This window comes from Halomonas sp. NPDC076908, assembly GCF_050269715.1.
GTDB lineage: Bacteria > Pseudomonadota > Gammaproteobacteria > Pseudomonadales > Halomonadaceae > Vreelandella.
Window position 1 is genome coordinate 1 of record NZ_JBNNIW010000007.1, and the last position, 114,828, is coordinate 114,828.

The following is a 114,828-nucleotide window of genomic DNA, read 5'->3' on the forward strand; positions in this document are numbered from 1 at the left end:
GACACTCTATCCACAAGCAGTTCCAAGCGACACGCGATCGCCAGATATGTCGTGCCTGGCGGGTGGAAAGGCATGACAAAACGGGCCGTCAGCACCGATCAGCACGGTGGGTTTTGGCAATAACGGGCTTGCGAAAGCCAACTTGCACGGGGCGAATGATCAAAAAGTGCTCGCTGGCGGTGATAGGGAAAGTGTCGGCGCCGGCTTCACGGATTCAGGTATTGGTTAAACCTTCAAGTTCATGCTATGGGTAGAAGCAGGCACCCGCTGTTCGGCCATGGTAGCGTTGCGCTGCAAAGAGGCACTATGTTCAATACCACCGTGTGGAACCGACTACGTTACACCGCTTACGCGCCTTTTTATGATGCGATTGCTACCCGTGCGTTTCGAAGGCCACGGCGTATTGCGCTGGGTCAAGTGGACTGGGAACCCGGCATGCGAGTATTGATGGTGGGCGTAGGAACGGGGTTAGACTTGCCTTTTCTACCACACGATATTGAGCTACACGCCACCGATCTAGCGCCTACTATGGTAAAACGCACGGCTAAGCGGGCTGAAAGGCTGCGCCGCGATGTCGAATGCCGCGTCATGGATGCAGAGGCGCTTAACTACCCTAACGAGCACTTTGATGTGGTCATCATGCATTTGATTCTTGCCGTGATGCCTAACCCCCAGCAAGGTCTCGCCGAGGCGCATCGCGTGCTAAAAGCAGGGGGCCAGCTGTGCGTAATGGATAAATTCCAGCCGGATACTCAAACTGCCAGGGCAAGCAGGCGGCTACTCAATATACTCACATCAGCACTCGCCACCGACATCACCCGTCAAGCGCACCCACTACTCTCTGAGGCCGGTTTCTTGATTCGCCACGATGAGCCCGTATTAATGAATGGCCTTTTTCGTGCGCTACTGGCAGCAAAGCCAACACTCTCTAGCTGATGATGAAGCAATCCTTGATCGCTGGCGATATCAAGATAAAGTGGCTAATCAGATTTACTGCTTACTATGAGGTATCCAATGCCAACAGCCCCCGTTAAGCGATTTCGCCGCTTACCCGATGACGAACAGTCACGTGTCATTGAAATGGCCTGGGAAGACCGCACGCCGTTTGAAGCTATTGAAACGCTCTATGGCCTCGCGGAACCGGACGTCATTGAGGTGATGCGCCACCAGCTTAAACCCGCGTCGTTTAAGCTATGGCGTAAACGCGTTACCGGTAGAGCAACCTGAATCGCCCCGGGTTTCGTAGACACCTCTAGGCCTTATACTAAAGGTACCTAGGAGGAGCCATGAGCCGTCCCCGTTACACTGAAGAATTCAAAATCGAAGCGGTTAAACAGGTGGTAGAGCGTGGTCATCGCGTTGCCGAGGTCGCTGAGCGTTTAGGCGTGTCAGGTCACAGCTTGTACCACTGGATCAAGCGCTACGATAAGCCGGTAGAACAACGGCAAGAAGATGATAATCTCCAAGCTGAAAACCGTCGTTTGAAGGCTGAACTAAAACGCGTGTCAGAAGAGCGAGATATATTAAAAAAGGCCACCGCGTACTTCGCCAGGGAGTCCGACTGAGGTACGCGTTTATTCAAAAGCATGCGAGCCAACATCCGATACGGCGTCTGTGCCGCATGATGGCCGTGCATCCTAGCGGCTACTACGCATGGTGCAAAAAAGCGTTGTCTAATCGAGACCGGGAGGATCAGCGTCTCTTGGGATTGATCAAGCATGCGTGGCTTGAAAGCGGCGGTGTATATGGCTATCGCAAGGTCTATCAGGATTTACGTGAGGCTGGCGAAGCCTGTGGTAAGCACCGAGTGGCCCGTCTGATGCGTAGGGAAGGTTTACGCTCTCAGGCGGGCTATCGACGACGCCCTGGCAGCTATGGCAGTGGAAAACCGGCTGTTGTATCACCCAACCATTTAGACCGTCAGTTTGAAGTGACAGCGCCAAATGTTGCTTGGGTGACGGACATCACTTACATCCGAACGTACGAAGGCTGGCTTTACTTAGCGGTGGTTATCGACCTGTTTTCTCGTCAAGTGGTTGGCTGGTCGATGAAGTCTCGTATGACCACGGAATTAGTGCTGGATGCTCTGTTATCGGCAATCTGGCGACGCAAGCCACAAGGAACGGTGATGGTGCATTCGGATCAAGGAAGCCAGTTTAGCAGTGGAGACTGGCAAAGCTTTCTGAAAGCTAATCACCTCGTGGGCAGCATGAGCCGACGTGGTAACTGTCATGACAACGCCGTTGCTGAAAGCTTCTTTCAACTCCTCAAGCGAGAGCGAATCAAGCGGCAGGTTTATTCGACACGCGAAGCGGCTAGACGTGACGTGTTCAATTACATTGAAATGTTCTACAACCCAAAGCGCCGACACGGCACAAGTGATAACTTGTCACCGGTTGAGTATGAAAGGCGTTACTTTAAGAGCCTAACGGGTGTCTAGAATATCCGGGGCGATTCAACCAAACACCAAGCCCTGCGTTCGCCGAACGTCCTACGTGGATATTGCCCGACGCAATATAAGCGCTGATCTTTAATAAATTTTCGGTACGTCAGTCAATACCCTCTTTAACCATCATCCAGAATAAATGAGTATTAGTTGGTTTCGTTGCCTAGAGCACGTAAACGCTCATATATCTAAACCAGCCCCGCGCTTGCGAAGCCACTCTTTACGCTCACGCCAATCGGGGAGGACTTTATCGACCTCATTCCAGAAAGCGTCTGAATGATTGCGGTGGTGAAAGTGGCAAAGTTCGTGGACGGTGATGTAGTCGATGATTCGTGGCGGTGCCATCATGCATTTCCAGTGAAAATTCAGCGTGCCACTGCGGCCGCAACTGGCCCAGCGATAGCCCATATCCTTCACTTTAATAGCATGGTTTTCGACGCCCACTTTGGGGGCAAAAAAAGACGCCCTCTCAGCAAAGCGCTGCTGGCCTTTTTCGCTATAGAAGTTTTCGAAAGCGGCTCTTGCCGCGGCAGTGCCACCTGTTTCGATGAGTTCACGGCTCAGGCAAAAGCGGCCTTCTTTGAGTTTTAACGGCTTATCCTGATGTGATACCAAAGCCAATCGATAAGCGCCGCCAAGGTACAGAAACGTTTCACCGTTGACCCATTCACGGGTAACGGCGGTGGCATTTAGATCTCTCCATTCTGCAAGGTTGCGGTAAATCCATAGCCGCTTGCTTTCCACCAGTGCATCCACCTGCTCCAGCGAGTAGTTAACCGGGGGACGCACCACCACCTGCCCGTTACGCTCAATCACAATATCGGTGGTTTTCCGGGTGCTGCTGGGAAGCAGATGATACTCAATGTCCCTTACTTTCCTCGCGATCATGGCTGATTCCCTTCGTTCTTAGCACCGCTGAGTAAAGCCTCGTGCCGATTTTTGGCCAATTTCATAATTTCAATCGCAAGGCGTTCCCGGCTGGTTTTCAACTCGTCGACCCCAGTGAGCGTAAGCGCCGTTTTAATCTTGCTTCTAGTGCGCTTCTGCTTGTCGGCATTGTGCCAAAAATCGATGCTGCCGATACTCTGCTGTAAGGTTTCTACAATCGCTTCCATGAGTGCTTTAATTTTTGGCTGTGCGCTAGCAGGTACTTTGCCTCCTTCGAAAGCCTCTAACGCAATGTGCTCGTAAAAAGTGGTCGCCTCTTTACTCATTCCCGCCTCGCCAGCTTGACGGCCTTGTGACGCAACTTTACGCAGTTTCAACAGCTCTTCAGCAAGCTTATCCCACTCACCTTGGTGGCGATCAATCAGTTGCTCTACCTTCTCCGCGAGACTTTTATAAAACGCTGGGTCTTCATCGTGATGCACAGTGCAATGCTTGCGAATAGCATGCTCCATCTCACTGGCTTTAGCTTCGGCATTATCGCCGGAGTGTGCGTTTAACTGATCCAGAAAATCTTCAGACAGCAACTCCACCGGAGGCACCTTAGGATTAATACCCAGGCTGATGAGGTGCTCATTGATTAAATCACGCACCTTCTGCCCCGCATCACCCAAACTCAGTGAGTCATCCTTGTACCGCTCTTTGGCCACGCGTTGAATATAGCCTAGTCGTTTGGCCGGTACGCGATACGCCTGACCAGCAGGATGAGGCAAAATAATATCCAGGCTGCTCAAGAACTTTTTCAGGTAAACATCGAAATCCGCTCTCAGCTTCTCGTCCTTAAGCAGTGTAACAGCCGCATGCACCACTGAGGCATCGTCTTCAACATCCGGCAACTTGCCCTCTACGAACGCTTGTACACTGGCCACATGATGATTAGCAAACAGCTGCAACAGTCGCTGATAGCGCTCTTGCAGTACAGGCATCTCAGAAGTGATATTCTTAAGGCCACTAGCGAGTTCCTGCTGTTCATCCGTGGCGGCATACAGCGTTAATGCTTCGGTAAGCCTGTGGGTTAGCCCTACATAGTCCACCACATAGCCGCGCTGCTTGCCTTTTTTCACTCGATTAGTGCGGGCAATAGCTTGCAACAGCGTGTGCTCACGAATTTTTTTATCCAGGTACATGACCTGCTCAATAGGCGCATCAAAACCTGTCAGCAGCATGTCGCACACGACCAGAAAGGCAATGCCACTATAGGGCTTATCCGGGTCGTCAAAAGCAAAGGGTCTGCAGAAATTTTCTACCGCGCTCCAGGCCCTGGCCTGCTTACGAGCTTCCGTAATGTAGGCGGCCTCGTTAGTACCATCGCTAGAGAGTACGACGGCCGCTTTGATGAATTGGATGCGGCGAATTCGTTCCTCATCGGGTACAGGTTCAGCACGCAGCTTTGCCACTGTCTCAGCAAGCGCCCGTTGAATAGCTTTCTGGTAACGCACTGCCGCCAGTTTGGAGTGGCACACCACTTGTGCTTTAAAGCCATTCGGAAAAATATGCGCTAGGTAATGCGCGACCATATCTTTCGCTATCGCCTCAATTCGCTGCTCGGCCTCTAATATGTCCCCCGTAGCGCCGTACTTTTTCTTAATGGCCAGCAGCTCTTCTTCGGAGCGATTCTTAAATAGATTCTCGAACTTCGTTTCGAAAGCATGCTTCTCGTTCAGCGCGGCATCCGAAGTACGCCCCTCATAAAGAATCTGTAGCGTTGTGCCATCCTCTACTGCATCCATCAACCTGTATTTATCAATATAATCACCGAAGCGTTTAACCGTACGTTTCTCGCCATGACGCTCGGTGATCAACGGCGTACCGGTAAAGGCAATGCGTGCGGCATTCGGGAAGGCCTCGAAGATGTTTTCGCCCAACTCTGAACTTTGGGTACGATGGGCCTCGTCAATCATCAGCAATATGCGGCTCGATAAATTGACCACACCGAACGTACTCTTGCTCGGAATCGCTTGATACGTGCCCAAGGCTTCGGCAACCGACAGCGGCAGGCTCTGGTCAGCGACTTGAAACTTGTGCGCCATCACCATATTAACGTCGGACTGGTCAGTGGCTAGGTCACAGCGTAACGCTTGGCGGCTCTCAATCACATTCACCCGCCCCCCAATCAAGGCCGCGGTTTCTGCCAGTTGCTCTTCCAGATCAGTGCGATCATTAATAAGTACCAACTTGTAATCGTATAAATCTTTCGAGGCACGAATCATCCTCGCCACAAATACCATTGTCAGGCTTTTACCCGAGCCCTGGGTGTGCCAAACCACCCCGCTTCGATCCTCTACGGTTTGGCCATTGCGCAGTCGCTCGATGATCTTATTCGCCGCACGGAACTGCTGATAGCGACACACCACTTTAATGCGCGGACCTTCGTCAGCATCCATAAATACCGACGAGGTACGTAAAATCCGCAGCAGATTAGCTTTATTGAGCATGCCACTAATCAGTTGCTGTTGCTGGTTCAGACTATCGGCTGCGGCATTCTCACCGGATCTGTTCTTTTTTGAATCACCTATTTTCCAGGGGTAGAAATGCTCCTCGCCGGAGGTGATCGTGCCGTAGTCGGCTTCCACGCCACTTGTGCGGATCAGCAATAGGTTGCTATGAAACAGCCGGGGTTCACCCTCTTTCAATCCCTGGCGAGCGGTATCTTCACGCCGGTTCATATAGCGCTGAAGTTGGCTATAAGCCTCAGCCATGGGGTTAGCACAAGTGGGGCCACCCTTTTTGCACTCCACCACTGCCAGCGGAATACCGTTCACAAATAGCACAACATCCGGAATGATGAACTGTTTGACGCAGCCGGGGGTATCAATACGAAACTGATTGATAGCCAGAAAGTGATTGTTCTCAGGGGAATCAAAGTCAAACAGACGAACGACAGGATCTTGTTCACCGGTCTCTTCGTTGGCGTCTACCTGGGCTTTTAACAGCGACTTCTGCACGGCCTCATTGGCTTCTAGCAGCGTGCGATTCGGTTGGCGCAACAGCTGCTCGTGCAAATCCAGTAGCTGCTTATCAGTCAGCCAAGTGTCCTTTTCCATACCGATATTGAGCGCCGATACTGCACGGTTGAATACCTCTGGCAGTAACCACTGACGAAAATTGACGCGATGGCTTCGGGTCGGGTCGGACGGAATTTCCTGCCCCTGGTCAATGACGTCCCAACCCAACGCCTGCAACTGGTGCAGAAACGGCTGTTCTACTTCGGTGTATTCAGACAAGTTCACCCTTCCCACATCTATGCGTATTATTGTGTGTCATATCGGTTGATTGATCGTCTGTAAAAAACCTATCAGCTCATGTATTCGGGTCGTCGGGTTGTCAGTTCCACTAGCCTCCGCTTGGCGCAGTGAGCGCTCGGCGTTATTCTTCGCAAACTCCAACTGCCCCAGCAAACTCATAAAGATATCTTCCGAACCTTTCTCATAAGCTGGCAGATAAGCTTGAAGCTCAGAGAGCACTTGGTTTCCCGCGCTGTTGCCCGATAAAGCCACATACGGCTTAGTGCTATAAACAAAATGTAGCAACAACCAATACTCGAAACAGGGCACTGAGTTAATAGCGATGAAGGTGTCGCGGGGCTGTGCAGCCGCTATTGAACCCAGCGCCTCACCATAGTGATGGTGAGTATCCTTATCGAACACACAAAATACCTTATCAAAGGCATCACCCGCGTCCTTTTCTTCTCGAAAGCGTTGCTTTGCAAATCTCACCACGCTGTTTGGGTCTGAGCCACTTTCACCAGACACTTCTACATTGGCCGTATTCAGCCCGTAGTAATTTCTAAGACCATGGAAGTAGTGAGGCTCAGTTTTTTCTCCCTCACAGACAATCAGCACTTTGGCATACGCATCGCGCTTTGCTGCACGGCGCTGTAACCCTTTAGCGCTTTTTGCTTTACGTTTATGAAACAGATTATCCGTACCCATCAACTGGCCCGCTCTAGCGACCGAATAAAGGGTAAAGCACCATAGCGCCCGGAAAGATAAGCCAGTTCCAAATTTTCGCGCCCCTTGCGCGGGCTAAAATCTGTCAGCGGATACAACGCTGTCGCATGGCTCGCGTCCTTCTCGCAGAACCAGATTTGATCACGCCGAAATACTTCTTGGTTCAGGATAGATGTTTCGTGAGTAGTGAACACCAGCTGTGCATTATTCGGGTTGGTCTCTGGGTTATGAAACAGTTGCACCAAAAACTGCACCAAGCGCGGGTGAAGATTATCGTGAAGCTCATCGATAAACAGGACATAGCCGTTTGTCAGCGAGTCGATCCAGGGCCCAGCGAAAGAAAATAGCTTTTGCGTGCCGTCAGACTCGTCTTCAAAATCAAACGTAACCGCCTTACCGTCGCTATCCTTATGCACCGTTTTAATATCAAGAATCGTTTTATCCTTCATATTGCCAGCGATAACATCGCGTAGGGGTTCCGGCATTCCTTCCGGCAGCGTTTCAACATCAAATGGCTTGGACTCAACCACAATATCGTCGATATGCAAATCTGCAGCGCGCAAAAAGTCCATCACTTTTGATTTGCTACTGTCTTCGCACAGTGAGGCACTGAACCCAGGCCCCCAACCTCCTACATTAGCCAGGCGAAGCGTATTGTTAAACCAGTCGAAAATAGGCTGTAGTTGTTCGCTATTAAGCTGTACAGCGGTGGATAAAAAGAGCGCATTTGCACGTGTGGATTTTTGCCAAAGCTGCTTTTCACCGGTTAGGTTGCTGCCCAGCTCCCAATCATAACGCTGATCTTCAACGTTCCAAGCACGGCCAAACCATCGCTGGGCACGACCCTTCGGGTAGGCCAGCAACCACTCCTCATGAATGCGCTCGACACTGGCGGCAAAACCGTACTGGTAGCGCACACTACCAACCACAAAGGTCACTTCAAACTCGCTGGGCTGTTGGCGCGTTTCCGCGCTTAGGCGAAATGGCATCACCGGCAACTCATCGCCCCGCTGCAGATTTGCCGCCGATTCCAGCACTACCCGCTTCATGGTGCCCAACGCCAACAAGAGGTTGGATTTGCCACTGGCATTGGGGCCATAGATAGCTGCCGAGCGCAGCAATTCGATATTGTTGACCGCAGTCGCCGTAAAAGTATTGGTGGACAGTAACTCATCCCCCTTGCCTTTCACCAAGCTAAACGTCTGCTCCCCACGGAATGATCGAAAATTGGCCACACTCATCTCAATGAGCATCAAACACACCCCTACTATAGAAAATGACACTATTGGTCAAAATCTAGCACTTAACATTCACAAAAACCATTTAAAACCACATTCTTGACAATAAATGTCAAAAACAGGATCAAGAAAACGACAAAATTAATACTGATCAGAGGGCTCATATACAACAATTGCCACCTCATCCAGGTCGCTTAAGGCTTGCTCAATATGAGGCTTTACCTGCCCCCACTCCAAACCGCCATTACCGGCGCCCAGCGCAGGGATGGCTATAGAGCGGACCTTGTACTCTTTTATAAAACTACGCAGGTCTGCTAGGCCGTCGATAACCCACTGCATTTGGGATTTATCGCGCCAGTGCTGTTTCGTAGGAAAATTGACGACCCAGCGCGGATTCACTAATTCTGTGGTTTCGGTCACAAACATACGGCCAGTTTGTACTCGCCCCTCTTTGCAAGCGTGTACATAAGCGGTGTAATTGGCTGGAAAGCGCTTCTTGAACATCAGCGCGATGCCTTTACCCATCACGCCCACCGTATTAACGGTGTTCACCAGGGCTTCAACATCAGCTTCAAGTAGGTTGCCAGTGGTGTAGGAAATCATAGCTGACACCTTTGATATACTAAGTGAGTAAACAGCCCGCCAGAAGCCACGGCAGATTCTGTCGATGGGTAATCCGCCAAATCAGCGCCTTGTCGGCGTTAAGGTTCGGGTAATGATTAGGCATTGACCGCCTCAGGCTTCGCTTCCGACTCAACCTGCACTGGCACTTTGCCGGTAAGCAGGTCATGCATTAAACCGTTTTTTTGTTTTTGGAGTGCTTCTAAAAATGAGGCTTCAGTATCAAGCTTTGAGCATATATGGTTTAACGCTCGTGCAATTTGCAACTGTTCGTCTCTAGATTCCGGGTAAAAAATCCAAAGAGTTCTTATATCACCGACCCTGACATGGCCAACCGTTGAACCGCCTGATATTAAGTCCAAACGGGCCTGCACAGCTCTCGACTGAAGAACATAAAGAAAAAAGTCATCTGAAATTTTTTCTCGATCAACGCGATACAGCATCATTCTCTGACCAAGGCATGCATATTGATGGCGCTCGGGAATTTTGCATACTTCACCAACTGGTGCTTCACGCGTAATTACGATATCCCCCGGCTGAGGAGCTCCTCTGGCTGTCCAAACTGAATAAGAACGAGTATCTGTGTAGACAAGTCCATCGTCAACGAACTGCCCGTATCTAACATTAGGGGTGCGTATAACAGGATGGCCATCGGGTGTTATGGGTGGCGTTCGATTTTTGCAGTCAATAACTTTTTCACAAACATCTTCACAAGTATCAAATACCCACTCCTTCGGAATCCACCCAATAGGGGTTTCCTTGTACAGCTCCGGTGCCTGCTCGCGTGGCGGGCGCAGTTTTCCGTCGGGGCCAATGCCGCGAGTAAACAGATCGTGCATCAATCCAGCTTTGATCTGCTGGTACTTGCCGATCAGGGCTTCGGTTTTTTCGATGGCTTTGTCAATGACTTGCAGAATGCGGGCTATTTTTTGTTGTATGAATTTTGGCGGAACCATCAACTCCAGTGACTCAATATCAGAGTTTTTTAGGTTATTTATCGCACTTCCAGCGAGAGAGTAATCAATATGTGCCTGATAAATAGCAGAGTGAAAAATCTGTTTTATATAGCCGGAGTCTGCATCTTGTTTCGGCCTAAAAATTGAGCAAAAAGCACCTACAGTCACGTTGCCACTTAGACTACTTTTGTACTGGGCTGATTTACCAACCAAGCTTTTACTGCCATTCGACATACAGACTGCCATGTCACCAAAAGCTAGCAACTGATCCGTCTTGACTATAGCTTCAGGAACAACCTGTATGTCGCTGAAAACCAGCCTACCATTTTGAATGTTATTGGCTCTTAACAAGACAACCGCATCATGAGAGTGATCACTTAGTAAATGATGCGGCTGATAAGAAACGCCTCGGTGCCCTTCGACTAAATCGCCTAACTTTATCAACGACCATTCGTAGGAACTACTCATACCCCAACTCCACCAGGAATTCCTGCAACTGCTGCGCAGCTTGATCTCGTTCGAACTCGATCTGGCGGGCGGTGACGGCGTATTTGGCCCATAGGTTTTCGATGGCTTTGATGCAGGCGCGCTGCTCGCTACGCAGGTAGCCGCTGTAGATAGCCAGTAGGCGGGCTCTCAAGCGCTCAATGATGACCGTGCGCGCCTCGTTAACTGAGATTTTCTTGCGCGCACTAGCAACCAGTTCGTCGCGTTTTTGCTCGATGGTCTTCAGCGTTTTTTTCAGCGTTTTGGCTTCATCTTCCAATGCTTTGTGGCGGCTCAGGCTAGCCTCAGCGCGCTGGGCGCTTTTCAATGCCCGTTGGCCTTGGCTCACTGCATCGCGCAGTGGAATAATCCATTCACTGCCGTAGCCTTGCTGCTCAGCCAACTCGACGATGCGCAGCCCGTTGCTAAACTCGGGCGCTTTGTTGGTCAGGCCCTCGCTGCTGTAAAACGCTTTTGTACTACCTGCGGGCAGCAGGTCAGTATTTTTAAGCTCGATGAACAGGTTGTTGGCTAGGCTTTTGATGGTTTTAAGCTGTGCTTTCCATTCAGCGTTGAACGCTTTGAGCTCGTCTTTTTTAGTTTTGACCTCATCGCTGGGCAGCACGCCGCTATCGTCACTATCTTCGAACTCTTCCTCGTCAGCAGCGGCAAACAGCGTTTGTAGTTCGGCCAGACGCGCCTGGGCCTGCTCTTGCTCTTCCAGCACATCGGGGAATTGGCTTTGCAGAATTTCGTCGTCGGGTATCAGTTCCGGCCCCCACCCGCTGGCGGCGATGGATTTAAAATCTGCTTTGAGGCTATCTATATAGGTCGCAAAGGCGCCACGCACCTGAAACGGGGTAAGCAAGCCGTTATCGGCCAGGGCGATTTCGATACCTTGCAGTAACTGGCTACGCATCACGTAAACATTGCGGGGGCGAGCCTGCTGGTTTTCGGCATCGGGTGCCAAGGCTTCCACTACCGGCAAGTTGTCATCCCACCACGCTTCCAGCACGCCCATGACAGTTTGATTAGCAACCGCCACACCGGGGTGTTGATTAATCAATCCGGCAATCTCGCGCTTATCCGCTAGCGCCGGGGCGAAATCCATGTAATTGGCGTCACGCGCGACAAATAGCGCGGCTTTGAGGTTTTGGTAGTTCTGCCAGTAGTGATCCAGGCTGTCGATTTCTCGCACCGGCACGCCACCGTGTAGATGGGCGCGTACATCATGAGGCTCGGGTGGTGGCGCGTTGTCCACGTAGCGGCGGATATTGCAGTTGAAATCTTCGTTCTGTAGCTCAGTAATGGGTACCGGACGAGCATAGCTGGGAATCGCTTGACCCTGGCGATAGGCATAGATGATTTTGTCGATATCTTCCGGGCGCAGATGGTTCTGGGCCTTACCTTCGCGGTACTCCCGGTCAGCATTGATAAACAGGACACTGCCTTGATCGCTACGGCGCTGTTCGGCTCCTGCCTTGTTCAACACCAGAATACAGGCGGGAATACCCGTGCCGTAGAACAGGTTGCCCGGCAGGCCAATGATGGCTTCCAAATACCCTTGCTCGATAAAATACTTGCGCGCTTCGCGCTCTTCACCGCCGCGAAATAGTACGCCGTGCGGCATTACCGTGGCCATTCGGCCATCGTGCTTAAGCACGGCTAGCATATGCTGCACAAACATCAGATCCGCTTTTTTGCCTTTCTCCGGCATCATTACCGGAAAGCGTCCTGGGGATTTCAGGTCTTTTTTGAGGTAGTTCTGGCTAAAGGGTGGATTAGCGACCACCCGGTCAAACCGTTTAAGTTCGTTGGTCTCGTCAAAGTGCTGGGGCTCACGAATGGTATCTTCCTGGCGAATATCGGCATGGGAAATGCCGTGCAGCAGCATGTTCATCTTACAGATAGACCAAGTGGTGCCGATCTTTTCTTGACCGTAAAGGGCCAACTCGCGGGCATCACCGCCTTTTTCGCGTAGGAAGTCGCGCATTTGAATCAGCATGCCACCAGAGCCCACCGTGGGGTCATAGACGCTCATGCCTTCTTCTGGATCACAGACCTCAGCACATAGCCGCACGACTTCCCACGGGGTGTAGAACTCGCCTGCCTTTTTACCTGCAGAATCGGCAAAGTATTTGATCAGCCATTCATAGGCAGCACCAAGCAAATCGGGGAATTCAAAATCTTCGTCGCGTAGCGGGATCTTCTCGAAGTTTTGTACAAAGTCGGCAAGCGTATCGTCATCCAGCGTGCGCTGGCCGATTTTACGGTTGAAATTGATGCCGCTAAGCACATCCTGAAGGGCGTCCGGATTGGCCTCTTCAATCGCGCCTAAGGCCTTGTTCAGCGCAGAGCCAACATTTTCTTTTACGTGTTTAAGCGCAGGGCGCTGAATGAGCTGCTTTTGCCCATCCTTAATGACTACCTCTTGCCAGGGTTCATTCCAGCGGGCCCGCTGCGGCACGTAGAAATATTTCCCTGAATAGTGGTCAGCGTCTTCCAGCTCAGTGGCAATGTCCGCCTCAGCCATGCCTTGGGCAGTAAATTGCTGACGCAGCTCTTCTCTGCGTTCATCAAACAAGTCGCTGGCACGCTTCAAAAATAGCATGCCGAAAATGTACTCTTTATATTCGCTGGCATCCATGCTGCCGCGCAAGTCGTCACAGGCGCGCATCAGCAAGCTTTCTAGGTGGGGAAGCGTCAGTTTTTGATTCATTGAGCCCTACAGTTCCAGTGTGCGCGGAATGGGCAACCACCCTTTCCTGCTATATGAGAACGATTATACGGGACTCTCAGTCAGATCGGAAAAACTCTCAAAAATCTTTCAAACCTTTGATTTGTTTATATAATAAACCGCCTAAAACCCTTCCATTTTAATAAATCACGCATGCACGATAACCTGCATGAAACTGTTCAGTGTTTTACTCGCTGTTTAGCAGCCTACACATGAACTAGCGCTCAGCTATTCTAAACTCATCTCCTTATTGTTATATTATCACATAACATAAGCCCATTTAGAGGTGACCTAGCAATGACCACATTTACTCCCCTACCCGTGACAGTGCTCTCGGGTTTTCTTGGTGCCGGTAAAACCACCGTACTCAACCATATTCTTGCCAACCGCGAAGGTCGCCGCGTCGCGGTGATCGTCAATGATATGAGCGAGGTCAATATCGACGGCGCGCTGGTGCGAGGCGGCCCCGGCGAATCGACGCTGGATGGCGAGGTGGCACTGAACCGCTCCGAAGAGCGCCTGGTAGAGATGAGCAATGGCTGCATCTGCTGTACGCTGCGTGAAGACTTGCTGGAAGAGGTCAGCCAGTTGGCTCGGGAAGGCAAGTTCGATTACTTGGTCATTGAATCCACCGGCATCTCTGAACCACTTCCTGTAGCGGAAACCTTCACTTTTGAAGATGAGAGCGGTCAAAGCCTTTCTCACGTAGCGCGGCTAGATACCTTGGTCACCGTGGTCGATGGAGCCAACTTTTTAGAACAGTACCGCGAAGCGCAAAGTTTGGCGGAAGCTGGCGAAAGCTTGGGTGAAGACGACGAGCGCAATGTAGCCGATCTGTTAGTCGATCAGATCGAGTTTTGCGATGTGCTGCTGATCAGTAAAACTGATCTGATTAGCGATAAAGAACTGGAAGCCCTGAAAGCCATTCTACGTTCACTGAATCCGGATGCGGAATTAGTACCGATCACCCAGGGTGGCGTACCGCTGGATAAAGTGCTCAACACCGGCAAGTTCAACTTTGAGCGCGCCCAGCAAGCTCCCGGTTGGCTAAAGGAGATTCGCGGCGAGCACATGCCTGAGACCGAGGAGTACGGTATTGGCAGCTTTGCCTACCACGCCCGTCGCCCCTTCCACCCACAGAAATTTCATGACCTACTCAACCAGGATTGGTTCGGCAAAGGCCTGTTACGCTCTAAGGGCTTTTTCTGGCTGGCCACTCGCCCCCAGGCCGCAGGCCAGTGGAGCCAGGCAGGCGGTATCGCTCACCATGGCCCTGCGGGGGTATTCTGGAAAGCGATCCCCGAAGAGCGCTGGCCAACCGACCCCGAAACACGTCAGTTTATTATGGAGAAGTGGCAGGAGCCGTTTGGTGACATGCGTCAGGAGTTAGTGTTTATCGGTCAGAACTTGGACCAAGCCAAAATGCGTGAAGCGCTGGACGACTGCCTGCTAAGCGAGGCAGAACTGCTGGCAGGCATGAAAGCGTGGAAGAAACTACCCGACCCATTCCCGTCCTGGAAGTAGGCGCTAGCAGTCACCTCAAGCACAAGAAGAGAGGCCGCAGCCTCTCTTTTTTGTTGCCATCAATTTGTGCCAACTATTTTTTTGCAAGCTAAGGCGCTTACTGCAGCATGCTGGGCAACCAGGTAGCGAGGCCCGGAAACATTATCAGTACTGCCACCAGTAGCATCGAACAGAGAATATAGGGAATCGCGGCTGAGTAGATTTCGCGCATGGTAGTACCGGCGGGTGCGACCCCTTTCATCACGAATAGCAATAGGCCAAGAGGTGGTGTTGAGAAGCTGATTTCAAGCGCCAGCAACACGACGATACCAAACCATACCAAATCAAACCCTAGTGCCTGGGCCAGTGGGAAAAAGATCGGTACGGTGAGCATCATAATGGATATCTGCTCCATAAAGGTACCCAACACCAGCAACACTGCAAACATTGCCAGCAGCATCAAAATTGGCGAAAGCTCAAAACTGGTGGCCCAGCCGATCAAGCCACCCGAAGCACCGGAGAAGCCCAGTAGCTGGCTGAAGGTCGCTGAACCAAACACTATCAGATAAGCCATCAGGGTGACTTTTAATGCCCCAGTAACCGAAAGCTTAAACGCCTCCCAAGTCATGCAGCGGAAAATAAACGCCAGGATAATCACCCCCAATGCACCAAAGGCTGCTGCTTCCGACGGTGTAGCAAACCCCATCAGCATCATCGCCACAATGATCACCATGACGCTAAGCATCGGCAGAATATCGGTCACTATCAGCTTGAGCTTCGCGCTAAGCGGCACCGGTTCTAACTCATAAGCAGGGGCGGCCTCCGGGTCCAGCTTGGTTTGGATAAAGATGGTGACAATATAGAAACCCGCCAGCGTCAGCCCAGGCAGAATACCCGCAATCAACAGCGCGCCAATATCCACTTTTGCCAAGGTTGCTAACAGTACCGCCAACGCAGAAGGCGGAATAATAATCGCCAGGCCGCCAGTACCCAGAATGGGGCCAATGGCCATTTTCTTCTTATAGCCACGGCGCTCCATTTCCGGCACCAGCAGCGAGCCCATTAGCGCCGTGGAACCCATGGAAGAACCGCTTAAGGTAGAAAACGCCGTACCGCCGACGACCGTCACATAAGATAAGCGCCCCGGCAGCTTACCCATCAACTGGTCGACGGCGTTGAACATTTTCATGCCCAAGCCGGTGCGGAAAAACAGTTCGCCCATCAGCAAAAACAGTGGGATGGGTACCAAATTAAAGCTTGAGAGCGCACCAAAACCGTTGTTGAGCATCTGCACGATGCCGGTTTGGCCACCCATAAAGTGCCAAGCACCGATCACGTTGGCGGCTAAAAAGGCCAATGCGATGGGTGTACCAATCGCCATAAAGATGAGAATTAGCGAGAGCAGAAAAGCGAGCGCAAAGTACCATTCCATTATTCTTTAATCCCCGCTTCACCGCTGTGAAGAATATCGTGGCCAACCACAAAACGGCTAAATTCGATCGCCATTAAGGCAAAGCTGATTGGGAACACAATCGTCAGCATCCATTTCGGCACGAAAAAAGCACGCACGTCATAATCGCTACGTTCAATGTTGAGTAACACAAGATCCAAGCCTTTCCATGCCAGCACGCCGCATACCACAACACATAGCAACGACACACCACGGCTGAGAATGTTGAGCATCGGCGGTGGTAAAACAGAGGTCAGCAGTTCAATATGCACATGCCCTTTTTGACGTACCAACCAGGGCGCACCCAGCAGGGTGAGATAAAACATCGCGTACTCGGTGGAAAGGAAGAACCACGCCGAAGGCTGAAGCCCCAGGTTACGAATCACCACGGAAAGCACCACCGCTACCATCAGCCATACCAGCATGATGGCAGCCAGCAGGGCCATACCGTTAAGTAGCAGCAGGTAGCCGCGTTGTGCGTAGCGCATAAAAGACCCTAACGAAAAAGCCATACAAAAGGGGCGCGCGATCCTTCCGCGCCCTTACCGTTCTTACAGGTCGTTAAACTTTTCAATTAGCGTGTCGTAATGCTCAAGACCTGAAGGGTGACGCTCCATCTGACGGCGCATACGCTCCCAGGTAGCATCGCGGGCGGCTTCGGCGTAACGCTCGCCTACTTCCCCTTCAAGAGTAATGACCTGCATGCCATCTTCTTCTAGCTGAGCCTGCTGCTCCTCGGAGAGAGCAGCCAGCTTCTCGGCACTTTCGCGCTCATGTTCAATAGCCACTTCTTGCAGTATTTGCTGTGCTTCTTCGCTTAACTGGTTCCACTTATCCAGGTTAACGATCACACCCATGTCAGTGGAGAAAAACGCCGGATCCACGCGGTAGTTGAGGAAGCGGTCCCAATTAAGGTCTTTCAAGCCAATTTGCGTCCAGCCGGTGGCATTCACCACACTACGCTCAAGGGCAGCATAGACATCGGTGGTCGGCAAACTAATCGGCTGTGCGCCCAGATAATCCTGGAAGAAGGCGTCGTACACCGGGTTACTGCGAAGGCGCAGGCCCGACACACTCAGATGACCTTCACCATCGATAGTGGGCTCTTCAATGGTGTAAAGGTTATAACTCACTCCGCTGTCGAACCAGCCCAGGTAGTAAGTGCCCATTTTCTCCTGATGGATCTGATTGAGCAGGTCGATGCCACCATTTTCACGGGCGAAAATAGCGTTGGTGTTGGAGGCCACCATGGCATCGCGCTCAGGCACGGTGCCAGCGTAGAAGCTTGCCGCGGTATAGGCCATATCGACCACGCCGTTGCGCACTGCATCAGGCTGCTCGGAAAGGCCGATGACTTCAGGGCCGCCGCGCACGTTAATCTGCACCACGCCCTCACCGCGTTCATTCACCTTATCGACGAATTCGAGAAAGCTTTGGGTATAGATTAGTGAAGGCGGAAACGCATGCACGGCGGTGATTTGATCAACCGCCAGCGCCTGGGTGGAAGCCAGAGCGGTGAGCATACCCAGGGTAAGCGTTACTTTTTTCATTCGTTAGTCTCCTGCACAAGGTAATCTGCGTTATAGCGTTTATTATTTCTGTTTCTTTCTTATAAGCCGTTGATAAGCTTTTTTTTTGCTAACCATTCTTGTAAATGCCTGCTGCAAGCGTGCGTTTTTTATAACAATACATTTTTAAGCTAGCTGTTAGACCGCTACCCTTTACTAATAATGGTGCTTTCTGGCGGCTGCGCCGCTGTCCAGGGAAACTGATCAGAGTAGTGTGCTGCGAAATCGCTAATAGTGTCGGCATGTTGGCGGGTCATATCGATATCATCCCAACCATTGAGCAATTTGGTGCGCCATACAGGGCTAATGGAAAAGCTAACTTCTACCTCGGCGACACGAATTAGCTGCTTCTCCAAATCAACATAAATCTTGGATGGTGCATCACCCAACGCTGCCAGCAAGCGCTCGGCATCATCCTCTTCCACTACCGCAGGCAGCAAGCCATTATTAACGGCATTAGAGGCAAAAATATCACCAAAACTCGGTGCCACTACGCAACGAAAGCCATAATCGACCAACGCATAGACGGCTGCCTCACGCGATGACCCAGCGCCAAAGTTGCGTCGGCTGACCATCACTTCGGCATCATTTGCGTTAGGGCGATGAAGAATAAACTCAGCGTCTGGCGTGTCCTGTTCATCGTGGCGAACGTCATAAAGCAGAAACTGGCCGTAACCGACACTGCGCGGCTCTTTCATAAAGCGCGCGGGAATGAGCTGGTCGGTATCCACGTTAGCGGCGGCAAGCGCCACGCCAAGGGTGTTCAATACAGTAATCGGTTGCATTAGTGCGCTCCTGATGCCTGAACGGTAGAACTAAGCGTGCGCACATCGGCTAACCGCCCACTGACCGCCGCGGCCGCCACCATGGCAGGTGACATCAAATGGGTACGCGCGCCTGGCCCTTGGCGGCCTTTAAAATTGCGGTTAGTGGTCGAAGCGCAGCGTTCGCCGCTAGCCACTAAATCGCCGTTCATGCCTACACACATGGAGCAGCCAGAGTGGCGCCACTCAAGCCCCGCATCGATAAAGATACGGTCTAGGCCTTCGGCTTCGGCCTGAGTTTTCACCAGGGTTGAGCCTGGCGAGACCATGCCGGGTACGCGACTTTTTTGGCCTGCCAGTATGGCGGCAGCGGCGCGTAAGTCTTCAATGCGGGCGTTAGTGCAAGAGCCAATAAAAACCCGATCAATTTTGATGTCGGTGAGTTTTTGGCCTGGCGTTAAGCCCATATAGGCCAAGCTATCTCGAGCCTGGCGTGCTTTCGCCGGATCACTCAGCTGATCAGGGTCGGGAACAGCGCGATCTATCGGCAGCGCCTCTTCCGGCGAAACACCCCAGGTCACCGTCGGTGCGATTTCATCTGCATGCAGCGTCACTTCCAAATCAAAGATGGCGCCTGGGTCGCTGTAGAGCGTTGACCAGTGGGCACAGGCTTGCTCGAAGGCCTCCCCTTGTGGAATCCAGGGGCGATCACGCAGGTAATCAAAGGTGGTTTGGTCGGGGGCAATCATGCCGCAGCGACCACCGCCTTCAATCGAGAGATTGCACAGCGTTAAGCGCGCTTCCATTGAGAGCGAACGGATTGCTTCGCCTGCGTACTCAATGGCGTAGCCACGTGCGCCGTCGGCGCCTAAGCGAGCAATCCAGGTCAGCGCAATATCCTTAGCGGTGATGCCCTCGGCCAATTGGCCTTCTACGGTAATCCGCATCACCTTAGGCTTGCTCTGCCACAGGGTTTGAGTAGCCAGCACATGCGCCACTTCTGACGCGCCAATGCCAAAGGCAATGCTGCCAAAGGCGCCGTGGGTGGCGGTGTGGCTGTCGCCGCACACCATGATCATGCCGGGCTGGGTAAGCCCTTGCTCGGGGCCGAGCACGTGCACGATACCCTGGCGTGGGTCATCCAAGCCAAACAGCGTCACCCCGTGCTGCTGGGTATTGTGAGAGAGCTGCTCAATCATCGAACGCACTTTGGGATCGGCAACACCGGCCAAATCACGGGCTAGCGTCGGTACATAGTGGTCAGCAATACCAAAGGTTAAATCGGGCCGTGCAACGGGCAACTGCCGCTCACCCAGTTTATTGAAGGCGTGAAAGGAGCCTTCGTGGACAAAATGGCGGTCAATCCACAGCAGGCTCTGGCCGCTTTCACTGCGGTGAACCTCGTGGGCCTGCCAAACTTTGTCAAACAGCGTTGTTGGGGTGCTCATTGTCGTCGCTCGTTGCCTCAGCTTTCGTTGGTATTATGATCACTACCCCAATACAACTAGCTCAATTCCACAACACAGGTCAAATGTATTTTTTATAATTTTAAATCTGTATTAAATTTAATACATTAAAAAAGATAGGCTAAAACGCTATGCATCCTTCCCGCTGGTGGGCATTCCGCCTACTTTTGGCTCCCAATAGCGGGAGTTATCGTCGCCATTTCGCTCTAGATCAATTTGGAAGCGATAACGGTCCGGACGATAGAGCGCATCCAAGTGCTCCACACCCCGACCCTGTTCGTCGTAAACCACGCGGGTGAGTGAAATCAGCGGCGAACCCACAGCAACATCCAGCGCCTCCGCTACTTCGTGGCTAGCCAGCGTAGCGGAGATCGATTGGGAAGCGTGGTCGACCTTTACGCCACTGCGCTCTAACAGTACAAACAGCGGCGTATGGGCTAAATCCATTTCGTTGTAGTGCAGAGCGATAGCTTCGGGGACATGGGTCACCAAATGCGAAAACGGCTTGTCGTCGACCATACGCACACGCACCGAACGCTGCACTTTAACGTTCTGCGACATACCTAACCGCTCGCGAACCATTTCCGGTGGTAGCACATAGGCAAACTCCAACAAACGCACTTGGGAAGCCTGGCTCATCTTGACCATGTTGGGCATCAGATTAGACACACTGGCGGTCATCACCGTGGCGTCCAGCGGCTGCTCTAACACCACCGTACCCACCCCCGCCTTGCGCGCCACCATCCCTGCTGTTTGCAATGCCTCCATGGCACGCCGAACGGTGACTCGCGACACGCCATGCTGTTCCGCCAGCTTATTTTCACCGGCTAATTTACTGCCCGCGGGCAGCCGCCCACTCAAAATAGCGTCTTTCAACAGCAGGTAAATGCGGTGGGATTTAGTGCCACCCACCGCGGAGGATTGTGCCTCACTCATCCACGCCTCTCCTTAGGATGTTGTTCGAAAAATTCATGTCAGGCTTGACGTAAGGATAATAATAGACATAAAAATGTATTACATATAATACATATCGACAGCCAATTAATAACACAATGACTGCCATTTGAAAGCCATTATTACAGAACCAGTGCCCTTAAGTATCGCTAACAACCGGGTGCCAAATAAGGGTTTCAGATGAGCAGCGATTAGCCAAAGAGTCGAGCGACACCTATGACGGAAAACCGCCCTGAGAAAAACCCTAGCGCTGAGCAGGTACGTGCTTTCTTAAGCGCCATGGAAGCCCGCGACCTAGCTAGTGCAGAGCGCTACCTCGCCGTAGACGTCGTCATGCAGTTTCCTGGCGCGCCGCCGATGCAACGGCTCAGCGAGGTCGTCGAATGGGCTCAAAGCCGCTACCGACGGGTGAGCAAAACGTTTCACGCCGTTGACCAGTGCGACTCCCCCAACCACTGCGCTGGTTCTGTAGTAGTCGTGTTTTGCCACGGCGAGCTCACAGTGGAGTGGCTGGATGGCAGCACATCAACTGGCGTGCGCTTTATCGATCGCTTTGAAATAACCGGTGGCCTGATTAGCCGCCAGGACGTTTGGAACGACTTGGCCCTAGCCGCTAGCGCAAAGAGCTGCTGCTAACGCTTGAACTCACCGCTCATGATTTTTCCTACAATATTTTCACCTACAGTGACGAGATATTTATGACACGCCAACAGCACGCCTCACACCAGCCAGCCCAACTTAAGCAGCAGTTGAAAGACAGCTCCATTGTGGTCGCCCCCGGCGTGTTTGACGCCCTTGGTGCGTCCCTTGCCGAGCAGGCAGGCTTCGACACGGTCTACCTTTCCGGCGCAAGCCTAGCCTACACCCAGCTGGGGCGGCCGGATATTGGCCTACTGAGCATTACCGAAATTTGCACCGCCATGTCACATATCCGTGAGCGCACCAACTTATCCGTGGTTGTGGATTGTGATACAGGCTTTGGCAACGCCATGAACGTGATGCGCAGCGTGCGCTTGCTGGAGCGCTCTGGCGCTAACGCGATCCAGCTTGAAGACCAAACCTACCCTAAACGCTGTGGTCACCTGCGCGGTAAAACGCTGGTCTCTAAAAGCGAAATGGTGGGCAAATTGCATGCCGCACTGGATGCACGGGAAAGCGATAACACCCTGATCATTGGTCGTACTGATGCACTTGGCGTGGAAGGCACCGACAGCGCCATTGAGCGCGCCCAGGCCTATTATGAAGCGGGCGTGGATATGCTGTTTATCGAAGGTATCCGTAGCGACGAAGATATCAGCAAGATCATGTCCCAGTTCAAGGGCAAGGTACCGATTATGGCCAATATGGTCGAGGGTGGCGACACGCCGCTGCAGAACGCCCAGGCGCTGGAAGACCTAGGCTTCTCGCTGGTGATTTTCCCCGGCGCACTGGTACGAGCGATTACTCATATGGCCAGTCGCTTCTTTGCCACGCTGAAGCAGGACGGCACCACCGACGCCTTCCGCGACCAGATGCTCGATTTCAAACAGCTTAACGACTACCTAGGCACCCAGGCGATGCTGGAGCTTGGCGAGCAATACGACAATCGCTAACGCTCGCTTCTCAACGCGTGCCGATGATTTATAAATAAGCAAATTCAGGAGATGACGATGCAGACCACCGATAAAACGGCGAAAGAGATTTTTAACGACGTCATGGCCAATCCCCAGCGGGTGCCGTTTGGCTTTGGTAATAAAGCAGTGCTGGTGAACGTTGACCCGCAAAAGGCCTACACCCGTACCGATCTCTTTAAAACCGCCTACGAAACAGACCCCAAACAGTTGGAGTACACCAACCAACTGGCCCGCGGTTTTCGGGAGAAAGGCTGGCCGGTGGTCTGGACGCATGTGGCTTTTTTGGACTCCGCTGAAGATGCGGGGGTATGGGGTACGCGGACCGATACGCCGGACTCACTGCAGAATATTAAGTACGACTCTGAGCGTGCCGAGTTCGACGAGCGCTGCGAAATCGACCGCAGCCGCGATGTGATCTACACCAAGCGCATGCCTTCAGCCTTTTTCGAAACGCCGCTGCAGTCGCTGCTGGTGTGGCACCAGGTCGACACGGTGATTATTACCGGTGGATCCACCTCTGGCTGTATCCGCGCCACCGCCGTGGAGAGCCTGTCCCGGGGCTACCGCACTATCGTGCCGATGGAATGCGTATCGGATAAACACGAAAGCTACCACTACGCCAACCTCACCGACCTGCACCTTAAATACGCTGACGTGATGCCGGTTGCCGATGTACTCGCGTGGCTGAACGGCAACGCCTGAGACATCACAAGCCACCGCTAAGCTTCAGAGGATCCGGTTATGAAAGAGTCATTAGGCGTTTACGACTACTGGGCCTACGACCAACGGCCCAAAATTGAGTGGCCTGGGGGCGCCAAGGTGGCCTTTTGGGTCGCGCCCAATATCGAGTATTACGAACTCGACCCGCCGCAGAACCCCCAGCGTAGCCCTTGGCCGCATCCGCACCCATCGGTGCCCGGCTACAGCATTCGCGACTATGGCAACCGGGTTGGCCACCAGCGTCAGATGGCCCTGCTGGATAAGTACGGCATTCGCGGATCAATATCGCTATCGACGGCGCTCTGCGAGCACCATCCTGAGATTATCCAGATGTGCAAAGAGCGCGACTGGGAGTTCTTCAGCCACGGCATCTACAACACCCGCTACACCTACGGCCTTAGCGAAGAGCAAGAGCGGGCGATGATCCGCGACAGCATGGAAACCATTCACCGCCATACCGGCCAGGTTTGCGCAGGCTACCTGGCGCCGGCGCTCTCCCACTCGGAGCGCACCCTGGATCTATTTGCCGAAGTAGGCGCAGAGCTATTCGGTGACAAAGGCGGGCTTTACACCTGCGACCTGTTCCACGACGACCAGCCGACGCCGATCAGCGTCCGCTCCGACAAGCGGTTTATCTCCATGCCCTACTCGCTGGAGATGAACGACACCATCGTCTACGCGGTGAACAAAGTGGAGCCGCGTCAGTACGCCACCATGCTCAAGCGCCACTTTGACCGCTTGTATTTAGAGGGCGCGGAGTCCGGCACGGTGATGTGCATTCCCACTCACAACTATCAGGTGAGCTGCCCCCACCGCATCAAGGCGTTTGAAGAGGCACTTGAGTACATCACCGGGCACCCGGATGTATGGGTCGCCACGGGCCGAGAAATCGCCGACTACTATCTCGAACACTATTACGATGCCGCCCTCGACAGCATCCAGGCCCAGGCCACCACCGCACGCAGGGAGGGCTAATCCTATGGCATCCAAAGACATGGCGCTCAACGACGACTATCTTGACTACCCCTTGCGCCGCCACGGCTACGACCACGACCGCTATGCGTGGTCGATGCTGAGTGAACGCGCGCCCGTTACCTGGCCCGGGGGCAAGACATTGGCGGTGTGGATCAATATTTCGCTGCAGTTCTACCCGCTCAACCAGCGCGGCGAACCGTTCAAGGTGCCCAACGGCATGACCATGCCCTATCCGGATCTGCGCCACTTCTCGCTGCGGGATTACGGCAACCGGGTGGGTATCTATCGTGTTCTGAAAGCGCTGGCCGCGCACAACATCACGCCTACCTTTGCGATCAACGCGCAACTGGCGGAGCAGACCCCCTATCTGGTGCAGCGCTTAAAAGAGCACGGCGGTGAATTTATCGCCCACGGCTGGAACATGGATCACCTGCACTACGGCGGCCAACCGATTGGAGAGGAGGCCGAGCTGGTCAAACGCTCCGTGGATACTCTGCGGCGGGCAACCGGCCAACCCGTTCGCGGCTGGCTAAGCCCCGCCAAGCACCAGAGCTTTAACACCCCCGACCTGTTGGCAGACAATGGCCTCGAGTACTGCGCCGACTGGGTGAATGACGATATGCCTTATTCGTGTGAAACCAAGACAGGCAGTTTGACCATGATGCCGTTGGCCACTGAGATCGAAGACCAGTTCGTGATGAGCCAAAACCTGCACTCGGAAGATTCCTGGGTAACCCAGGTAAAAGACGCCTTCGATTTTCTGTTGGAAGAGTCCCGCGAACAGGGTGGCCGCCTGTTTGCGCTGAACCTTCACCCCTGGCTGGTGGGCCAGCCCCACCGAATTGCCTGCCTGGAAGAAGTGCTGGCGCATATCAGCGGGCATACCGACGTGTGGCAGGCCCCGGCGGGTGAGATTCTGGATGCCTTCCACCAATCTGCGGAGCAGGCGTAATGGCGATCATTCCCTACACACACGAGGGCTTTGATGCCCACCTGCCGCTGCTGATCATCGGCGCAGGGGCTTGCGGGCTGGTGGCGGCCCTGGCAGCCAACGAGGCTGGCGTTGAGCTTGCTGTACTGGAGCGCGACGCCCTACCCCGTGGCAGCACGGCCATGTCGTCGGGGTTTATTCCCGCGGCCAATACGCGCTTTCAGCATGAACTGGGCGTCAGCGACTCTGCCGAGATCATGGCGGAAGATATTCAGAAGAAAAACGGCTTTGAGGCAGACCCTGCCATTGTCGGGCTTTTGGCCAGTCAATCAGGCCAAACCATTGAGTGGCTGGCGGATCAGCACAGTGTACCCTTTGAGCTGGTGGAGGGTTTTCTTTACCCCGGCCACCGCCACCTGCGCATGCACGCCACGCCCCGGCGCACCGGGGAAGAGCTGATGGGCACGCTGCTTAACGCTGCCGAAGCGGCGGGCATTGATATTTTGACCCAGGCGAGAGTAGTGGATTTACACGTTGATGACGCTCAGCGGGTGCGGGGAGTCACCCTTGAGCGCCCGGATGGCAGTCGCGAAAGCATTGGTTGCGATGCGCTGATCCTGGCTTGCAACGGCTATGGCGGTAACGTGGAACTGGTTGAGCGCTATCTGCCCACGCTCAAACACGCGCTCTACTATGGCCATGAGGGCAACCAAGGCGACGCACTGCTATGGGGTCAGGCCATGGGTGCCAGCACCAAAGATTTGGGCGCCTGCCAAGGGCACGGATCACTTGCCACGCCCCATCAGACACTGATTAGCTGGGCATTGATGATGCAAGGCGGCATTCAGGTCAACCTAAACGGTGAGCGCTTCTCCAACGAGCACGGCGGCTACTCCGAACAGGCGGCCAAAGTCTTGGCCCAGCCAGAGAAAATGGTCTGGAACCTTTATGACGCCCGCATTCATGAATCCGCCCAGGCATTCGAAGATTATCGTAATGCCCAGGAGAGCGGCGCGGTGCGCAGCTTTGCCAGCCTTGAAGAGATAGCCGATGGCTTGGGCCTGCCGCTAACCACGCTACAGACCACCTTCACGGAGATGCAGCAGCATGCCAAGCAGCAAACGACGGATACCCTTGGCCGCCGTTTTGAACCCGCCAACCTACTCAAAGCGCCCTACTACGCGATTCGCGTCACCGGTGCGCTGTTTCACACCCAGGGCGGTTTAGAAGTCAATTGCACGGCGCGGGTGCTCAATACCCAAGGCCAGACGCTGCCCAACCTATTCGCCGCAGGCGGTGCTGCCCGCGGTGTTTCGGGTTCCAACGATAGCGGCTATCTTTCCGGTAACGGTCTGCTGAGTGCCGTGGTACTGGGGGCAGTGGCCGGCAGAAGTGCAGCTGAGCTGTTACACCTAAAACTCAGCTCGGCAGTGCTGCCCTAGCAGCACTGTTCTAGTGGCCTGGTCTAGTGGACTGGTTCTAGTGGACTGGTTCTAGTGCATCAGTTCTAGTTCTTGGATCCAAGCATTGTTTCCGCCCACTGGCGCACTTCAGGATAGGCGCGCTGCTCAAAGAACGCGAAGCCGTTAAGGTTGCGGGCTTTGAGAGGGGTGAAAATCGGCATAGTTAAGCCGCACAGGAAGTGCGCCAGCCGCTGTGCATTGGGCGGCTGGCCGAACTGTTCGGTGTGGCGCTCAATCAACGGCGTAGCGTAGCGGGTGAAGTCGTTATCCGATAGCGCAGGCTGCGGCGTTGCATCAGGCAGCCGCACTAGGTGGCCGTAACACACCGAGCAGTGCCCGCAGCGGCCCTGTTCGGTGTCGGATGGCGCATCTCGCGGTGCGCCAAAAGTGTTATCGCCAAAGTGCTCAGCCAATCGCCGTGTTAGGCAACTCTCCGATTCAAACAGCGCCAGCATCGACTGCAGCCGCTCAATTTCGATACGTTCGCGATTGAGGCAGTCGTCATATAGCTGCCTTGTCAATGTTTCAATAGCAAACCCCGGCTGACACACCTCGTAAACGTCAGTCATCCGTTTGCCTTCCAGAGTCAGCCAACCTTTGTCCTGAAAGTACTCCAATGCGGTAATCACACGAGCACGGGAAGCATCAATCTGCTGGGCCTGTCCGGCATGATGCAAGCGCTCAAAATTCACCGTTCCCCAGGTACGGGCAATAGGAATATTATCGACCAGCAAACGCACAAAGGCCGCCCGCTCGCCTTCAAACCGGCTCACTAACTCAGTGGGTTCAATATGGTAGCGCAGCCGATATTCAGCGAGAAACGCAAAGCGCGGCGCGATAATGCCGTGCATCTCCAAACGCACCAGAAGCGTTTTAAGGGGCAGCATGCGAATATTGGTATCCCGGGAAAGCGTATTGAGTAGCACTTCCCACTGCTGATCTGACGCGTTGCCTGCCGCAGCAATCTCTTCCAACAGACGGTAGATACCCACGTATTCAGGGGTATCGCCGTAAACAAAATTTTCCAGCACCCGTAGGCCGTCACGCCCGGCCATGGTTAGGCAGGTGGAAGGCTTGCCATCGCGCCCCGCTCGGCCAATCTCCTGGCTGTAGTTCTCGATGGATTTGGGCAGATCATAGTGCACCACGTTGCGAATATCGCCCTTATCGATACCCATGCCAAAGGCAATGGTGGCGACAATGCAGGGCGACTCACCACCCATAAACTGGCGCTGAATCTCATCTCGGCGTTGGGAATCTAGCCCAGCGTGGTAGGCCTGAGCGGTAATGCCCTGAGCCACCAGCGCTTTTGCAACCTGCTCGGCGGTTTGCTGCAGGGTGACGTAGATAATCGTCGGCGCTTCGCTGCCCGGCTGCATCTGGGGCTTTAACCAGTCAATCAACTGCTGTTGGCGATCTTCCATCGCGGGTGCCACCAGCAGCTCAAGATTGGGGCGATAGAAGCCGGTGGTGATAACGTTCTCGGGCGCGATAGCAAACTTCTCGCCCATATCGGCAATCACCGTGGGCGTCGCGGTGGCGGTAAGCAGCAGCACTTGGGGAATAGAAAAGTCCCGCTGATAGTCCGGCAGTTTCAAGTAATCAGGACGGAAGTTATGCCCCCACTCGGAGAGGCAGTGGGCTTCATCGACCACCAGCAGCGATATTTGAACTTGGCGCAGAAAGTGGCGAAAACGCTCGTTCTTAAGCCGCTCCACCGAGATCATCAGGATTTTCAGCTCACCGCTTTTGGCGCGTTCCATCACATCACGCGTCGTTTCGCGGTCTTGGGTGGAATCAACGCTGGCGGCAGCCACACCGTGGCGGGTTAGAAACGCGAGCTGATCCTGCATTAACGCTAGCAGCGGTGAAACTACCAGGGTTAGATGCGGCAGATGCAGCGCAGGGAGCTGATAGCAAAGCGACTTGCCCGCGCCGGTGGCGAAAATCGCCGCCGTGGAGTGGCCTTTCAATACCCTGGACACCACCGCTTGCTGGCCGCCACGAAAGTCGTCAAACCCAAATACGTCTTTCAGCGTTTGCTGAGGTGATAGGGGGGTCATGAGCGCTCCTGGTTAACGAAATACTGATTTAAAACGCCTTCTCCAACGCAAAGCGCGGCTGGGTATGGCCCTCTTTAGTCACCGTTTCAATAAACATCTCAAGCGGGCGCACCCAAAGGCCGTAATCGCCATAGAGCGCGCGGTAGACCACCAGCGGCTCTTCGCTTTCGCTGTGCTGGGCGGTGCCAAGGATTTCGTAAAGGCTACCTTTATAATGGCGATAAATGCCGGGTACGGGCGCGGTCATTCGCTTTCCTTTTGAATAGCGGGCTGGTTAGCTTTTTTGGCGAGTCGCTCAAGCACCTTTGAGGCGGCAACAAAACCAAAGGTACCGGTCAGGAAGGTCGCAGCACCAAAGCCGGAGGCGCAGTCCAAGCGCGTGGCGTCACCGCTGCCGGGCTTTTGCAGGCACACTTCGCCATCGGCGCCGGGGTAGATCAGCTGCTCGTCGGAGTAGACGCACTCCACCGAGAATCGCCGCTTGGGGTTGCGGGAGAAGCCGTAGTCGCGGCGCAGCCGAGAGCGCACTTTGGAAAGCAGCGGATCGTGCTCGGTGCGGGTCAAGTCCGCCACTTGAATGCGCGTGGGGTCGGTTTGTCCACCGGCGGCACCGGTCACGGTAATAGGGATTTTGCGCCGTTTGCACCAGGCGATTAGCGCGGCCTTGGCGATCACGCTATCGATGGCATCCACCACGTGGTCGGCATCGTCGGGAATACGTTCGGCCAGATTGGTGGGCGTAACGAAGGCGGTGTCGGCCACAATCTCAATCTCGGGAGCAATCAAACGGCAGCGCTCAGCCAGTACCTCCACCTTGGGCTGACCAATAGTGCCATCCAGAGCGTGGAGCTGGCGATTAACGTTGGAAACGCAGACATCGTCTAAATCGATTAGCGTCAGCTTGCCAATCCCCGAGCGCGCCAGCGCCTCTACCGTCCAACTTCCTACCCCACCGACGCCCACCACCACCACGTGGGCATGGCGAAATGCTTTGGCAGCACGCTGACCATAAAGGCGGCGAATCCCACCAAAGCGAAAATCATAGTCACTTGAAACTGAGCCGGTCGAAACAGCGTCGCTAAAAGCTGAGTCAGTAGGGGCTAGGGGGTTGGTAGCTGAAATAGCTGAAGGCATGGCAGACTCACTCATAGCGCTTGCAGGGCTGAAGGCATTTTTTGCGGCGGTGTACGCACGCTATCCAACGGCAAATGTCCCGCCCAACCAAGGTGATTAAACAGCGCGGTCATGGTGTCATCCAAGGCGCAGCTTAATTGTACACGCTTGTCGAGCAGCGGGTGATCAAAGGCCAAATAGGTAGCCGCCAACAGCAAGCGCGGCGCGCTAAGCTGTTCGGCAAAGAAGCGGTTGTGGACACTTTTACCGTGCTTGGCATCGCCAATAATCGGGTAGCCCCGCCGCGCGAGATGGCGGCGAATCTGGTGGCGACGCCCGGTCAGCGGCCGCGCTTCTACCAACGAGTAACGCGCCACCGGGTAGCGGTCAACCTGCACCGGCAACTCCACGCTATCCAAGCGGCGAATATCGGTCATCGCAGGCATGGCAGGCATTTCGGCTTTGGGTCGCGTGCCATCCTCTTCCCGCAACGGATAATCCAAGCGCTCGCTTTCTGGCGCTTTACCGCGCACCACCGCCAAATAGCGCTTTTCTACCTGGCGCTCGCTAAACGCCTCGCTGAGCAGGCCCGCCACCGAAGAGGAGAGCGCAAACACCATCACACCAGAGGTAGGCCGATCTAAACGGTGAACAGGATAGACCCGCTTGCCAAGCTGATTGCGCAGCCGCTGAAGCAGAAATTCCGTTTCGCCACGCGCTAACGCCGAGCGATGCACCAACAGCCCTGACGGCTTATGCACTGCAACAAGATACTCATCCTGATAGAGGATGTTGAGTGGCATCATAACGCTCCCAGGTAAAAGCTAGCGACAAAAAATATCGATCACAATAACAACAGGTCGCTATTGTCGTGGCTGGGCAGTGAGATGTCATCAACTGGGTAAGGTGGCAGAGTTCCCCTTAGACAGCTACCTTGAATGAGCAACGCTATACACTATTTCCATAGATTCGGGAGAACATCACATGCGCTATTCAACGTCACTTACCGGTATTGCCGCCTCGCTGCTGCTTGTCAGTGCCGCAGCACAAGCCAATGAAACGCTTGATGTCGAAATGCATAAAGTCAGCGTTGAAGGGATTGAAGAGTCGATTGGCACCGTATCCCTTGAGCATACGGAGCACGGCTTATTGCTGACACCTTCGTTGACGGATTTTGAGCCCGGTGTTTATGGCTTTCACGTTCACCAGAACGCCAGCTGTGATCCTGCTGAAGATGACAATGGCGAGATGACCGCTGCCCAAGCCGCAGGCGGTCACTATGACCCCGAAGAAACCGATACCCACCAAGGTCCTTACGGCGAAGGTCATTTGGGTGACTTACCGGTGCTGACCGTCAATGAAGATGGTGAAGCCAACCTGCCCGTCTTGGCACCACGCCTCAGCATGGAAGATATGCCAGGCCGCAGTTTGATGATTCATGAGGGCGGCGATACCTACGATGATGAACCGCACCTTGGCGGTGGCGGTGCTCGCATGGCTTGCGGTGTTGTCGAGTCTTAACGCACGTTTTTACTTAGCTAAAATTCAAAACGGGCAGCCTCGCGGGCTGCCCGTTTTGCATAGGTATGAGCGTTTTATTGATATAGGTACGAGCGTTTTATTAAGTTAACGATGGCACCACCAACTAAAGTCTAGCTGTGCTACCAATCCCTTATCTGTACATTCACTGCGGCTTAAAAAGTACCTACTTGTGTGCCACAAGCACGCTTGTATGCTCATCGCCACTATCGGCTACTCTTCCTCACTGCTCTAGGTACCTTAGATGATTACCTTTATTGCATCGATCCTGCTGCTGATCGCGGGCTACTTTACCTATGGGAAGTTCGTTGAGCGCGTGTTCGTTACCGACCGAAAACGGCGCACGCCAGCGTTCACTATGCGTGACAACATCGATTATGTACCGATGAACACCACGCGCAACTCGCTTATTCAGTTACTCAACATTGCTGGTGTGGGCCCCATTTTTGGCCCTATTCTCGGCGCGCTATATGGCCCTGTGGCTTTTGTTTGGATCGTTATCGGCTGTATTTTTGCAGGTGCTGTACACGACTACCTGACCGGTATGATCTCGATTCGCAACCACGGCGCTCACTTGCCTCAGTTGGCGGGCAAGTTTTTGGGCCAGGCGATGAAGCATGTGGTCAACGGCTTTGCCATCTTGCTACTGCTGTTGGTGGGTACCGTATTTGTTACCTCACCAGCGGCGCTGCTGTCCAACATGACGTCTCTGTCGTTGACGCTGATTATCGTCGCCATCTTTATTTACTACCTGATCGCCACGCTACTACCGATTGATAAAGTGATCGGACGTATCTACCCCTACTTCGGTGCGCTGCTGCTGTTCAGCGCGGCAGGTATTGGTATTGGCATGATCGTGACAGGCGCGCCAATTCCTGAGCTATCGTTTGAGAACATGCACCCGGACAACGCCCCCATCTTCCCGCTGCTGTTTTTAACCATCTCCTGCGGCGCGCTTTCCGGCTTTCATGCCACCCAAACCCCGATTATTTCGCGCACCACGCAAAACGAAACCAATGGGCGCAAAATTTTCTACGGCATGATGATCACCGAAGGCATTATCGCCATGATCTGGGCGGCCGCCGCCATGAGCCTGTTCTATGGCGATCAAACGCTTTCCGATGTACTGGCTGCTGGTGGCCCTGCGGCGGTGGTAAGCGAAGTTTCCACCACCATGCTGGGTGCAGTAGGTGGCACGCTGGCAGTATTGGGCGTTATTGTGCTGCCGATCACCTCTGGCGATACCGCTTTCCGTAGTGCGCGGATGATAATTGCCGACTACATCAAGATCGATCAGAAGCCGATCGTTAAGCGCATCATGGTTGCTCTGCCGCTGTTTGTGGTCTCCTACGCCCTCACCCATATGGACTTCACGCTGTTGTGGCGCTACTTCTCCTGGGCGAATCAAACCACTGCCGTTATTGCGCTGTGGGTAGGTACCATGTATTTGGTGCTATCGCGCAAGCCGCACTGGATCACGTCGATCCCCGCTACCTTTATGACCATGGCAACGTTCACCTACTTAGCCTACGCACCGATTGGTTTTGGCCTGCCGATGCACTTAAGCTATGTGGTGGCTGCGCTGGGAACGCTAGTGTGTATCGCGCTGTTTATGAAGCGTGTTCGCCGCTTGAGCCGCACAACGTTCGCCGTTGATGAGCCAGCCGAACCGGTGCTAACAACAGGTAATAATACAGACGATCAGCTGGTCACTAGTTCTTAAAACAAATGCTAGTTGTTTATTACCAGTAAGTGACAGTAGCAATAAAAAAACGGGCAGCCAATGGGCTGCCCGTTTTGCTTTGCGTAATAAGCGTAGCTAAACGCTAGCTTAAACACGTCGCGGGAGAGCTTACTCTTCGCCAGCCATCTGCATTTGGCGCTGCAGGTAATTCTGAATACCCACTTGCTCGATCAATTTAAGCTCAGTTTCGATGTGGTCGATATGACCCTCTTCGTCAGCGAGCAAATCGCGCAGCATATCGCGAGTCACGTAATCTTTAACGCTTTCGCAGTAGGTGATGGCTTCGATATAGTCATTACGGCCATCGTGCTCGATTTTCAGATCGCTTTCGAGCATCTCTTTAACGTTTTCACCAATGTGAAGCTTGCCCAAATCTTGCAGATTGGGGATACCTTCCAAGAATAAAATGCGCTCGATGATCTTGTCAGCGTGCTGCATCTCTTCAATGGATTCATCGTATTCCCATTTGGCCAGCGCTTTTAAGCCCCAATCTTTGTACATTTTGGCATGTAAAAAGTACTGATTGATCGCAACCAATTCGTTGCCGAGCGCTTTATTGAGATGCTCAAGAACTTTTGTATCACCTTTCATAACGTCACCTTTTCTACTGTAATGCTGATGTTTAATCAAGTTTAGATAATACGATCAAGCAGTTACGTTTTAAGTGAAGTATAGACGTACATAGCTATACTCCCAGCTTTCCTGAGAGTATAGATAAGGTATTTAAAAGTTCAAGCAAATCATATATTTGCTAACGATAACCCTAACAATAGTGATTCGCGTCACACTGCGTAAGCGAGTCCCATGTCGGCTTCTTGACGCGCTTCAAACAACGCATCACGGGTAATAGATTTGGCATAGCACGCGCATTTACCACACTGCGTTGCGCAGCCGGTTGCCTCGCGTACTTCTCGCCAGCTGCGCGCTCCGTCGCTAACGTGCTGGCGAATCTGATGGTCGGTTACTCCCTTGCACACGCAAACGTACATGGCTGCACCTCATAGAAATCATGAGATGAATGTAAATGATTCGCATACATCTTATCAAGTGGAAATGGATACTTTTTGATATCCATTCGTCTTAATAAACATGAACAATGCGATAACGCCTTGGCATTGCATGTTTTTTTGCAAACGCCATTTAAAAAATTATTTACTCGGCAGTACTACCGTACGCGTTTTAGAGGCTATATCTGGCCAGCTACGCCGTTCAGAATCGAAAAGCACCCACCAATAGCCCAAGCCAAACGCCAGTAATGAAAGCCATGCTACCGCGCAGCGGATCAGGCCTTCCTTCACGCTAATCGAATAACCATCTACCGTTTGCACTCGCAGCCGCCATGCCTGCATCCCCAGCGTCATTCCGCCACGGGTCCAGGAGAAGATAAAAAACAGGCTGACAAAAAACAGCAGCATGACTCTTAGGCTCCAGATATCAAACGCCGTGGTGCCAATCTCCTCTGCCTGCTGACCGAGTACAAAGCGAAAAAAAGCCACATGCACGATGGTCACTGCAATCCAAATCGCGGTGACCAAAAATCCATCATACAGCATAGCGCCCAAGCGGCGGCCCAAGCCTGCTGGCCATACGCTATCCAACTGAGCAAAGCGTCGTATTCCCATAACTGTCTCTTAACTCTCTGTTAACTCTTGTCTGGCGGTTAGATGATAGCGTTTAGGTAAGCAAGGAGCGCTTGCTGGCTAGCCGTTCCGGCGTAGAAAGTAGATACCGACCCCTGCGCATAAAAGGGTGGGCACCAACACTGCCCAGACAGGCGAAAATCCGAAAATTGTCGAGGCGGGTGCCAGCAGATCTTGTACGTACTTAAAGCCCAGCCCCGTGATAACGCCATAAAACACCCGGGTACCCGCCGCTACCGTGCGCAGGGGGCCAAATACAAACGAAGCCGCAATTAACACTAGCGAGCCCATGGTCAAGGGCAGCAACACCTTCTGCCAGAAATAGAGCAGGGCCTGGTCATTCTGAAGACCCTGCTCTTCAAGAAATTTCGCGTAGTACCACAGTTCGCTGGGTGCCTGGCTCTCAATATCGCGCAGTAGCCGTTCAAGCTGCGTCGGTGTAAACGAGGTATCCCAACCTAAACTCTCTAGCTGCTCAGAGTTGGTGTGATCGTCGAAAATCCGCGTGGTGGTGACATTTTCCAATTGCCACGAATCGCCCTCCCAAAGTGCGCGCTGGGCATAGGTCGCTTCGACTAAACGCCGATCATCAAAACGATAGCGGGTTAAATCAAGCACCGTGTTATCAGCACGAATCGCCCCAAAGCGGTAAACGCTATCCCCTTCAAACTGCCAACCGCTGCGGCTAGTGAGCATCGCCCCTTCGCCCTGAATTTTTTCCAAACGCCATGCCTCGGCATACTGCTCAGTACGCGGGGTTACGTATTCGGCGACCAACAACACCGTCACTACTACCACCAGCACAGGCTTCATTACGCCCCATACGATGCGCGCCAGCGAGCGCCCTGAGGCGCGCATAACGGTGAGTTCGTTACTGGAAGCCATACTTCCTAAGCCAATCAGCGCCCCGATGAGCACTGCTACTGGCGCGTACTGATAAAAGCGCCAAGGGGTGCGCATGATGAGATACAGCAGCGCATCAAGGGCGGTGTAACCCGCCTGTACATCACCTAAGTCATCGATATAGGCAATGGTGATATCCAGGCCCAGCAGCACCACCTGAACAACAATGATGGCGGCCAATACATTGCGGGCGATATAACGATCGAGACGGTCAGCGACGTTTAACAATCTCAGCATTAGCGCATCCCCTTACGTTGCGAGCGCCATAGCAATAATAGGCCCAACCCTAAAAACAGTGCGTGTACCGGCCACACACCCAGAGTAGAGGGCCAATTACCACTGCCTATGGCATCTACAGCAGCCAGCAACAAACTGAGATACGCCACATATAAAAACACCGCCGGAAGTAGCTTACCGAAGCGACCTTGCCGCGGATTAACACGAGAAAGCGGCTGGGCCATCAACGCCAATACAAATACCATTAATGGTAAGCCTACACGCCACTGCCACTGCGCCTGGGCGCGGGGGTTTGGGTCGTTCCATAGCATTGCCGTGGTCGCATACTCCAGTGAATCTAGCTCTTGCCGGTCACGGTTTAAGCCTAGACGCAGCGTATAGCGTTCAAACGTGAGCCGCTCGGCACTTCTAAGCCCGGGCGTTACGCCATAGCGTTCGCCATTATCCAGCACTAGGAAACGGCTGCCGGTATCCAGGCGTGTCTCCTGGTAACCCGACGCTGCGCGAGTAACGTAGTCATGGGTTGATTCATCGCCCGGCTGATTCTGTTCGTGTACCAGCACATCCTGCATTTCAGTGCCATCGCTGGAAAAACTGCCGATATAAGCCGTTCTTCCGCCGCCAAACTCCTGAAAGCGCCCTGGAGCCAGTACCGAGACATCTAGGCGGCTGCGCTGCTCCTCTATGGCGGTTTCGGTTTGCAGCGCTCCGTAAGGCGTTAACCAAAGACTACATAACCCCACCAGCACGGCGACGACGCTTGCAGGCAGTAACGTTACCTTCAGCAGTCGCGTGGGACTCATCCCACAGGCGAACATCACGGTGATTTCGCTATTCATATAAAGCTGCCCATAGGCCAGCATGATGCCTAGGAAAAACGACAGCGGCAGGATCAATTCCATAAAGCCCGGCAGGTGAAACATCATCAAACTGCCTACAATGGTGATAGGGATATCACCTTCCGCAGCATCCGAAAAATAGCGGATAAAGCGACTGCCCATGATCACCAGCAGCAGAATACCGGCGACCGCCGACATGGTGAGTAACACTTCGCGAGTTAAATATCGAAATAAAATCAACGCGCTCTCCGGCTAATCGTGCAGGATGCCATGCAATGAGCGCATGGCTTGGGTACACTAATCAAATGCTTATCAAACCCTAAATAACGAGGCATTATCCCGAATCCCTCAATACTTGTCTTGTTGGAGACGTCATGGAATTTTCCGTTCAGACTGCTAACCCAGCCAAAGCCGAAACGGCCTGTGTCGTGGTTCCGGTTTTTAAAGATAGCGGCTTACTGCCCACCGTCGCCAAACTGGACGATGCCAGCGAAGGTTTAATTGGACAGTTATTGGAGCGCGGCGACTTCGATGCGGCGCTAGGCAATATACAAATGGTGCCCTTTGCGCCTGGCCTGGGTGCCGAACGGATCTTACTGGTTGGCTTGGGCGAACGCGAAAAATGCCAGGAAGCCGCCTTTATCAAATCCCTGGATGCCGCCATGGCGGCGCTTGCGAAGCTGCCGATTGACGAAGCCAGTATCGCACTTAACGATGTACCGCTGACGGACCGTGACCCCGCCTGGAAAGCGCGCAAGGTAATGGAAGCAGCCGAGCGGGCCATTTACCGCTTCGATCAATTCAAATCGACACCAGCTCCTGCTCCTACCCTTGCCAAGCTTACGCTAATGGCTAGCGACACTGAGAATGTGCCGCTTATCAAACAGGGGGCGCTGGTCGGCAACGCGATTGGCCAGGGTATAAACCTGACCCGCACCTTGGGCAACCTGCCCGGCAACGTTTGCACACCTCGCTATTTAGCCGAACAGGCAGTGCAGCTTGGGAACGAGTCAAAAGGTGCTCTCAACGTCGAAATTCTCGATGAAGAAGCACTGGAAGCCTTAGGTGCAGGTTCGCTGTTATCCGTTGGTCGCGGCAGCAAAGAGCCTTCACGACTGATCGTGATGAAGTATCAGGGCGCCGAGAACACTGAAGAAGCTCCTCATGTATTAATCGGCAAAGGCATCACCTTTGATACCGGCGGTATTTCGCTTAAGCCCGGCGAAGGCATGGACGAAATGAAGTTCGACATGTGCGGTGCCGCCAGCGTATTCGGCACCGTCAAGGCCGTGCTGGAGATCAAACCCAAGCTGAACTTGGTGTTTATCGTCGCTGCCGCTGAAAACATGCCCGATGGCCACGCCACCAAGCCCGGCGACATCATCAAAACGCTTAAAGGCCTGACCGTCGAAGTACTCAATACCGACGCGGAAGGCAGGCTGGTGCTATGTGATGCGCTGACCTACGCGGAGCGTTTTACCCCCGCAAGCGTTGTGGATATTGCCACGCTGACCGGCGCGGTGATTGTTGGCCTGGGCCATCACGCCACCGGCCTGCTCTCCAACGACGATGACTTGGCGCTGGATCTTCTGGATGCGGGCGAGGCCGCTTGGGATCGCGCTTGGCACCTACCACTTTGGGACGAATACCAAGAGCAGTTGGAATCCAATTTTGCCGACTTGGCTAACATTGGCGGTCGCCCTGCAGGCACCATTACCGCTGCATGCTTTTTGTCTCGCTTTGCCGACCACTTCCCCTGGGCGCATCTGGATATCGCCGGTACCGCTTGGCACTCAGGCAAGCAAAAAGGCGCGACCGGTCGCCCAGTGGGGCTGCTCACTCAGTACTTACTAGACCGTGAAGCAGACGTACAAATAGAAAATAGCGATAGCTAGACCGTTCAGCGGTTGCCTTTCAGCGCGGCAACCGTTAAACCTGAACATATCAAAGGCGATGAGCGTTAGCTCGGTGCGCCTTTATGGTTACCCATATCTAACCTCTCTCTAATGCAGGGAAGGTTCTAGCGGAGAATAACAGCCGTGCCCAATGCTAGTTTTGAAGTGCTGCCATCCAATCAGCCGATGGCCGACGAAATCCGTGAAAACATCCTTAAAAACCCCGGTTTTGGACGTTACTTTACCGACCACATGGCACACATTCGCTGGACCAGCGATGCTGAATGGCACGGCCATCAGGTGCGTCCCTATGGCCCATTAACGCTGGACCCTGCCGCTTCTGTGTTGCATTACGGCCAGGAAATTTTTGAAGGCATCAAAGCTTACCGCCATGCTGATGGCTCTATCTGGACGTTCCGCCCGGAGAAAAACGCCGAGCGTTTCCGCCGTAGTGCACGCCGCCTGGCACTCCCGGAGCTTTCCGATGAAGATTTTATCGGCTCACTGAAGGCCCTGCTGGCCCAAGACCATCAATGGGCACCAACACCAGCAAGCGCTTCCGACGAGTGCAGCCTCTACTTACGTCCCTTTATGATCGCATCTGAAGCTTTCTTGGGCGTACGTCCGTCCCAAGAAGTCGATTACTACGTGATCGCCTCACCCGCGGCGGCGTACTTTAAAGGCGGCATTGCCCCGGTATCGATCTGGCTCTCGTCTAACTACAAGCGTGCGGCCCCCGGCGGCACCGGCTTTGCCAAGTGTGGCGGTAACTACGCCGCTTCATTAGCCGCGCAGAAAGAGGCTGAAGCCCATCAGTGCGGCCAGGTAGCGTTTCTGGATGCAGCTGAAAACAAGTGGGTGGAAGAGCTGGGCGGTATGAACCTGTTCTTCGTTTTCAAAGATGGCCGCTTGGTCACCCCGCGCCTGACCGACACTATTCTGGAAGGCGTGACGCGCAACTCAGTATTGTCGCTGGCCAAAGATGAAGGTCTAACGCCGGAAGAGCGTCCGATCAGCATTGACGAGTGGCGCGAAGGTGCCGCCTCCGGCGAGATCACCGAGGTTTTTGCCTGCGGTACGGCAGCAGTAATTACTCCAGTGGGCGAACTGGTCACCAAGAATGAGCGCATTCGCCTGCAATCCGATGGCAATAATGAAGTCGCCATGCGCATTCGCACCAAACTGCTCGACCTGCAGTATGGCCGCAGTGAAGATAAGTACGGCTGGCTCACTCAGCTAGTTTAACGCCTGAGCTTACTCCTCGCCGCCGCACTTGTTGCGGCGGTGTTGTTTCTGGAACCGACTTACCTGGAACCGCTATGGCGCGCATTGATTTCTACATTTTGCCCGACACCACGTTAGAAGCGCGTTTGCAGTTCGCCTGCAAACTTGCCGAAACCATCTGGCGTAAAGGTTACCGCCTGCACCTGCACTGCGAGGACAAAGCCCTCGCAGTGCAGGTCGACGACGCGCTGTGGAATTTTCGCCCGGACGCCTACCTGCCCCACGCCTTGGAAGATAGCGAGATGGCCGCAAGCGTACCTATCACGCTAGGCTGGCAGCAGCTGCCGGTGCCCACAGAAGAGACCGCGCTGCTTAATCTGCACCCCGATATTCCCGACGGTGTAGAAAACTACGCGCGGATCGCCGAAATCATCAATCAGCATCAACAAGTGCTGGTCGCCAAGCGTGCCTGCTGGCAGCGCTATAAAGAAATGGGCCATGAGGTCGTGCCACATAAGCTGGGGTAGGAAGTATTGTTTAGTAAGATTTGGTTTTAAAGCGCATCCATAACAACAATCTATCACTGAGGGCTTCTATGCTTACCTCGCTACTGACGCGCTACCCTCTGGCCGTTATTGTTATCGCGCAACTGTTTGGCACCTCGTTATGGTTTAGCGTCAATGGCGTTGGTCTAGCTCTACAGGAGGCGGTGGGCCTGAGTGAAAGTGACTTAGGCTTATTAACGATCGCCGTTCAGGCTGGTTTTATTACCGGCACGCTGCTGATTGCCACCACCGGCCTTGCCGACCGCATTCGCGCCAGCCAGCTGTTTGCGGTGTCTGCTGTGCTCGGCGCGCTGATCAACGCCGCTTTTATTGGCGTGGCCGAAAGCGTAACGCTTGCTGCGGTTGCGCGCTTTGCGACCGGGCTTTGCCTTGCTGGTATCTACCCGCTGGGCATGAAGCTGGTGGTGAGCTGGACGCCCAGCCACGCCGGTGCCGCGCTAGGCTGGCTGGTGGGCATGCTGACACTCGGCATTGCTTCCCCGCACCTGCTGCGTGGTTTAACGCTGAACTTACCCTGGCAGTGGCCGTTGTTACTTGCCTCACTGCTAGCGCTGGTTGCCGCGCTGATGATTTTCAAACTGGGCGTTGGCCCTCACCTGCCAGCCACCGCCAAAAGCGGGCGCCCCTGGGCAGGCTTAGCCGCGTTCAGGCAGCCCCGCTTTCGCGCCGCCGCGTTGGGTTACTTCGGACACTGCTGGGAGCTGTATGCACTTTGGGCACTGGTGCCGTTTCTGGTCGCCCGCGAACTGGAGCGGTTGGGCGTCTCAACTGCCGCCCAACCATGGCTAAGCTTTGTGGTTATCGCACTGGGGTTACCGGGCTGCGTACTAGCGGGTAAATGGAGCCGCCACATTGGCAGCGACCGAGTGGCCTGTATGGCGCTGGCAATCTCAGGAGCCCTCTGTTTGGTTTACCCATTATTAGCCAGTGCTTCGCCCTGGCTGTTGCTGGCACTACTAGGCGTATGGGGCGTTAGTGTGATTGCTGATTCTGCGCAGTTTTCAGCCCTGGCCAGCGCTACCGCCCCGCCCGAACGCTTAGGCGCGGCACTGGCGATGATGAATGCGATCGGTTTTGGACTGACAATTCCTTCCATCGCGCTGGTGACTGCGCTGTGGTCTAGCCAATCACTAGCGGTGATTTGGTGGTTGCTGCCTGGGCCTATCCTGGGCCTGCTTGCCATGCGCGGCTTTTCATCACATAAAATAAATGCTCACAATCCAGCGTGAGTAGCACCTGACGACCCCAACCCTCTCGCGTTATACTTGTACACATTTTTTACCAGCTGTGAGCCGACTCTCCATGGAAAAGACCTACCAACCCGAACAGATCGAAACCCGCTGGTACGAGCGCTGGGAAGCGGACAACCGCTTCGCCCCCACCGGCCACGGTGAGCCCTTTTCGATCATGATTCCGCCCCCCAATGTGACCGGCAGCCTGCACATGGGCCACGCGTTCCAGGACACCATTATGGATACCCTGACGCGCTGGAAGCGGATGCAGGGTAACAACACCCTGTGGCAGGTAGGCACCGACCATGCAGGTATCGCCACGCAAATGCTGGTGGAGCGCAAGCTGGCCGCGGAAGAGGGCAAAACCCGCCACGACCTCGGCCGCGATGCATTTATCGATAAGGTATGGGAGTGGAAGCAGGAGTCCGGCGGCCACATTACCCGCCAGTTGCGCCGTATGGGCGCCAGTGTTGACTGGTCTCGCGAACGCTTCACCATGGATGACGGCTTCTACAAAGCCGTACAAGAAGTGTTTGTGCGCCTGCATGAAGAGAAGCTGATTTACCGTGGCAAGCGTTTGGTTAACTGGGACCCCACGCTGCACACCGCCATTTCTGACCTGGAAGTGGAAAATAAAGAGCAGCAAGGCAGCTTCTGGCACTTCCGCTACCCGCTGGCCGACGGTGTAAAAACCGATGACGGCAAGGATTACCTGGTGGTCGCCACCACCCGCCCGGAAACCCTGCTGGGTGATACCGGTGTGGCGGTCAATCCAGACGATGCGCGCTACGCCTCCCTGGTCGGCAAGTTTATCGAACTACCGCTGGTAGGACGTCGTATCCCGGTGGTTGCCGACGAACACGCCGATATGGAGAAAGGCTCCGGCTGCGTAAAAATCACTCCGGCACACGACTTTAACGACTATGAGGTCGGCAAGCGTCAAAACCATCTGCTGATCAATGTCTTCTCCAAAGACGCGGCGATTCTTGAACAGGCCGAGATCTTCGATCTTAAAGGCCAGCCCCAGCCGGACGAAGACGCTACCCTGCCCGCCAAGTACGCAGGGCTTGATCGCTTTGAAGCGCGCAAGCAGATTGTGGCTGACATGGATGCCCTGGGCCTGCTGGAGCAAGTCGAAGCCGTTAACAACACCCTGCCTTTTGGTGACCGTTCCGGCGATGTCATCGAGCCGTTGCTCACTGACCAGTGGTTTGTGGCCGTGGAGTCTCTCGCCAAACCTGCTATTGAGGCGGTTGAAAACGGCGATATCCAATTCGTGCCCAAGAACTACGAAAACATGTACTTTGCCTGGATGCGCGACCTGCAGGACTGGTGTATCTCCCGCCAACTGTGGTGGGGCCACCGCATTCCGGCCTGGTACGATGCGGAAGGCAACGTCTACGTTGGTCGCACCGAAGCCGAAGCTCGCGAAAAGCATGAGTTGGGCGATGATATTGAGCTCACCCAAGACGAAGATGTACTCGACACCTGGTTTAGCTCGGGCCTATGGACCTTCGGCACCCTCGGCTGGCCGGAAGAAACACCTGAGCTTGAGACCTTCCATCCTTCCAGCGTGCTGGTCACCGGCTTTGATATCATCTTCTTCTGGGTTGCCCGGATGATTATGATGACCCTGAAGTTCACCAAGCAGGTGCCGTTTAAGACGGTCTACGTACACGGTTTGGTGCGCGATGGACAGGGCCAGAAAATGTCCAAATCCAAGGGCAACGTGTTGGACCCCATTGACCTGATTGATGGCATTACGCTCGATGAACTGCTCAACAAGCGCACCGGCAATATGATGCAGCCAAAGCAGGCCAAGGCGATTGCCAAAGCAACCAAGGATGAATTTAAAGACGGTATTGAAGCCCACGGCACCGATGCATTGCGCTTTACGTTCCTCTCTCAAGCCACCACCGGGCGTGATATCAAGTTTGATATGAACCGTCTGGATGGCTACCGCAACTTCTGCAACAAACTATGGAACGCCTCACGCTATGTGCTGATGAACGCCGAAGGCGAAGACTGCGGCACCAGCGGTGAAGAGGTCGAGCTTTCCCTGGCCGACCGCTGGATTATCTCGCAGCTACAGAAAACCGAAGCTCAAGTCACTAAGGCGCTGGACGAATACCGTTTCGACCACGCTTCCCAAGCGCTATACGAGTTCATTTGGAACGAGTACTGCGACTGGTACCTGGAACTTTCCAAGCCTGTTTTGTGGGACGAAAATGCCACGGCAGAAGCCAAGCGCGGCACTCGCCGCACGCTGGTACGCGTACTTGAAGCCATTCTTCGTCTAGCCCATCCGATGATGCCCTATATCACCGAAGAGATTTGGCAGCGCGTGTCACCGCTGGCAGGTATGTATATGGGAGACGATGCATCAATCATGCTGCAGGCTTGGCCGGAAGCCGACGAAAGCAAAATTGACGACCAGGCCAGCCTGGATATCGAGTGGCTGAAAGGCGTGATTATTGCCGTGCGTAATATTCGCGCAGAGATGAATATCTCTCCCGGCAAACCACTTGAGGTGCTGCTTACCAAAGGCAAGCCGGAAGACGCCGAGCGCTTGGCGAGCAACCGCCACTTCCTTTCCAAACTGGCCAAGCTGGAGAGCGTTGCCTGGCTTGAAAACCCAGAAGACGCCCCGCTATCAGCCACGCAGTTAGTGGGTGATATGGAAGTACTGGTGCCGATGGCAGACCTAATCGACAAAGACGCCGAAATCGCTCGCCTCAATAAAGAGATCGAGAAGCAGGACAAGCTCATCGGCGGCATTGAGAAGAAACTCGGCAACGACGGTTTTATCGCCAAAGCGCCGGTCGCCGTCGTTGAAAAAGAGCGAGGCAAGCTAGCTGAGTTCCACTCCACAAAGCAGTTGCTGGAAGAGCAAAAGGCGAAGATTGAGGCGTTGTAATAACACTTTCATAGCAGGTAGATAAATAATGGCGGCACTCACCGGTGCCGCCTCTTAACGAATGTTATAAATTATTAATAATTAAGCAATTACTTGCTAGAAAGCATGCCTTCTACTGGAATCTCGAGCCTCCTTTACTATGTTGTTAATGATGACGGTTAACGTTGCATTAAACCGTCATTTTAACCACTTGGCATATTAAGGAGGATAGCCATGCGTTTTATTCCAACTCGGGTACATGGGGTGGTCGATTATTTAATGGGCCTACTACTTATCGCCGCTCCCTTTCTGCTCGGCTTCGCCACGGGTGGTGCTGCCCAGTGGGTGCCAATTATCTTGGGTGTAATCATGCTGGCTTCAGCTATCATGACTAATTATGAGCTTGGGCTTATGCACCTTATCCCCATGCCACTCCATCTCACCTTGGATCTGCTAAGCGGTGTACTGTTGCTCGTTTCGCCTTGGTTGTTCGGCTTCGCGGATACGGTATATTTGCCTCATGTGATTCTCGGCATCCTCGAGATCGGTGCCAGCCTCACCACGGAAAAACAACCGCGAAACGTAGCTACTTCACCCAACCGTGGCTGACTATCACTGGTTTTCGATTCCAGAAATGGCTCTAGCCACCACGGAATATCCCTTTGATTAACGCCCTTTAACTTACGCGCCCACTGCATAATGAAGTGGGCGCTTTTCGTTAAGCGAAGCCCTTGCTGCCCGGTGGGTACTTGCCCCGGAAGACCCATGGCAGGCGATGGTGAATGAAGTGCGCCGACAGGCTAGCTGGTTAGGCGATGCTCAGCTTGCAAATAAGGTCACTCAGCGTATTAAGCAGGAGCTGGATCTGCTGCCACCCCGCTTAAGTGGTGCCACCCCCACGCTGATTAGCTTTGACACTCACCCTGGCAACTTTTTAATTCGCGATGATGGTCGTGCCATCTTGGTGGATTTAGAGAAGTGCCGCTATGGCCTGCCAGGTATCGATCTCGCCCACACCTCGCTCTACACCTCGACTACCTGGGATCTCAATAGCCAAGCCGTATTATCGCTAAATGAGGTGAATAACTTTTACCGCCGCTGGCAGTCGGCAATGGGTGATACGCCCGACACCGACACGTTGGTCGCCTGCCGCCGCGCGACCTGGCTCTGGTCGCTGACCTGGTGTGCTAAATGGCGCGCCCAGCACTTAAACGCTAAAGATGCCCAACAGCGCGGTGAAGATTGGTCGGCAGAGCTCACCGACCCCGCGGTGATTGATCACGTTCACGACCGGGTTGAGCACTATCTATCGCTACCGATTATTGATCACGTTCACAGTGAGCTGCAGTGCTTACAAGCCTCCCTATAATATTTATCTCTTTTAATGATGAGGTACGCGATGACGATTCACCGTAACCCCCTGCGTGGAACGCTCACCACGTCAATCACCACCACACTGCTCGCCTTTGCCTTCCCTGTAATGGCCACCCCTGAGCCTAGCGATTGGCAAAGCGTCGTGGCACAAGCCGAAGGCCAAACCGTTTACTGGAACGCTTGGGGCGGCGATGCACGCACCAACCGTTATATAGATTGGGTTGTCCAGCAAATGCAGGCCCAGTACAGCGTCAATGTGGAGCACGTGAAGCTTGATGATACTGGCAGCGCGGTGGCGCGAGTGCTGGGTGAAAAGCAAGCGGGCAATGATAATGGCGGCAGTATTGATCTAATTTGGATCAACGGCGAAAACTTCGCGGCAATGCGCGAAAGCGACCTGCTGTTTGGCCCCTTCGCTGAATCACTGCCCAACTTTGCGCTCACCAATGCCGCCGGGAACCCTGAAGTAGTCACCGACTTTACCCTTCCCACGGAAGGTTATGAATCCCCCTGGGGGAAGGCACAGATCACCTTCTATTACGACAGCGCACAAACTGAAACGCCCCCACAGGATATGCAGGCACTGCTTGATTGGGCCGAAGCCAACCCCGGTCAGTTTAGCTATCCGCGCATCCCTGACTTCACCGGCAGTACCTTCTTAAAGCAGGCGTTGATTGAGCTTACCGAGCAGGATGAGGCGCTTTATCAACCCATAGCAGAGAGTGATTTTGAGAGCGTGACAGCACCGTTGTGGGCTTATTTGGATGAACTGCACCCGCACCTGTGGCGCAGCGGGCGCAGCTTCCCTGACTCTGGCCCCAACCTACGCATGTTGATGAGCGATGGCGAGCTGAGTCTGGCTTTTTCGTTCTACCCCACCGATGCCGCCGTGGCAGTGATGGAGTATGAGCTCCCCGATAGCGTGCGCAGCTATGTACTGGAGGGCGGTACCCTGGGCAACGTCCACTTTGTAGCGATTCCCTACAACTCGCCAAACAAAGCGGGCGCCATGGTACTGGCTAATTTTCTACTCTCCCCCGAGGCTCAGGCGCAAAAGCAGTCGCTAACGATGTGGGGCGACCGCAGCGTTCTCGATATTGGCCACTTGGATGCCGACGCCCAAGCACTGTTTGAGCAAGGCGATCGTCATCCGTCTGAACTACCTGCGGATGCGCTCGCCAATACGCTTCCCGAGCCGCATCCAAGCTGGATGACCGCGCTGCAAGAGGCGTGGCTTGAGCGTTACGGCGTTAATTAATCGATGCTGACATTAGCCCCGGCTCTGGTCATTACCCTGCTAGTGCTGCCCGTTGGGGCAGGGTTAGTGATGGTACTGCTACCAGCGTTTGGCTACCTACCCGCGCTAGGCGGTCACAGCGTTAGTTTCGCGCCTTGGCAAATGCTTTTTGCCCAGCCGGGGCTGGGTCGCTCAGTGGCGGTTAGTTTTGCGAGTGGGTTGGTCAGCACCGCTATTGCTTTCGCCATCGTGGTGCTGTTCTTGGCCGCCAGTCGGGGCACATGGCTAGACCGGGGTATTCGGCGGCTAGTATCACCACTGCTCGCTATACCTCATGCCGCCATGGCGTTTGGGTTTGCCTTTTTGATCGCTCCTTCGGGCTTGGTGGCGCGGCTGATATCGCCTTCTTTAACGGGCTGGGAGCGGCCACCGGATGCGCTAATTATCAACGACTCCTGGGGGCTGTCGCTGATGGCGGGGTTAGTGCTGAAAGAAGTACCCTTTCTACTGCTGATGAGCCTTGCCGCCCTGCCTCAGTTACAGGTCGATAAACGGCTAATGCTGGCGCGCTCACTAGGCTATGCGCCTACGATCGCCTGGTTAAAAACCGTGCTGCCTTCGCTTTACCCGCTCATTCGCCTACCGATCTATGCGGTGATCGCTTACGCTACCTCGGTAGTGGATATGGCGTTGATTCTTGGCCCCCGGCTTCCGCCAACGCTCAGCGTCTCAATTCTTAGCTGGTTCAACGACCCGGATATCACCCGCCGCTTTATGGCCTCAGCGGCGGCGGTACTGCAACTTGGCGTTACACTGGTGGCACTGCTCTGCTGGTGGCTGCTGGAACAGCTTACCCGCCTGCTGACAAGGAACTGGCTGATTAACGGCAGTCGTCAACGGGGTGAAATCGCGCTGCGGCTAATTGGCCGCTCAGCATTGCTGCTTTCCAGCGTCACGGCGGTGACAGCGTTGGTCGGTTTGGGGCTATTTTCACTGGCCGGTTTTTGGCGCTTTCCCGAACTGCTGCCTCAGATGCTGACGCTTGATCACTGGCAGCGCAGCGGCCCGATGTTAGTCAGGCCACTACTCAATACTGCGCTGATTGGGCTTATTTCGACAACGCTGGCCACGGCTCTGGTGCTCGCCACTCTGGAAAACGAGTATCGTCTGCATCTGACGCCTAAACGCACCCTTTGGCTACTCTATTTACCGCTGCTGGTGCCGCAAATTGCCTTTCTTTTTGGGCTGATTGTCGCAGCAGAAAGCTTAGGCATCCGTCCTCAGCTAAGCTTAGTGATCGCGGGTCATCTGCTGTTTGTGTTGCCTTACGTCTACCTCTCTTTGGCCGAGGCGTATCGCCGCCTGGATCCAAAATGGTTGCATGTGGCGCGTTCCCTGGGGGTTTCTCGCAATGCAGCCTTTTGGCGGGTTCGCTTGCCGCTGCTGCTCGCGCCGCTGTTAACCGCTTTTGCCGTAGGGTTGGCAATCAGCATAGGCCAGTATTTGCCCACCCAGTTGCTGGGTGCTGGGCGGGTTACGACGGTCACGACAGAGGCCGTTGCGCTTGCCTCAGGCAGCAACCGGCGTTTAATCGGGGTATGGGCATTAGTGCAAGCAGGGTTGCCGCTGATTGGCTTTATGCTTGCCTTGACGTTGCCCCGTTTAATGGGCTCCCAACGCCGTGAACTCGCCTCTTAAGGAGATAATATGAGTGCTTGCTCTACCGAGCGGCTGCGCCTGGAACAGATACGAATCGCCCAGACAGGCCACGAGCTGTTAGCGGTAGATAGCACGATTCACCCAGGCGAGGTGCTGACGGTGATGGGCCCTTCCGGCTCGGGAAAATCGACGTTACTGGCGTATATTGCGGGCTTTCTTGACCCTGTTTTTAGCGCCAGCGGTGGCGTGTGGTTGGGTGAGCGCGATCTTCTTAACCTGCCTGCCGAGGAACGTGGCATTGGCCTTCTCTTTCAAGATCCATTGCTGTTCCCCCACCTAAGCGTGGGTGGCAATTTACGCTTCGGGTTACCCCGCCGCATTAGAGATAAACGCCAGCAGGTGACCAACGCCCTAGAACAGGTAGGGCTGGCGGGCTTTGAAGAGCGTGACCCGGCCACCCTTTCCGGTGGCCAAAAAGCGCGGGTGGCGCTCATGCGCCTACTGCTTTCCAAACCCCGCGCGGTGTTGTTGGACGAGCCGTTTTCAAAGCTGGATACGGCGCTGCGCCAAGAAACACGTGCGCTGGTGTTTAGCCAACTGCGGGAAGCAGGCTTGCCTGCGCTGCTGGTCACCCACGACCACGCGGATGCAGACGCAGCAGGAGGGCAGGTTATTGAGCTGGGTTGAAGTGAACTCAGCTGAACAGCTACCCCGCCTCAGCATCGTTATTCCGATGTTTAACGAGGCTGCGACTATGGAAGTGGCGCTAACACCGCTACAGCCGTTGCGCTGTGCAAAAATCATTGAAGTCATTGTGGTGGATGGCGAAAGCTCTGATAACAGCGCTCTGATCGCCCAACCATTGGCGGATTTAGTGCTCAGCAGCCCCGCTAGTCGATCGCTGCAAATGAATTTAGGCGCGCAATATGCCTGCGCACCTGCGCTACTTTTCCTGCACGCGGATACCCGCCTGCCCGAAGGCGGTGTTGAGCAGATAACCCAAGCACTTAACACCTACACCTGGGGCCGCTTTGATATTAAGCTTGCCGGTCGCAGCCGCTGGCTGCCCATGGTGAGTTGGATGATGAATCAGCGCTCGCGCCTCACCCATATCGCCACGGGTGATCAGGGAATGTTTATGCGCACCAGCACCTTCCAGGAAGTTGGTGGCTTTCCCAAGCAGCCTCTTATGGAAGATATTGAGCTATCGAAACGCCTTAAAAAGCGCTCTCCTCCCGCCTGCCTGCGGGCCAAAGTGATAAGCTCGGGAAGGCGCTGGGACGAGTTCGGCGCATGGAAAACGATCCGCCTGATGTGGCGACTGCGCTATCGCTACTGGCGCGGCGTTAGCGCAACCCAACTCGTAAAGGAGTATCGCGATGCCCGCTGAAACGCTTATCAGGAACGAGGAGCTGCCGCACTTGCACCTGCTTGCCAAAGCGCCGCTGGCAGGACAGGCTAAAACGCGCTTAGCGCCCTTGCTAGGCTTGGAAGGCGCTGCCAACGCCCACGCGGAGCTCGTACGCCACTGCGTTGCCAACGCCTGCACAGCGATGCCTGCGGAAAAAGTGACGCTGTGGACTGCGCTTGATCATGCACACCCACTGTTTATCGAGCTTCGTGAACAGTTTGGGGTGATGTTAAGCGCCCAACCAGGAGGCGATTTAGGCGCACGGGTTCGCTATGCCCTTAACAGTACGCCAGGGCCTTCGATGCTGATGGGCAGCGATTGCCCGAGTATCACCAGCGCGCTGATTATCACCTGCGCACAACAACTGGCCGCCCATGACGTGGTTATCCTGCCCGCAGAAGATGGCGGCTACGGCTTTGTTGGCACACGACAAGACTACCCCACTCTATTTGAAGATATTCCTTGGGGTACCAAAAGCGTGCTGACAACCACTCAACTGCGTATCAAGGCATTGGGTCTTCACGCCGCCTACCCCGCGACCATCTGGGACGTGGATCGCCCCGAAGACTGGCAGCGCTGGAGCCTACTGTGACCCGACAACGTTTGGTTATTGCCGCGCTACTGATCATAGCCATAGGGGTGTTTTTTGTTAGCGGTGCCCATCAGTGGTTCACCCTGGAAACCCTTAAGGCGTACCAAAGCGACTTCCAGACAGCATTTAATCAAAACCCTTGGCGGGTGGCGGGCATCTTTTTTGCCGTTTATGTGGTGATGACGGCGCTTTCGCTTCCCGGTGCGACCCTGCTGACCCTGCTTGGTGGTACCTTGTTTGGCTTAGGGTGGGGGCTGCTAATTATCTCCTTCGCCAGTACGCTAGGTGCCACGCTGGCCTTTGTACTTTCACGCTTTCTATTTCGCCAACCCATTGAGAAGCGCTTTCCGAGCCAGTTGGAAGCAGTTAATCGCGGCGTAGAGCGCGAAGGGGCTTTTTATCTGTTTATGTTGCGTTTAGTGCCGGTATTTCCATTTTTTTTGATCAATTTGGTGATGGGGCTAACGCGAATTAAAACAGTCACGTTCTACTGGGTTAGCCAGTTAGCGATGCTGCCCGGCACTGCCGTTTTCGTAAATGCAGGTGGCCAGCTAGGTGAACTTGAAAGCCTGGGGAGTATCGTCTCCCCAATGCTGCTAGCCTCATTTGCACTGCTTGCGGTGTTCCCCTGGATTGCCCGACGTATTGTTCTGTTAGTGCAGCGGCGCAACGCCTATCAAGGCTTTACCCGGCCTAAGCGATTCGACTATGACATTGTGGTAATCGGGGGTGGCTCGGCGGGCTTGGTGACCAGTTATATCGCCAGCGCCGTCAAGGCAAAAGTAGCGCTGGTGGAAAAACACAAAATGGGCGGCGACTGTCTGAATACCGGCTGTGTACCTTCTAAGGCATTAATTCGTGCCGCTCGCGCCGCCCATGAAGTTCGCACCGCCCACCGGTTCGGAGTGACGGCCAGTGAGCTAAAGATCGACTTTGCCAAGGTAATGGAACATGTAAAACAGGCGATTAAAGATATCGAACCCCACGACAGCGTGGAGCGCTATAGCAACCTGGGTGTTGAGGTGTACCAGGATCACGCTACGCTTCTCTCACCATGGGAGGTTCAGGTGGGCGATAAAACCTTAACGGCCCGGCATATCGTGCTGGCGACTGGCGCACGGCCCCGAGTACCGTCGCTGCCGGGTATTGAGGGCGCACCTGTTTTAACCTCTGAAAACCTCTGGTCGCTTACTGAGCTTCCCAAACGCTTAGTGGTGCTGGGCGGCGGCGCCATTGGCTGCGAGCTAAGCCAAAGCTTTGCCCGTTTGGGCAGTCAGGTCACTTTGGTTGAAGGGCTTCCTCAACTGCTCAACCGCGAGGATTCGGAGGTTGGCGTGCTGATCGAAAGCACGCTGGCTGGCGAAGGAGTGACAGTGATAACCGACGCCAAAGCGCTGGAGGTACTTAATGACGAGGCAGGCTATCAGCTAGTGGTGGAGCATTATGGCGAGCGCATGCTGCTTCCGTTTGACTACCTGCTGGTGAGTGCTGGTCGCCAAGCCAACGTGGAAGGCTTAGGGCTGGAAGCGTTGGGCATTACCACGACCCAAGCGGGCACTTTAGAGCTTAACGAGCGGCTGCAAACCCACTTGCCTAACATTTGGGCCTGCGGTGATTTAGCGGGGCCTTATCAGCTCACCCACGCAGCCGCTCACCAAGCATGGCACGCGGCGGTCAATGCGCTGTTTAGTGAACTGAAAAGCTTTGCGGTGGATTATCGCTATATGCCCGCGGTCACCTATGTGCAGCCGGAAGTCGCCAGAGTTGGGCTTAATGAAAAAGAGGCCAAGGCAAAAGGCATTGAGTATGAAATTACCCACTACGCCATGAGCGAAAGCGACCGCGCCATTGCTGAAGGTTCGCCACAAGGGTTTATCAAAGTGCTCACCGTACCAGGCAAAGACAAAATTCTGGGTGTAACCATCGTTGCCGAAAGCGCTGGCGAGTGGCTGGGTGAATTTACCATCGCCATGAAACATGGCCTGGGCCTTAATAAGTTGCTGGGCACCATTCATCCCTACCCAACGTTGGGGGAGGCAGCCAAAGCCACGGCAGGGGTATGGAAGAACGCCCATAAGCCCGAACGCGTACTGGCACTATTAAAGCGATACTTTAGTTGGCTGCGTGGAGCTTAAAAAGATAGCGGGAATTGATCTGATCCGGTAAGAAAGTTGAAAGACCTAAACAGCTATTTATCATGATCATTAGTCGGCGGATACACTTTGGCAAAGGTCTCTATCACCTCGCGCACCACCTTACGCTGGGCAGCGGGAAGCTCCCGATATAAGGCCAACACTTGACGTTCATCATAACTAGGAACAACATCCCAGTCTGCTTTGGTTTCACTAACGCGATATAGGCTGCTGCCATAACGTAAGTGATGGGGATCCACCACCAGCCACCGCGCTAATACCTGAAGCTTATCTTGGCTTGGGATCGAGTCACCACGCAGCCATCGCCTTACGGCCTGGAACGTGATCGGCTTCCCCCAATAGCGCAGATTAAATTCCCGCTCAAGCACCGACGGACGCACTTCGTAACCGGCAGCTTCAAGCGCCGCTTTTAAGCGCTCAGCGAACATGATTTTTTCATTCATGCCGCCAATGTGAAGCGATTGTTCATTAATAGTTGAATAACGGTTAACCTTTTGATTGAATCAATAATTCAATTTTGTGTTTTGGCTTGGATAACGATCGTGAGCGTTCAAACAAAGCGCTTAAGGAGTGGTTCTCAATGAGTGGCACGCTTTCTGCACCGGTTCAAAGTTTTGATAACTTATGCCATGCACTTTCTATACTCTGTGAATCCACGACACTTGTTGAGCTTTTTGAGCACCTGACAGAAACACTTTACGAATTATCAGGGCGTCAGCCAGTGGCGCTTTACCGGCGCTTAAACACGGGCAATCTCCGCCTTGCCTGCTGTTATCCTCTCGAAAGTAAGCTTGCCTCGCAGACTGCTTTACTCACTATACGGTCGCTTGATGAATTAGCCGCGTCTGAACTCCAATATTATGAATTAAAAGGAGAACACCAGATATGGGGTTATATTGGGCACCTCCCATCCACCTATAGCGAGCCAATACACTGGATAAGGCTGCTGATTGATATTGCCGCCCAACGCCTGCGCTTGTTAAAAGCAGAACGTATGGCCGTCCGCCAATTAGGCTTGAAGACTCGCCGCCAACTGTTATCAAAAGATATCAAGCGACTAAGCTCCATCGACGATATCCTTCAACACCACGGCCATAGCTGGTGTGAGATTTTTCAAGCAGATGGTATTGCACTGGCTTATCACGCCGAGCTGTACTTTTATGGGGAGTGCCCGACGCAATACTCCCTGTTTCAGCAACTGTTAAATTTAAACAACCATAGGGTAGTGGATGACATAATCGAGCTTGATGGCGATTGCCAAGGAGGCGTAGCAGTGCAACTGAGTTTGGCGACCACTTCATTAGGTTGGCTTATTCTCTTTCGCCGCCAACCGCTTGTTTGCTCATCAGCCGTCGATATCGCTACCCCAACCTCGTTCAGCTACTGGATGCCGCTTGAGGCTCCCACGATCGTAGAGCTTGCCGACGATTTAACGATCGCGATTACAGCGCTTGATGTCGTTCATCTTAATCGTCAGTTAACTAAGACCAACCAACGCCTTGAGGGTTTGGTACACACTGACCCTCTCACTCAGTGCTGGAACCGCTATTACACGGAACTGGTTATCGAACATTTGTGTAGCTCAGGCGGAGAGTATGCCGTCTTGATGTTTGACCTCGATAACTTTAAGCAAATTAATGATGCTTACGGTCATGCGGTAGGCGATGAGATACTGCGCCAAGTGGTGCCTATTGCTCAGCGCAGCATACGCAATAACGATCACTTAGGACGCTGGGGAGGTGAAGAGTTTATTATCATTGCCAAAGGCCTCTCTCAAGAGGACGGTTGGCACTTGGCAAACCGACTTTGCGACAATGTGGCACAGCACACCTTCCCTATCCCTGCTACGGTTACCATCAGCGTGGGGGTAACGACAATGCAGCCCAATGATACACCTTTAGTGTTGCTTGAACGTACGGACAAAGGAATGTACTGCGCAAAGAATGCAGGTAAAAATCAGGTTATTCTTTGCTAACTGCGCCGCACGTTATCCCCTACTTCTTTTTTTATAGGGCACCGTAATGCAGCGATTACTGCTTATAGGCGCAGGACACGCTCATGCTTTTGTGCTGGAAGCCTTTGCCAAACAGCCCGACCCCAATATTGCACTGACCTTGGTGAGCGATGCGGCTACTGCCGCTTATTCAGGCAGCGTACCGGCTTGGCTTGCCGGCGAAAGCACCCTGGAGGAGGCACAGATTGATATAGCCGCCCTGTGCCAGCGGGCCAATGCCCGGCTTATTCTTTCACCCGCTAAGGCTTTCAATCCTGAGGTACGCTACGCACTATTGGCCAATGGGGACCGGATCGATTTTGATGTTGCCTCATTTAATATCGGCTCTACCCTACATCCTCCTCCACGTCACAGCGAGCGATTGCCCCATCTGCTGGCCATGCGTCCGCTAAGCCTGCTGCACCAACGCTGGCAGGCCCTACAAGAACAGATCCATCTTTTACCCAACGGCAGCATCCAGCGTGTGGTGGGAGTTGGCGGTGGTGCAGCAGGCTGCGAAACATTGCTAAGTGTGTTGGTTCAACTGCGTAAGCAGCGCCCGGATATTCACTGGCAAGGCCATTTGCTAAGCGCATCCAGTACGCTGCTAAGCGGTGCTGGGCGCTTGCCCCGTCATTTGATGCGACGAGCACTACGACGTGCAGGCGTTCGCACACACCTTAATGTTCGTGGGCAAGCATTGACAAACGGCGGCGTCTTAACGCATTTAAGCGAGGTCATTCCAGCGGATATCGTTCTCTGGGCGACCGGGGCCGTAGGCCACTCCTGGCTCTCCAACAGCGCATTACCATTGGATAACAGCGGCTTTATTCCGGTAGAAAAGACATTGGAGGTGAGTGGTCAGCCAGATATTTTTGCTGCAGGCGACTGCGCAGCATTTACACCCACTCTGCCCAATGCAGGGGTTTATGCGGTACGTATGGGACCACACTTAGCGGACAATCTCCGCCGCGCTTGCCACAATAAGCCGCTGGTCAACTGGCAGCCACCCAAGCGCGTGCTGGCACTGATTGGCACCGGCGATGGCCGCGCCATTGCCAGCAAAGGTAGCTTTGGAGTGTCGGGAATGTGGGTATGGCGATGGAAAAAACGGATTGATGCGCGCTTTATCTCCCGCTTCAATCCGCCTTTTGAAGATTAAAGACTACCGCTGATATTGACTGAAAACTTATCTAACGTAGATCGTTTTAACACCTAGTTGCCTTTGCGCCAGCCTCCTAGCACCCGACTATCCGGGCCAAAAAACACCAACCGATCATGGTCAATCAAGTAACGGTAGGCCGTCTCCATCATATCGGTGACCCGCTTAGCATCGGCCATTTGCGGGCACGCCATGCGCGTCGTGGCTAACTCGCCAAACTCAATACGCTGGTTATCGCCAAGCTTTACCTCGCCGGTAAAACGGTTACAACCATCATGACCGCTGACTTTGCCGTCCTTGGATATCTGGAAAAACGGTGCTTCCGGCATCGAAAGCCGCTCATCGGTGCCCACCAGCAGCAAATTCCAACGCTGCTCAACAATAGGGCCTGATAATGAAGATCCTCTTGGGGCTTCAACACGCTCTTGCTGTGGCGCGCTGCTACAGGCACTTAACAGTAGCGTGGCTGTGGCAAGCAATGGTAGTAAACGCCAACCTTTTATGGTCATGGAGATACTTTCCTTATTAAACGATTACCCGCTAACACTTACCAACTACCCGTATTTTCCTTGGAGGCCCACGGTTCTTGCGGCGCTAAGGCGTCGCCCTTTTGCAATAACTCTACCGAAATGCCGTCGGGTGATTTTACAAATGCCATATGACCGTCACGAGGCGGGCGATTAATGGTGACACCGTTGTCCTGCAGATGTTGGCAAAGCGCGTAAATATCGTCAACACGGTAGGCCAAGTGGCCAAAATTACGTCCACCGGTGTACTCTTCAGGATCCCAATTGTAGGTCAATTCAAGTTCGGGAGCGGTAAGCTTTGCTGAGCGCTCTTCATCCTCAGGGGCGGCAAGAAACACCAGCGTAAAACGACCTTGTTCATTTTCTTTACGACGTACTTCTTTAAGGCCAAGCAGGTCGCAATAAAAATGCAGTGAAGCGTCTAAATCACTGACGCGCACCATCGTGTGAAGATATTGCATATCGCCTCCTTTTCCTGAGTAGTGGTACCCAAGGATCGTTTACTGAGTATATTCGCGGAAGATTTCTGGTGTTTGGCCCTCATGGTGCCAGCTGAGTACGGCATAATCATCCACGCGACCAGTCTCCATACCGGGAGAACCATGGGGCATGCCTGGAACGCTTAAGCCTGCTACATCAGGGCGCTCTTCAAGCAGCCGTTTAATATCACTGGCAGGCACATGGCCTTCAATGACATAACCATCAATTAATGCTGTATGGCAGGACGCTAATTCAGGCGTAACGCCATTAGCCACTTTAATTTCTCTTACGTTACCTTCACGGTGGTGATTGACCTCAAAACCATGCTCTTCTAAATGAGCCACCCAATCGCCACAGCAGCCGCAGTTGGGATCGCTGTGCACATCAATAACCGGCGCAGCAAATACATGGAAGCTTGCCGCTAGCAATACGCTGCCTAGCAAGCCCTTACCTAAACAAAACTGTGACATAAAGACGCCTTTTAAGTAAATCTGTATAATGATTACCCATTACCTTATCTTAGCGGGATTTACCCGCCGGAGAAACCTGTGGATTCAGTTACACAAGCCGCGTTAGGCGCCGCCCTCGGTGGCGCTGTACTGGGCAGACGTCTAGGGCGCAAATCAATACTCATTGGCGCGCTGATGGCCACTTTACCAGACTTGGACGTAGTGCTGGACTACGGCGATGCTGTTGCTAATGTCACTGAGCACCGAGGCTTTAGTCACTCGTTATTCGTACTGACAGGCCTAGCCACCCTGCTGGCGCTACTGTGCGGACGCTTTGCCCCCGCACGGGATATTTCGCTACGCCGCTGGTGGAGCTTTTTTGCACTTATCTTAATTACCCATCCATTACTTGATGCACTGACCACTTACGGTACCCAACTGTTTTGGCCACTCGATCTGCCCTCAGTCGCCTGGCCGATTATTTTTATTATCGACCCGCTTTATACACTGCCGCTACTGATTGCACTGGGCATTGCGCTCTTCTCTAAGCGGATACCTAAAGCATGTACATGGGGATTAGCCATTTCAAGCGTTTACTTAGTGATGGCTGCGGGTGCCAAAACATTAGTGGAGCAACGCTTAGCGCCTGTTCTGGCAGAGCAGGGCCTGGAAGATGCACCGCTACTCGTCCAGCCTACACCGTTCAATACGGTGCTGTGGCGAGCCACGGTCATTGATGGTGATCGCTACTATGAAAGCTTAATCAGCGTATTTGATGGCGATCACACTTCACGTCTTGAGCCGCTTATCCGAAATGCTGAATTTGAAGAGGTGGCGCTGGCCAGTCAACAAGGGCAGCGCTTGGATTGGTTCGCTGGTCCCTTTCTGCGCTACGAAACGCGTCAGTTGGATGGCAGTGAAACCCTAATCGCCACCGATATAAGGCTTGGTTTCCCAGGCTATCATCCGTTTAGCTTTACCCTTGCAACCGTTGAAGACGGCAATTGGGAGCCGCTGGAAACCAGCGAAGGCGTGTATAGCCCACGAGTTATTCGCATTGAGACACTGGCAAGGCTAGCCGCTAGAGCCGTGGGCGATACGGCCGCTCTATGTGCCAGTGACTTTGTGCAACAGGAGTGGCGAGCAGAAGACACGCTCAACCGCTGCTAATTATTTTTATCCAGGCACATTTAGGGGGCGATACCTTGGCCACAGCCACTGTACTGTTCCCCACCATAGCTCAGCGTCACCCGTGCAGGAAAAGGCTCACCGCTCATATTGTCAAAGCACGCGCCTGCTTCAATACGGACACGGAAAAATGGCTCTACATCGCCATTTTCAATCACTACTCGCCCTGCGTCATTATCCATCACGCTGACCATATAGGGTAGTTGAATACGCTCTTCCCCATAGTTGGTCTCAATCGTCAGCGTCGGCGTATCATGGGCCAACGCGACTGACCAGCCTGGCTCGTTGCCTCGCCCAAAGAACATCACACCGGGTCTTTCTGCGCGGGTTAGCGCTGCGCGCTGCTCGGCCTGCGAGCACTGTAACTGACCGCGGGGTGTCTCAACTAAGGCTTGATCACCACGGTTCCAAAAGCTGATTTCACCGTCTTGATAGCGGGCACCGCTGGCGACCACCGCTTGGGGCAACCGCCACGCACCATGCAGCGACCACAGGCGTAGGTCATTAGCATTGGTGGCGGTCACTAAATTCTGCCGTGCTGGCTCGCAGTGCCACGCAGTAAAGTGCGAGGCCGACCCTGGAAATAGCGACGATGGTAAAAATGGCGCCCGGTTATCCAGCGTGGCTTGATTCGCAGCCGTTGTTTCTGCAGAAGGCGACGCTGCGCAGCCGGTCAATGTCATCGCCAAGCCCATGGCGGCTATCGCCCATATCCGTGTTTTAAGCGTATTCATCGCACTGGGTTCCCCGTATTTCTAACTAAGTGACTAACTAAATGACTAGCTATGTTATTAAGTACGTTTAAAAGCTTTCAGGTCTTGAGTGTCTAACCCCTTTACCTGCGGGGGCAGCCCCTGCTCTTCACGTTTGATTTTAACCTGCATTTTTTCAGCGAGTCGCTCAGCATCATCGTCGGTAGTGCGGCCATTTAATTCGGCCAGTTGGGTCATGCCCTGATGATAGAAGGTAAGCAGATCCAGCGCGGTGCGGTTATTCTCCTCCACCGCTTTGCGCAGGGTCGATAGGTAGCCACTGACTTGCGAAAGGTGGTGTTTAAGTTGCCAGACGTAGCGCACCTCAGTCATCCATGGCCGTTCACGCAACACGGCAAACAGGGCGCTGGTGGCCAGCAGCCCCAACAGTACGCCTAACCCATTTAACCATAGGCTGCTGCCAAAGGTGGAGGTGAGGAGCATTGAGAACAGGAGGCCAAAAATAATCAGTTGGCCCGCCATGGCAAAGCTGATCATGCGCGCTTTGCGGCGGTAGGTTTCGGGATCGTGATGCTCTAGGGTAAATACCATGGCCAGCCTCATTATCTTTGCAAACGCCCTATGATACGGGGCTGACCAGGGCAAACAAGTAATAGCGTTAGTCTGTACGTTTAAGCTAACCGCTCCGCAGCCGTTTTCAACAGGTGCTCGGTGGTTTCCCAGCCCACACAGGCGTCGGTCACCGACACACCGTAGCGCATGGCACCAAGCTTGAGCGGCTGTTTGCCTTCAAACAAGTGGCTTTCCAGCATCAGCGCGACCAGGTTGGTTTCACCCGCTTGGCGTTGGGCCAAGACATCCAGCATCACTTCACTCTGGCGGCGGTGATCTTTGCGCGCATTGGCGTGGCTGCAATCGACCATTAGCCTTGGGTTTTGTCCGGCGTTACGCAGCGCGGTGGTGGCCGCACACACGTGCTGAGCCTTATAGTTAGGCTCGCCGTGGCCACCGCGAAGCACCACATGTGTATGGGGATTGCCTACGGTTTGCTGGACAATTGGATGACCGTGAGAATCCACTGCGAAACGCTGGTGGGGGTGGGCCGCCGCACTCATGGCATCGATCGCCACTTGTACATCGCCACTGGTGGCATTTTTGAATCCCACCGCCGCTGACAAATCACTGGCCAGCTCACGGTGCAGCTGCGACTCGGTGGTGCGCGCACCAATCGCTACCCAGCTCAGCAAGTCGTCTAGGTAGGGTGCCAGCATCGGCTGTAAAAGCTCGGTGGCCACCGGCAGGCCTCGGGCGGCTACCGCATGCATTAATTCACGAGAGAGCGCCAACCCGCGTGGCATATCGCCGCTACCATCCAAGCCTGGGTCGTAGGCCAGCCCTTTCCAGCCCACTGTGGTGCGCGGCTTTTCAACGTAGACGCGCATGACTGGTAAAATATGCTCGCTAACCTCTTCACTTAACGCGGCCAAGCGGTCAGCGTATTCCAGCGCTGCATCAGGATCGTGAATGGAGCAGGGACCTACGACGACAAGCAGGCGGTCATCGTGGCCGCTTAAAATTTGCTGTACGGCGTGGCGTTGGCGGGCAATCTGTTCGCTTAACGTGTCATGGAGCGATACACGCTGACGCAGTTCAGCGGGAGTTGGCAGCCGCTGGGAAGCAGAAGCTGCTAATACCTTAGGGCGCGCAGTGGCATGGGCAGTGGTGTGAACAGTGTCTAGGGTCGAGCTAAGCGGCGCATTCATGTCTAATTCTCCGTAATCGTGTGACTAAGTGACCACCCTGGTGCACACGGTCGGAGGTGGCAGCTAGCACCGACCGCGCGTCGCTAAATCGCCAGCCATAGCAATAGCCCACAAAGCCGGTGACGATAGCGTTAGTCAGTGCGCGATAAATCATGATGCTGCTCCTTGATGAAATATTGATGAATAACTGCTTCTAACAATGGTCATACACGAAAACTGCGATAATCGAGAATTTCTACATTTAAGAAACCCCAGGCCCCAAAACGCCAAAAGCCCCGGCGGGGTTACCGACCGGGGCTTCTGTGCTTGCGGCAGGCAACCGAGTGGTGTGCCTGGTGGCGCGACGTTAGACGTCGGCCATGGGCACACCGTGGCTAAACCAATACCAATAAGATGCAGCGCGCACACCGCTATACTCAGCCATCGCAGGCAGAGTTTTTGCAGTTAGGGGGCACGCTATCGTTTGCATCGTTATATCCCGTTAGTGAAATCAGCTAGTCAAAACCCAGGTATTCAAAACCCAGGTATTCAAAACCTAGGTATTCAAAACCCAGGTATTAGGGTTCGCCCGTGGCATTATGGCTTTATCCTGCCTGCAAGCGCTGCAAATGGCAACACTCAACCGCTAAAAGCTTGTATCCAGCCAATAGTGGCGGGCAGCGCGCTCATACTTACCAGTACAACCACGCCTAAGATAATAGACAAAAAGCCAGATTCGTCTTTAAAGTCTTCGTCGTGATGGGCCATGTTAGCCTCCTTTTTTATCAACGCTGAGTCAGGGGTGTGAAAGGTCAGGCTCTCAGTATATCAAACAGAGCGTGGCGCGTAGGCAAACACATCCGAAAACACACGATCAAGCGGTATGCCTTTACTGTCGAGCACATCCAGGCAGGCATAGACCATGCCAGGCGATCCCGACAAATAAACATCGTTGGCGTCTGGCGTAATCTCAGCAGCTTTCAAGACCTGATCGATACGCCCCAAATGATGCGTAATCCGCTCCCCCGCGGCTAGCGGTTCTTCTAACGGCAGTTCCGTCACGGCATGGAACGAAACGTTAGCGTGGCTCTGCGCCCACTGACAGGCCAGTTGCTCCAAATAGAGATCCCGATGCTCACGGGCGGCCCACCAAAGCGAGACTTCTCGCTCAGGCTGTTTGTGCAGGACCGCCTCGACAATGGCTTTCATCTGCGAAAAGCCCGTTCCCGCAGCCACCAGCAACAGCGGCCTTTTACTCTCGCTATCCAGCACGCACTCACCGCCAGGTAACCGTAGCGTGAGCTGGTTGGCTACCTGCAGCAGTTCCCGCAGCCGTGCGGAGTTATCCCGCTCTGGCCAGTGCTGAATGTGCAGTTCAATAATGCCTTCGCCACGATCAAAACTTGCAATCGAAAATGGCACCCATGTCGACTCGTCTATTTTTAGTTCTAAATACTGCCCCGGGGCATGCTGCATGGCTTCGGCGCGCCCGGTTAGCGTCACACCAAACACATCGGGGTTTAAGTTCTCAACCTCGGTGACTTGGCAAGTCAACGTCCTAGCACTCATGAAAGCCTCTTTTTACAAATTCGGTCAGCAATGCGCCGCATGCTCAACTGTTGTGTTAACTCACATTATGTCAGCTACCGTGACGAGAGGGCGGCAACTCAAGACCTAGCCCCAGCGCTTCCCAACGTTCATCTACGCGCGTTTTAACGGCTTCGTCCATCACAATGGGTGTGCCCCATTCACGGTCAGTTTCACCTGGCCATTTATTGGTGGCATCCAAGCCCATTTTTGACCCAAGCCCTGAAACCGGCGAGGCGAAATCGAGATAATCAATCGGGGTATTCTCTACCATCACCGTGTCACGGGCAGGGTCCATACGCGTGGTAATTGCCCAGATCACATCTTCCCAGTTGCGCGCGTCTACGTCGTCGTCCAACACAATCACAAATTTGGTGTACATGAACTGGCGCAGAAAGCTCCACACTCCCATCATCACGCGCTTGGCGTGGCCGGGGTACTGCTTCTTCATCGTCACGACCGCCATACGATAAGAGCAGCCCTCAGGCGGCAGATAGAAATCAACGATTTCGGGGAATTGCTTGCATAGAATTGGCACAAATACTTCGTTTAACGCCAAGCCAAGAATGGCTGGCTCGTCTGGCGGACGACCGGTATAGGTTGAGTGATAAATCGCATCACGGCGCATGGTCATACGCGTGATGGTAAATACCGGGAAGTGGTCGACCTCATTGTAGTAACCAGTGTGGTCACCAAAGGGGCCTTCCGCTGCCATATCATCAGGGTAGATAAAGCCTTCGAGGATAATCTCGCTCGACGCGGGCACATCCAGATCCGCATGGCCGCACTTCACCAACTCGGTACGCGAGCCACGTAGTAAACCTGCAAAAGCGTACTCGGAAAGTGAGTCGGGCACGGGTGTCACGGCACCTAAAATCGTCGCCGGGTCGGCACCCAGCGCTACCGCAACGGGAAAAGGCTCGCCCGGGTGGGCTTTTTGAAACTCCAGAAAATCCAGGGCACCGCCGCGATGGGAAAGCCAGCGCATAATCAGGCGATTTTTGCCGATTTTCTGCTGACGATAGATGCCCAGGTTTTGGCGTTTCTTATTTGGCCCTTTGGTAATCACCAGTGGCCAGGTCACCAGAGGCCCTGCATCGCCAGGCCAGCAGTGCTGAATCGGCAGCAAGCCCAGATCGACCTCGTCGTCTTCATACACCACTTCTTGCACTGGCGCATGCTTGACGTTTTTTGGCCCCATGCTGAGCACTTGCTTGAAAATCGGCAGCTTGTCCCAGGCGTCTTTCAAGCCTTTAGGCGGATCCGGCTCTTTAAGAAACGCCAACAGCTTGCCGACTTCCCTTAGCGCTTCTACCGACTCCTGCCCCATACCAAGCGCGACCCGTTTGGGGGTACCAAACAGATTGCCAAGCAGCGGCATGCTGTGACCTTTGACGTTTTCAAACAGCAACGCCGGGCCACCGGCACGCAGCGTGCGGTCGCAAATTTCGGTGATTTCCAGATAAGGATCGACTTCGACGTGGATACGCTTGAGTTCACCCTGCGCTTCAAGCGCCGTGATGAACTCGCGCAAATCTTTATACTTCAAGGAACGCTCCCTGGCTGGCGAATGCGCCGCTAGATGGCATTAGCGGCGTTGATCATAGCAGTGGTTCTGCTACACGCTAGCGTCGCTCTGGCACTGTCAATTAACGGCGCTTCATCGCTTCAAAGAACTCAAGATTGGTCTTGGTATCTTTCAGACGGTCAATCAGGAATTCAGTCGCGGCGGTGTCTTCCATCGGATTGAGCAGCTTACGCAAAATCCACATGCGCTGCATTTCATCCTCAGAGGCCAGCAGGTCTTCACGACGTGTGCCACTGCGACGGATATTGATCGCCGGGAATACGCGACGTTCAGCCAGCTTGCGATCAAGGTGGGCTTCCATGTTACCGGTACCCTTAAACTCTTCGAAGATGACTTCATCCATCTTGGAACCGGTATCTACCAGCGCCGTGGCGATAATCGTCAGGCTGCCGCCCTCTTCGATGTTACGCGCCGCACCAAAGAAACGTTTCGGCTTCTCAAGCGCATGAGCATCGACACCACCGGTGAGTACTTTGCCGGAGCTAGGCACCACGGTGTTGTAAGCACGCGCTAGACGGGTAATCGAGTCGAGTAGGATGACCACGTCTTTCTTGTGTTCCACTAGGCGCTTGGCTTTCTCGATAACCATCTCAGCCACTTGCACGTGACGCGCTGGCGGCTCATCGAAGGTTGACGCAACGACTTCGCCACGCACGGTACGCGACATTTCCGTTACTTCCTCAGGGCGCTCATCAATCAGCAGTACGATCAGATGACACTCTGGGTTGTTGCGCGTGATAGACGTCGCGATGTTTTGCAACATCAGCGTTTTACCCGCTTTAGGCGGCGATACCAGCAGACCACGTTGACCTTTACCAATCGGCGCGGTCAGATCGATGATCCGCGCGGTAAGGTCTTCCGTGGAGCCGTTACCGATCTCCATGCGCATACGATCATCTGGGAACAGCGGCGTTAAGTTCTCAAACAGAATCTTATGCTTGGCATTTTCCGGACGGTCAAAGTTAATTTGACTGACCTTCAGCAGGGCGAAATAGCGCTCACCCTCCTTCGGCGGACGGATTTTGCCTGAAATGGAGTCGCCTTTGCGCAGATTGAAACGACGGATCTGCGAAGGAGAAATGTAAATATCGTCCGGGCCGGCGAGATAAGAGCTGTCCGCGCTACGCAGGAAGCCAAAGCCATCCTGGAGAATTTCCAGCACACCGTCGCCGTAGATATCCTCGCCACTTTTGGCGTGTTTCTTAAGGATGGCGAAAATGATGTCCTGCTTGCGCGAACGGGCCAAGTTATCAATGCCCATTTCACGGGCGATATCGAGGAGCTCGGGAACGGTTTTTTGCTTGAGTTCAGTGAGATTCATCGGTGTGTTAGAAAGTTGCTCATGGAAGCTGGGCGCCAGGCGCCGGGAGTAAGACAGGAGGCGTGAAAGTGACGCCGTGTGATGCGTTCAGACCCCGGTAAAGGCACGCGCTCGAAGATGAAAGGAACAGGGCTGGTCTTAACTAACAACGTGAGTACTTACAACGATAGTACTGGTCATCACTAAGGCTCAACTCGAGGGTGCTACCACTTGTTTAAACTGGTTCACACAGAAAAGTGGCTGAACCAATGGGTAATCTGACGACTTGGAAATCTGGCTGACGCTAACGAGATAAATAATGAATAACGTCTGGGGCGACCAAGATGCCTTACATTGGACGGCATATCAATACACATTTATCAATATTTAGTGTATTTGAGACTTACCGTGTCTGTGGACATACTAACTAACCAGGTCATATCAGGCCAGTAGCTCGATGGTAGTCAAGCCCCGCGATAAACGCAAGCCTTTGACAATTGACAATAGATAAAGGTCGCCGCAACCTTGGCACAGCCAACACGAAGGATAGCTCATGCCCATGGACATTTCGCTCCCCATTGCCGCCTCTACTGCAGAGGCAGAAAGCGGTGCGCCGCAGCGCTTAGCCGCTATTGACCTGGGCTCAAACAGCTTCCACCTACTGGTGGCCAACTACCAACATGAACGCCTTCAGGTGGTGGCCCGCTTAGGTGAAAAAGTACAGCTTGCTGCTGGCTTAGATGATGACGGCATGCTTAGCGAAGCCGCTATGCAGCGCGCACTGGACTGCCTGGCTCGCTTTGCACCCTTTTTAAGTGACATCACAGATGCCAATCTACGCATCGTCGGTACCAACGCCCTTCGCGATGCGCATAATAGCCAAACCTTTATCGAACGTGCCGAAGCGCAGTTGGGCCACGCCATCGAAATTATTGCCGGGCGTGAAGAAGCCCGGTTAATTTATTTAGGTGCAGCCCACGCCCTGGCAGAGAACGGACGGCGCTTGATAGTCGATATTGGCGGCGGCTCGACCGAATTTATTATTGGCGAAGATTTTGAGCCTAAAGCACTAGAAAGTTTGCGCATGGGCTGCGTTACCTACTCACGGCGCTTTTTCCCCGACGGCGAGCTAAATGAAAAACGTATGCGGCGGGCTGAACTCGCCGCCCTTTCAGAACTGGCCAATATCCAACGCCCCTACCAACGCTTAGGCTGGGAAGACCCGGTGGGCTCAAGTGGCACCATTAAAGCCGCCGCTAGCGTACTGCATGCTTACGGCGATTCGCCCCATGAAGGAGTGATCACCCGCAGCGGCCTAAAGAAGCTGCGCGAGCGCTTGCTGAAATGCAAACACCTGGACAAAGTGGAACTGGATGGGCTGAAGGCTGACCGCGCCAAAGTTTTCCCGGCGGGGGTTGCCATTCTAGGGGCGATTTTCGAAGCCTTTGATTTAGCTCAAATGCGTTTTGCCGATGGCGCTCTGCGTGAAGGCGTGCTTTATGACATGGCTGGGCGTAACAGCGCAGAAGACTCGCGCTCGAAGAGCCTGGAGTCGCTGCAGCGCACTTACGATGTGGATACCCGCCAAGGGCTTAATGTCGCCGATACCGCCGAACGATTGTTTGCGCTCGTTCGTCAGCCATGGTCATTAAGCCGTGATCAAGGGCGCTATTTGCTATGGGCAAGTCAGGTGCATGAAATCGGCTTGGCGATCTCCCACAGCCAGTTTCATCGCCATGGTGCCTACCTGCTTGAGCACTCTGACCTTGCCGGTTTTTCCCGCCCTGAACAGCGCCAACTGGCGTTTTTAGTGCGTGCTCACCGGCGTAAATTCCCGCTCAAAGAGTGGCAGGCCCTGCCTGATGCTCAACAGGCAATTACTCAGAAGCTTGCCAGACTGCTGCGCCTAGCCGTATTGCTTAACCACTCACGCCCCGAAACCGCCCCAGCGCTGCCAGACATAAGCGCCGACAGCGAAAATTTGATCATTACCCTGCCACCAAGTGACGAGCCTACCCTGTTAGCCACCGACTTAGAGCAAGAGCAGGCGTTTATGGAGGCGGCTGGCTTTAAGCTTGTGATCAAGACGTCAGACGGCTAAACACAACGTCCTCAGCCTGCCATAGCAACGTGGCAGGCGGGGAAATGACGCCAAGGCAGGCCTGTTCCTGCATCACCACCACTAACCGTTTACGCTCCCAGGGCGGCACATCGCTTTCTTGCAACAGGCGTTTCAAATCACGTCTGCCTCGCTCTGGGAGGTGAATCACTTCGCCTCCTTGGCGCCAAGTCACCCTCATTGGCTCAGATAACGGTGCAGAGAACCTTTTAGATAGCGCCACCTGCCAGCCTAGCGGACCCAGCGGCGTCTCCAACGGCATTTGACCATCCCAATGCACCTGCCATGGCGGTAAGGCTTTTAGCGGCGCCATAACATAGAGCCGATGGCGCCAAAGGCGAGCTTGAGCGCTTGGCCACTCAACACATACCTCAGCACCTGCTTTGGCTGTCAATTGCTCCAGCAGGTTTTCTAAGCGCTTCTGTGGCGGCGTCGACAAACCCTGCTGTTGGCATAATGCGCGAATAAGCAACCGTTGGCGCGGACGAGAACGCTTTCGCAGCGCATTCGCATCTACCTGCCCTTCCCCGACCACCAGCTCTGCTAGCTCAGCTTTGACGTATTCGCTCAGTACGGCGTCAGCTTCGCTGGCATGCGCAGCGCTATTCGCCAAGGCGGCCTCTGCTGCGGGCCAACGCTCGCGGAGGGCAGCCAGCACACGGTGGCGCAGGCGGTTGCGATCAAAGTTGATATCACGGTTCGTCGGATCTTCACACCATACCAGTGCCAGCGAGTGCGCCACCGCTTCCAGCTGTGCTCGATTGACGCTTAGCCATGGGCGCACCAGGGTAATCCCCTGGGTATCGCGACGATAGGGCATACCTGCCAAGCCGCGTAGGCCGCTCCCCCGCAGCGCCGCGAGCAGAAAGGTTTCTGCCTGATCATCCTGGTGCTGGGCAAGCCAGAGCGTATCGCCAGCGGGAAGGGTGGCGTAAAAAGCAGCATAGCGAGCATTTCGTGCAGCGCCTTCGATACCCAAGCCGTGAGGCGCAACCTCAATACCACCCACCGTCAGCGGAACGCCTACCCTCTTACAGAGGGTTTTACAGTGCGCTTCGAAGGTTGCTGCGGCCGCTTGTAGTCCGTGATTAATATGAATGGCGCGCAGCGGACGACCGGCTTTTTCGCACACCTGAGCGGCTAAGACGAGCAGCAGACAGGAGTCCAGCCCACCCGAGAGTGCCACCCAAATAGAGCGCCCCGGCGGGGTTTCCACCAGGGCGTCATTAAGTAGGCCTTGCAATAAATTACGCGGCTGGGGCGCCATAGCTCATTAAGCGCTTATAGCGACGCTCTAACAGTGCCTCGGTATCCAGCGCCTGTAAACGCTCCAGGCTTGCTGTTAGCGCTTCTTTGACGCGCTCTGCGGTGGTCAACGGATGACGGTGGGAACCGCCTAATGGCTCTTTAATCAATGAATCCACAAAGCCAAGCTCTTTTAAGCGTTCGGCAGTAATGCCCATGGCTTGAGCGGCGTCAGAAGCTTTTTCTGCGCTCTTCCATAGGATTGACGCGCAGCCTTCCGGTGAGATGACCGAGTAGGTGGAATACTGCAACATCTGCAGCTCATCGCATACGCCAATCGCCAAGGCACCGCCGGAGCCACCTTCCCCTACTACAGTGGAGATAATCGGCGTTTTCAGCCGCGACATCACCGCTAAGTTGTAGGCAATTGCTTCTGACTGACCGCGCTCTTCAGCGTCGATACCAGGGTAGGCGCCGGGCGTATCAATAAAGGTCAGAATGGGCATTTTGAAGCGCTCAGCCATTTCCATCAAACGGCACGCCTTACGATACCCTTCTGGGCGTGGCATGCCGAAGTTGCGGCGCACTTTCTCTTTTACATCGCGGCCTTTTTGATGGCCAATCACCATCACTGGCGCATCGTTTAATCGCGCGATACCGCCTACCAAGGCTGCATCGTCAGCAAAATTACGGTCACCGTGTAACTCATCAAAATCAGTGAAAATGTGCTCAAGATAGTCCAGCGTGTAGGGGCGCTGTGGGTGACGCGAGATCTGCGAGACCTGCCAGGGAGTTAAATCCTTGAAGATCGATTCCGTCAGCTTGCGGCTTTTTTCTTCAAGACGAGCAATCTCATCAGAGAGGTTCACTTGGCTGTCGGAGCTGACTAAACGCAGCTCTTCAATTTTTGCCTGAAGTTCGGCAATGGGCTGTTCAAAATCGAGATAATTAGGATTCATCGGCTCTGCCTATAAGCTGCCTGTAAAAAACAAGCCTGATCAAAATAAGAATTGATAAGTAATGCGAGAATAATGAGCATTATCGCACCCTGACCCTGCCACGCAAGCTGAGTGCCTGCCCAAGTGTCTTTTATCGATAACGCAGCTGCACGCCCGCTTGGCCCTGAACATCCCGCAGCGCCAGTAATAAATCATCGCTAGGGGCGACTTTCCACTCATCGTCTAGCTCAAGCCACGCCACCGCTGCCGGATGGCGATACTGCAGACGAACAGGTAAGCCCTCCTTATCGCGATAAGGCGTTAGGCTATCGCGCAGGCTCTCCACCAAACGACCATTGATTTGTCCCGCATCCAACGCCAACTCGACGGCTTGGCCATAGCGAATACGCGCGGTCACCATTGGCGTGACGTCTTTACCGCGCAGGCGCAAACCACCGGAGAATTCGTCGCTGGAGACCTCGCCTTCAACGATTAATACCTGATCGGACTCAATCTGACCGCGCAACTGCTCAAATAGCTCCCCAAACAGCGAGGCTTCAATACGGCCAGTGCGGTCATCCAGGGTAATAAACGCCATGGTATCGCCACGTTTGGACTTCATGGTGCGAACCCCTACCACCAGCCCAGCAACGCGCTGAGGGTCGCGGGAAGGTTTTAAATCGCTGATTCGGGTCGAGACAAAACGCTTTAACTCCCGTTCGTACTCATCAATCGGGTGGCCCGTTAGGTACAGCCCTAAGGTGTCTTTCTCACCAGAAAGACGCTCACGATCCGTCCACTCACGGGCATGGATATATTCAGCGTAAGCATCGCTATCGCCGTCATCTGCTTCGGCGAAGGCGTCGCCAAACATATCCATCATGCCCAGATTCTGGTTGGCATGGTTCTGTGCCGCCGCTTTTAGCGCATCTTCCATCGCTGCAAACAGCACCGCTCTATTGGGGCCGATGGTATCCAGCGCGCCGGAGCGAATCAGCGCTTCCAGGGTGCGCTTATTCATCCGTTTGGGGTCAATACGGCGGCAGAAATCGAAGATATCTTTAAATGGGCCGTCGGCGTTGCGGGCTTCCACAATCGCGCCAATCGGCCCCTCACCTACACCACGAATGGCACCCAGGCCATAAACCACGCGGGCATCGGTATCGACGGTGAATTTGTAACCACCCACATTGACGTTCGGTGGAGTGACGGTGAGCTTGAGGTTACGACACTCTTCAATCAGCGGCACCACTTTATCCAGGTTGTCCATTTCAGTGGACATAACCGCGGCCATAAAGGGCCCTGAATAGTGGGCTTTTAGCCACGCGGTCTGGTAGGAGACCAAGGCGTAAGCGGCAGAGTGCGACTTGTTAAAGCCGTAACCAGCAAATTTTTCTACTAAGTCGAAGATGTTACCGGCGAGGTCTTTATCGATGCCGTTGGCGGCACAGCCTTCCATAAAGCCGTCACGCTGCTTGGCCATCTCTTCGGGCTTTTTCTTACCCATGGCCCGGCGCAGCATATCGGCCTGGCCCAGGCTGTAGCCTGCCATCACCTGAGCGATCTGCATGACCTGCTCTTGGTAAAGAATAATGCCGTAGGTAGGCGACAGCACTGGCTTTAGCAGCTCATGCTGGTAATCCGGGTGTGGGTAAGAGACTTCGGCTCGGCCGTGCTTACGGTTGATAAAGTCATCTACCATGCCCGACTGCAGCGGGCCAGGGCGAAACAGCGCCACCAAGGCGATCATATCGTCCAGGGAGTCGGGCAGCAGGCGCTTGATGAGCTCCTTCATGCCTCGGGATTCAAGCTGGAACACCGCCGTGGTCTCGGCGCGTTTGAGCATCTCGAAGGTGGGAGCGTCATCCAGCGGGATACTGTCGATATTAAGCGGTCCCTGGCCGTTAACGCTGCGCACTTTGTCGACCATCTCCAGCGCCCAGTCGATAATCGTCAGCGTCCGCAGACCCAGGAAGTCGAACTTAACCAGCCCGGCCTCTTCAATATCGTTTTTATCGAATTGAACCACCAAACCAGCGCCATCTTCATCGCATAGCAGGGGTGAAAAATCTGTTAATTTGGTAGGCGCAATCACCACGCCCCCGGCGTGCTTGCCGGTGCCACGCGTGGTGCCCTCTAACTTGAGGGCCATCTCCCAGATCTCTTCGGCCTCTTCATCATTACCGATAAACTCTTTAAGCGCTGGCTCCTGCTCAATCGCTTTGGAAAGGGTCATGCCCACTTCAAAGGGAATCAGCTTGGAGAGCTTGTCGCCTAGCGAGTAGGGGCGGCCCTGGGCGCGAGCAACGTCACGCACCACGGCTTTGGCCGCCATGGTGCCAAAGGTAACAATCTGCGATACCGCATTACGACCATAGCGCTCGGCTACGTACTCAATGACTTTGTCGCGTTTCTCCATGCAGAAATCGACGTCAAAGTCGGGCATCGAGACACGTTCAGGGTTCAAAAAGCGCTCGAACAGCAGGTCGTAACCAATCGGGTCTAAATCCGTGATCTTCTGCGCGTAGGCCACCAGCGAACCGGCACCCGAGCCCCGCCCTGGCCCAACCGGCACACCGTTATCTTTCGCCCACTGGATAAAGTCCATCACGATCAGGAAGTAGCCAGGGAAGCCCATCTGGATAATAACGTTGAGCTCGAACTCAAGCCGCTCACGGTAGCGCTGGTCAATCGCTTTAAACTCATCACTATCGCGGGGATAGCGTTCAGCGGGGAACAGAAAATCAAGACGATCCGTCAGGCCATCGTGGGAGACCTTGCGGAAGAACTCATCCTGGGTCATGCCCTCAGGAATTTCGAACTCGGGTAGGAAAATTTCGCCCAGGCGCACATCCACGCTGCAGCGCTCGGCGATCATGACGCTGTTTTCCAGCGCTTCAGGAATATCGGCGAATAGCGCTGCCATTTCTTCGGGGCTTTTTAGGTACTGCTCTTCAGTGTAGCGGCGCTCGCGGCGCGGATCGTCCAGCGCTCGGCCTTCGCCAATTGCCACGCGTGTTTCGTGGGCCCAAAAATCGTCGCGCTCTAGAAAACGCACGTCGTTAGTGGCCACCACCGGTGTGCCTGTCTCAATAGCCAACTTAACGCTGGCATGCACGCAGGCTTCTTCCAACGGGCGGCCGGTACGCACTAACTCCAAGTAAAAACGCTCGGGAAACGCCGCCTGCCACTCTTTAAGCATCTGACGCGCTTCAGGCTCGTGGTCAGACAAAAGGTGACGACCAATTTCTCCTTCCCGCGCACCGGAGAGTGCAATCAGGCCTTCGTTTTGCTCTAACACCCACTGCTTATCGAGAATAGCGCGTCCCTGACGCTGTCCGTGTGTCCACCCCTTCGAGATCAATTCGGTCAGGTTTCGATAGCCAACGTCGTTCATCGCAAGCAACGTTAGCCGGTAGGGATGGGATTCATCGTGAGGATTTTGCAGCCATAAATCGCTGCCGATAACCGGCTTCAACCCCGCCCCCTGGGCGGCTTTGTAAAACTTAACCAAACCAAACAGGTTGGTTTCATCGGTCAAGGCCAGCGCCGGCATCGCCCGTTCAGCGGTGGTACTGACCAGCGACTTGAGCTTAACCAGGCCGTCGACCAGGGAGTATTCACTGTGTAAACGTAGATGGACAAACGGAACCGTCATGACACTCTCAGCAAATAAAGAAACGGACTTAAAGCAGCGCTAATTGACGCTGAACGGGAGCAAAACTGCGGCGATGGTCGGGCAACGGCCCATGGGCTGCCAGCGCGGCGAGATGCTCTTTGGTGGGATACCCTTTATGGCGGGCAAAGCCATACTCAGGATAGCGCATATCCAGCGCTACCATCTGCGCATCTCGGGCGACTTTAGCCAAAATCGACGCTGCGGCAATGGCGCAGTGGCGTGCATCGCCCTTTACCACGGCTTGGCCGGGCAGGAGATGGCCGGGTAATTTGTTGCCATCTACCAGCAAATATTCCGCCGCAGGTGCCAGCGTATCGATCGCCCGACGCATGGCCAGGTGGGTGGCGTGGTAAATATTCAGTGCATCCACTTCAGCCGCGCTCGCTTCTGCCACGGCAAAGGCCAGTGCTCGCTCGCGAATCTGAAGATCCAACGCTTCACGCTTGCCGGCGGTAAGCTTTTTTGAGTCGGTGAGACCGTCAATCGGTTTGGTAGGATCAAGGATCACTGCGGCGGCGACCACGCTGCCTATCAGCGGGCCACGACCCACTTCATCCACCCCGGCTAACAGCTCGCCGCCATAGGCAATCTCAAGTGGCGGAAAATCCGCATGCTCAATACACCAGCGCTCAATCGACATGCTTTTATTCGTCATAAACCGTCTCTAGGGGCTGGCCCGCCACTAGCTGGCTAATCGCCTCAGCAGCGCGACGACTGGCGTTACGCTGAAGGGTGGCATGCATCGTGGCAAAGCGTGTTTCCAAAGCGTGACGGCTAGCGTCGTCTGCTAGCATGGCACCCAACCGTTCGGCAATCGCCTCAGGTGAGGCGGCATCCTGGATCAGTTCCGGCACCAGAGTTTCTTGAGCAATCAAGTTGGGCAGCGATACCCAGCGCGTTTTCACTAGCCGCTTAGCCAGCCAATGCGTCATCGGTGCCATCTTGTACGCGACCAGCATAGAGCGATGACATAGCATCGCCTCCAACGCGGCAGTGCCCGAGGCCAGCAGAACGATGTCGCTAGCCACCATGGCTTCGCGAGCCTGACCATCCAAGAGCGTCGTGCGCTCGGTGAGCAGGGGATAGTGCGTCAGCAACATACTGATTTCACGGCGGCGGTCGGGCGTTGCTGCGGGGATAACGACCTGAAGCTCGGGCTGACGCTGACAGAGCTGCTCGGCAGCGGCAAGAAAGGTATCACCCAGGAAACGGACTTCATTGGCTCGGGAGCCGGGCAATAGCGCCAACACCGGGCGATCCAGGGCTAATGCTAGCTCTTGACGGGTGGCAGCGCGGTCATTTTGAAGCGGCATTTCGTCTGCCAGGGGATGCCCCACAAACGCCACAGGCACGCGATGCTCACGATAGAAAGCGGCTTCAAAAGGAAGCAAGGTCAGCATGCCATTTACCGACTTGGCGATACCTTTTACGCGCCCCTGGCGCCACGCCCATACCGAAGGACTCACATAGTGAGCGGTGGTAATACCCGCCTGACGGAGCTGGCGCTCCAGGCCTAAATTAAAGTCTGGTGCATCAATACCCAGCATAATGTCAGGCTGCCAGGCCAACGCTTCGGCTTTTAATGTACGCCGCACACGGATCAATTCGGGGAGGTGCTTTAGTACTTCGACCAGCCCCATCACAGCGAGAGTTTCTAGAGGAAAGCGGCTCTCCATGCCTTCAGACTGCATGCGCGGCCCACCGATGCCACGAAACTCGACGCCTGAGTAACGTGCTTTAAGTTCACGCATCAGACCAGCGCCGAGAATATCGCCAGAGAGTTCCCCGGCCACGATATAAACACGTTGCAGGGTCATAAGAAGTTCAGCATGGGTTAGCGAGTGATACCGCGGGTCGAACGCTCAATAGAAGCAGCAAAATGCTCAACCTCGGGTATATCAAAACGACTGCGCATTTCGATTAGCGCCTGCTCCGTTGTTAGGCCTTGGCGATAGACTATCTTATAGGCAGTGGTAAGCGCGCTGATCGCTTCACGGCTAAAGCCACGCCGCTTCAAGCCCACCAGATTAAGACCTCTCGCTTCCGCAGGATTGCCATTAATCATTATATAAGCAGGCGTATCCTTGGTAATAATCGAGCCACCCCCTGCCATGGCGTGATCGCCAAAGTGGCAGAACTGATGCACCGCCGCCAAGCCACCGAGGATGACATAGTCGCCGATGGTAACATGGCCAGCCAAGGTGACCTGATTGGCTAAAATACAGTCGTTACCGATAACGCAGTCATGGCCAACATGTACATAGGCCATAAACAAGTTGCGTGAGCCAATAGTGGTTTCATTGCGATCCTGAACCGTGCCCCGATGCAGCGTCGCACCTTCGCGTATCACATTGTCATCGCCCATCACTAAACGCGTGGGTTCACCTGCATACTTTTTATCCTGACAATCCTCTCCCACCGAGGCGAACTGAAAAATGCGTGTACGCTCACCCAGCGTAGTGGGACCCTTGACCACCACATGGGGGCCAATCACAGAACCAGCCCCGATGGTGACGTCGGGGCCAATAATGCTAAAAGGGCCGACGGCAACGTCGTCTGCAAGCTGCGCCGTTGGGTCGACCAGGGCAGTAGGATGTATCAAGCCACCTTCCTCTCAGCACAAATAATTTCCGCTTCGCAGGCCAGATCACCATCAACGGTGGCACGGCACGCGAACTTCCAAATACCGCGCTTACCTTTAATAACATTAGCTTCTAATGTAAGCTGGTCACCTGGCATGACCGGACGCTTGAAACGCACTTTATCACTACCCACGAGATAGTAGACGTAGCCATCTGCAGGCAGTTTATTAACCGTTTTAAAACCGAGAATGCCACACACTTGGGCAAGCGCTTCGACCACCAGCACGCCGGGCATAATCGGATGGTGCGGAAAATGGCCATTGAAGAACGGCTCATTGATGCTGACATTCTTATACGCAACGATAGACTCACCGATGGCTAGCTGCGTTACTCGATCCACCAACAAAAAAGGATAACGGTGGGGCAAGTATTCGCGAATTTCATTGATATCCATAACCATCGTAGTAACCCCTAAAATGTCAAAATGCCTGATAACGCCAAGCAAACCCCAGCGCTCCTGCTGGTTAAAAGGCAGTGGATTATAACGCGCTGCTATTTAGCCTCAAGCCAGTAGTGAATAAAATTTACGCAGCGCTGATTATTCACGCTGTTTTTTTTCCACTTTTGCCAATCGCTTAGCGATATCATCAAGCTGTTTAAAACGCACTGCATTTTTCCGCCACTGCGTATTGCTCATGGCTCCGGTACCCGAGGAGTAGACACCCGGCTCATGAATAGAGTTTGTTACCAAACTCATACCCGTCACCTGAACCCCATCGCAAATCGTTAGATGGCCCGATAATCCTACACCACCCCCCAGCATACAGTGCTTGCCTACTTTGGTAGAGCCAGCGATGCCCACACAGCCCGCTAATGCGCTGTGATCGCCAATGATCACGTTGTGGGCAATTTGCACCTGGCTATCAATTTTGACGTCATCACCAATCACCGTATTTCCCAGCGCTCCCCGATCAATACTAGAGCAACTGCCTACTTCTACGTCATCGCCCAGCACAACACCACCCAACTGTACAATTTTGTGCCAGCCAGCGCCGTCGTGAGCAAAGCCAAACCCATCGCCACCAATGACGCAGCCACTCTGCAAGATCACCCGCTTACCAATCACCACGCCATGGCAAACAGTAACGTTGGCATGCAAACGTGTTCTCTCTCCAAGCTGGCTATCCGCCCCCACCACGCTGCCTGCGCCAATCACCACGCGGTCACCCAGCACCACACCGGCCTCGATCACCGCGTGAGCCTGGATGGAGACACCGGCGCCTAGCTGAACGTCATCGGCCACGACCGCCGTTGGGTGAATGCCGACAACATCGCGTGTAGGCAGCGGATCAAACAGTTGGGATAGCTTGGCATAGCCCAGATAAGGGTTATCGATTTCCAGACGCGGTACAGGACAATCCTTACCATACTCAGGGTGCAGTAACACAGCCGCTGCCTTAGTCGTCGCCAAATCCTTTAAGTAGGCGCGATTAGCTAAAAAAGCTACCTGATCTGGCTGCGCTTCTTTTAGCGTTGCCAGACCACGTATCGGCTGCTGTGCGTTGCCACTAAAGGCTATGCCCAAGTGGCGCGCAATGTCTGCGAGAGTAAGGTGATGAGAAGCGTGCGTCATGGGAACCCAGGGAAGCGTTGGTGCAGTTAGGCCACACCATCCGTCGTTTAAAGTTAGTTCAAAGTGTCGAATATCTGGGTGACTTCGTCGGTCAGATTAGGCAAGTCTACTCCGGAATGGAGTACGCCCTGCGGTTCGACAAGAACATCAATACCGTGGCGCTCTAATACTTGAGCGACCGCCTGCTCCAGCTTCGGCTCAGCACCTTCTAAAAACTGCTGCTCAGAACGCTGCTGTGCCTGCATAATTTCTTGGCGGAGTTGCTCGAAACGGCCGCCCTTCTCCTGTAATTCGCCAATTAGCGCCTCACGCTGCGACTGCGCCATAGACTCGCCTTCGTCCTGCAGGCGCTGCTGTAGCTGCTGTAACTCATTGCCCAAGCTCTGCGCTTCACGCTGCTGACTACCGATCTGACCTTCAAGGCTACTTAGCGATGCTTGAGCCGACTGGGTATTCATCAGCGCCGCACGCCAGTCAAGCACTGCCACTTCCGCTGCGTGAGCAGGCAAAACCATGGCGCCTAACAGGCATACTACCACTGTCAGTTTACGCATCGTATCAACTCCTTAGGTCACGCTAGCACGCACCACCATGGCGCGTGATCTAGCAAATTAAAACGTTTGCCCGAGTGAGAACTGGAAGAACTGCGTGTCATCGCCACTCTCGTCGTTCAATGGCTCGGCGATGCTGAAGGTCAGCGGTCCGACCGGCGTCAGCCAAGAGAGGCCAATGCCGGCACTGTAGCGCAAGTCACCTAAGTCAACGCCAGAGCTACACTGCTGCCGCCCCACATCCGCATCCATCACATCGTAACAAGAGCTTAAGAAGGTATTACCACCGTCCACAAAGAACGATGTTTGAAGCGAACGCTGGTCTTCAATAAACGGCATCGGAAAGATGATCTCCGCACTACCTTCGATAGAGATGTTACCGCCCAAGGTACGATCACGACCGCCTTCATTCGCTGGTGTAGTGCGCTGCCCCAGGGTGTTCGACGTGAAGCCACGTACCGAGCCCAAACCACCTGCATAGAAGTTTTCATAGAAGGGGAATGGGTCATTGCCACCCAGTGTATTGGCATAACCTATGTTGCCGGTAAACTTGAGCGCCCAGGTATCGTCATCACTCATTGGGAAAAGCTGCTGGGCTCGCGCACGAAGCTTGTAGTACTCCGCATCGCTACCCGGCGCGCTTGTCTCTAGTGACAAGCGCTGGTAGTTACCAGCTGTCGGCATAATACCCCGGTTGAGGTTGTTGCGTGTCCAACTGGCCGTCAGTTTCAGACTTTGCGCATCCTCGCCCTGGTCTTCTACATAGCGGCGAATTTCTGAGGCTGTATCGAAGTAGGTTTTAACCGTTAGGTCTTCAATGCTGGCGCCGAAATTAAGCCGCGATAGCTCGCTAACGGGATAGCCGAAGTTGATACCGGCACCATAGGCATCTGTCGAGAACGTCGAAATATCAGAATCGGCGTAATCGGTTTCACGATAGAACACATTGTAGCCGCGGGAAATACCATCCAGCGTCCAGTAGGGGTCAGTGAAACCAAAGTTTACGCTGGTAAAGGTATCACTGCGCTGAGCACCGATGTTGACGCGGTTACCCGTCCCCAGGAAGTTGTTTTGAGACAGCCCAACACCGTAAATAACCCCCGCGCTTTGTGAGAAGCCCACACTGGCAGAAACTGAACCGGAAGGCTGCTCTTCAACGTTATAGGTGACGTCCAACAAGTCTGGCTCGCCAGGTACGGGCTGGGTATCCACCTCGACTTGGCTAAAGAAGCCCAGCCGTTCAAGACGCTGACGAGACTGCGTGATGGCATCAGTTGACGCAGGGGCGCCTTCTAACTGAATCATTTCACGACGCAGGACTTCATCTTGGGTCGTGGTATTACCAAAGAACTCAATGCGGCGCACGTAAGCACGCTCACCCGGGTTAACGGCAATGACTAGATCAACGGTTTCACCGTCACCTGACATTTCAGGGACACCTTCAATCTCAGCAAAGGCAAAGCCCTCGGCACCAAGACGCTGGCGCAGTGCTTCGGTTGAGGCGTTCACATCACCACGGGAGAAAATTGCTCCCTCCTCGATGGTAAGCAACTGACGGGCTTCACTCTCACTAATCTGCAGATCACCGACAAAACGAATGTTACCCACGCGGTATTGATTACCTTCATCAACGTTCAGGGTAATAAAAATCTCGGATTTTTCGGGGCCAATCGACACTTGGGTCGAGGTAACGTCAAAGTTGACGTAACCGCGATCCAAGTAGAATGAACGCAGTCGTTCAATATCGCCGGACAGCGCTTCACGGGAGTACTCATCGCTAGAGAACCAGCCAAAAAAGCGCCCTGCTCGGTCATTCAGCTCAAATACGTTGCGCAGCGTTTCGTCATCAAAAGCGTCATTGCCGACAATATTAATCTGTCGGATTTTGGCAACTTCACCTTCGTTGATATTGATATTGACCTGCACACGGCCTTCATCAACTTCTTCAACCTCGGTATTTATACTGGCACTGTAACGGCCCTGAGATTGGTAAACGCCCTCAAGCTCACGCTGAATTTCTTCTAGCGTGGATAGCTCTAGCACCTGGCCTTCTGAGAGGCCCGATTGGCGCAAACCATTGCGCAAATCGTCTTCGGATATTTGGTCGTTACCGCTAATCTGTAGCCGCGCGATGGTCGGTCGTTCGACCACTTGAATGACGAGAACATCACCCTCGCGTGCTAACGAGACATCATCAAACAATCCCGTTGCAAACAAGTCACGCGCAGCGGCAGCAAGCTGCTGCTCGCTGACGCGGTCATTGGCACTCACCGGAAATGCATTAAAGACCGAGGCGGCAGATACCCGCTGTAGTCCTTCCACTCGAATGTCTGAAACATCAAAGGATTGTGCTTGGGCGCCGCTGGCGCCTGCCAGCAAGAGTGCCGCCATTCCAAGGGTCTTGATTTTCATGCAGTCAATTCGCTCGCGTTGGTCTGCCCATCATTCCAGAAAGGCACCATATACATTTGTGCAGGCAGATGACAAGGCATCCTGCGCGCTACACGCGTCATTACCACAGGCGCATCAGATCAAAATAGAGTGCCATCAGCATCAGGGTGCCAACCATGGCAAGCCCAATGCGTAATCCTAAAGCTTGTGTTTTTTCAGATACTGGCCGTCCACGCACGACCTCCATAAAATAATAAAGCAAGTGACCGCCATCGAGCACCGGGATGGGCAGTAAATTCAGCACCCCCAGGCTAATGGAAAGATACGCTAGAAAGCCAACAAACGCTTCCATTCCCGCTCGTGCCGAGTCGCCAGAAACTTGCGCAATGGTAATTGGCCCTGACAAATTGGAAGGCGAAATAAGCCCCACCAACATTTTCCGTATTGCGTCTACGGTTAATAGCGTCATTTCTCCGGTACGCGACAGCGCCTGTCCTACGGCCTCTATGGGGCCATAGCGGATTTCACGCTGAAACTCCTCCGGCCATTCCACTTGCTGGGCGCCTGCGCCAATATAACCAATCTCAACACCAGTCTCTAAGCTATTACGCCCTGGCGTTAAGTCGACGGTTGCCTGCTGTCCATCACGCTCAAAAGTGAGCTGCAGCGACTGCTCAGGATTACCTCGCACAATATTAACGAAGTGCATCCAATCATCCACTGGCTCACCGTCAATCGCCACCATAACATCGCCAGGCATAAGACCGGCCTGTTCTGCTGCTTCTCCGCTGACTACCTGACCTAAGATAGCGGGAAAGTCAGGCTGCCACGGGGTAATACCCAGTGTTTGCAACGGTTGTGGTGGATCTTGGCGAACTAAATAATCGGTCACCGGTAAAACGTAGCGCTGCGTATCAGTTGCCCCTTCAGGGCGCGCGTCTATACCAAGCTCCCCACTGAAACCAATAATGGATATTAGCTTCAAATTCACATCTTCCCAGGAGCGCATGGCATCGCCCTGGATAGCGACGATTTCATGACCGTGCGCTAAACCCGCCTGTTCTGCAGGTGAGTCAGACGCCACACTGCCCACCATCGGCGAGACCACGGTGGTACCCGCCACAAACAGTGCCCAGTAGGCAACGATGGCCAGTAAGAAGTTAGCAATAGGTCCCGCCGCCACAATAGCAATGCGCTGCCATACTGTCTTGCGATTAAACGCCTGATCGAGCTGATCGGCAGGTACCGGGGCTTCACGCTCATCCAACATTTTCACATAGCCACCCAGCGGAATGGCAGCTATCGCAAACTCGGTTCCCTGACGATCAACCCTGGACCAAAGCGGCTTGCCAAACCCCACCGAGAAGCGAAGCACTTTTACGCCGCAGCGACGCGCCACCCAAAAATGGCCGAACTCGTGAAAGGTCACTAACAGGCCCAACACCACTATAACCGCTAAAATATTCTGTATCAGGCCCACACTACACTCCTTAATGCCCCGCTTTTAACGACCTGCTCAGCGAATGCTTAAGCGGACCACCTGGTTACCAGCTCAACGGCTTGATCACGCGCCCACTGATCCGCGGCCAATACGCTTTCTAAACTCTCGGCACAGCCCTCAGAAGGCCGGGATAACACCTCTGTTACCAGTTGCCCAATCTCTGTAAAGCCGAGCTTGCGCTGTAAAAAAGCGTCCACCGCCACTTCGTTGGTCGCATTCAGGACAACCGGGGCTACCCCGCCTTGCAGCATAGCGTCACGCGCTAAGTTCAAGCAGGGAAAAAGAGCCTCATCTGGCGCCTCAAAATCTAGACGTGCCACTTGGAAAAGATCCAGCGATTCAACACCGGCGTCAATACGCTCAGGCCAAGCGAGTCCATAGGCAATAGGCGTGCGCATATCGGGATTACCCAGCTGCGCAATGACCGAACCATCATGATACGCCGCCATGGAGTGAATCACGCTTTGCGGGTGCACGACCACCTGGATTTGATCAGGCGTTGCATCAAATAACCAGCAGGCTTCGATAAGCTCCAGCCCTTTATTCATCAGCGTGGCGCTATCAACGGATATTTTACGTCCCATGGACCAATTTGGATGAGCACAGGCCTGCTCTGGCGTTACCTTGGCAATGTCTTCAGCCGTCCAGCCTCTAAACGGCCCGCCAGAAGCCGTTAGCAGCAATTGTCGAACGCCGTGTTTAGCAAGACCGCCGCGATGGTCGGAGGGTAGACACTGGTAGATGGCATTATGTTCGGAATCAATTGGCAGTAGTGTCGCGCCTGAACGGGAAACTGCGTTCATAAACAGCGCGCCGCTCATTACCAGTGCTTCTTTGTTGGCTAGCAGCACGCGCTTACCAGCTTCAGCCGCCGCTAGCGCTGACAGCAAACCGGCAGCACCTACGATCGCCGCCATCACACAGTCAACGCTTGGATCCCGAGCAACCTCGCATAATGCTTCTGGACCAGAATTTACCTCGGTAGGCAGCCCTGCGCGCTTAAGCTGCTGACGTAACCATGCCGCGTCGGCTTGATTATGCAGTACAGCCACTGCTGGGCGGTGCGCTAAACACTGCTTCAGTAAGGACTCTTTCGAAGTATGCGCAGTTAACGCATGGACGGCGTACCGGTCGGGGTGGCGGGCAATAACATCCAGTGTGTTAGTCCCGATAGAGCCTGTCGATCCAAGCACCGTTACACGCTGTATAGGTGATGGACTCATAGGGAGAGCACCTGAACCAGCACTTGAATGTACAACAGTGCGAATAAGGGAACTGCCGCTGTTAAACTGTCCATTCGGTCTAAAACGCCACCGTGCCCAGGCAATAACTGGCTTGAATCTTTAATGTTTCGATAGCGCTTGAGCATGCTTTCCAGCAGATCCCCAAGCACGGAAATCAGCGTTACAAGGGCAGTAACAATCAGTAGTGCGATGCCAGCGGCCACACCCAGCGGCTGCCAGAGCGCAAACGCTAGCGCCAGCAGTGACGTTGCTACCAGACCGCCAACGACACCTTCCCAGGATTTACCTGGGCTTACGCGGGGCGCGAGCTTACGCCTTCCCCAACGGCGACCAGCGAAATAAGCACCGATATCGGCAACCCATACCAGCAAAAGCACAAATAGAAGCCAAATAGCGCCGCTATCACGCAATATATTAAAGCCGACCCAGCAGGGCAACAGTACCCACAACCCCATTAACAAACGGCGTGGCGTTGCCTGCCACTGCTGACTTGCATCAGGGTATTGAGTGACCCAGTATAAATTGAGCAGCCACCCAAGCGCGGCAATCCACAGCGGCCACATGGCAAATGCAGCGCCGCTCAGCCACATCACCACCATCATTAGTGCTAACCCCGCCACTAACAAAAGGCGGTTACGCTGGCGAACTACGCCGGCCAGATTGGTCCACTCCCACGCTCCTAACAAGACCATAAGTGCAGTAAACAGTGCAAAAGCACCGCCTTGTAATCCAAACAGGCCGATTAGCGTTAAGGGAGCCAACCAGGCTGCGGTAATAATCCGCTGTCTAAGCACCTTGGGCCTCAATTTGTTCGTCTGTCATACCAAAGCGACGACGTCGCTGACAGAAGTCGTTTAACGCTGCATCAAAAGCTTCCGCGCCAAAATCAGGCCATAACAGCGGTGAAAAATGCAGCTCTGCGTAGGCCAACTGCCAGAGCATAAAGTTAGATAGCCGTTGCTCGCCGCTGGTGCGAATGCACAGATCCACCGGCGGGACATCATCAATCCCTATTGCCTTATCAAAGCAAGCTTCATCAATGGCTGAAGACGCTAGCTCGCCTGCCGCCACCTGCTCTGCCAAACTGCGAGCAGCGCGTATAATGTCCCACTGACCACCGTAATTCGCTGCAATCACCAAGTGCATACCCGTATTGTGTGCCGTCAACCCTTCAGCACGCTGGATATGCTTTTGTATCGCATGAGAAAAACCACGCTGTTCGCCAATGATGGAAAGACGAACATTACGCTCATTTAGCTTTTTGACTTCACGCTTGAGAGCCATTAAAAACAGCTCCATCAGCGCGTTGACTTCCGCCGCTGGGCGTTTCCAATTTTCACTGGAGAAGGCAAACAGGCTTAACGTTTTCACTTCACGTTCAGCGGCTCGCTGAATCACCGCACGAACGGCCTCTACCCCGGCGCGATGCCCACGAACCCCTGAAAGCCCACGCGCGCGCGCCCAGCGATTATTACCGTCCATAATGATGGCAACGTGAGCTGGCGGGGCTTCCCCGGTTAGCGAAGAAGCGTCGGCGTCGCCACGCTGTTCTTCAGGAAGCTGCGGTGACGTCATGGATTCTCGCACCAAAGATCAATCATAAAAAAACCAGCCAGAGTGTGGCAAAACGGGCAGCTTAAGCTGCCCGCGACTTAATAAAGCACAGGCTTATACCTGCATGAGGTCCTGCTCTTTTGCGACCAGCGCTTTATCAATCTCAGCGATATATTTATCGGTCAGCTTTTGAATTTCATCTTCACCTTGACGCTGATCGTCTTCGGTAATCTCTTTATCTTTTAGTAACGACTTAAAGTCGCCATTGGCGTCACGGCGCACATTGCGCACGGCCACACGGGCATTCTCGGCTTCGCTGCGCGCCTGTTTGATATAGCCTTTGCGAGTTTCTTCGGTGAGCATCGGCATCGGCACACGAATTACATTACCTGCACTTGCCGGATTCAAACCAAGATCAGACGTCATAATGGCTTTTTCGATCTTCTGCACCATGCCCTGTTCCCAAGGTGCAATGCTCAGCGTACGACCATCTTCAACGTTAATCGAGGCTACCTGGCTTAGCGGTACCGGACTGCCGTAATAATCTACAGTGACCGCGTCCAGAATGCTCGGATGAGCACGGCCAGTACGAATTTTATTGAAGTTAGTATTCAGCGCCTCAACGCTTTTTTTCATGCGCGATTCGGCATCTTTCTTAATATCGTTGATCACGTCATTACCCTCTGTATATCAGCGTGCCTTCCTTGCCACCTACTACCAGGTTCAGTAGGGCACCAGGCTTATTCATGTCAAATACCCGCACCGGCATATTATGGTCACGTACCAGGCAGATAGCGGTCAAATCCATAACACCTAACTTTTGATCCAAGGCGTCATCGTAAGAGAGCTGGTCATATTTCACAGCATCCGGATGTTTTACCGGGTCTTTATTGTAGACACCATCCACTTTGGTCGCCTTGATAACAACATCGGCGTCCACTTCAATACCGCGCAAACAGGCGGCAGAATCGGTGGTAAAAAAGGGGTTACCCGTTCCTGCAGAGAACAGTACAACATCCCCTGAAGTTAAATAGCGAATGGCAGTGCGGCGATCATAGTGTTCGACAACACCACTCATTGGGATAGCGGACATGACACGTGAACGAATATTTGAACGCTCTAAAGCATCACGCATGGCCAAGGCATTCATGACCGTCGCCAGCATTCCCATATGGTCGCCCGTTACACGATCCATCCCTGCTTCATTAAGCGCTGCGCCGCGGAACAAGTTGCCACCGCCAATCACGATACCTACTTGCACGCCGATGCCGACCAGTTGGCCAATTTCCAGCGCCATGCGGTCGAGCACCTTAGGATCAATACCAAAATCGTGCTCACCCATCAGCGCTTCGCCCGAAAGCTTGAGCAAAATACGCTTGTATTTTGACTTAGAGCTCTCTGCTTTGCCCTTCGCGGGTGCTACGTGGGGGGTAGGCTCTTGAACATCACGTGACATGGCATCTCTCCTGAGGCAGACCTGAACACAGGCAGGCGGGGCAGACCCTGAGTATAAACAAACGAATTATACAAGGGCCGTATACGCGAAGGCGTGCGCTCGCGCGCACGCCATCTTGTTTCTGAAACCTCTGACCTCAGCGACGGCCAGCCTGTTCCATAACTTCTTTAGCAAAGTCGACTTCTTCTTTCTCAATACCTTCGCCAACTTCAAAGCGCGTAAAGCCAACCACTTCGCCACCTGCTGCTTTCACAAACTCAGCAACCGATTGGTTCGGGTCTTTAACAAACGGCTGCTCAGTCAGGCTGTTTTCTGCCAGGTACTTTTTCAAGCGACCTTGAACCATCTTCTCAGCGATCTGTTCTGGCTTGCCGGCCATGTCAGGCTGCGCCAGGATAATCGCTTTTTCTTGATCAAGCTGCTCTTGGGGCATATCGGCAGGCAACGCTACGGCAGGATTGATCGCCGCTACGTGCATGGCAACGTCTTTTGCGACTTCCGAATTACCACCGGTCAGCACGGTCAGAACGCCAATGCGGCCACCGTGGACATATTCGCCCACCAGACCACCTTCGGTCGCGTTAACGACAACGGCACGACGCACACCAATGTTCTCACCAATTTTCTGAACTAGCTGCTCGCGTGCAGTTTCCAGTTCGCCGCTCATCACTGCAGCGACATCTTCGCTTTTAGCAGCGAAGAAAGCACCGGCGATTTTATCAGCGAACGCAATGAAGTTGTCATCGCGTGCGACAAAATCGGTCTCGGAGTTGATTTCGACCATTACACCGTAGCTTCCGTCTTCTGCTACGCGCGTAACAACAACACCTTCAGCTGCGATACGATCAGCTTTCTTCGCGGCTTTGAGGCCTGAATTTTTGCGCAGGTTTTCGATTGCAACTTCGATATCGCCGTCCGTTTCGGTGAGTGCTTTTTTACACTCCATCATGCCGAGACCGGTACGTTCGCGAAGTTCCTTAACCTGAGAGGCGCTGATAGCTGCCATGAGAATTCACCTCTGAAATGGTTCTATGAGAGTAAGACGCAACACAGAGTATAGGCACGATAGATGACCATTACGTATCACTCTGCGCAGCGGGACCGGCATCAAGTAACCGGAAAAATCGATCCGCCTAGGCTGTTTCCTCTAGTGCGGGAAAAAGGGGGCAGAGCCCCCTTCCTCTCGATGCGGCACATCTGCTTACCGCATCCACTACGACCATTTATTCGGCAGTAGTGTTGTCCTCAGCTGCAGCGGCCTCTTCGGTCACTTCAACAAACTCTTTAGCGTTGCCGGCTTTGGCACGATCACACGCATCAGCAATTGCTTTTACGTAGATCTGGATAGCGCGGATAGAGTCATCGTTGCCTGGGATCACGTAATCAACGCCATCGGGGTTGGAGTTAGTATCCACCACGCCGATAACCGGGATGCCAAGCTTGTTGGCTTCGTTGATTGCGATACGCTCATGGTCAACGTCGATGACGAACAGTGCGTCAGGTAGACCGCCCATGTTCTTGATGCCGCCGATAGAACGCTCAAGCTTGTCTTGCTCGCGAGTCGCCATCAAGACTTCTTTCTTGGTCAGCTTCTCAAACGTACCGTCTTCACGCATTACTTCAAGATCACGCAGACGCTTGATGGACTGGCGAATGGTCTTGAAGTTAGTCAGCATGCCGCCCAACCAGCGATGGTTGACGAACGGCTGGCCGCTACGGTTCGCTTCTTCTTTAATTACCTTGCTAGCGCTGCGCTTGGTGCCAACAAACAAAATTTTGTTGTTGGATGCCGCCATCTTCTCGACCACGTCGATCGCTTCGTTCAGCGCCGGCAAGGTGTGTTCAAGGTTGATGATATGAATCTTGTTGCGCGCACCGAAGATAAATTTGCTCATTTTCGGGTTCCAGTACTTAGTCTGGTGACCGAAGTGAGCACCTGCTTTAAGCAGGTCACGCATATTAACGTGAGACATGGTAAAACTCCTCAAACTCGGGTTAGGCCTCCACGCACCCCATGGATCCGACCGTTGACCACGTTAGACGCTGCCAGCGGCACCCGGGACCATGTGCCGGTGCATGTGTGTTTTTAAGGCTTGATGTTTTTAGTGATTAATCAAGCATCGCACTCGTTCGCGAGCACGCTGCGGATTCATTGCCCTGCCCTACTGCGTACCCCCTAGCCAGTAAAGAAGCTTGGAATCACGATTGCAGGAAAGCGCGCGGCTTTATACCATAGATCATTGCCAAGATGAAGTCGCACCCCGTTTGACGGTTTTAAATTGCGCCATTCTATTTTCCATTCAGAACCCAAATCGAGCATTCATGAACGTTCCTATCAAGACGCCTTCTGAAATCGAACACATGCGCGAAGCCGGGCGCCAAGCGGCTCGCGTTATCGAAATGATTACCCCGCATATTCAGGCGGGCATCAGCACGGGTGAAATCGACCGTCTCTGCCACGACTATATTGTTAACGAACTGGGCTCCACGCCCGCACCCCTGAATTATCATGGTTTTCCAAAAGCGACCTGCACCTCGCTTAACCATGTGGTGTGTCACGGCATTCCTGACGATGCCAAGACGCTCAAAAAAGGCGATATCATGAACTTGGATATCACCGTTAAGACCGCCGACGGCTATCACGGTGACTCCAGCGTCATGTTCGTGATAGGCGAAACGATTCAAGGCGAGCGCCTATGCCGCATCACCCAGGAGTGTCTGTATAAAAGCATTGAACGAGTGAAGCCCGGCGTTCGCCTCTCTGAATTGGCCAAAGTGATCCAGAAGCACGCCGAAGAGCATAGCTACTCAGTGGTGCGTGACTTCTGCGGTCATGGTATTGGCGCAGAGTTTCACGAAGAGCCGCAGTTTTTGCACTATGACGGTTACGCGCCGGATGCGGATATCAAACTCGCTGCAGGCATGTGTTTCACTATTGAGCCGATGATCAACGTCGGCGGTTATAAAACCAAGGTGTTACGCGATGGCTGGACCGCCGTCACTAAAGATCGCAGCCTTTCGGCCCAGTGGGAGCATACGCTACTGGTCACTGAGACTGGTGTGGAAGTGCTGACGGCGCGCAGCGATGAAGACTTCAGTTTCTTGAACAACTGATGCTTCTTCACCACTACCGGTTTGAGCCGGACACCTCGCTCTATGACCTGGACGCTTTTCGCGCCGAGCTTGCCGGCTCGCGCTCCCCGGTCGCCCCCTTCAAAGCTGCGCTACGCGAACTGCAGGCGCGCCTGGATGAACAGTTTCGAAGCGGTGCGGATATTCGAGACTTAGTGCGCGGGCGCGCCTGGTATCTTGACCAACTGCTGGCGATTGCCTGGGAGCGGCATGCCTGGCCTGATGATAGCGTGGCGCTGGTGGCAGTGGGGGGCTATGGGCGTGGCGAGCTACATCCCCACTCCGACATCGACCTTTTGCTGCTACTTGAACAGGATGACGACACCGCTTACCGCGAACCTCTGACCGCTTTTATCACTTTCTTATGGGACATTGGCCTGGAAATCGGCCATAGCGTGCGTTCGCTCAACGACTGCGAACGGGAAGCCGAAGCAGACGTCACGGTGATCACCAATCTGCTCGAATCACGCTTGATTGCTGGCCCTGAGCGGCTACGAGAAGCCATGCGCGAACGCCTTAGCGCTGAACATATTTGGCCCGCCGACCGCTTCTTCGAGGCCAAGTGGCAGGAACAAATCTCCCGCCACTATCGCTATAACAACTCTGAATATCACCTGGAGCCAAACCTCAAAAGCTCCCCAGGCGGCCTGCGCGATATCCAAATGATCGGCTGGGTGGCCAAGCGCCACTTTGGTACCGAACAGTACACCGACATCGTCGCCAACGGTTTTATGAACGACGCTGAGCTGCGCATTTTAAGTCAGGGGCAGGCGTTTTTGTGGCAGGTCCGCTATGCCTTGCATATGCTGACCGACCGAGCCGAAGACCGGCTGTTGTTCGACCACCAGCGCACCATTGCTGAAATGTTCGGCTTTCGCGACACCCCCGAGCGCCTGGCCGTTGAGCAATTCATGAAACGCTACTACCGCCATGTCACGGCGCTGGCGGGCCTTAATGACATGCTGCTACAGCATTTTGACGAAGTGATCCTACGCGGCAAAGAGGCACTCACCACCGTTAAGCTGAACGAGCGTTTTGAAACCAAGGGCGGCTATATTCAGGTGCGTTCGCGCAACCTGTTCCGCGAGCGGCCAGCGGCGATGTTGGAACTCTTCCTGCTAATGGCCAAGCACCCTGAAATCGAAGGCGTGCGTGCCGACACTATCCGGCTGATTCGCGACCATCGTCATCAAATTGACGACCATTATCGGGAAGACCCGCGCCACCAACGGCTGTTTATGGCCATTATGCGCGCACCCGGTAATGTGCCGCGCCAACTGCGGCGCATGAATCGCTACGGCATACTGGGCAAGTACCTGCCCGAGTTTGGCCGCGCCGTAGGGCTGATGCAGCACGACCTGTTTCATATCTACACCGTTGATGCCCACACCCTGCGGCTGCTGAAGTTTCTGCACGGCTTCCGCAAACCCGAAGCCAAAGGCGACTTTCCGGTGGCCGCAGCACTGATGCAGCAGTTGCCCAAGCTGGATCTGCTGTGGATGGCCGGGCTATTTCACGATATCGGTAAGGGGCGTGGCGGTGATCACTCGGAGATCGGTGCCCGGGACGTGGAGCAGTTCTGCCTGCGCCACCATGTTTCGGCACACGACACCAACCTGGTCAGTTGGCTGGTTGAGCACCACCTGCTGATGTCGATGACCGCGCAAAAGCGCGATATTAGCGACCCGGATGTGATTCGTGATTTTGCGCTGATTGTGCGTAATGAAACCCGCCTGGATTACCTTTACGTACTCACCGTTGCCGATATCAATGCCACTAACCCAACGCTTTGGAACGGCTGGCGAGCATCACTGCTGCGTCAACTGCATGCCGAAACCAAGCGCGCCCTGCGCCGTGGCCTGAACAATCCGCCGGATCGCGACGACTGGGTGCGTGAAACCCGCACCGAAGCCCGCTCGCTATTACAAACCATTGGCGTCAACCGTGAACAAATTGACCTGCTTTGGGAGTCTCTCGGAGAAGACTACTTCCTTCAATACGCGCCCAGCGAAATCGTTTGGCAGACCCAGGGCATTCTTAATCACAACCAGTCGCCGCTGCCCCTGGTACTGATTAGCGCACCTACCGCCGATATGGCCGAAGGCGGCACCAAGGTGTTTATCCATACTCGCTCAGTAGATGATCTGTTTGCCGCCACCGCCGCCGCCATGGAGCAGCTAGGCCTTTCTATCCACGATGCACGCATCGCTACCTCGCACAATGACTGGACGCTGAACACCTTTATCGTTCTCGATAGCCACGGCCAGCCCATTCGTGACCCAGGCCACATCGAAGAGATGCGCCAGCACTTGGTCGAAGAGCTTGATGACCCTGATGACTACCCGACTATCGTCACGCGCCATACGCCGCGCCAGCTCAAGCATTTCAAAGTGCCGACTGAAGTGATCATTGAGCAAGACCCGGCTAATGAACGCACGCTGCTGGAACTCACCGCCCCCGACCGCCCAGGTCTTCTGGCCCGTGTAGGGCGTATTTTTATGGAGCAGGATATTTCTCTTTCTGCGGCTAAAATTGCCACCCTGGGGGAGCGGGTAGAAGACGTATTTTTCATTACCACCAAAGCTGGCGAGCCACTGACCGACCCCGAGCGCCAGCAGCAGTTGCGCGAGCGTTTGATTGAGGTGCTGGGAGTTTAAGGTAATTCACCGCATCCCGAGACTGACGCAGAGATTGAAGTGCCAAGCCTCGGGGCCGAGGGTAGGTTTCCGCGAGGGCGCTGTGAACCCATCCATGGGCGCTACTTTCGCCATCCATGGCGAAAGACCCTCGCTTCAACCTACCCTCGATCTCGTCTATCGGGTGCCAGTAAAAGCATTCATTGCAAAATCACAATCTCGATAGGTTTGAGCCTGCACCGAGGCTTGCCTATAATCGTCGGCTTACGCCAGCCAGCCACTAACGGACACGCCATGAACGCCGACCTCGACGCCCTGCATCCCTACCCGTTTGAAAAGCTGGCTGCGCTAAAGGCAGCGCTCACACCACCCGCAGAGCTTGCCCATATTCCGCTGACCATTGGCGAGCCCCAGCACGCGCCCTATCCCGCGGCGCTTGAGGCCTTGGTAGCCCATCAATTAGAAATGGCCCGCTACCCGGCAACCAACGGCTTGCCTGCGCTACGTGAAGCCATTGCGAGCTGGGCAACCCAACGCTTCCAGCTACGAGAACTCGATAGCGAGCGGCACATCGTTCCAGTCAACGGCACACGGGAGGCGATATTCGCCTTTGTGCAAGCTGCGCTGGACCGTACCCGCTCAGCGAAAGTCGCCGTCCCCAACCCGTTTTATCAGATTTACGAAGGCGCAACGCTGTTAGCCGGGGGCGAGCCGCTCTACCTGGACTGCACGGCTGAGAACGGCTTCCGCCCCGACATTGCTGCCGTCCCCGCCGCTACCTGGCGCGATGTACAGATCGTGTTTATTTGCTCACCGGGCAACCCCACCGGCGCAGTTACCCCACTCAATGAGTTCAAGCAACTGATTGCGCTGGCCGATGAGCATAATTTTATCATCGCCTCGGATGAGTGCTACTCAGAGCTCTACCTCGACGAAGCTGCCCCGCCGCCCGGGCTATTGCAAGCCTGCGCCGAGCTGGGTCGCGATGATTATCGCCGCTGCGTCGTATTTCACTCGCTCTCCAAACGCTCCAACTTGCCGGGGTTGCGTTCCGGTTTTGTGGCCGGCGATGCGGCCTTACTCACGCCGTTTAAGCGCTACCGCACCTATCACGGCTGCGCCATGTCGCTGCCGCTTCAGCATGCCTCGATCGCTGCCTGGCAGGATGAACTGCACGTGCGAGCCAACCGTGACGCCTACCGCGAAAAATTTAGCGCCGTCACCGATGTGCTTGCCCCCGTCATGGATTTCCCAGTACCCCAAGCCAGTTTTTACCTATGGCCTGCGGTGCCGGGGGGCGACGACATTGCCTTCACTCAGCGGCTATTTGCCGAGCAGCACGTTAGCGTACTGCCGGGAAGCCTAATGGGACGCACCGGTACCAGTGGCGTTAACCCCGGCGCGGGGCGCTTACGGCTAGCACTAGTGGCTGAATTAGCGCCCACGCTAGAAGCCGCCCAGCGTATTCGCCGACTAATCGAGCGTGGTTAGTCGGCTAGCCAAATTTGCTCATGGGTTATTTAAGGAGGCTATATGCTGACGCTGTATATCATTAACACCTGCGACACCTGCCGCAAGGCGCGCAAAGCGTTAGAAGAGAGAGGCATTGCGTTCAATACTCATGACCTGCGTAAAGACGGACTTTCGGCAGATCTCCTGGCGCATATTTTAAATCGCGTCCCTCTAGAAGACGCCGTTAACAAGCGCAGCAAAACCTGGCGCGACCTCTCTCAAGAGGAGAAAGTTACTTTCGATGCAGCCCCACAGCCACTGCTCATCAAATACCCGACGCTACTTAAACGGCCGCTGCTGGAAGTAGACGATAAAACCATGTTAGTGGGCTACCGTGATGGCGATTACGACACCCTGAATGGCTAGCCACTGACACGCACTTTTCTTTTCTCCATCACTACAGGACGACCCATTATGCTGAGCTTTGCGCTTGGAATCGGCACTCAAAACACTCAGGGCGACTGGCTGGAAATCTATTACCCGGCACCGCTGCTCAATCCCTCGGCAAGTCTGGTTGCCGCGGCACAACAAGCCCTGGATGCCCCACAAGGCAACGCCGCGATTAGCTTTTTGCCGGAAGACTGCACACGCTTGGCAAAAGCGCTAGAAGCTGCCGGGCACTCTGAGCAAGCAGAGCTTGCTGAAGCGCTGTCTGCTAGCCAGCGCCCGCTGGTGGCGATGTTTCTGGAATCAGACCAAGCCCCCCAAACGGCCCCAGAGGTGTATTTAAAATTACACTTACTGTCACACCGCCTGGTTAAGCCCCATGGTTTGGATCTCACCGGCATGTTTGGCCTACTGCGTAATATCGCCTGGACGAACGAAGGCGCGATCGATATTGAAGAACTCCCTGCCCGTCGTCTTAAAGCCCGTATGGCAGGGCGTGCGCTGTCCGTCGACTGTGTGGATAAATTCCCCAAAATGACCGATTACGTAGTGCCTACCGGCATCCGTATTGCCGATACCGCTCGCGTACGCCTGGGCGCCTACCTGGGCGAAGGCACGACCGTAATGCACGAAGGCTTCGTCAATTTCAATGCAGGCACTGAAGGCCCTGGCATGATCGAAGGGCGCATTTCAGCCGGCGTGATGGTTGGCAAAGGGTCAGATCTGGGCGGCGGCTGCTCCACCATGGGTACGCTTTCCGGTGGCGGCAATATTGTCATCAAAGTGGGCGAAGGCTGCTTAATCGGCGCCAATGCAGGTATCGGCATTCCGCTCGGCGACCGCTGCACAGTGGAAGCAGGCCTGTATATCACGGCAGGCTCTAAAGTAACCTTGCTGGATGACCAGGGCCAGGAAGTCAATACCGTAGCAGCCCGTGAACTGGCCGGGCAGGATGACCTGCTATGGCGTCGCAACTCTCAGAATGGTCGTATCGAGTGCTTGACCAACAAAAGTGCTATCGCCCTGAATGAGGCGCTGCATGCCCATAACTGAGCCGGCATCGCTGTCACCGACGCTCACGCTCGCCTTTGAGCTGCTGCGTCGCCCATCGGTAACACCGGACGACGAAGGCTGCCAAGAGCTAATGATCGAGCGCTTAACCGCGCTCGGTTTTCATATCGAGCGCCTGCCGTTTGGCGATGTGAAAAATTTTTGGGCCATACGCGGCCATCATGGCCCCGTGGTGGCCTTTGCCGGTCACACAGACGTAGTGCCCAGCGGCCCCTACATCAACTGGCAGCACCCGCCGTTTGAGCCCTGTATCGATGATGACGGGATGTTGTGCGGACGCGGCGCAGCGGATATGAAAGGCAGTCTGGCCTCAATGCTGACCGCCGTTGAACGCTTTGTGACCAACCACCCAGACCACGATGGGCGTATCGCCTTTCTGATCACTTCCGATGAAGAGGGGCCAGCGGTGGATGGCACACGCGCGGTGGTTGAGCATCTACGCGAACGCAATGAGCGCCTGGATTACTGCATCGTGGGCGAGCCTTCATCTACCGAACGCCTGGGTGATGTGATTAAAAACGGCCGCCGTGGTTCGCTTGGCGGCGTGCTACACATTAAAGGCGTTCAAGGCCATGTGGCCTACCCCCACTTAGCACGCAACCCGATACATCAGGCAATGCCCGCCCTTGATGCACTGGTCAACGAGCACTGGGATGCAGGCAACGACTTCTTCCCTGCCACCAGTTTTCAGATCTCTAATCTTCGCGCGGGCACCGGCGCGACCAACGTGATCCCCGGCGATGTGGAAGTGGTGTTTAACTTTCGCTTCTCAACCGAAGTCACGTATGAAGAACTCAAGACACGCACTGAGGCTATTTTATCCCAGCATCAGTTAGAGTATCAGGTAGACTGGACGCTTAACGGCGAACCTTTCCTAACCGCTGAAGGCGAGCTTGTCGATGCGGCCATCAAAGGCGTTGAAGCAGTCACCGGCCAACGCCCAACGCTCTCCACCAGCGGCGGCACCTCGGATGGCCGTTTTATTGCTACCCTAGGCGCCCAAGTGGTCGAACTTGGCCCGCTCAATGACACCATCCACAAGGTTAATGAGCGCGTTCGCGCCAGCGACCTGGACGATTTAAGCCGGATTTATGAAGCGACGCTGCTAGCGCTGCTCACTACCGGCGAGGTAAGCGTATAATGGAGTGTTACCCCGATATTGAAATTTACCTGGCTAGTGTCTCGCTGGATGCGCTTAATGCGTGGCTAAAAAGCGCCCTAATAGCACCGCCACTTAGCCCGGCGGGCAAAGGTCAATGGAAAACCCGCGGCCAATATCAGGGCGACTGCGTACCGGTGTTGCTGGTTGAAAAGGCCGCCGATGGGTTTGCCAGCCTATGGTTCAACAGCAACCATACGCCATGGCTGACCGACCAGGACTGCGCACAACAGGCCGCTGAAGCCCTTCAAATCGAGGTGCGTTGTTCGCTTGGCGGCTGGCACCCGGGCGATGACCCCGACCGCTTTTGGCAGGTATTGCCTGGCGGCAAAGAGGGGGCTATTGAGTGGCCCGACTCTGGCCGTTAATACTCCTCTGCAGGCCTCTAAACGCAAACGACCCCGCCAAGGCGGGGTCGTTTTCTTTTCAGCGGGTCGTTAGACTCACTCAATAATACTTACATCGTCGGCCTGCAAACCACGCTCATTTTTAATCACGTGGTAACGCACAATTTGGCCTTCTGCCAACATACGCGGGCCACGGCCACGAATGGCGCGAAAGTGTACAAATACATCTTCGCCATTATCGCGGGTAATAAAACCGTAACCTTTGTTAGTATTGAACCACTTAACTTCACCCTCTTCACGGCCATCATTAGGGTCGATGATATCTTCCTCTTCATCGTCCTCCATCACAGCAGCGGCTTGAGGCTGACGCGGCGCAGGCTTAGGACGTGCCGCAAAATCTGACGCGACTGCCTTCACAGGCACCCAAGCTACCGATGCTAATGTGCCAATACACAGAACAATAAAACACCCTATGGCAACGGCAATATATACACCGCTAACACCAACTTCACTCATGGCTAACTCGCCCAATAACAGCTCGGCGAGCGCACTATCGGTTAGATGAACAATCCCCGCCAGCAGAAGTGGCGCAGGGGCGGACAGTAATATACTGATTAAGAAACAGCGAAACACAACTTTTGGGTTCATAGAAAAAAAAAGCTCTCTTGTTGTATGGGTAACAGACGAAGGACAATACCCGCACTATCAGGCCCATTCCCAATAGCACTGGCATACTACTACATAAGGTTGCAATGTTATCATGACCCACGAATTATCGCCTGCTGAGCTGACCCAACTTGTTGAATCTTTAGAAAGCCGTTTAGCCCATCAAGAGCACTGGCTGGACACGCTAGACCAAGCGGTCATCCAACAGGAGCGCCGCCTGGAGAAACTTGAGCAACTCAGTGGGCTGATGCGCGAACGCCTGCGGGAGCAGCATCAAGCACTGCAAGCACACGAGCCCCAGGGCGGCCAGCGCCTAGAAGATGATGTTCCGCCGCACTATTAAGCGAGGCTACCCTGAACTACCCTCTTACTAAGCCTAACCGCTGATAACACTGCCAGGGTCAATACTTTCAAGCCCAAACGCCTCAGCGACGGCAGGATAGGTCACCTTGCCAGCATGCACGTTCAGACCCGGCAAGAAATGCGGGTCATCACCTAGCGCCTGCTGCCAGCCTTTATCCGCCAGCGCGAGTACAAACGGCAGTGTGGCGTTGGTTAGTCCTTGGGTAGACGTACGCGCTACCGCACCGGGCATATTAGCCACGCAGTAATGCACAATGCCATCAACGCTATAGGTCGGCTCGGTATGCGTGGTGGGCTTGCTGGTTTCAAAACAGCCGCCCTGATCAATCGCCACATCTACCAACACACTGCCGGGCTTCATATCGGCGAGCATACTGCGGGTGATTAATTTTGGCGCTGCGGCGCCGGGCACCAGCACCGCGCCAATAATCATATCTGACTCACGCGTGGCGGTTTCCAGCGCGTCTGCGGTGGAGTAAACCGTTTTAATGCGCCCCTGATAGCGATCGTCTAAGACCTCTAGCCGCGCCAGCGATTTATCTAGAATGGTGACCTCAGCCCCTAAGCCCAGCACCATTCGAGCAGCATTTTCACCCACCACACCGCCCCCAATAACGGTTACCTTACCCGGCGCAACGCCAGGTACGCCGGGCAGCAGCACACCCGCACCGCCCTGAGCTTTTTCCAGGCTGTGAGCACCGGCTTGAACGGCCATTCGACCTGCGACGGTGCTCATTGGTGCAAGCAGTGGCAAACCGCCCCGCACATCGGTAATCGTTTCATAGGCGATACAGGTGACGCCGCTCTCCATCAGCCCATGGGTAAGGCTCTCTTCGGCGGCGAGGTGAAGATAAGTAAACAGCGTATGCTGAGGCGTTAATCGCGCAACTTCTTCCGGCTGCGGCTCTTTCACCTTAAGAATTAGCTCGGCATTGCGCCATAACGCCTCAACATCGGCTTCTATCTGGGCGCCTGCGGCTTGAAAATCAGCGTCTGCAAAACCCGCTCCTTCACCAGCTCCGGCTTGAACGCTGACCTGATGGCCGCGCCCGGTTAATTCCCGCGCACCCGTGGGCGTTAGCGCCACCCGATATTCATGATTTTTGATCTCTTTAGGGACGGCGATTTTCATTGGCGTATTCCTTCATTTTGAACGTCAGCACGATTGAACCTCAGCACTCATCAGCAAATTAACTCTGTTAGGCAAATTACAGCACAGCTGACACTGACCACCACCCCAATAATGCAAAACAAAAAAACGCCCGTTAAGGCGTTTTTTAGGAGAAAAATCTAGCGACTGCCGGTTTCACACGAAAAATTCCACTTTACCCGGCGATAACGGCGCCGCCATAAATGCAGCGATACTCCTCTGGCAAGCGCTTAGGCCGACCTGTCGAAAGCGCCACGCAAGCAAAGCGAGTGCGGGCATACAGCAGCGTTTTAGCATCTTGTGGGCGTACCAACTGAAACCGGCGAGTTATGCTAAACCTCTCATCGCACTCAACAATCCAAGTGGCCAGCTGTAACTCATCGCCTGCAAACGCAGGCGCGAGATAATCCAGCTCGTGGCGGTGTACCACCATCGCACGGTCAAGCGCTCGGTAACGCTCAAGAGAGAGGCCCAGCGCGACCGAGTGAGCCCAGCTACTCTGCTCAACCCAGCGTAGGTACTCGCTGTTGTTGACGTGCTGATAGGCATCAATCGCCTCATCGGCAACGCGGATATCGATCACAAAAGGATCGGGCAGCGCCCACTCCATCGTCTGGCTCCTTGGCAACTGGCCTTAGTGCTCTAAGCTTTTAACACTAGTCGCGGAATACGCGAACCCCCAATGCTTTCAGGTAAGACGTTTCCGGGATCGCCGGGTGCACCGGGTGATCAGGCCCTTGGTGGCCCTGGAAAATCACCTGGCCATGACGATCCTGATGACGCACCGCGCCACGCACCACATCCATCAGCCGATCTGGCGCTAAGTGCATAGAGCAAGAGGCGGACAGCAGCAGGCCATCACGCCCCAGCAAACGCATGGCTTCGCGGTTCAAGCGGGCATAGGCGCGCTCGCCGTTGGGAATATCCTTACGTTTTTTGATAAACGCCGGCGGATCCAGAATAACCACATCAAACTCTTCTCCGTCTGCCTTCAAGGCTGCTAAAGCCTCAAACGCATCGCCTTCACCCACCGCCACTTTTTCCTGCACGCCGTTTAGCTCAGCATTACGCGCCACTTGAGCCAGTGCCGGGCCGGAAGCATCCACACACAGCACCTCTTTGGCACCATGCACTGCTGCCTGAACACCCCAGCCACCTATGTAACTGAACACGTCGAGCACGCGCTTACCTGCCACCTGGCGATTGAGCCATTCGCGGTTAACACGGTGATCAAAGAACCAACCGGTTTTCTGGCCGTTAAGTACTGGCACGATGAAGCGCGCGCCGTTCTCTTCCAGCACCACCTCATCAGGCAAGATACCTTTGATCACTTCAACGTGGGCTTCCAAACCTTCCTGACGCCGACCGCCAGTATCGTTGCGGAAAACGATCACTTCAGGTTTGATGACCTTTTCCAGCGCATCAACGATCTCATCGGCTAAGGCCTGCATACCAGCGGTATTTAGCTGCACCACCAGGACATCGCCAAAACGATCAATCACGAGACCTGGCAGTAAATCGCCCTCGCCATGGATCAGCCGGTAGTAAGGCTGATCATAGAGACGTTGGCGCAGGGCAAGCGCTTGGTTAAAGCGATGCACGAACAGCGAACGATCCAAACGCATTTCGGGATCGCGTGACATTACCCGCGCGGCAATTAATGAGTGAGGATTAACATAAGCGACGGCCATCACCTTGCCATTAGAGGCCTCGACCAGCGCCGTTTCGCCTGCCGCAAAGTTTTTAAGCGGCGTCTCTTTGATATCTACCTCATTGGAGTAGATCCATAAATGACCCGCTTTAAGGCGGCGGTCAGCATTTTTATTCAAGCGCAGGCGTTGGGTCACAGGAATCTCCAAAAATCTTTGTCTCAAAACCTCGCCTAGAAAATAGGCAGGGCAGCAAATGTAAGCAAGACACTATCCGTTTTATAGGGCACCGTTAGCGCTGGCAACCAGGACAAAATACGCTGGCACGCTGGCCAAGCGTAATGCGACGTAGCTCAGTGCCACAGCGTAAGCAGGGTTGGCCATGGCGGCCATAAACATTAAGGCGCTGGGCAAAGTAGCCCGGCTCGCCCTCTCCGCTGACAAAATCGCGCAGCGTGGTGCCGCCTTGGGTAATCGCCGCCGACAGCACCTCTTTTACCGCAAGCGCTAACCCATCGTAGCGTGCGCGAGAAATATTCCCTGCTGCACGACGCGGATCAATGCCCGCCATAAACAGCGCTTCCGCCGCGTAAATATTACCCGCTCCCACTACTACGCGGTTATCCATTAGAAATGGCTTTACCGCCACGCGCTTATTACGCGATAGCGTGTAAAGCCATTTCCCATTAAAGCCATCCGACAGTGGTTCAGGGCCTAAATGCGCCAGGCGCTTATCCAGCGTTTCATCATCTAGCTGCCAATCAACAAAACCAAACCGGCGAGGGTCGTGGTAGCGCAATACATAACCACTGGCCGTCACGACATCCACATGATCGTGCTTTTTAGGCAAATCCCCTACCTTGGCAATGCGCAGACTACCCGACATACCCAGGTGCCATAACAGGGTGGCACCCGCTTCACCTTCAGGCGTGCCAACAAACTGCATAGGAATCTGCAGATACTTTGCACGCCGCTTCAATACGCCAACACGCGCGCCCACCAGCCGCTCAGCTAAGTCATCGGGCACGGGCACTCTCAGCCGGGGCTGACGCACCAACACCTCAGTGATTTCCTGGCCCTCAATGAAAGGGGCTATCCCACGGCGGGTGGTTTCAACTTCGGGAAGTTCGGGCATATTTAGGCACAGTTTGAGACATCTTAAAGGCTAGTGATGACAGCCCAGTGAAGGTGGTTAAAGTGAACTAAGCTAAATTTAACTTAGCTAAAACGAGCATCAGGTGAGAATGGCATGCATGCAAAAACCCGGCTTGGGGCCGGGTTTTTGAACAGGCGCTCGCCTGCAGAGAAAGCCGATCAACATCGCAAAAGCGATTACTTGATCTTGGCTTCCTTATAGATAACGTGCTTACGGACGACCGGGTCGAATTTCTTGAACTCGAACTTGTCCGGGGTGTTCCGCTTGTTCTTATCAGTGGTGTAGAAGTGACCTGTACCGGCACTGGACACCAACTTGATTTTATCGCGCATGGTTTAACTCTCCCAATAGGCTTGGCCCAAATGCTGTCTTAGATAGCGTCGCCACGCTTACGAATAGCAACCAAAACTGTGTCGATACCTTTCTTGTCGATGATGCGCATTCCTTTAGTGGAAACACGCAGCTTGACGAAGCGGTTTTCAGACTCAACCCAAAAACGGTGAGTGTGCAGATTTGGCAAGAAACGACGACGTGTCTTACGCTGGGAGTGTGAAACGTTATTTCCAGTTACCGGACGCTTGCCGGTAACCTGACATACTTTGGACATTAGAGCCTCCAACTGCTTGGCCAGGATATAATAACCTGAGTGTTCAAAACTGTCGGGCAAACCGGAGCAGGGAAGGTATCGGCGCCGTTAACCGCCAAGCTTTATCCAAATCCGTTATTCAACCCAAGTTTAAAGGTGGCACTTTATATCAGAGCACCAGGCTAGCAGCAAGCAAAACCGCCGAAAAAGGCCAAAAAAGCGCCTTTCCGCTCATTTTACTTAGAAAAAGTAACATTTTGATTCTACTTATAGCCAGCCGCGCTCAGCAAAAGAGACCACTTCTCCATCCCCCACCACAAAATGATCCAACACGCGCACTTCAAAAAGAGCGAGAGCGTCTTTCAAGCGTTCCGTGATACGTCGATCAGCATCGCTTGGCTCGGCCACGCCAGAGGGGTGGTTGTGAGCGAGAATAACAGCGCCAGCGCTCAATTCTAACGCGCGCTTGGCAACTTCGCGGGGGTAAACAGATGCGCTGTCTAGGGTACCGCGAAACAGGGATTCATAGCGAATAATTCGGTGCTGAGTATCCAAAAAAAGCACTGCAAACTCTTCATGGCCTAAATGACGTAACTGAGAACTCAAATAGTGACGCACCAAAGCAGGCGATGTCAGCGCATTGCCGCGTGCCAGTTGGCTCGCCAAATGACGGCGCGATAACTCGAGCGTTGCCTGAAGCTGGGCGTACTTAGCACTTCCCAGCCCGCGTGCAGCGCAAAAGCTTTGCTGGTCGGCTTCTAGCAACTGACGTAGACCACCGAAACTGCCGAGCAAATCCCGCGCCAAATCAACGGCTGAGCGCCCCTGCACACCGACACGCAAAAAAATGGCCAGCAGCTCCGCGTCTGAAAGCGCATGGGCGCCTGCGTTTAATAATTTTTCTCGGGGCCGCTCACCCTCCGGCCAGTGATTAATTCCCATCGCCCCTCCCTGCGTTGCTCACCCATAGCGTTAAACAAACCTCATTAAACCTAGCTTACCCTTGTTTGCCCTCAATATGCCAAATTGGAAGTGCCAATGGTATGGTAAGCCTCCTCACGAACGACGATGTGGATCATTGACCATGACCTCTGCTGTTAACGCGACAGGCGCTTCGACGCTAGCTGGCAAACGGGTGCTACTCGGTGTTAGCGCGGGTATCGCTGCCTACAAAAGCGCATTGCTTGTGCGTCTGCTCAAGCAGGCGGGCTGCGAAGTACGCGTAGTGATGACCAAGGGGGCGCAGGCCTTCATTACTCCGCTCACGCTGCAAGCGCTTTCTGGCGAACCGGTACGGACATCCTTGCTGGACCCTGAAGCTGAAGCCGGCATGGGCCATATTGAGTTAGCGCGTTGGGCGGACTTAGTGCTGATCGCCCCGGCCACCGCCGACTTAATCGCTCGTTTGGTGCACGGCATGGCCGATGACCTGCTCACTACGCTCTGCTTGGCCTCTGAGGCACCCAAACTGATTGCCCCGGCGATGAACCAAGCCATGTGGAATCATGTCGCTACTCAGCGCAACATAGAGCAATTGCAGCAAGATGGCTGGCAGCAGATAGGCCCCGCCGCCGGTGATCAAGCCTGTGGCGATGTGGGGCCTGGCCGTATGAGCGAGCCTGAAGAGATTTTCAGTGCGGTGATGGCGTTATTTGCACCCCCGAGACCCGACGCCTCTGGCGCCTCTGGTAACAGCTCTGCTCCTCATATCGTCATCACCGCCGGACCTACTCGGGAGCCGCTGGATCCGGTGCGTTATATTTCCAATCACAGTTCGGGAAAAATGGGGTTTGCATTGGCCGCAGCAGCGGTGGCTGAAGGCGCCAGGGTCACACTGATCAGCGGGCCAGTTAGCCTAGCCACACCGCATGGTGTTACCCGGATTGACGTAGAGTCTGCCGAGCAGATGCACAATGAGGCACAGCGGCTAGCCCCCCAGGCAGCGCTGTTTATCGGCTGCGCCGCGGTCGCCGACTATCGCGCAGCCGCCCCTGCTGAGCACAAGCTCAAGAAGCAGGACGATAGCGATACACTGACCTTAACGCTGGTCAAAAACCCCGACATTATTGCCAGCGTGGCAGCGCTACCTGTGGGTCAGCGCCCGCTAGTGGTGGGCTTCGCCGCCGAAACCCAAGAGATTGAGCGCTACGCAAACGACAAACTCAACCGTAAAAGGCTGGATATGATCGTCGCCAACGACGTATCTCAAGCGGACCTCGGCTTTGGCAGCGACCAAAATGCGGCTTGGCTGCTATGGCGCACTCCCGAAGGCGTTGAGAGCAGAGCGGAAGCGCCGCAGCCAAAAACCCAGCTAGCCGCCACCATCATGCGCCAAGCGCTCGCGCTGCTGGCACTGAAAACAGCGGACAAGATGCCGCTAACCGCACCTCACACGGCCCCTAAAAACGCTTCTGGAGATACCTTATGACTGCCCGCCCCCAGCTGCAGTGCAAACTGCTTGATGAGCGCTTGAACGATTACCTGCCTCACTATGCTACTGAAGGCTCTGCAGGCATGGATCTACGCGCCCTGTTGGATGAGCCATTAACCTTAGCCCCCGGCGAATGCCAGCTCGTGCGAACCGGCATTGCCATCTATATTGAAGACCCAGGCTTGGCGGGAATGGTTCTGCCACGCTCCGGTTTGGGGCATAAACACGGCATTGTGCTGGGAAATTTAGTTGGTTTGATTGACTCTGATTATCAGGGCGAGCTAATGATTTCGGTCTGGAATCGTGGCCAGAGCGCATTCACCCTCGCGCCCTTTGAGCGCTTGGCACAGTACGTGCTTGTTCCCGTTATGCAAGCCGAGCTCACCGTTGTTGAGGCTTTTAAGGACTCCTCCCGGGGTAGCGGCGGCTTCGGCAGCACGGGTAGCCAATAACGTTTTTGTAACGCACGTTTCTTAAGCTGGAATAGCCCTATGAACGCACAAACCGTACCCGCTTCGATTTTTCGCGCCTATGATATTCGCGGCATCGTTGACGACACGCTCACGGAAAAAACCGTTGAACTGATTGGGCGTGCCGTAGGCTCTGAAGCCATTGCACATGGCGAGTTGACCGTTGCGGTGGCGCGCGATGGCCGCCTTTCAGGAGAGCGGCTGCAAGCGGCCTTAATGCGAGGGCTTACCGCTACTGGATGCGATGTGATTGATATCGGGATGGTGCCAACGCCGGTACTTTACTTTGCTACCCACATTTTGAACAACACCCGATCAGGCGTAATGGTCACCGGTAGCCATAACCCACCGGATTATAACGGCTTAAAAATTGTGCTTAACGGCGAAACGCTTTCTGGCGATGCCATTTCAGCACTTTTCGAGCGTATTCAGTCGAACAGCCTGGAAAGGGGCCAAGGCCGTATCACCCACCAAGATATTCGTGAAACCTATTTAGCGCGTATTTTAGGCGATATTCATATCAATCGGCCGATCAAAGCGGTGGTAGATTGTGGTAATGGCGTAGCAGGAGAACTTGGCCCACAGCTGTTATCGCGCCTTGGGATTGAAACGGTGCCGCTCTTCGCTGAGATCGATGGCAACTTCCCCAATCACCACCCCGATCCCGGCAAGCCTGAAAACGTGCAGGATTTGATTCACGAAGTGCAAAGAACCGGGGCTGATATCGGCCTTGCCTTTGACGGTGATGGCGACCGGTTAGGCGTGGTGACGCCCAGCGGCAAACTGATTTTCCCCGACCATTTGCTGATGGTATTTGCCACCGATATGCTCGCTCGCCAGCCCGGTGCCAAGGTTATTTTTGATATTAAGTGTACCGGCAAATTAGTTAAAGTGATTAGCGAAGCGGGCGGAGAGCCCGAAATGTGGCGCACCGGTCACTCGCTAATCAAGGCGCGCATGAAGGAGACCGGGGCCCAGCTAGGTGGTGAGATGAGCGGGCATATTTTTTTCCAGGAGCGCTGGTATGGTTTTGACGACGGTCTTTACGCCGCCGCTAGGCTAGTCGAGATTCTCGCCAACCAAGCTGAGGATGCGGACACCTTTTTCGGCCACTACCCCCAAGATGTGAGCACCCCTGAAATTAATATTTCGGTTACCGATGATTACAAATTTTCTCTGATGGATAAGCTTGCTCGTGAGGGCGACTTCGGCGAAGGTATCAAAACTACGTTGGATGGAATTCGCGTTGACTACCAGGATGGCTGGGGGCTGTGTCGGGCTTCCAACACCACGCCTGCCTTGGTGATGCGCTTTGAAGGTAAAGATGATGCCGCATTAGCGCGTATCAGAACGGTTTTCAATAACGCGTTAAAACGCGCCGCGCCTAACATCGAGCTGCCCGATTAACTAGCAGCTGGGCGCTGAAGAGATCGCGCACATAGAAAGTGCGACTCTTACCACTAAACCAGCATAAACGTTATCAGCATAATGACGTTCGCAAGGGACAATCTAATGAGTTCAGCCAGTCGCGACCCACAAGTCGTTGTGGAAGTGCTTTCTGAAGCGCTCCCCTATATCCAACAGTTTTCCGGCAAAACCGTCGTGGTCAAATACGGCGGTAACGCTATGACTGAAAGCACCCTGATTGATTCTTTTGCCCGCAATATCGTGTTGATGAAAGAGGTTGGCATCAATCCAGTAGTCGTGCACGGCGGTGGACCACAAATTGGCGACCTGCTCAAAAAGCTCAATATTGAATCGCGCTTCGTCAACGGCATGCGGGTGACAGACTCCCAAACCATGGACGTGGTAGAGATGGTATTGGGAGGACTGGTCAACAAAAGCATCGTCAACCTGATCAATCAAAGCGGCGGCAAAGCGATTGGCTTAACTGGAAAAGATGGCTCGCAAATTCGCGCCCGCCAGCTCAAAGTAGAGCATCAAAGCCCCGAAATGACCGTGCCTGAAATCATCGATATTGGTCACGTAGGCGAAGTGGAGTCGATCTCGACAGAGCTGATTGAAATGCTTGCCGCGCGAGATTTCATCCCGGTAATAGCCCCGATCGGTGTCGATGCAGAAGGCCATAGCTACAATATTAATGCCGACTTGGTAGCCGGCAAGATTGCCGAAGCCCTCAACGCAGAAAAGCTAATTCTGCTCACCAATGTGGCGGGCTTAATGAACACGGAAGGCAAAGTGCTGACCGGTTTAACCACCACCCAGGTGGATGGCCTGATCGCAGACGGGACGATTTACGGCGGCATGCTGCCCAAAATTCGCTGTGCGTTAGACGCAGTTAAAGGCGGTGTGAATAGCGCCCATATCATCGATGGCCGTGTGCCCCATGCAGTGTTACTGGAAATTTTCACCAACGCTGGGGTAGGCACCCAAATTACGGACGCGAGCTAACCGCGACGGAGGGTATGTTATGAGCGAAGATCGCAAACCTCGCCGCCGCGAGCAGATTCTCCAAGCATTGGCATTAATGCTTGAGGAAGACAGTGGCAAGCGAATTACCACTGCCGCCCTCGCCCGCCAAGTGGGCGTCTCTGAAGCGGCGCTTTATCGCCACTTCCCAAGCAAAGCGCGTATGTTTGAGGGGCTGATTGATTTTATTGAAGAGAGCATTTTCGAACGCATAACGCGCATTTTAGACGACGTTCCCGACGCTATGTCTCGCTGCAGCACTATCTTAACGCTACTTTTAGGCTTTGCTGAAAAAAACCCGGGGCTAGCGCGAGTGATGGGGGGCGACGTCCTTACCGGTGAAACTGCGCGACTACGTCAACGGATCAATCAGCTATTCGAACGCCTAGAGCTGCAGCTCAAACAAATTCTGCGAGAAGCCGAGCTGCGCGAAGGGCTGCGGCCCACAATTCCCGCCTCTGCTGCCGCCAATTTGCTAGTAGCCCATGCCGAAGGGCGAATTTCTCAATATGTGCGTAGTGACTTTAAGCGCCTGCCTACCGAACACTGGGAAGACCAGTGGGCGCTGCTATCTAGCCATTTATTGCGCGCCGTGGCGCAGCCCGCCTGACCTAGATAGCCCTTACTTAATAGATAGTCCGTAAAAGCTTGCCACAATAAAAAACCGGCTCCTTCTAAAAGGGCCGGTTTTTTTACGCTATCACAAAGCAGTCATTGATTAGCTTGCTAGGCAGCCAAAGAGTCGCCCATTTTCTGGCGCAGCTTTTTCATCGCATTTTTTTCAAGCTGACGAATACGTTCCGCGCTGACACCATAAACGTCGGCTAAATCATGCAGGGTTTCTTTACTATCAGCCAACCAACGACGCTGCAAGATATCGCGAGAGCGCTCATCCAAGCCTTCTAACGCAAGCTGTAAGCGGCGCGTGGAATCTTCTTCGAAGTTGCTATCTTCCAACTGCGTAGCAGGGTCTGAGGCCGCATCGTCCAAGAAGTGTACCGGCGCTTGATAGGAGCTCTCGTCGTCATCCCCTGCCGGGGCATCGAAACCTGCATCGTAGGAAGAGAGTCGTCCCTCCATATCGCGCACAATTTCCGGCTTAACATCGAGATCTTTAGCAATCGCTGCCACTTCGTCGTTGTTTAACCATGCTAAGCGCTTTTTAGCGCTACGTAGATTAAAGAACAGTTTGCGCTGAGCTTTGGTCGTGGCGATTTTCACAATCCGCCAGTTGCGCAGCACAAATTCATGAATTTCCGCTTTTATCCAATGCACAGCAAAGGATACAAGGCGAACGCCTTGGTTCGGGTCAAAGCGCTTGACGGCTTTCATCAAGCCAACATTGCCCTCTTGAATCAAATCCGCTTGCGGCAGCCCATAACCAGAGTAGCTGCGCGCAATGTGTACCACAAAACGCAGATGCGACAGTACCAAACGGCGAGCGGCTTCCAGATCGCCCTCATCGTACAAGCGATAGGCAAGCTCACGCTCTTCGTCGGCACTTAAAATCGAAATACCGTTAACTGCGCGGATGTAACCGCCCAAATCGCCGCCGGGTGAAAGCTGCCCCACCGGTAGAAGACTAGTGCTCATGTGCAGGTGGCCTCCCCTATAACCCATCGTGGTTGACGTAGCACTTATAGATAACCTATTACAAAGAATCTAGCTTAAAAGACCTTACTACGAAGATAAGGTTCAAGCGGTATCGCATTGACCCGCAGTATTTCATCTATATCAAGATCTATCTACATCACCTTGGGCGAATACTTGATAGGTGACGCGTTACCGCCAACCAAGCGCCCAACCAGCCTAGTATTGTACTGCAAGATAGCAGAATTGTAGAGCCTGTCACATCGAGTTGCGGTAATGAGAAGCTCGCGCCATAGCTCTCCGCTAGTGCAGCGACGGGCAATGCAAGCCAGTGATTACCCATCCCTAGCAGACACAGCGCCAGTAGCCCGCCTCCCAGCCCGTACCATGCGCCACTGTAGAGAAACGGACGCCTCACAAACGCATGGGTCGCACCAATTAACATGACCACTTCAATTTCTCTTCGCCGACTTTCCACCGAGAGGCGAATAGTATTACCCACGACCAGCAGAACGCCCAGACCAAACAGCGCTCCCAGCGCCAGGGCAACGCGTCTACCTAGCTCGGCTAGGTTTCTCAACCGTTCTACCCAGGCCAAATCAACCCTTACTTCATCGACCCCGGTGAGCGCTTCCAGCGTGGTAGCCAGCTGCTGCATAGCGGCTGGGTCAACACTTTCTGGGCGCACCACAATGCTAATGGGTAGCGGATTATCATCAAGGCCTGCTAGCACATCATCCAGGCCCAAGGCTTGCTGAAACTCTGCCATGCCCTGTTCAGCACTGATCATCTGCGTGTCCAGTACGCTCTGCTCGGCGTTGACCGCCTCTTCGATACGCAGCGCCTGGGCATCATCAGCAGCGAGGTCAAGATAAACGGTTAGCGTCGCGCTGTCGTCCAGCTCCGCATCCAGTAAGCGCGCACTATCCAGGGTTAACCAAAGCGCTGCCGGTAGTACCAGCGCGATGGCAATGGCTAGCATCGTCAGCAGGTTGCCTAGGGGATAGCGAACTAAACGCAGGAAGCTATCCCAAGCCATGCTGCGGTGATGGCGCCCCCAGGCGCGCAGACGGCTTGAAAAACGTGTTTGCTGATATCTCGCACCGCGGCGAGGCGCTTTCTCAACCGCTGGTTTAGCGGTGCTGCGCGGAGTCTTAAGTGCTGCGCCCTTTTGGCGCTTGGGAGTAGCAGACGGCCTCATACCGCGCCCTCATCAGCCACCAGTCGGCCATCGCTTAAACGGAGTATTCGGTGGCGCAAGCGTGCAATTAGCGCCAAGTCGTGACTGGCGATCATGACCGTCGTACCAATCCGATTAAAATCCTCAAACAACGTCATAATATCCGCCGACAATTGCGGGTCTAGATTACCTGTCGGCTCGTCTGCGAGCAGTAGCGCAGGCTTATTGACCACCGCTCGGGCAATCCCCACACGCTGCTGCTCACCACCCGAAAGCTCAATCGGTAGGGCTTTTTCACGATGTAGCAGCCCCACTTTATCCAACGCGGCACGCACCCGGCGAGCAGCTTCACGGGGCTCAACCCCCTGAATCTCCAGGGGCAAAGAGACATTATGAAAAATGCTGCGATCAAAGAGCAGTTGATGATCCTGAAAGACGACGCCAATTTGTCGGCGATAAAACGGCACCTGACTTGCGTGTAGCTGAGCAATATCGTGCCCGGCCACGACCACTCGGCCTCGGCTGGGCTTTTCAAGGCGCATAATCAGCCGTAGCAGCGAGCTCTTCCCCGCCCCCGAGTGGCCGGTAAGAAACACCATCTCGCCACGGGCAACCCGAAAGTTAAGATGCGCCAGCGCTTCAAAGCGACCACCATAGCGCTTTCCTACATGCTCAAAGGCGATCATGCGCTGGCATCATCCCCTTGTCGGTCAAACAGCGCGTGGACAAAATCTTTAGCATCGAAGGGGCGCAGGTCATCAATCCCTTCACCTACCCCAATAAAGCGAATGGGCGTTTCCAGCTGCTTCGCTAATGCGAAAATAATGCCGCCTTTTGCGGTACCATCCAGTTTGGTCAGGGTAATACCACTGACCGGCACCGCATCGTTAAAGGTGCTTGCTTGAGAGATGGCGTTTTGCCCGGTGCCAGCATCCAACACCAGCATCACTTCGTGAGGCGCGGTAGTGTCGAGCTTCTGCATCACACGGTGGACTTTTTTCAGCTCCTCCATCAGGTGGCTTTTGTTGTGCAAGCGACCCGCGGTGTCGGCAATCAACACATCAACACCGCGCGCCTTGGCGGCCGCTACCGCGTCAAAAATAACCGATGCGCTGTCAGCGCCCGTATGTTGGGCAATCACCGGGACGTGGTTACGCTCGCCCCACACTTTAAGCTGTTCAACGGCAGCAGCACGGAAAGTATCACCAGCCGCCAACATGACGCTCTTGCCCTCACGCTGAAAGCGTTGAGTAAGTTTGCCGATGGTAGTAGTTTTTCCCACCCCGTTAACGCCAACGACTAAAATCACAAAGGGTCCTGGGCCTTCTTTTTCCAGCACCAGCGGTTTTGCGACCGGCGCCAGCATGGTCGTCAACTCCTCTTGGAGACCACGATAAAGGGCTTCAGGGTTATTCAGCTCTTTACGGGAGACGCGCGCCTCGAGGCGCTCAATAATTTCCGTCGTTGCTTCAATACCTACATCTGCCAGCAGCAGTTGCGTTTCTAAATCTTCTAGTAACTCGTCATCGATCTGTTTTTTACCTAAGAACAGATCGGCGATGCCGTCGGTGAGATTAGCGCGGGTTTTCCCCAAGCCTGATTTGATACGCGCAAACCACCCTTTTTGCTCGCCTTGTTGTTCGCTTTTTAGGGCAACTGGCTTTTCCTGCAAGGCGGGTCGAGGTGCCGTTTCAGGTGCCGGCCCTGGCTCAATTATCGGCTCTGGAGCGGGTTCAGGTTCAATAACCAGCTCAGGCTCGGGAATAGGTTCTGGCTCAGGAGTAGGGCCAGGTTCGGGCGCAGGCGCTAGTAAAGCATCAGACGTGTGCAGTGCCTGCTCTGATTTTTCAGTCTCTGCTTTTTTAGCGTCCGGCCGGTCAGATTCGGGCCTGTCAGCCGGAATGCCAGGCGCCTCAATGTTCGGCTCGTCGACACTGGTTTCATGAGGCTGCTCTTCAAGGCGCGGGTCGTCCTTTGGTGGCGCCTGCTCTGGGTCGTGCTTGTTCTTGCGTTTAAAAAAACCAAACATGAGTGTTATCCGACATAAAAAGTGAACATTAGGCCCATCCTACCACCGGAGGCAGAGACTTTGGATAAGCAGCCCGCTACAATCCGCTCCATGACAAGACAACGCCCCCCTCAATCATCTACCTCCCGCCGCACACCTGCTCAGCGGAGTGGAAAACAACTTGGCAAGCCAGTTGCTAAGCCTATTGGTAAGCTACGCATTATTGGCGGTGAATTCCGCCGCCGTCAGCTACCCGTACTGGATAGCCCTGGTTTACGCCCAACGCCAGACCGGGTGCGTGAAACGTTATTTAATTGGCTGGGGCAACAGCTGTATGGCCATCACGTGCTTGATCTATTCGCAGGCACAGGCGCGTTGGGCATTGAAGCGCTTTCACGTGGGGCAGCATCTGTCGATTTTATCGAGCGCGATCCACGCGTGTCAGCGCAACTGTCGGCGAATCTTGAACTGCTTAATATTAACTCAAGTACGGTGCATATTAACGATGTTCAAGCTTACCTAACACGTCCTGCAAAGCCGTATACGTTGGTATTTCTTGACCCTCCTTTTCATCAACAGCTGGCTGCACCCTGCTGCTTTGCACTGGAAGAGGGCGGATGGCTAACCAGTGAGGCGATGATTTACCTCGAAACAGAGACATCAATGGCACCTAATGTGCCCGCCAATTGGCAGTTACATCGCGAAACCCAAGCGGGGGAAAGCACCGCGCGACTCTATCAAAGACAAGATCAGCGTCAATTGCCATAAACAGCGCTTGCCGCCACGCAGTGGCAGCGTTACGCTCGCCACATTGGCCCTGCTGATATGCTTTCCGCTGGTTTTTTTCGGCACTTATTGTTAGTTCTCATTTTTACTATTTGGAGTTATGCATGAGCCTGGAACTATTTAATCAGCTTGAACAAAAAGTCACTGATACCGTTGATGCGTTAGAAATGATGAAATTGGAAAATGAAGAGCTGCGCGGTGAAAATGCCAAGCTTAAAGAGGAGCGTGAAGAGTGGGAACGCCGCCTTAACGGCCTGTTGAGCAAATTTGACAGCCTGGACGCCTCCAGCAGCACCTAATCTGCTGGCAATGGCTCGGTGAGCGGCCGAGACATTAACAGTGCATCCTCACGCCCGGCGGCCCCGTTCGCCGCTGGGTAGTAACCTCGGCGGCAGCCATCCTCACTAAAGCCACTGCGCTGATAGAGCCGTATGGCACTATGATTACCGGCGCGCACCTCAAGCAATAGACGCTCACTCAACCAGTGCTGGGCCTTCGCTAACACGGCTTCCATTAACGCATAACCAGCGCCACTTCGACGGCTTTGCGGCAATACCCCTATCGCTTGCAGTTCTGCCTCAAATGGCAACCGCGCTACGATGGCATATCCCTGCAGTTGTTCATCCTGCCACCAACCCAGTACACAGGTATCATGGCAACCTAACGCTGCCAGCATCTGGGAGTCGCTGGTGCCACTTTTCACCTGCGCCTCTAACGCCGTGAGCTGCGCTAGGTGATCCAGGTTAAGCTCAGTGATCATCTGCGCTCCGTGCTGCCCGCGCCCACGACTCCCCTAGCATCTTCAAGGCTGGCCAAAGTTCCCGCTTGCTGCTGGTGCCTTCGAGTAGTGACATAAGCGATGGACCCTGCCACACAGGTAGCGAAAGCGTTTGGCTATGCGCCTCAACCACATTTATTATACCGTCTAGCGGAGCTTGCTCTGCCCCCAGTTCTCCCCACCAGAGTATCTTCTCTAACTGCCAGCCTTGCCGACTGACTCTACCTGCGATGAAGGCTGCCAAGCCTTCACGGGCTTCATCCAGCGGGTCTTCCACTGCAAATGCATTCACTAGTTGTGGCCAGGTAAAGTGCGTCACCTTAGTTGAAGCCGCCTGCTTAACGCCAGCGGCCTGGAGCAGATTTACCAGTAGCTGTTGCTGTTGGGTGGTCATTTCCCCGGCCTGCATTACCAGCCAGCGACCCTCGATACAGAGACAGGAGAGTGAAAATTTAAGGGGTTTGGCTGGCGTAGCGACTGCTGGCTCAACATCATGGGGCACATCAGACGCTGGTTTAAGCTGATCCCCTGAGCTCTGATGCGCTGAGCTCTGATGCGCTGAACCCTGTATGTCGGTGCCCAGGGTACCTTTGAGCAGCGCGCGCACCGCCGAAGG

The 114,828-nt window shown here is 54.2% G+C and carries 107 protein-coding genes and 2 pseudogenes (1 of these 109 only partly in view); 44 read left to right on the forward strand and 65 right to left on the reverse strand.

What is annotated here, in order from left to right; genetic code table 11:
* Positions 1 to 306: 306 nt before the first annotated feature.
* The 3 genes and pseudogenes from ACQKE4_RS05600 to ACQKE4_RS05610 all read left to right on the forward strand — a co-directional run bounded on the left by ACQKE4_RS05600 (position 307) and on the right by ACQKE4_RS05610 (position 2,440).
* Entirely contained in the window at positions 307 to 936 is a 630-nt protein-coding gene (locus ACQKE4_RS05600) for a class I SAM-dependent methyltransferase (protein WP_427387293.1), read from the forward strand.
* A 78-nt stretch (positions 937 to 1,014) separates the two neighbouring features.
* A pseudogene (locus ACQKE4_RS05605) lies at positions 1,015 to 1,224 on the forward strand (TIGR03643 family protein); the annotation flags it as partial.
* 62 nt (positions 1,225 to 1,286) lie between these two features.
* Positions 1,287 to 2,440 (forward strand): IS3 family transposase gene (locus tag ACQKE4_RS05610; protein ID WP_427387294.1). Its coding sequence is split into 2 segments (ribosomal slippage): positions 1,287 to 1,524 and positions 1,524 to 2,440, totalling 1,155 coding nucleotides; the frame shifts between segments, so codons are not numbered across the junction.
* A gap of 186 nt (positions 2,441 to 2,626) precedes the next feature.
* On the opposite strand, the gene ACQKE4_RS05615 is transcribed toward ACQKE4_RS05610, so the two are convergent.
* From ACQKE4_RS05615 to ACQKE4_RS05645, 7 genes are all read right to left on the reverse strand, one after another.
* Positions 2,627 to 3,334, reverse strand: coding sequence for a M48 family metallopeptidase (locus tag ACQKE4_RS05615; RefSeq protein WP_427387295.1), 708 nt, complete (start codon positions 3,332 to 3,334; stop codon positions 2,627 to 2,629).
* Positions 3,331 to 6,615 (reverse strand): type I restriction endonuclease subunit R, encoded by a 3,285-nt coding sequence (locus tag ACQKE4_RS05620; protein ID WP_427387296.1) that lies wholly within the window; start codon positions 6,613 to 6,615, stop codon positions 3,331 to 3,333. The genes ACQKE4_RS05615 and ACQKE4_RS05620 overlap by 4 nt, the downstream gene beginning before the upstream one ends.
* A 36-nt stretch (positions 6,616 to 6,651) precedes the next feature.
* Complete coding sequence (locus ACQKE4_RS05625) at positions 6,652 to 7,323, reverse strand: RloB family protein (protein WP_427387297.1); 672 nt, start codon at positions 7,321 to 7,323, stop codon at positions 6,652 to 6,654.
* Entirely contained in the window at positions 7,323 to 8,594 is a 1,272-nt protein-coding gene (locus ACQKE4_RS05630) for an AAA family ATPase (RefSeq protein WP_427387298.1), read from the reverse strand. The genes ACQKE4_RS05625 and ACQKE4_RS05630 overlap by 1 nt, the downstream gene beginning before the upstream one ends.
* Positions 8,595 to 8,720: 126 nt before the next feature.
* On the reverse strand, positions 8,721 to 9,182 hold the full coding sequence (gene darG / locus ACQKE4_RS05635; RefSeq protein ID WP_427387299.1) for a type II toxin-antitoxin system antitoxin DNA ADP-ribosyl glycohydrolase DarG: 462 nt from the start codon (positions 9,180 to 9,182) through the stop codon (positions 8,721 to 8,723).
* Between the two features lie 116 nt (positions 9,183 to 9,298).
* Entirely contained in the window at positions 9,299 to 10,624 is a 1,326-nt protein-coding gene (locus ACQKE4_RS05640) for a restriction endonuclease subunit S (protein WP_427387300.1), read from the reverse strand.
* Entirely contained in the window at positions 10,617 to 13,361 is a 2,745-nt protein-coding gene (locus ACQKE4_RS05645) for a type I restriction-modification system subunit M (protein WP_427387301.1), read from the reverse strand. Before ACQKE4_RS05645 ends, ACQKE4_RS05640 begins: the two co-directional genes overlap by 8 nt.
* A gap of 315 nt (positions 13,362 to 13,676) precedes the next feature.
* Between ACQKE4_RS05645 and zigA the strand changes: the two genes are divergently transcribed.
* Entirely contained in the window at positions 13,677 to 14,903 is a 1,227-nt protein-coding gene (gene zigA, locus ACQKE4_RS05650; RefSeq protein ID WP_427387302.1) for a zinc metallochaperone GTPase ZigA, read from the forward strand.
* A 97-nt stretch (positions 14,904 to 15,000) separates the two neighbouring features.
* On the opposite strand, the gene ACQKE4_RS05655 is transcribed toward zigA, so the two are convergent.
* The 6 genes from ACQKE4_RS05655 to ACQKE4_RS05680 all read right to left on the reverse strand — a co-directional run bounded on the left by ACQKE4_RS05655 (position 15,001) and on the right by ACQKE4_RS05680 (position 21,066).
* On the reverse strand, positions 15,001 to 16,314 hold the full coding sequence (locus tag ACQKE4_RS05655) for a TRAP transporter large permease (RefSeq protein WP_427387303.1): 1,314 nt from the start codon (positions 16,312 to 16,314) through the stop codon (positions 15,001 to 15,003).
* Positions 16,314 to 16,820, reverse strand: a complete 507-nt coding sequence (locus ACQKE4_RS05660; RefSeq protein WP_427387304.1) for a TRAP transporter small permease — start codon at positions 16,818 to 16,820, stop codon at positions 16,314 to 16,316. The genes ACQKE4_RS05655 and ACQKE4_RS05660 overlap by 1 nt, the downstream gene beginning before the upstream one ends.
* A gap of 63 nt (positions 16,821 to 16,883) precedes the next feature.
* The gene (dctP, locus tag ACQKE4_RS05665) at positions 16,884 to 17,882 is read right to left on the reverse strand and encodes a TRAP transporter substrate-binding protein DctP (RefSeq protein ID WP_427387305.1); all 999 of its coding nucleotides are present in this window, start codon (positions 17,880 to 17,882) and stop codon (positions 16,884 to 16,886) included.
* A 164-nt stretch (positions 17,883 to 18,046) separates the two neighbouring features.
* Entirely contained in the window at positions 18,047 to 18,685 is a 639-nt protein-coding gene (leuD, locus tag ACQKE4_RS05670) for a 3-isopropylmalate dehydratase small subunit (RefSeq protein WP_427387306.1), read from the reverse strand.
* Entirely contained in the window at positions 18,685 to 20,112 is a 1,428-nt protein-coding gene (gene leuC, locus ACQKE4_RS05675) for a 3-isopropylmalate dehydratase large subunit (RefSeq protein WP_427387307.1), read from the reverse strand. The genes leuD and leuC overlap by 1 nt, the downstream gene beginning before the upstream one ends.
* A gap of 147 nt (positions 20,113 to 20,259) precedes the next feature.
* Positions 20,260 to 21,066: a GntR family transcriptional regulator gene (locus tag ACQKE4_RS05680; RefSeq protein WP_427387308.1), complete on the reverse strand. Its 807-nt coding sequence runs from the start codon at positions 21,064 to 21,066 to the stop codon at positions 20,260 to 20,262.
* A gap of 234 nt (positions 21,067 to 21,300) precedes the next feature.
* On the opposite strand from ACQKE4_RS05680, the gene ACQKE4_RS05685 reads away from it, so the two are divergent.
* The 6 genes from ACQKE4_RS05685 to ACQKE4_RS05710 all read left to right on the forward strand — a co-directional run bounded on the left by ACQKE4_RS05685 (position 21,301) and on the right by ACQKE4_RS05710 (position 26,765).
* Positions 21,301 to 21,720, forward strand: coding sequence for a nuclear transport factor 2 family protein (locus ACQKE4_RS05685; protein ID WP_427387309.1), 420 nt, complete (start codon positions 21,301 to 21,303; stop codon positions 21,718 to 21,720).
* Positions 21,721 to 21,782: 62 nt separating this feature from the next.
* A complete protein-coding gene (locus ACQKE4_RS05690) occupies positions 21,783 to 22,676 on the forward strand; it encodes an isocitrate lyase/PEP mutase family protein (RefSeq protein ID WP_427387310.1) in 894 nt (297 codons plus the stop codon).
* A 57-nt stretch (positions 22,677 to 22,733) separates the two neighbouring features.
* On the forward strand, positions 22,734 to 23,399 hold the full coding sequence (locus ACQKE4_RS05695; protein ID WP_427387311.1) for an isochorismatase family protein: 666 nt from the start codon (positions 22,734 to 22,736) through the stop codon (positions 23,397 to 23,399).
* 39 nt (positions 23,400 to 23,438) lie between these two features.
* Positions 23,439 to 24,392 carry a polysaccharide deacetylase family protein gene (locus ACQKE4_RS05700; RefSeq protein ID WP_427387312.1) on the forward strand — a complete coding sequence of 318 codons (954 nt, stop codon included), beginning with the start codon at positions 23,439 to 23,441 and terminating at the stop codon, positions 24,390 to 24,392.
* Positions 24,393 to 24,396: 4 nt separating this feature from the next.
* Positions 24,397 to 25,344: a polysaccharide deacetylase family protein gene (locus ACQKE4_RS05705; RefSeq protein ID WP_427387313.1), complete on the forward strand. Its 948-nt coding sequence runs from the start codon at positions 24,397 to 24,399 to the stop codon at positions 25,342 to 25,344.
* Positions 25,344 to 26,765: an FAD-dependent oxidoreductase gene (locus ACQKE4_RS05710; protein ID WP_427387314.1), complete on the forward strand. Its 1,422-nt coding sequence runs from the start codon at positions 25,344 to 25,346 to the stop codon at positions 26,763 to 26,765. Before ACQKE4_RS05705 ends, ACQKE4_RS05710 begins: the two co-directional genes overlap by 1 nt.
* Positions 26,766 to 26,830: 65 nt before the next feature.
* On the opposite strand, the gene ACQKE4_RS05715 is transcribed toward ACQKE4_RS05710, so the two are convergent.
* Genes ACQKE4_RS05715 through ACQKE4_RS05730 form a run of 4 tightly spaced genes read right to left on the reverse strand, consistent with a single transcriptional unit; the run spans position 26,831 to position 30,768 of the window.
* A complete protein-coding gene (locus ACQKE4_RS05715) occupies positions 26,831 to 28,849 on the reverse strand; it encodes a RecQ family ATP-dependent DNA helicase (RefSeq protein ID WP_427387315.1) in 2,019 nt (672 codons plus the stop codon).
* A gap of 28 nt (positions 28,850 to 28,877) precedes the next feature.
* Positions 28,878 to 29,096, reverse strand: coding sequence for a DUF1653 domain-containing protein (locus tag ACQKE4_RS05720; RefSeq protein WP_427387316.1), 219 nt, complete (start codon positions 29,094 to 29,096; stop codon positions 28,878 to 28,880).
* Positions 29,093 to 29,983, reverse strand: coding sequence for a tRNA cyclic N6-threonylcarbamoyladenosine(37) synthase TcdA (gene tcdA / locus ACQKE4_RS05725; protein ID WP_427387317.1), 891 nt, complete (start codon positions 29,981 to 29,983; stop codon positions 29,093 to 29,095). Before tcdA ends, ACQKE4_RS05720 begins: the two co-directional genes overlap by 4 nt.
* Before the next feature lie 11 nt (positions 29,984 to 29,994).
* Entirely contained in the window at positions 29,995 to 30,768 is a 774-nt protein-coding gene (locus ACQKE4_RS05730) for a pseudouridine synthase (RefSeq protein ID WP_427387318.1), read from the reverse strand.
* Between the two features lie 178 nt (positions 30,769 to 30,946).
* Here ACQKE4_RS05730 and sodC point away from each other — a divergent pair, with 178 nt between their 5' ends.
* Together sodC and ACQKE4_RS05740 are read left to right on the forward strand one after the other, a co-directional pair.
* A complete protein-coding gene (gene sodC, locus ACQKE4_RS05735; RefSeq protein ID WP_427387319.1) occupies positions 30,947 to 31,483 on the forward strand; it encodes a superoxide dismutase [Cu-Zn] SodC in 537 nt (178 codons plus the stop codon).
* 262 nt (positions 31,484 to 31,745) lie between these two features.
* Positions 31,746 to 33,224 (forward strand): carbon starvation CstA family protein, encoded by a 1,479-nt coding sequence (locus ACQKE4_RS05740; protein ID WP_427387320.1) that lies wholly within the window; start codon positions 31,746 to 31,748, stop codon positions 33,222 to 33,224.
* Between the two features lie 129 nt (positions 33,225 to 33,353).
* Here the strand turns inward: ACQKE4_RS05740 and bfr are convergent, their stop codons facing one another.
* The 5 genes from bfr to lptF form a co-directional block, all read right to left on the reverse strand.
* On the reverse strand, positions 33,354 to 33,836 hold the full coding sequence (bfr, locus tag ACQKE4_RS05745; RefSeq protein WP_008959829.1) for a bacterioferritin: 483 nt from the start codon (positions 33,834 to 33,836) through the stop codon (positions 33,354 to 33,356).
* A gap of 191 nt (positions 33,837 to 34,027) precedes the next feature.
* The gene (locus tag ACQKE4_RS05750) at positions 34,028 to 34,234 is read right to left on the reverse strand and encodes a bacterioferritin-associated ferredoxin (protein ID WP_427387321.1); all 207 of its coding nucleotides are present in this window, start codon (positions 34,232 to 34,234) and stop codon (positions 34,028 to 34,030) included.
* A gap of 159 nt (positions 34,235 to 34,393) precedes the next feature.
* Positions 34,394 to 34,867, reverse strand: a complete 474-nt coding sequence (locus ACQKE4_RS05755; RefSeq protein WP_427387322.1) for an RDD family protein — start codon at positions 34,865 to 34,867, stop codon at positions 34,394 to 34,396.
* Positions 34,868 to 34,945: 78 nt separating this feature from the next.
* Positions 34,946 to 36,025: an LPS export ABC transporter permease LptG gene (gene lptG, locus ACQKE4_RS05760; RefSeq protein ID WP_427387323.1), complete on the reverse strand. Its 1,080-nt coding sequence runs from the start codon at positions 36,023 to 36,025 to the stop codon at positions 34,946 to 34,948.
* Complete coding sequence (gene lptF / locus ACQKE4_RS05765) at positions 36,025 to 37,104, reverse strand: LPS export ABC transporter permease LptF (RefSeq protein ID WP_427387324.1); 1,080 nt, start codon at positions 37,102 to 37,104, stop codon at positions 36,025 to 36,027. The genes lptG and lptF overlap by 1 nt, the downstream gene beginning before the upstream one ends.
* Before the next feature lie 134 nt (positions 37,105 to 37,238).
* Between lptF and ACQKE4_RS05770 the strand changes: the two genes are divergently transcribed.
* From ACQKE4_RS05770 to ACQKE4_RS05830, 13 genes and pseudogenes are all read left to right on the forward strand, one after another.
* The gene (locus tag ACQKE4_RS05770; protein ID WP_427387325.1) at positions 37,239 to 38,759 is read left to right on the forward strand and encodes a leucyl aminopeptidase; all 1,521 of its coding nucleotides are present in this window, start codon (positions 37,239 to 37,241) and stop codon (positions 38,757 to 38,759) included.
* Between the two features lie 144 nt (positions 38,760 to 38,903).
* Entirely contained in the window at positions 38,904 to 40,004 is a 1,101-nt protein-coding gene (locus ACQKE4_RS05775) for a branched-chain amino acid aminotransferase (RefSeq protein WP_427387326.1), read from the forward strand.
* 74 nt (positions 40,005 to 40,078) lie between these two features.
* Complete coding sequence (locus ACQKE4_RS05780; protein WP_290837974.1) at positions 40,079 to 40,510, forward strand: DNA polymerase III subunit chi; 432 nt, start codon at positions 40,079 to 40,081, stop codon at positions 40,508 to 40,510.
* 68 nt (positions 40,511 to 40,578) lie between these two features.
* Positions 40,579 to 41,778 carry an MFS transporter gene (locus ACQKE4_RS05785; RefSeq protein WP_427387327.1) on the forward strand — a complete coding sequence of 400 codons (1,200 nt, stop codon included), beginning with the start codon at positions 40,579 to 40,581 and terminating at the stop codon, positions 41,776 to 41,778.
* A gap of 73 nt (positions 41,779 to 41,851) precedes the next feature.
* Positions 41,852 to 44,698, forward strand: coding sequence for a valine--tRNA ligase (locus ACQKE4_RS05790; RefSeq protein ID WP_427387328.1), 2,847 nt, complete (start codon positions 41,852 to 41,854; stop codon positions 44,696 to 44,698).
* 213 nt (positions 44,699 to 44,911) lie between these two features.
* Entirely contained in the window at positions 44,912 to 45,286 is a 375-nt protein-coding gene (locus ACQKE4_RS05795; protein ID WP_427387329.1) for an SPW repeat domain-containing protein, read from the forward strand.
* A gap of 136 nt (positions 45,287 to 45,422) precedes the next feature.
* Positions 45,423 to 46,046 (forward strand): annotated as a pseudogene (locus tag ACQKE4_RS05800) (phosphotransferase family protein); the annotation flags it as partial.
* A gap of 30 nt (positions 46,047 to 46,076) precedes the next feature.
* On the forward strand, positions 46,077 to 47,309 hold the full coding sequence (locus tag ACQKE4_RS05805; RefSeq protein ID WP_427387330.1) for an ABC transporter substrate-binding protein: 1,233 nt from the start codon (positions 46,077 to 46,079) through the stop codon (positions 47,307 to 47,309).
* Between the two features lie 3 nt (positions 47,310 to 47,312).
* Positions 47,313 to 48,986, forward strand: coding sequence for an ABC transporter permease (locus tag ACQKE4_RS05810; protein WP_427387331.1), 1,674 nt, complete (start codon positions 47,313 to 47,315; stop codon positions 48,984 to 48,986).
* 9 nt (positions 48,987 to 48,995) lie between these two features.
* On the forward strand, positions 48,996 to 49,634 hold the full coding sequence (locus ACQKE4_RS05815; protein ID WP_427387332.1) for an ATP-binding cassette domain-containing protein: 639 nt from the start codon (positions 48,996 to 48,998) through the stop codon (positions 49,632 to 49,634).
* A complete protein-coding gene (locus tag ACQKE4_RS05820; RefSeq protein WP_427387333.1) occupies positions 49,621 to 50,337 on the forward strand; it encodes a TIGR04283 family arsenosugar biosynthesis glycosyltransferase in 717 nt (238 codons plus the stop codon). The genes ACQKE4_RS05815 and ACQKE4_RS05820 overlap by 14 nt, the downstream gene beginning before the upstream one ends.
* A complete protein-coding gene (locus ACQKE4_RS05825; protein WP_427387334.1) occupies positions 50,327 to 50,950 on the forward strand; it encodes a TIGR04282 family arsenosugar biosynthesis glycosyltransferase in 624 nt (207 codons plus the stop codon). The genes ACQKE4_RS05820 and ACQKE4_RS05825 overlap by 11 nt, the downstream gene beginning before the upstream one ends.
* Entirely contained in the window at positions 50,947 to 53,085 is a 2,139-nt protein-coding gene (locus tag ACQKE4_RS05830) for an FAD-dependent oxidoreductase (protein ID WP_427387335.1), read from the forward strand. Before ACQKE4_RS05825 ends, ACQKE4_RS05830 begins: the two co-directional genes overlap by 4 nt.
* Before the next feature lie 53 nt (positions 53,086 to 53,138).
* Here ACQKE4_RS05830 and ACQKE4_RS05835 read toward each other — a convergent pair whose 3' ends face one another.
* Complete coding sequence (locus ACQKE4_RS05835; RefSeq protein WP_427387336.1) at positions 53,139 to 53,531, reverse strand: transcriptional regulator; 393 nt, start codon at positions 53,529 to 53,531, stop codon at positions 53,139 to 53,141.
* Positions 53,532 to 53,683: 152 nt separating this feature from the next.
* On the opposite strand from ACQKE4_RS05835, the gene ACQKE4_RS05840 reads away from it, so the two are divergent.
* Complete coding sequence (locus tag ACQKE4_RS05840; RefSeq protein WP_427387337.1) at positions 53,684 to 55,078, forward strand: GGDEF domain-containing protein; 1,395 nt, start codon at positions 53,684 to 53,686, stop codon at positions 55,076 to 55,078.
* A 46-nt stretch (positions 55,079 to 55,124) separates the two neighbouring features.
* A complete protein-coding gene (locus ACQKE4_RS05845; RefSeq protein ID WP_427387338.1) occupies positions 55,125 to 56,258 on the forward strand; it encodes an FAD-dependent oxidoreductase in 1,134 nt (377 codons plus the stop codon).
* A 53-nt stretch (positions 56,259 to 56,311) separates the two neighbouring features.
* Here ACQKE4_RS05845 and ACQKE4_RS05850 read toward each other — a convergent pair whose 3' ends face one another.
* The 3 genes from ACQKE4_RS05850 to ACQKE4_RS05860 are packed head-to-tail and all read right to left on the reverse strand — an operon-like array spanning position 56,312 to position 57,735.
* Positions 56,312 to 56,767, reverse strand: coding sequence for an META domain-containing protein (locus ACQKE4_RS05850; protein WP_427387339.1), 456 nt, complete (start codon positions 56,765 to 56,767; stop codon positions 56,312 to 56,314).
* A 38-nt stretch (positions 56,768 to 56,805) separates the two neighbouring features.
* A complete protein-coding gene (gene gloA / locus ACQKE4_RS05855) occupies positions 56,806 to 57,246 on the reverse strand; it encodes a lactoylglutathione lyase (RefSeq protein WP_427387340.1) in 441 nt (146 codons plus the stop codon).
* 39 nt (positions 57,247 to 57,285) lie between these two features.
* A complete protein-coding gene (locus tag ACQKE4_RS05860) occupies positions 57,286 to 57,735 on the reverse strand; it encodes a DUF411 domain-containing protein (protein WP_427387341.1) in 450 nt (149 codons plus the stop codon).
* Positions 57,736 to 57,813: 78 nt separating this feature from the next.
* Between ACQKE4_RS05860 and ACQKE4_RS05865 the strand changes: the two genes are divergently transcribed.
* Positions 57,814 to 58,884: a metal-dependent hydrolase gene (locus ACQKE4_RS05865; protein WP_427387342.1), complete on the forward strand. Its 1,071-nt coding sequence runs from the start codon at positions 57,814 to 57,816 to the stop codon at positions 58,882 to 58,884.
* A 20-nt stretch (positions 58,885 to 58,904) separates the two neighbouring features.
* Here the strand turns inward: ACQKE4_RS05865 and ACQKE4_RS05870 are convergent, their stop codons facing one another.
* From ACQKE4_RS05870 to rho, 7 genes are all read right to left on the reverse strand, one after another.
* Positions 58,905 to 59,636: an MliC family protein gene (locus ACQKE4_RS05870; RefSeq protein WP_427387343.1), complete on the reverse strand. Its 732-nt coding sequence runs from the start codon at positions 59,634 to 59,636 to the stop codon at positions 58,905 to 58,907.
* A 57-nt stretch (positions 59,637 to 59,693) separates the two neighbouring features.
* Positions 59,694 to 60,206 (reverse strand): DUF3087 family protein, encoded by a 513-nt coding sequence (locus ACQKE4_RS05875; RefSeq protein ID WP_427387344.1) that lies wholly within the window; start codon positions 60,204 to 60,206, stop codon positions 59,694 to 59,696.
* An 80-nt stretch (positions 60,207 to 60,286) separates the two neighbouring features.
* Positions 60,287 to 61,378 carry a 3-deoxy-7-phosphoheptulonate synthase gene (locus ACQKE4_RS05880; protein ID WP_427387345.1) on the reverse strand — a complete coding sequence of 364 codons (1,092 nt, stop codon included), beginning with the start codon at positions 61,376 to 61,378 and terminating at the stop codon, positions 60,287 to 60,289.
* A gap of 618 nt (positions 61,379 to 61,996) precedes the next feature.
* Positions 61,997 to 62,125 (reverse strand): hypothetical protein, encoded by a 129-nt coding sequence (locus tag ACQKE4_RS05885; protein WP_290838037.1) that lies wholly within the window; start codon positions 62,123 to 62,125, stop codon positions 61,997 to 61,999.
* A gap of 60 nt (positions 62,126 to 62,185) precedes the next feature.
* Complete coding sequence (locus ACQKE4_RS05890; protein WP_427387346.1) at positions 62,186 to 62,926, reverse strand: FAD-binding oxidoreductase; 741 nt, start codon at positions 62,924 to 62,926, stop codon at positions 62,186 to 62,188.
* Positions 62,927 to 62,996: 70 nt separating this feature from the next.
* Positions 62,997 to 64,493, reverse strand: coding sequence for a 4-hydroxy-3-polyprenylbenzoate decarboxylase (gene ubiD, locus ACQKE4_RS05895; RefSeq protein WP_290838044.1), 1,497 nt, complete (start codon positions 64,491 to 64,493; stop codon positions 62,997 to 62,999).
* A 100-nt stretch (positions 64,494 to 64,593) separates the two neighbouring features.
* Positions 64,594 to 65,853, reverse strand: coding sequence for a transcription termination factor Rho (gene rho, locus ACQKE4_RS05900; protein WP_007111700.1), 1,260 nt, complete (start codon positions 65,851 to 65,853; stop codon positions 64,594 to 64,596).
* A 532-nt stretch (positions 65,854 to 66,385) separates the two neighbouring features.
* Here rho and ppx point away from each other — a divergent pair.
* Positions 66,386 to 67,933, forward strand: a complete 1,548-nt coding sequence (gene ppx, locus ACQKE4_RS05905) for an exopolyphosphatase (protein ID WP_427387347.1) — start codon at positions 66,386 to 66,388, stop codon at positions 67,931 to 67,933.
* On the opposite strand, the gene tilS is transcribed toward ppx, so the two are convergent.
* The 18 genes from tilS to rpsB form a co-directional block, all read right to left on the reverse strand.
* Complete coding sequence (gene tilS, locus ACQKE4_RS05910) at positions 67,914 to 69,218, reverse strand: tRNA lysidine(34) synthetase TilS (protein ID WP_427387348.1); 1,305 nt, start codon at positions 69,216 to 69,218, stop codon at positions 67,914 to 67,916. The two genes, ppx and tilS, sit on opposite strands and share 20 nt — an antisense overlap.
* Entirely contained in the window at positions 69,199 to 70,155 is a 957-nt protein-coding gene (gene accA / locus ACQKE4_RS05915; RefSeq protein ID WP_290838057.1) for an acetyl-CoA carboxylase carboxyl transferase subunit alpha, read from the reverse strand. The genes tilS and accA overlap by 20 nt, the downstream gene beginning before the upstream one ends.
* 130 nt (positions 70,156 to 70,285) lie before the next feature.
* A complete protein-coding gene (dnaE, locus tag ACQKE4_RS05920; protein WP_427387349.1) occupies positions 70,286 to 73,792 on the reverse strand; it encodes a DNA polymerase III subunit alpha in 3,507 nt (1,168 codons plus the stop codon).
* 28 nt (positions 73,793 to 73,820) lie between these two features.
* On the reverse strand, positions 73,821 to 74,468 hold the full coding sequence (rnhB, locus tag ACQKE4_RS05925; RefSeq protein ID WP_427387350.1) for a ribonuclease HII: 648 nt from the start codon (positions 74,466 to 74,468) through the stop codon (positions 73,821 to 73,823).
* Complete coding sequence (gene lpxB, locus ACQKE4_RS05930; RefSeq protein ID WP_427387351.1) at positions 74,458 to 75,630, reverse strand: lipid-A-disaccharide synthase; 1,173 nt, start codon at positions 75,628 to 75,630, stop codon at positions 74,458 to 74,460. Before lpxB ends, rnhB begins: the two co-directional genes overlap by 11 nt.
* 17 nt (positions 75,631 to 75,647) lie before the next feature.
* Positions 75,648 to 76,415 carry an acyl-ACP--UDP-N-acetylglucosamine O-acyltransferase gene (lpxA, locus tag ACQKE4_RS05935; protein WP_427387352.1) on the reverse strand — a complete coding sequence of 256 codons (768 nt, stop codon included), beginning with the start codon at positions 76,413 to 76,415 and terminating at the stop codon, positions 75,648 to 75,650.
* Entirely contained in the window at positions 76,412 to 76,855 is a 444-nt protein-coding gene (gene fabZ, locus ACQKE4_RS05940; protein WP_427387353.1) for a 3-hydroxyacyl-ACP dehydratase FabZ, read from the reverse strand. Before fabZ ends, lpxA begins: the two co-directional genes overlap by 4 nt.
* Before the next feature lie 138 nt (positions 76,856 to 76,993).
* On the reverse strand, positions 76,994 to 78,028 hold the full coding sequence (gene lpxD / locus ACQKE4_RS05945) for a UDP-3-O-(3-hydroxymyristoyl)glucosamine N-acyltransferase (RefSeq protein WP_427387354.1): 1,035 nt from the start codon (positions 78,026 to 78,028) through the stop codon (positions 76,994 to 76,996).
* A gap of 53 nt (positions 78,029 to 78,081) precedes the next feature.
* Positions 78,082 to 78,582 carry an OmpH family outer membrane protein gene (locus ACQKE4_RS05950; RefSeq protein ID WP_427387355.1) on the reverse strand — a complete coding sequence of 167 codons (501 nt, stop codon included), beginning with the start codon at positions 78,580 to 78,582 and terminating at the stop codon, positions 78,082 to 78,084.
* Between the two features lie 57 nt (positions 78,583 to 78,639).
* A complete protein-coding gene (bamA, locus tag ACQKE4_RS05955) occupies positions 78,640 to 80,991 on the reverse strand; it encodes an outer membrane protein assembly factor BamA (RefSeq protein WP_427387356.1) in 2,352 nt (783 codons plus the stop codon).
* A 100-nt stretch (positions 80,992 to 81,091) separates the two neighbouring features.
* Complete coding sequence (rseP, locus tag ACQKE4_RS05960) at positions 81,092 to 82,450, reverse strand: RIP metalloprotease RseP (RefSeq protein WP_427387357.1); 1,359 nt, start codon at positions 82,448 to 82,450, stop codon at positions 81,092 to 81,094.
* A 47-nt stretch (positions 82,451 to 82,497) separates the two neighbouring features.
* Entirely contained in the window at positions 82,498 to 83,694 is a 1,197-nt protein-coding gene (gene ispC / locus ACQKE4_RS05965) for a 1-deoxy-D-xylulose-5-phosphate reductoisomerase (protein WP_427387358.1), read from the reverse strand.
* Complete coding sequence (locus tag ACQKE4_RS05970; RefSeq protein ID WP_427387359.1) at positions 83,691 to 84,509, reverse strand: phosphatidate cytidylyltransferase; 819 nt, start codon at positions 84,507 to 84,509, stop codon at positions 83,691 to 83,693. The genes ispC and ACQKE4_RS05970 overlap by 4 nt, the downstream gene beginning before the upstream one ends.
* The gene (gene uppS / locus ACQKE4_RS05975; protein ID WP_427387360.1) at positions 84,502 to 85,290 is read right to left on the reverse strand and encodes a polyprenyl diphosphate synthase; all 789 of its coding nucleotides are present in this window, start codon (positions 85,288 to 85,290) and stop codon (positions 84,502 to 84,504) included. The genes ACQKE4_RS05970 and uppS overlap by 8 nt, the downstream gene beginning before the upstream one ends.
* Positions 85,291 to 85,383: 93 nt before the next feature.
* Positions 85,384 to 85,941, reverse strand: a complete 558-nt coding sequence (frr, locus tag ACQKE4_RS05980; RefSeq protein WP_290838089.1) for a ribosome recycling factor — start codon at positions 85,939 to 85,941, stop codon at positions 85,384 to 85,386.
* A gap of 4 nt (positions 85,942 to 85,945) precedes the next feature.
* On the reverse strand, positions 85,946 to 86,725 hold the full coding sequence (pyrH, locus tag ACQKE4_RS05985; RefSeq protein ID WP_290838091.1) for a UMP kinase: 780 nt from the start codon (positions 86,723 to 86,725) through the stop codon (positions 85,946 to 85,948).
* Positions 86,726 to 86,861: 136 nt separating this feature from the next.
* Positions 86,862 to 87,731, reverse strand: coding sequence for a translation elongation factor Ts (gene tsf / locus ACQKE4_RS05990; protein ID WP_427387361.1), 870 nt, complete (start codon positions 87,729 to 87,731; stop codon positions 86,862 to 86,864).
* Positions 87,732 to 87,948: 217 nt separating this feature from the next.
* Positions 87,949 to 88,698, reverse strand: coding sequence for a 30S ribosomal protein S2 (rpsB, locus tag ACQKE4_RS05995; RefSeq protein ID WP_290838096.1), 750 nt, complete (start codon positions 88,696 to 88,698; stop codon positions 87,949 to 87,951).
* Positions 88,699 to 89,047: 349 nt separating this feature from the next.
* On the opposite strand from rpsB, the gene map reads away from it, so the two are divergent.
* The 7 genes from map (at position 89,048) to ACQKE4_RS06030 (ending at position 96,990) form a co-directional block, all read left to right on the forward strand.
* Positions 89,048 to 89,839 (forward strand): type I methionyl aminopeptidase, encoded by a 792-nt coding sequence (gene map, locus ACQKE4_RS06000; protein WP_427387362.1) that lies wholly within the window; start codon positions 89,048 to 89,050, stop codon positions 89,837 to 89,839.
* Complete coding sequence (locus ACQKE4_RS06005; protein ID WP_427387363.1) at positions 89,839 to 92,514, forward strand: [protein-PII] uridylyltransferase; 2,676 nt, start codon at positions 89,839 to 89,841, stop codon at positions 92,512 to 92,514. The genes map and ACQKE4_RS06005 overlap by 1 nt, the downstream gene beginning before the upstream one ends.
* 273 nt (positions 92,515 to 92,787) lie before the next feature.
* On the forward strand, positions 92,788 to 93,984 hold the full coding sequence (gene dapC, locus ACQKE4_RS06010; protein ID WP_427387364.1) for a succinyldiaminopimelate transaminase: 1,197 nt from the start codon (positions 92,788 to 92,790) through the stop codon (positions 93,982 to 93,984).
* Between the two features lie 42 nt (positions 93,985 to 94,026).
* Complete coding sequence (locus ACQKE4_RS06015; RefSeq protein WP_427387365.1) at positions 94,027 to 94,371, forward strand: Spx/MgsR family RNA polymerase-binding regulatory protein; 345 nt, start codon at positions 94,027 to 94,029, stop codon at positions 94,369 to 94,371.
* A 48-nt stretch (positions 94,372 to 94,419) separates the two neighbouring features.
* Positions 94,420 to 95,445: a 2,3,4,5-tetrahydropyridine-2,6-dicarboxylate N-succinyltransferase gene (dapD, locus tag ACQKE4_RS06020; RefSeq protein WP_290838106.1), complete on the forward strand. Its 1,026-nt coding sequence runs from the start codon at positions 94,420 to 94,422 to the stop codon at positions 95,443 to 95,445.
* The gene (dapE, locus tag ACQKE4_RS06025; protein ID WP_427387366.1) at positions 95,432 to 96,604 is read left to right on the forward strand and encodes a succinyl-diaminopimelate desuccinylase; all 1,173 of its coding nucleotides are present in this window, start codon (positions 95,432 to 95,434) and stop codon (positions 96,602 to 96,604) included. The genes dapD and dapE overlap by 14 nt, the downstream gene beginning before the upstream one ends.
* Positions 96,604 to 96,990, forward strand: a complete 387-nt coding sequence (locus ACQKE4_RS06030) for a hypothetical protein (RefSeq protein WP_427387367.1) — start codon at positions 96,604 to 96,606, stop codon at positions 96,988 to 96,990. Before dapE ends, ACQKE4_RS06030 begins: the two co-directional genes overlap by 1 nt.
* A 75-nt stretch (positions 96,991 to 97,065) precedes the next feature.
* Here ACQKE4_RS06030 and ACQKE4_RS06035 read toward each other — a convergent pair whose 3' ends face one another.
* Positions 97,066 to 97,617, reverse strand: a complete 552-nt coding sequence (locus tag ACQKE4_RS06035) for a cold-shock protein (RefSeq protein WP_427387368.1) — start codon at positions 97,615 to 97,617, stop codon at positions 97,066 to 97,068.
* Between the two features lie 112 nt (positions 97,618 to 97,729).
* Here ACQKE4_RS06035 and ACQKE4_RS06040 point away from each other — a divergent pair, with 112 nt between their 5' ends.
* On the forward strand, positions 97,730 to 97,978 hold the full coding sequence (locus ACQKE4_RS06040) for a SlyX family protein (RefSeq protein ID WP_427387369.1): 249 nt from the start codon (positions 97,730 to 97,732) through the stop codon (positions 97,976 to 97,978).
* 33 nt (positions 97,979 to 98,011) lie between these two features.
* Here the strand turns inward: ACQKE4_RS06040 and ald are convergent, their stop codons facing one another.
* The 7 genes from ald to radC form a co-directional block, all read right to left on the reverse strand.
* Positions 98,012 to 99,130, reverse strand: a complete 1,119-nt coding sequence (gene ald, locus ACQKE4_RS06045; protein WP_427387370.1) for an alanine dehydrogenase — start codon at positions 99,128 to 99,130, stop codon at positions 98,012 to 98,014.
* Between the two features lie 193 nt (positions 99,131 to 99,323).
* Positions 99,324 to 99,758 (reverse strand): acyl-CoA thioesterase, encoded by a 435-nt coding sequence (locus ACQKE4_RS06050; RefSeq protein ID WP_427387371.1) that lies wholly within the window; start codon positions 99,756 to 99,758, stop codon positions 99,324 to 99,326.
* A 46-nt stretch (positions 99,759 to 99,804) separates the two neighbouring features.
* Positions 99,805 to 100,995 carry a class I SAM-dependent rRNA methyltransferase gene (locus ACQKE4_RS06055; protein WP_427387372.1) on the reverse strand — a complete coding sequence of 397 codons (1,191 nt, stop codon included), beginning with the start codon at positions 100,993 to 100,995 and terminating at the stop codon, positions 99,805 to 99,807.
* Between the two features lie 94 nt (positions 100,996 to 101,089).
* Positions 101,090 to 101,932 (reverse strand): bifunctional DNA-formamidopyrimidine glycosylase/DNA-(apurinic or apyrimidinic site) lyase, encoded by an 843-nt coding sequence (mutM, locus tag ACQKE4_RS06060; RefSeq protein WP_427387373.1) that lies wholly within the window; start codon positions 101,930 to 101,932, stop codon positions 101,090 to 101,092.
* A 197-nt stretch (positions 101,933 to 102,129) separates the two neighbouring features.
* Positions 102,130 to 102,285 (reverse strand): 50S ribosomal protein L33, encoded by a 156-nt coding sequence (rpmG, locus tag ACQKE4_RS06065; RefSeq protein ID WP_007111734.1) that lies wholly within the window; start codon positions 102,283 to 102,285, stop codon positions 102,130 to 102,132.
* 38 nt (positions 102,286 to 102,323) lie between these two features.
* Positions 102,324 to 102,560, reverse strand: coding sequence for a 50S ribosomal protein L28 (rpmB, locus tag ACQKE4_RS06070; RefSeq protein ID WP_022520205.1), 237 nt, complete (start codon positions 102,558 to 102,560; stop codon positions 102,324 to 102,326).
* A 246-nt stretch (positions 102,561 to 102,806) separates the two neighbouring features.
* Complete coding sequence (gene radC / locus ACQKE4_RS06075; protein WP_427387374.1) at positions 102,807 to 103,481, reverse strand: RadC family protein; 675 nt, start codon at positions 103,479 to 103,481, stop codon at positions 102,807 to 102,809.
* 142 nt (positions 103,482 to 103,623) lie between these two features.
* Between radC and coaBC the strand changes: the two genes are divergently transcribed.
* The 5 genes from coaBC (at position 103,624) to slmA (ending at position 108,480) form a co-directional block, all read left to right on the forward strand.
* On the forward strand, positions 103,624 to 104,967 hold the full coding sequence (coaBC, locus tag ACQKE4_RS06080; RefSeq protein ID WP_427387375.1) for a bifunctional phosphopantothenoylcysteine decarboxylase/phosphopantothenate--cysteine ligase CoaBC: 1,344 nt from the start codon (positions 103,624 to 103,626) through the stop codon (positions 104,965 to 104,967).
* Complete coding sequence (gene dut, locus ACQKE4_RS06085) at positions 104,964 to 105,422, forward strand: dUTP diphosphatase (RefSeq protein ID WP_427387376.1); 459 nt, start codon at positions 104,964 to 104,966, stop codon at positions 105,420 to 105,422. Before coaBC ends, dut begins: the two co-directional genes overlap by 4 nt.
* Positions 105,423 to 105,461: 39 nt before the next feature.
* On the forward strand, positions 105,462 to 106,847 hold the full coding sequence (locus ACQKE4_RS06090; protein WP_427387377.1) for a phosphomannomutase/phosphoglucomutase: 1,386 nt from the start codon (positions 105,462 to 105,464) through the stop codon (positions 106,845 to 106,847).
* A 105-nt stretch (positions 106,848 to 106,952) separates the two neighbouring features.
* Positions 106,953 to 107,852, forward strand: a complete 900-nt coding sequence (gene argB / locus ACQKE4_RS06095) for an acetylglutamate kinase (RefSeq protein WP_427387378.1) — start codon at positions 106,953 to 106,955, stop codon at positions 107,850 to 107,852.
* A gap of 19 nt (positions 107,853 to 107,871) precedes the next feature.
* Positions 107,872 to 108,480 carry a nucleoid occlusion factor SlmA gene (gene slmA, locus ACQKE4_RS06100; RefSeq protein WP_427387379.1) on the forward strand — a complete coding sequence of 203 codons (609 nt, stop codon included), beginning with the start codon at positions 107,872 to 107,874 and terminating at the stop codon, positions 108,478 to 108,480.
* A gap of 116 nt (positions 108,481 to 108,596) precedes the next feature.
* Here slmA and rpoH read toward each other — a convergent pair whose 3' ends face one another.
* The 4 genes from rpoH to ftsY form a co-directional block, all read right to left on the reverse strand.
* On the reverse strand, positions 108,597 to 109,463 hold the full coding sequence (gene rpoH, locus ACQKE4_RS06105) for an RNA polymerase sigma factor RpoH (protein WP_290838138.1): 867 nt from the start codon (positions 109,461 to 109,463) through the stop codon (positions 108,597 to 108,599).
* Between the two features lie 157 nt (positions 109,464 to 109,620).
* Positions 109,621 to 110,661 carry a permease-like cell division protein FtsX gene (ftsX, locus tag ACQKE4_RS06110; RefSeq protein WP_427387380.1) on the reverse strand — a complete coding sequence of 347 codons (1,041 nt, stop codon included), beginning with the start codon at positions 110,659 to 110,661 and terminating at the stop codon, positions 109,621 to 109,623.
* On the reverse strand, positions 110,658 to 111,326 hold the full coding sequence (gene ftsE, locus ACQKE4_RS06115; protein WP_427387381.1) for a cell division ATP-binding protein FtsE: 669 nt from the start codon (positions 111,324 to 111,326) through the stop codon (positions 110,658 to 110,660). The genes ftsX and ftsE overlap by 4 nt, the downstream gene beginning before the upstream one ends.
* Positions 111,323 to 112,669: a signal recognition particle-docking protein FtsY gene (ftsY, locus tag ACQKE4_RS06120; RefSeq protein ID WP_427387382.1), complete on the reverse strand. Its 1,347-nt coding sequence runs from the start codon at positions 112,667 to 112,669 to the stop codon at positions 111,323 to 111,325. The genes ftsE and ftsY overlap by 4 nt, the downstream gene beginning before the upstream one ends.
* A 90-nt stretch (positions 112,670 to 112,759) precedes the next feature.
* On the opposite strand from ftsY, the gene rsmD reads away from it, so the two are divergent.
* Complete coding sequence (gene rsmD, locus ACQKE4_RS06125) at positions 112,760 to 113,416, forward strand: 16S rRNA (guanine(966)-N(2))-methyltransferase RsmD (protein ID WP_427387383.1); 657 nt, start codon at positions 112,760 to 112,762, stop codon at positions 113,414 to 113,416.
* Between the two features lie 122 nt (positions 113,417 to 113,538).
* Complete coding sequence (locus tag ACQKE4_RS06130; protein ID WP_427387384.1) at positions 113,539 to 113,733, forward strand: cell division protein ZapB; 195 nt, start codon at positions 113,539 to 113,541, stop codon at positions 113,731 to 113,733.
* Here the strand turns inward: ACQKE4_RS06130 and ACQKE4_RS06135 are convergent.
* Positions 113,730 to 114,194, reverse strand: coding sequence for a GNAT family N-acetyltransferase (locus tag ACQKE4_RS06135; RefSeq protein WP_427387385.1), 465 nt, complete (start codon positions 114,192 to 114,194; stop codon positions 113,730 to 113,732). The two genes, ACQKE4_RS06130 and ACQKE4_RS06135, sit on opposite strands and share 4 nt — an antisense overlap.
* Positions 114,184 to 114,828, reverse strand: partial view of a hypothetical protein gene (locus ACQKE4_RS06140; protein ID WP_427387386.1) — the 3' portion only. It continues 228 nt past the right edge of the window; 645 of the gene's 873 nt are visible here — the last part of the coding sequence; the start codon falls outside the window, past its right edge; its stop codon occupies positions 114,184 to 114,186. The genes ACQKE4_RS06135 and ACQKE4_RS06140 overlap by 11 nt, the downstream gene beginning before the upstream one ends.

Excerpts from the sequence above, each read along its gene's own strand:
- ACQKE4_RS05600 (WP_427387293.1), top strand. The coding sequence starts at position 307 with ATGTTCAATACCACCGTGTGGAACCGACTACGTTACACCGCTTACGCG.
- ACQKE4_RS05615 (WP_427387295.1), bottom strand. The coding sequence starts at position 3,334 with ATGATCGCGAGGAAAGTAAGGGACATTGAGTATCATCTGCTTCCCAGC.
- ACQKE4_RS05625 (WP_427387297.1), bottom strand. The coding sequence starts at position 7,323 with ATGGGTACGGATAATCTGTTTCATAAACGTAAAGCAAAAAGCGCTAAA.
- ACQKE4_RS05630 (WP_427387298.1), bottom strand. The coding sequence starts at position 8,594 with ATGCTCATTGAGATGAGTGTGGCCAATTTTCGATCATTCCGTGGGGAG.
- darG (WP_427387299.1), bottom strand. The coding sequence starts at position 9,182 with ATGATTTCCTACACCACTGGCAACCTACTTGAAGCTGATGTTGAAGCC.
- ACQKE4_RS05640 (WP_427387300.1), bottom strand. The coding sequence starts at position 10,624 with ATGAGTAGTTCCTACGAATGGTCGTTGATAAAGTTAGGCGATTTAGTC.
- ACQKE4_RS05645 (WP_427387301.1), bottom strand. The coding sequence starts at position 13,361 with ATGAATCAAAAACTGACGCTTCCCCACCTAGAAAGCTTGCTGATGCGC.
- zigA (WP_427387302.1), top strand. The coding sequence starts at position 13,677 with ATGACCACATTTACTCCCCTACCCGTGACAGTGCTCTCGGGTTTTCTT.
- ACQKE4_RS05655 (WP_427387303.1), bottom strand. The coding sequence starts at position 16,314 with ATGGAATGGTACTTTGCGCTCGCTTTTCTGCTCTCGCTAATTCTCATC.
- ACQKE4_RS05660 (WP_427387304.1), bottom strand. The coding sequence starts at position 16,820 with ATGCGCTACGCACAACGCGGCTACCTGCTGCTACTTAACGGTATGGCC.
- dctP (WP_427387305.1), bottom strand. The coding sequence starts at position 17,882 with ATGAAAAAAGTAACGCTTACCCTGGGTATGCTCACCGCTCTGGCTTCC.
- leuD (WP_427387306.1), bottom strand. The coding sequence starts at position 18,685 with ATGCAACCGATTACTGTATTGAACACCCTTGGCGTGGCGCTTGCCGCC.
- leuC (WP_427387307.1), bottom strand. The coding sequence starts at position 20,112 with ATGAGCACCCCAACAACGCTGTTTGACAAAGTTTGGCAGGCCCACGAG.
- ACQKE4_RS05680 (WP_427387308.1), bottom strand. The coding sequence starts at position 21,066 with ATGAGTGAGGCACAATCCTCCGCGGTGGGTGGCACTAAATCCCACCGC.
- ACQKE4_RS05685 (WP_427387309.1), top strand. The coding sequence starts at position 21,301 with ATGACGGAAAACCGCCCTGAGAAAAACCCTAGCGCTGAGCAGGTACGT.
- ACQKE4_RS05690 (WP_427387310.1), top strand. The coding sequence starts at position 21,783 with ATGACACGCCAACAGCACGCCTCACACCAGCCAGCCCAACTTAAGCAG.
- ACQKE4_RS05695 (WP_427387311.1), top strand. The coding sequence starts at position 22,734 with ATGCAGACCACCGATAAAACGGCGAAAGAGATTTTTAACGACGTCATG.
- ACQKE4_RS05700 (WP_427387312.1), top strand. The coding sequence starts at position 23,439 with ATGAAAGAGTCATTAGGCGTTTACGACTACTGGGCCTACGACCAACGG.
- ACQKE4_RS05705 (WP_427387313.1), top strand. The coding sequence starts at position 24,397 with ATGGCATCCAAAGACATGGCGCTCAACGACGACTATCTTGACTACCCC.
- ACQKE4_RS05710 (WP_427387314.1), top strand. The coding sequence starts at position 25,344 with ATGGCGATCATTCCCTACACACACGAGGGCTTTGATGCCCACCTGCCG.
- ACQKE4_RS05715 (WP_427387315.1), bottom strand. The coding sequence starts at position 28,849 with ATGACCCCCCTATCACCTCAGCAAACGCTGAAAGACGTATTTGGGTTT.
- ACQKE4_RS05720 (WP_427387316.1), bottom strand. The coding sequence starts at position 29,096 with ATGACCGCGCCCGTACCCGGCATTTATCGCCATTATAAAGGTAGCCTT.
- tcdA (WP_427387317.1), bottom strand. The coding sequence starts at position 29,983 with ATGCCTTCAGCTATTTCAGCTACCAACCCCCTAGCCCCTACTGACTCA.
- ACQKE4_RS05730 (WP_427387318.1), bottom strand. The coding sequence starts at position 30,768 with ATGATGCCACTCAACATCCTCTATCAGGATGAGTATCTTGTTGCAGTG.
- sodC (WP_427387319.1), top strand. The coding sequence starts at position 30,947 with ATGCGCTATTCAACGTCACTTACCGGTATTGCCGCCTCGCTGCTGCTT.
- ACQKE4_RS05740 (WP_427387320.1), top strand. The coding sequence starts at position 31,746 with ATGATTACCTTTATTGCATCGATCCTGCTGCTGATCGCGGGCTACTTT.
- bfr (WP_008959829.1), bottom strand. The coding sequence starts at position 33,836 with ATGAAAGGTGATACAAAAGTTCTTGAGCATCTCAATAAAGCGCTCGGC.
- ACQKE4_RS05750 (WP_427387321.1), bottom strand. The coding sequence starts at position 34,234 with ATGTACGTTTGCGTGTGCAAGGGAGTAACCGACCATCAGATTCGCCAG.
- ACQKE4_RS05755 (WP_427387322.1), bottom strand. The coding sequence starts at position 34,867 with ATGGGAATACGACGCTTTGCTCAGTTGGATAGCGTATGGCCAGCAGGC.
- lptG (WP_427387323.1), bottom strand. The coding sequence starts at position 36,025 with ATGCTGAGATTGTTAAACGTCGCTGACCGTCTCGATCGTTATATCGCC.
- ACQKE4_RS05770 (WP_427387325.1), top strand. The coding sequence starts at position 37,239 with ATGGAATTTTCCGTTCAGACTGCTAACCCAGCCAAAGCCGAAACGGCC.
- ACQKE4_RS05780 (WP_290837974.1), top strand. The coding sequence starts at position 40,079 with ATGGCGCGCATTGATTTCTACATTTTGCCCGACACCACGTTAGAAGCG.
- ACQKE4_RS05785 (WP_427387327.1), top strand. The coding sequence starts at position 40,579 with ATGCTTACCTCGCTACTGACGCGCTACCCTCTGGCCGTTATTGTTATC.
- ACQKE4_RS05790 (WP_427387328.1), top strand. The coding sequence starts at position 41,852 with ATGGAAAAGACCTACCAACCCGAACAGATCGAAACCCGCTGGTACGAG.
- ACQKE4_RS05795 (WP_427387329.1), top strand. The coding sequence starts at position 44,912 with ATGCGTTTTATTCCAACTCGGGTACATGGGGTGGTCGATTATTTAATG.
- ACQKE4_RS05805 (WP_427387330.1), top strand. The coding sequence starts at position 46,077 with ATGACGATTCACCGTAACCCCCTGCGTGGAACGCTCACCACGTCAATC.
- ACQKE4_RS05810 (WP_427387331.1), top strand. The coding sequence starts at position 47,313 with ATGCTGACATTAGCCCCGGCTCTGGTCATTACCCTGCTAGTGCTGCCC.
- ACQKE4_RS05815 (WP_427387332.1), top strand. The coding sequence starts at position 48,996 with ATGAGTGCTTGCTCTACCGAGCGGCTGCGCCTGGAACAGATACGAATC.
- ACQKE4_RS05825 (WP_427387334.1), top strand. The coding sequence starts at position 50,327 with ATGCCCGCTGAAACGCTTATCAGGAACGAGGAGCTGCCGCACTTGCAC.
- ACQKE4_RS05835 (WP_427387336.1), bottom strand. The coding sequence starts at position 53,531 with ATGTTCGCTGAGCGCTTAAAAGCGGCGCTTGAAGCTGCCGGTTACGAA.
- ACQKE4_RS05840 (WP_427387337.1), top strand. The coding sequence starts at position 53,684 with ATGAGTGGCACGCTTTCTGCACCGGTTCAAAGTTTTGATAACTTATGC.
- ACQKE4_RS05845 (WP_427387338.1), top strand. The coding sequence starts at position 55,125 with ATGCAGCGATTACTGCTTATAGGCGCAGGACACGCTCATGCTTTTGTG.
- ACQKE4_RS05850 (WP_427387339.1), bottom strand. The coding sequence starts at position 56,767 with ATGACCATAAAAGGTTGGCGTTTACTACCATTGCTTGCCACAGCCACG.
- gloA (WP_427387340.1), bottom strand. The coding sequence starts at position 57,246 with ATGCAATATCTTCACACGATGGTGCGCGTCAGTGATTTAGACGCTTCA.
- ACQKE4_RS05860 (WP_427387341.1), bottom strand. The coding sequence starts at position 57,735 with ATGTCACAGTTTTGTTTAGGTAAGGGCTTGCTAGGCAGCGTATTGCTA.
- ACQKE4_RS05870 (WP_427387343.1), bottom strand. The coding sequence starts at position 59,636 with ATGAATACGCTTAAAACACGGATATGGGCGATAGCCGCCATGGGCTTG.
- ACQKE4_RS05875 (WP_427387344.1), bottom strand. The coding sequence starts at position 60,206 with ATGGTATTTACCCTAGAGCATCACGATCCCGAAACCTACCGCCGCAAA.
- ACQKE4_RS05880 (WP_427387345.1), bottom strand. The coding sequence starts at position 61,378 with ATGAATGCGCCGCTTAGCTCGACCCTAGACACTGTTCACACCACTGCC.
- ACQKE4_RS05885 (WP_290838037.1), bottom strand. The coding sequence starts at position 62,125 with ATGGCCCATCACGACGAAGACTTTAAAGACGAATCTGGCTTTTTGTCT.
- ACQKE4_RS05890 (WP_427387346.1), bottom strand. The coding sequence starts at position 62,926 with ATGAGTGCTAGGACGTTGACTTGCCAAGTCACCGAGGTTGAGAACTTA.
- rho (WP_007111700.1), bottom strand. The coding sequence starts at position 65,853 with ATGAATCTCACTGAACTCAAGCAAAAAACCGTTCCCGAGCTCCTCGAT.
- ppx (WP_427387347.1), top strand. The coding sequence starts at position 66,386 with ATGCCCATGGACATTTCGCTCCCCATTGCCGCCTCTACTGCAGAGGCA.
- tilS (WP_427387348.1), bottom strand. The coding sequence starts at position 69,218 with ATGGCGCCCCAGCCGCGTAATTTATTGCAAGGCCTACTTAATGACGCC.
- accA (WP_290838057.1), bottom strand. The coding sequence starts at position 70,155 with ATGAATCCTAATTATCTCGATTTTGAACAGCCCATTGCCGAACTTCAG.
- dnaE (WP_427387349.1), bottom strand. The coding sequence starts at position 73,792 with ATGACGGTTCCGTTTGTCCATCTACGTTTACACAGTGAATACTCCCTG.
- rnhB (WP_427387350.1), bottom strand. The coding sequence starts at position 74,468 with ATGACGAATAAAAGCATGTCGATTGAGCGCTGGTGTATTGAGCATGCG.
- lpxB (WP_427387351.1), bottom strand. The coding sequence starts at position 75,630 with ATGACCCTGCAACGTGTTTATATCGTGGCCGGGGAACTCTCTGGCGAT.
- fabZ (WP_427387353.1), bottom strand. The coding sequence starts at position 76,855 with ATGGTTATGGATATCAATGAAATTCGCGAATACTTGCCCCACCGTTAT.
- lpxD (WP_427387354.1), bottom strand. The coding sequence starts at position 78,028 with ATGACGCACGCTTCTCATCACCTTACTCTCGCAGACATTGCGCGCCAC.
- ACQKE4_RS05950 (WP_427387355.1), bottom strand. The coding sequence starts at position 78,582 with ATGCGTAAACTGACAGTGGTAGTATGCCTGTTAGGCGCCATGGTTTTG.
- bamA (WP_427387356.1), bottom strand. The coding sequence starts at position 80,991 with ATGAAAATCAAGACCCTTGGAATGGCGGCACTCTTGCTGGCAGGCGCC.
- ispC (WP_427387358.1), bottom strand. The coding sequence starts at position 83,694 with ATGAGTCCATCACCTATACAGCGTGTAACGGTGCTTGGATCGACAGGC.
- uppS (WP_427387360.1), bottom strand. The coding sequence starts at position 85,290 with ATGACGTCACCGCAGCTTCCTGAAGAACAGCGTGGCGACGCCGACGCT.
- pyrH (WP_290838091.1), bottom strand. The coding sequence starts at position 86,725 with ATGTCACGTGATGTTCAAGAGCCTACCCCCCACGTAGCACCCGCGAAG.
- tsf (WP_427387361.1), bottom strand. The coding sequence starts at position 87,731 with ATGGCAGCTATCAGCGCCTCTCAGGTTAAGGAACTTCGCGAACGTACC.
- rpsB (WP_290838096.1), bottom strand. The coding sequence starts at position 88,698 with ATGTCTCACGTTAATATGCGTGACCTGCTTAAAGCAGGTGCTCACTTC.
- map (WP_427387362.1), top strand. The coding sequence starts at position 89,048 with ATGAACGTTCCTATCAAGACGCCTTCTGAAATCGAACACATGCGCGAA.
- ACQKE4_RS06005 (WP_427387363.1), top strand. The coding sequence starts at position 89,839 with ATGCTTCTTCACCACTACCGGTTTGAGCCGGACACCTCGCTCTATGAC.
- dapC (WP_427387364.1), top strand. The coding sequence starts at position 92,788 with ATGAACGCCGACCTCGACGCCCTGCATCCCTACCCGTTTGAAAAGCTG.
- ACQKE4_RS06015 (WP_427387365.1), top strand. The coding sequence starts at position 94,027 with ATGCTGACGCTGTATATCATTAACACCTGCGACACCTGCCGCAAGGCG.
- dapD (WP_290838106.1), top strand. The coding sequence starts at position 94,420 with ATGCTGAGCTTTGCGCTTGGAATCGGCACTCAAAACACTCAGGGCGAC.
- dapE (WP_427387366.1), top strand. The coding sequence starts at position 95,432 with ATGCCCATAACTGAGCCGGCATCGCTGTCACCGACGCTCACGCTCGCC.
- ACQKE4_RS06030 (WP_427387367.1), top strand. The coding sequence starts at position 96,604 with ATGGAGTGTTACCCCGATATTGAAATTTACCTGGCTAGTGTCTCGCTG.
- ACQKE4_RS06035 (WP_427387368.1), bottom strand. The coding sequence starts at position 97,617 with ATGAACCCAAAAGTTGTGTTTCGCTGTTTCTTAATCAGTATATTACTG.
- ACQKE4_RS06040 (WP_427387369.1), top strand. The coding sequence starts at position 97,730 with ATGACCCACGAATTATCGCCTGCTGAGCTGACCCAACTTGTTGAATCT.
- ald (WP_427387370.1), bottom strand. The coding sequence starts at position 99,130 with ATGAAAATCGCCGTCCCTAAAGAGATCAAAAATCATGAATATCGGGTG.
- ACQKE4_RS06050 (WP_427387371.1), bottom strand. The coding sequence starts at position 99,758 with ATGGAGTGGGCGCTGCCCGATCCTTTTGTGATCGATATCCGCGTTGCC.
- mutM (WP_427387373.1), bottom strand. The coding sequence starts at position 101,932 with ATGCCCGAACTTCCCGAAGTTGAAACCACCCGCCGTGGGATAGCCCCT.
- rpmG (WP_007111734.1), bottom strand. The coding sequence starts at position 102,285 with ATGCGCGATAAAATCAAGTTGGTGTCCAGTGCCGGTACAGGTCACTTC.
- rpmB (WP_022520205.1), bottom strand. The coding sequence starts at position 102,560 with ATGTCCAAAGTATGTCAGGTTACCGGCAAGCGTCCGGTAACTGGAAAT.
- radC (WP_427387374.1), bottom strand. The coding sequence starts at position 103,481 with ATGGGAATTAATCACTGGCCGGAGGGTGAGCGGCCCCGAGAAAAATTA.
- coaBC (WP_427387375.1), top strand. The coding sequence starts at position 103,624 with ATGACCTCTGCTGTTAACGCGACAGGCGCTTCGACGCTAGCTGGCAAA.
- dut (WP_427387376.1), top strand. The coding sequence starts at position 104,964 with ATGACTGCCCGCCCCCAGCTGCAGTGCAAACTGCTTGATGAGCGCTTG.
- ACQKE4_RS06090 (WP_427387377.1), top strand. The coding sequence starts at position 105,462 with ATGAACGCACAAACCGTACCCGCTTCGATTTTTCGCGCCTATGATATT.
- argB (WP_427387378.1), top strand. The coding sequence starts at position 106,953 with ATGAGTTCAGCCAGTCGCGACCCACAAGTCGTTGTGGAAGTGCTTTCT.
- slmA (WP_427387379.1), top strand. The coding sequence starts at position 107,872 with ATGAGCGAAGATCGCAAACCTCGCCGCCGCGAGCAGATTCTCCAAGCA.
- rpoH (WP_290838138.1), bottom strand. The coding sequence starts at position 109,463 with ATGAGCACTAGTCTTCTACCGGTGGGGCAGCTTTCACCCGGCGGCGAT.
- ftsX (WP_427387380.1), bottom strand. The coding sequence starts at position 110,661 with ATGAGGCCGTCTGCTACTCCCAAGCGCCAAAAGGGCGCAGCACTTAAG.
- ftsE (WP_427387381.1), bottom strand. The coding sequence starts at position 111,326 with ATGATCGCCTTTGAGCATGTAGGAAAGCGCTATGGTGGTCGCTTTGAA.
- ftsY (WP_427387382.1), bottom strand. The coding sequence starts at position 112,669 with ATGTTTGGTTTTTTTAAACGCAAGAACAAGCACGACCCAGAGCAGGCG.
- rsmD (WP_427387383.1), top strand. The coding sequence starts at position 112,760 with ATGACAAGACAACGCCCCCCTCAATCATCTACCTCCCGCCGCACACCT.
- ACQKE4_RS06130 (WP_427387384.1), top strand. The coding sequence starts at position 113,539 with ATGAGCCTGGAACTATTTAATCAGCTTGAACAAAAAGTCACTGATACC.
- ACQKE4_RS06135 (WP_427387385.1), bottom strand. The coding sequence starts at position 114,194 with ATGATCACTGAGCTTAACCTGGATCACCTAGCGCAGCTCACGGCGTTA.